General features: G+C 73.4%; 107 protein-coding genes and 4 pseudogenes (1 of these 111 running past the window's edge). 65 read left to right on the top strand and 46 right to left on the bottom strand.

The window, feature by feature from the left end; genetic code table 11:
• Nucleotides 1-555, bottom strand: partial view of a LuxR C-terminal-related transcriptional regulator gene (locus tag AMK13_RS12430; protein ID WP_074002267.1) — the 5' portion only. Its footprint begins 282 nt before the window's first position; 555 of the gene's 837 nt are visible here — the first part of the coding sequence; the start codon lies at nt 553-555; the stop codon falls past the left edge of the window.
• 147 nt (nt 556-702) lie between these two features.
• Here AMK13_RS12430 and AMK13_RS12425 point away from each other — a divergent pair, with 147 nt between their 5' ends.
• The 3 genes from AMK13_RS12425 to AMK13_RS42835 all read left to right on the top strand — a co-directional run bounded on the left by AMK13_RS12425 (nt 703) and on the right by AMK13_RS42835 (nt 2,774).
• Nucleotides 703-1,521, top strand: a complete 819-nt coding sequence (locus AMK13_RS12425; RefSeq protein ID WP_074002266.1) for a TIGR03084 family metal-binding protein — start codon at nt 703-705, stop codon at nt 1,519-1,521.
• A 70-nt stretch (nt 1,522-1,591) separates the two neighbouring features.
• A complete protein-coding gene (locus tag AMK13_RS12420; RefSeq protein ID WP_079272077.1) occupies nt 1,592-2,206 on the top strand; it encodes a hypothetical protein in 615 nt (204 codons plus the stop codon).
• Between the two features lie 85 nt (nt 2,207-2,291).
• Complete coding sequence (locus AMK13_RS42835; RefSeq protein WP_143204529.1) at nt 2,292-2,774, top strand: hypothetical protein; 483 nt, start codon at nt 2,292-2,294, stop codon at nt 2,772-2,774.
• 57 nt (nt 2,775-2,831) lie between these two features.
• Here the strand turns inward: AMK13_RS42835 and AMK13_RS12410 are convergent, their stop codons facing one another.
• The 3 genes from AMK13_RS12410 to AMK13_RS12400 all read right to left on the bottom strand — a co-directional run bounded on the left by AMK13_RS12410 (nt 2,832) and on the right by AMK13_RS12400 (nt 8,590).
• Entirely contained in the window at nt 2,832-6,080 is a 3,249-nt protein-coding gene (locus AMK13_RS12410; RefSeq protein ID WP_074002263.1) for an error-prone DNA polymerase, read from the bottom strand.
• Between the two features lie 160 nt (nt 6,081-6,240).
• Nucleotides 6,241-7,953: a DNA polymerase Y family protein gene (locus AMK13_RS12405; RefSeq protein WP_241852855.1), complete on the bottom strand. Its 1,713-nt coding sequence runs from the start codon at nt 7,951-7,953 to the stop codon at nt 6,241-6,243.
• Between the two features lies 1 nt (nt 7,954).
• Nucleotides 7,955-8,590: a hypothetical protein gene (locus tag AMK13_RS12400; RefSeq protein WP_079272076.1), complete on the bottom strand. Its 636-nt coding sequence runs from the start codon at nt 8,588-8,590 to the stop codon at nt 7,955-7,957.
• Nucleotides 8,591-8,953: 363 nt separating this feature from the next.
• On the opposite strand from AMK13_RS12400, the gene AMK13_RS12395 reads away from it, so the two are divergent.
• The 3 genes from AMK13_RS12395 (at nt 8,954) to AMK13_RS12385 (ending at nt 11,096) form a co-directional block, all read left to right on the top strand.
• Nucleotides 8,954-9,655, top strand: coding sequence for an ArsR/SmtB family transcription factor (locus tag AMK13_RS12395; protein WP_079272075.1), 702 nt, complete (start codon nt 8,954-8,956; stop codon nt 9,653-9,655).
• Nucleotides 9,652-10,419, top strand: a complete 768-nt coding sequence (locus AMK13_RS12390) for an SRPBCC family protein (RefSeq protein ID WP_074002261.1) — start codon at nt 9,652-9,654, stop codon at nt 10,417-10,419. The genes AMK13_RS12395 and AMK13_RS12390 overlap by 4 nt, the downstream gene beginning before the upstream one ends.
• A gap of 104 nt (nt 10,420-10,523) precedes the next feature.
• The gene (locus AMK13_RS12385) at nt 10,524-11,096 is read left to right on the top strand and encodes a dihydrofolate reductase family protein (protein WP_074002260.1); all 573 of its coding nucleotides are present in this window, start codon (nt 10,524-10,526) and stop codon (nt 11,094-11,096) included.
• A gap of 58 nt (nt 11,097-11,154) precedes the next feature.
• Here AMK13_RS12385 and AMK13_RS12380 read toward each other — a convergent pair whose 3' ends face one another.
• Nucleotides 11,155-11,994 carry a class I SAM-dependent methyltransferase gene (locus AMK13_RS12380; RefSeq protein ID WP_074002259.1) on the bottom strand — a complete coding sequence of 280 codons (840 nt, stop codon included), beginning with the start codon at nt 11,992-11,994 and terminating at the stop codon, nt 11,155-11,157.
• Nucleotides 11,995-12,117: 123 nt separating this feature from the next.
• Between AMK13_RS12380 and AMK13_RS12375 the strand changes: the two genes are divergently transcribed.
• The gene (locus AMK13_RS12375; protein WP_074002258.1) at nt 12,118-12,708 is read left to right on the top strand and encodes a DinB family protein; all 591 of its coding nucleotides are present in this window, start codon (nt 12,118-12,120) and stop codon (nt 12,706-12,708) included.
• A gap of 76 nt (nt 12,709-12,784) precedes the next feature.
• Here AMK13_RS12375 and AMK13_RS12370 read toward each other — a convergent pair whose 3' ends face one another.
• Nucleotides 12,785-13,342, bottom strand: a complete 558-nt coding sequence (locus AMK13_RS12370) for an ATP/GTP-binding protein (protein WP_074002257.1) — start codon at nt 13,340-13,342, stop codon at nt 12,785-12,787.
• Nucleotides 13,343-13,700: 358 nt separating this feature from the next.
• Here AMK13_RS12370 and AMK13_RS12365 point away from each other — a divergent pair, with 358 nt between their 5' ends.
• From AMK13_RS12365 to AMK13_RS12340, 5 genes are all read left to right on the top strand, one after another.
• Nucleotides 13,701-14,297, top strand: a complete 597-nt coding sequence (locus AMK13_RS12365; RefSeq protein ID WP_241852854.1) for a hypothetical protein — start codon at nt 13,701-13,703, stop codon at nt 14,295-14,297.
• A gap of 125 nt (nt 14,298-14,422) precedes the next feature.
• The gene (locus tag AMK13_RS12360) at nt 14,423-15,559 is read left to right on the top strand and encodes an SUKH-4 family immunity protein (RefSeq protein ID WP_074002256.1); all 1,137 of its coding nucleotides are present in this window, start codon (nt 14,423-14,425) and stop codon (nt 15,557-15,559) included.
• Nucleotides 15,560-15,676: 117 nt separating this feature from the next.
• Nucleotides 15,677-16,000, top strand: a complete 324-nt coding sequence (locus AMK13_RS43455; protein WP_049653768.1) for a DUF6191 domain-containing protein — start codon at nt 15,677-15,679, stop codon at nt 15,998-16,000.
• Nucleotides 16,001-16,439: 439 nt separating this feature from the next.
• Entirely contained in the window at nt 16,440-17,501 is a 1,062-nt protein-coding gene (locus tag AMK13_RS12345; RefSeq protein ID WP_074002255.1) for a DUF2332 domain-containing protein, read from the top strand.
• 141 nt (nt 17,502-17,642) lie between these two features.
• On the top strand, nt 17,643-18,401 hold the full coding sequence (locus AMK13_RS12340) for a MerR family transcriptional regulator (protein WP_074002254.1): 759 nt from the start codon (nt 17,643-17,645) through the stop codon (nt 18,399-18,401).
• Nucleotides 18,402-18,539: 138 nt separating this feature from the next.
• Here AMK13_RS12340 and AMK13_RS12335 read toward each other — a convergent pair whose 3' ends face one another.
• Both AMK13_RS12335 and AMK13_RS12330 read right to left on the bottom strand, forming a co-directional pair.
• Complete coding sequence (locus tag AMK13_RS12335; protein WP_074002253.1) at nt 18,540-20,939, bottom strand: FtsX-like permease family protein; 2,400 nt, start codon at nt 20,937-20,939, stop codon at nt 18,540-18,542.
• The gene (locus tag AMK13_RS12330; protein WP_241852853.1) at nt 20,936-21,649 is read right to left on the bottom strand and encodes an ABC transporter ATP-binding protein; all 714 of its coding nucleotides are present in this window, start codon (nt 21,647-21,649) and stop codon (nt 20,936-20,938) included. The genes AMK13_RS12335 and AMK13_RS12330 overlap by 4 nt, the downstream gene beginning before the upstream one ends.
• Nucleotides 21,650-21,950: 301 nt before the next feature.
• Here AMK13_RS12330 and AMK13_RS12325 point away from each other — a divergent pair, with 301 nt between their 5' ends.
• The 4 genes from AMK13_RS12325 (at nt 21,951) to AMK13_RS12310 (ending at nt 26,455) form a co-directional block, all read left to right on the top strand.
• Nucleotides 21,951-23,399 (top strand): sensor histidine kinase, encoded by a 1,449-nt coding sequence (locus tag AMK13_RS12325; RefSeq protein ID WP_241852852.1) that lies wholly within the window; start codon nt 21,951-21,953, stop codon nt 23,397-23,399.
• Entirely contained in the window at nt 23,351-23,998 is a 648-nt protein-coding gene (locus AMK13_RS12320) for a response regulator (RefSeq protein WP_049655241.1), read from the top strand. Before AMK13_RS12325 ends, AMK13_RS12320 begins: the two co-directional genes overlap by 49 nt.
• Before the next feature lie 370 nt (nt 23,999-24,368).
• Nucleotides 24,369-25,418 carry an isopenicillin N synthase family dioxygenase gene (locus AMK13_RS12315; RefSeq protein WP_074002252.1) on the top strand — a complete coding sequence of 350 codons (1,050 nt, stop codon included), beginning with the start codon at nt 24,369-24,371 and terminating at the stop codon, nt 25,416-25,418.
• Nucleotides 25,419-25,675: 257 nt separating this feature from the next.
• The gene (locus AMK13_RS12310) at nt 25,676-26,455 is read left to right on the top strand and encodes a MerR family transcriptional regulator (protein WP_074002251.1); all 780 of its coding nucleotides are present in this window, start codon (nt 25,676-25,678) and stop codon (nt 26,453-26,455) included.
• Between the two features lie 86 nt (nt 26,456-26,541).
• Here AMK13_RS12310 and AMK13_RS12305 read toward each other — a convergent pair whose 3' ends face one another.
• The 4 genes from AMK13_RS12305 to AMK13_RS12290 form a co-directional block, all read right to left on the bottom strand.
• Entirely contained in the window at nt 26,542-28,767 is a 2,226-nt protein-coding gene (locus tag AMK13_RS12305) for a 3-hydroxyacyl-CoA dehydrogenase NAD-binding domain-containing protein (RefSeq protein WP_074002250.1), read from the bottom strand.
• An 85-nt stretch (nt 28,768-28,852) separates the two neighbouring features.
• Complete coding sequence (locus AMK13_RS12300; protein WP_074002249.1) at nt 28,853-30,067, bottom strand: acetyl-CoA C-acetyltransferase; 1,215 nt, start codon at nt 30,065-30,067, stop codon at nt 28,853-28,855.
• An 83-nt stretch (nt 30,068-30,150) separates the two neighbouring features.
• Nucleotides 30,151-31,293 (bottom strand): acyl-CoA dehydrogenase family protein, encoded by a 1,143-nt coding sequence (locus AMK13_RS12295; RefSeq protein WP_049654671.1) that lies wholly within the window; start codon nt 31,291-31,293, stop codon nt 30,151-30,153.
• A gap of 2 nt (nt 31,294-31,295) precedes the next feature.
• Nucleotides 31,296-32,498, bottom strand: a complete 1,203-nt coding sequence (locus AMK13_RS12290; protein ID WP_241852851.1) for a CaiB/BaiF CoA transferase family protein — start codon at nt 32,496-32,498, stop codon at nt 31,296-31,298.
• A 259-nt stretch (nt 32,499-32,757) separates the two neighbouring features.
• Between AMK13_RS12290 and AMK13_RS12285 the strand changes: the two genes are divergently transcribed.
• The 10 genes from AMK13_RS12285 to AMK13_RS12240 all read left to right on the top strand — a co-directional run bounded on the left by AMK13_RS12285 (nt 32,758) and on the right by AMK13_RS12240 (nt 43,320).
• The gene (locus tag AMK13_RS12285) at nt 32,758-33,240 is read left to right on the top strand and encodes a hypothetical protein (RefSeq protein ID WP_074002247.1); all 483 of its coding nucleotides are present in this window, start codon (nt 32,758-32,760) and stop codon (nt 33,238-33,240) included.
• 21 nt (nt 33,241-33,261) lie between these two features.
• Nucleotides 33,262-35,412, top strand: a complete 2,151-nt coding sequence (locus AMK13_RS12280; RefSeq protein WP_074002246.1) for a hypothetical protein — start codon at nt 33,262-33,264, stop codon at nt 35,410-35,412.
• 5 nt (nt 35,413-35,417) lie between these two features.
• Nucleotides 35,418-36,431, top strand: coding sequence for a hypothetical protein (locus AMK13_RS12275; RefSeq protein WP_074002245.1), 1,014 nt, complete (start codon nt 35,418-35,420; stop codon nt 36,429-36,431).
• A gap of 91 nt (nt 36,432-36,522) precedes the next feature.
• Nucleotides 36,523-37,596: a hypothetical protein gene (locus AMK13_RS12270; RefSeq protein ID WP_143204528.1), complete on the top strand. Its 1,074-nt coding sequence runs from the start codon at nt 36,523-36,525 to the stop codon at nt 37,594-37,596.
• Between the two features lie 96 nt (nt 37,597-37,692).
• A complete protein-coding gene (locus tag AMK13_RS12265; protein ID WP_074002243.1) occupies nt 37,693-38,757 on the top strand; it encodes a hypothetical protein in 1,065 nt (354 codons plus the stop codon).
• A gap of 80 nt (nt 38,758-38,837) precedes the next feature.
• Entirely contained in the window at nt 38,838-39,386 is a 549-nt protein-coding gene (locus AMK13_RS12260; RefSeq protein ID WP_074002242.1) for a GNAT family N-acetyltransferase, read from the top strand.
• Nucleotides 39,387-39,514: 128 nt separating this feature from the next.
• Complete coding sequence (locus AMK13_RS12255; RefSeq protein ID WP_074002241.1) at nt 39,515-40,492, top strand: hypothetical protein; 978 nt, start codon at nt 39,515-39,517, stop codon at nt 40,490-40,492.
• On the top strand, nt 40,489-41,787 hold the full coding sequence (locus AMK13_RS12250; RefSeq protein ID WP_241852850.1) for a sensor histidine kinase: 1,299 nt from the start codon (nt 40,489-40,491) through the stop codon (nt 41,785-41,787). Before AMK13_RS12255 ends, AMK13_RS12250 begins: the two co-directional genes overlap by 4 nt.
• A 17-nt stretch (nt 41,788-41,804) precedes the next feature.
• Nucleotides 41,805-42,512, top strand: a complete 708-nt coding sequence (locus tag AMK13_RS12245) for a response regulator transcription factor (RefSeq protein WP_074002584.1) — start codon at nt 41,805-41,807, stop codon at nt 42,510-42,512.
• A gap of 157 nt (nt 42,513-42,669) precedes the next feature.
• Entirely contained in the window at nt 42,670-43,320 is a 651-nt protein-coding gene (locus AMK13_RS12240) for a Pr6Pr family membrane protein (RefSeq protein ID WP_074002240.1), read from the top strand.
• 27 nt (nt 43,321-43,347) lie between these two features.
• On the opposite strand, the gene AMK13_RS12235 is transcribed toward AMK13_RS12240, so the two are convergent.
• Nucleotides 43,348-43,560, bottom strand: coding sequence for a hypothetical protein (locus tag AMK13_RS12235; protein WP_074002239.1), 213 nt, complete (start codon nt 43,558-43,560; stop codon nt 43,348-43,350).
• A gap of 301 nt (nt 43,561-43,861) precedes the next feature.
• On the opposite strand from AMK13_RS12235, the gene AMK13_RS12230 reads away from it, so the two are divergent.
• Nucleotides 43,862-45,394 (top strand): S41 family peptidase, encoded by a 1,533-nt coding sequence (locus AMK13_RS12230; RefSeq protein WP_079272072.1) that lies wholly within the window; start codon nt 43,862-43,864, stop codon nt 45,392-45,394.
• 15 nt (nt 45,395-45,409) lie between these two features.
• Here AMK13_RS12230 and AMK13_RS12225 read toward each other — a convergent pair whose 3' ends face one another.
• Nucleotides 45,410-47,023 (bottom strand): ABC-F family ATP-binding cassette domain-containing protein, encoded by a 1,614-nt coding sequence (locus tag AMK13_RS12225; RefSeq protein ID WP_074002237.1) that lies wholly within the window; start codon nt 47,021-47,023, stop codon nt 45,410-45,412.
• A gap of 522 nt (nt 47,024-47,545) precedes the next feature.
• Between AMK13_RS12225 and AMK13_RS12220 the strand changes: the two genes are divergently transcribed.
• The 4 genes from AMK13_RS12220 to AMK13_RS12205 all read left to right on the top strand — a co-directional run bounded on the left by AMK13_RS12220 (nt 47,546) and on the right by AMK13_RS12205 (nt 52,095).
• Nucleotides 47,546-48,778, top strand: coding sequence for a hypothetical protein (locus tag AMK13_RS12220; RefSeq protein ID WP_074002236.1), 1,233 nt, complete (start codon nt 47,546-47,548; stop codon nt 48,776-48,778).
• Nucleotides 48,779-48,930: 152 nt separating this feature from the next.
• On the top strand, nt 48,931-50,568 hold the full coding sequence (locus tag AMK13_RS12215; RefSeq protein ID WP_074002235.1) for an ABC-F family ATP-binding cassette domain-containing protein: 1,638 nt from the start codon (nt 48,931-48,933) through the stop codon (nt 50,566-50,568).
• Nucleotides 50,569-50,725: 157 nt separating this feature from the next.
• Complete coding sequence (locus AMK13_RS12210) at nt 50,726-51,409, top strand: nitroreductase family protein (RefSeq protein ID WP_074002234.1); 684 nt, start codon at nt 50,726-50,728, stop codon at nt 51,407-51,409.
• An 83-nt stretch (nt 51,410-51,492) separates the two neighbouring features.
• On the top strand, nt 51,493-52,095 hold the full coding sequence (locus AMK13_RS12205) for a GNAT family N-acetyltransferase (RefSeq protein ID WP_079272071.1): 603 nt from the start codon (nt 51,493-51,495) through the stop codon (nt 52,093-52,095).
• Between the two features lie 28 nt (nt 52,096-52,123).
• Here AMK13_RS12205 and AMK13_RS12200 read toward each other — a convergent pair whose 3' ends face one another.
• Entirely contained in the window at nt 52,124-53,077 is a 954-nt protein-coding gene (locus AMK13_RS12200; RefSeq protein WP_049658731.1) for an aldo/keto reductase, read from the bottom strand.
• A 345-nt stretch (nt 53,078-53,422) separates the two neighbouring features.
• On the opposite strand from AMK13_RS12200, the gene AMK13_RS12195 reads away from it, so the two are divergent.
• Nucleotides 53,423-54,946: a carbohydrate binding domain-containing protein gene (locus AMK13_RS12195; RefSeq protein WP_079272070.1), complete on the top strand. Its 1,524-nt coding sequence runs from the start codon at nt 53,423-53,425 to the stop codon at nt 54,944-54,946.
• A gap of 63 nt (nt 54,947-55,009) precedes the next feature.
• On the opposite strand, the gene AMK13_RS12190 is transcribed toward AMK13_RS12195, so the two are convergent.
• Nucleotides 55,010-55,753, bottom strand: coding sequence for an SDR family oxidoreductase (locus AMK13_RS12190; RefSeq protein ID WP_074002233.1), 744 nt, complete (start codon nt 55,751-55,753; stop codon nt 55,010-55,012).
• Between the two features lie 115 nt (nt 55,754-55,868).
• On the opposite strand from AMK13_RS12190, the gene AMK13_RS12185 reads away from it, so the two are divergent.
• Nucleotides 55,869-56,549, top strand: a complete 681-nt coding sequence (locus AMK13_RS12185; RefSeq protein WP_074002232.1) for a TetR/AcrR family transcriptional regulator — start codon at nt 55,869-55,871, stop codon at nt 56,547-56,549.
• Between the two features lie 5 nt (nt 56,550-56,554).
• Here AMK13_RS12185 and AMK13_RS12180 read toward each other — a convergent pair whose 3' ends face one another.
• Nucleotides 56,555-57,145 carry a TetR/AcrR family transcriptional regulator gene (locus AMK13_RS12180; protein WP_074002231.1) on the bottom strand — a complete coding sequence of 197 codons (591 nt, stop codon included), beginning with the start codon at nt 57,143-57,145 and terminating at the stop codon, nt 56,555-56,557.
• A gap of 130 nt (nt 57,146-57,275) precedes the next feature.
• On the opposite strand from AMK13_RS12180, the gene AMK13_RS12175 reads away from it, so the two are divergent.
• Nucleotides 57,276-58,295, top strand: a complete 1,020-nt coding sequence (locus tag AMK13_RS12175; protein WP_074002230.1) for a hypothetical protein — start codon at nt 57,276-57,278, stop codon at nt 58,293-58,295.
• 72 nt (nt 58,296-58,367) lie between these two features.
• Here the strand turns inward: AMK13_RS12175 and AMK13_RS12170 are convergent, their stop codons facing one another.
• Together AMK13_RS12170 and AMK13_RS12165 are read right to left on the bottom strand one after the other, a co-directional pair.
• Nucleotides 58,368-58,904, bottom strand: a complete 537-nt coding sequence (locus tag AMK13_RS12170; RefSeq protein WP_049651396.1) for a hypothetical protein — start codon at nt 58,902-58,904, stop codon at nt 58,368-58,370.
• A gap of 106 nt (nt 58,905-59,010) precedes the next feature.
• Nucleotides 59,011-60,225: a serine hydrolase domain-containing protein gene (locus tag AMK13_RS12165; RefSeq protein WP_241852849.1), complete on the bottom strand. Its 1,215-nt coding sequence runs from the start codon at nt 60,223-60,225 to the stop codon at nt 59,011-59,013.
• 378 nt (nt 60,226-60,603) lie between these two features.
• Between AMK13_RS12165 and AMK13_RS12160 the strand changes: the two genes are divergently transcribed.
• Complete coding sequence (locus AMK13_RS12160) at nt 60,604-61,377, top strand: nucleotidyltransferase family protein (RefSeq protein WP_079272068.1); 774 nt, start codon at nt 60,604-60,606, stop codon at nt 61,375-61,377.
• 78 nt (nt 61,378-61,455) lie between these two features.
• Here the strand turns inward: AMK13_RS12160 and AMK13_RS12155 are convergent, their stop codons facing one another.
• The 5 genes from AMK13_RS12155 to AMK13_RS12135 all read right to left on the bottom strand — a co-directional run bounded on the left by AMK13_RS12155 (nt 61,456) and on the right by AMK13_RS12135 (nt 64,369).
• Entirely contained in the window at nt 61,456-61,770 is a 315-nt protein-coding gene (locus tag AMK13_RS12155; protein WP_074002228.1) for a hypothetical protein, read from the bottom strand.
• Between the two features lie 43 nt (nt 61,771-61,813).
• Nucleotides 61,814-62,479, bottom strand: a complete 666-nt coding sequence (locus AMK13_RS12150; RefSeq protein WP_074002227.1) for an SMI1/KNR4 family protein — start codon at nt 62,477-62,479, stop codon at nt 61,814-61,816.
• A gap of 42 nt (nt 62,480-62,521) precedes the next feature.
• On the bottom strand, nt 62,522-63,295 hold the full coding sequence (locus tag AMK13_RS12145) for a maleylpyruvate isomerase family mycothiol-dependent enzyme (protein ID WP_074002226.1): 774 nt from the start codon (nt 63,293-63,295) through the stop codon (nt 62,522-62,524).
• 162 nt (nt 63,296-63,457) lie between these two features.
• Nucleotides 63,458-63,661 (bottom strand): hypothetical protein, encoded by a 204-nt coding sequence (locus tag AMK13_RS12140; protein ID WP_049651392.1) that lies wholly within the window; start codon nt 63,659-63,661, stop codon nt 63,458-63,460.
• Nucleotides 63,662-63,892: 231 nt separating this feature from the next.
• Entirely contained in the window at nt 63,893-64,369 is a 477-nt protein-coding gene (locus AMK13_RS12135; RefSeq protein WP_107418725.1) for an ATP-binding protein, read from the bottom strand.
• Between the two features lie 122 nt (nt 64,370-64,491).
• Here AMK13_RS12135 and AMK13_RS12130 point away from each other — a divergent pair, with 122 nt between their 5' ends.
• Nucleotides 64,492-65,361: a helix-turn-helix domain-containing protein gene (locus tag AMK13_RS12130; protein ID WP_074002224.1), complete on the top strand. Its 870-nt coding sequence runs from the start codon at nt 64,492-64,494 to the stop codon at nt 65,359-65,361.
• Nucleotides 65,358-65,549 carry a DUF397 domain-containing protein gene (locus tag AMK13_RS12125; RefSeq protein WP_074002223.1) on the top strand — a complete coding sequence of 64 codons (192 nt, stop codon included), beginning with the start codon at nt 65,358-65,360 and terminating at the stop codon, nt 65,547-65,549. Before AMK13_RS12130 ends, AMK13_RS12125 begins: the two co-directional genes overlap by 4 nt.
• 167 nt (nt 65,550-65,716) lie before the next feature.
• On the opposite strand, the gene AMK13_RS12120 is transcribed toward AMK13_RS12125, so the two are convergent.
• Together AMK13_RS12120 and def are read right to left on the bottom strand one after the other, a co-directional pair.
• Nucleotides 65,717-66,373 carry a class I SAM-dependent methyltransferase gene (locus AMK13_RS12120; RefSeq protein ID WP_074002222.1) on the bottom strand — a complete coding sequence of 219 codons (657 nt, stop codon included), beginning with the start codon at nt 66,371-66,373 and terminating at the stop codon, nt 65,717-65,719.
• A complete protein-coding gene (gene def / locus AMK13_RS12115) occupies nt 66,370-66,954 on the bottom strand; it encodes a peptide deformylase (RefSeq protein ID WP_074002221.1) in 585 nt (194 codons plus the stop codon). The genes AMK13_RS12120 and def overlap by 4 nt, the downstream gene beginning before the upstream one ends.
• Nucleotides 66,955-67,019: 65 nt before the next feature.
• Between def and AMK13_RS12110 the strand changes: the two genes are divergently transcribed.
• Nucleotides 67,020-67,544: an ArsR/SmtB family transcription factor gene (locus AMK13_RS12110; RefSeq protein WP_338016274.1), complete on the top strand. Its 525-nt coding sequence runs from the start codon at nt 67,020-67,022 to the stop codon at nt 67,542-67,544.
• 20 nt (nt 67,545-67,564) lie between these two features.
• Here AMK13_RS12110 and AMK13_RS12105 read toward each other — a convergent pair whose 3' ends face one another.
• A complete protein-coding gene (locus tag AMK13_RS12105) occupies nt 67,565-68,095 on the bottom strand; it encodes a hypothetical protein (protein WP_049651385.1) in 531 nt (176 codons plus the stop codon).
• A 219-nt stretch (nt 68,096-68,314) separates the two neighbouring features.
• On the opposite strand from AMK13_RS12105, the gene AMK13_RS12100 reads away from it, so the two are divergent.
• Nucleotides 68,315-68,917: a GrpB family protein gene (locus tag AMK13_RS12100; RefSeq protein ID WP_241852848.1), complete on the top strand. Its 603-nt coding sequence runs from the start codon at nt 68,315-68,317 to the stop codon at nt 68,915-68,917.
• 4 nt (nt 68,918-68,921) lie between these two features.
• On the opposite strand, the gene hemC is transcribed toward AMK13_RS12100, so the two are convergent.
• The 3 genes from hemC to AMK13_RS12085 all read right to left on the bottom strand — a co-directional run bounded on the left by hemC (nt 68,922) and on the right by AMK13_RS12085 (nt 73,016).
• Nucleotides 68,922-69,857, bottom strand: a complete 936-nt coding sequence (gene hemC, locus AMK13_RS12095; RefSeq protein ID WP_049651384.1) for a hydroxymethylbilane synthase — start codon at nt 69,855-69,857, stop codon at nt 68,922-68,924.
• A gap of 127 nt (nt 69,858-69,984) precedes the next feature.
• Nucleotides 69,985-72,294, bottom strand: a complete 2,310-nt coding sequence (locus AMK13_RS12090; RefSeq protein ID WP_079272067.1) for an ABC transporter permease — start codon at nt 72,292-72,294, stop codon at nt 69,985-69,987.
• Complete coding sequence (locus AMK13_RS12085; protein ID WP_049651382.1) at nt 72,291-73,016, bottom strand: ABC transporter ATP-binding protein; 726 nt, start codon at nt 73,014-73,016, stop codon at nt 72,291-72,293. The genes AMK13_RS12090 and AMK13_RS12085 overlap by 4 nt, the downstream gene beginning before the upstream one ends.
• 117 nt (nt 73,017-73,133) lie before the next feature.
• On the opposite strand from AMK13_RS12085, the gene AMK13_RS12080 reads away from it, so the two are divergent.
• From AMK13_RS12080 to AMK13_RS12055, 6 genes are all read left to right on the top strand, one after another.
• Nucleotides 73,134-74,006 (top strand): sensor histidine kinase, encoded by an 873-nt coding sequence (locus AMK13_RS12080; RefSeq protein WP_241852847.1) that lies wholly within the window; start codon nt 73,134-73,136, stop codon nt 74,004-74,006.
• Nucleotides 74,007-74,017: 11 nt separating this feature from the next.
• On the top strand, nt 74,018-74,716 hold the full coding sequence (locus AMK13_RS12075; RefSeq protein ID WP_074002577.1) for a response regulator: 699 nt from the start codon (nt 74,018-74,020) through the stop codon (nt 74,714-74,716).
• A 189-nt stretch (nt 74,717-74,905) separates the two neighbouring features.
• Entirely contained in the window at nt 74,906-76,114 is a 1,209-nt protein-coding gene (locus tag AMK13_RS12070; RefSeq protein ID WP_079272132.1) for a cytochrome P450, read from the top strand.
• A gap of 133 nt (nt 76,115-76,247) precedes the next feature.
• Complete coding sequence (locus AMK13_RS12065) at nt 76,248-77,405, top strand: type III polyketide synthase (protein ID WP_074002218.1); 1,158 nt, start codon at nt 76,248-76,250, stop codon at nt 77,403-77,405.
• A complete protein-coding gene (locus AMK13_RS12060; RefSeq protein ID WP_079272066.1) occupies nt 77,405-77,989 on the top strand; it encodes an NUDIX domain-containing protein in 585 nt (194 codons plus the stop codon). Before AMK13_RS12065 ends, AMK13_RS12060 begins: the two co-directional genes overlap by 1 nt.
• A 98-nt stretch (nt 77,990-78,087) precedes the next feature.
• Entirely contained in the window at nt 78,088-78,519 is a 432-nt protein-coding gene (locus AMK13_RS12055; RefSeq protein ID WP_074002217.1) for an SHOCT domain-containing protein, read from the top strand.
• Nucleotides 78,520-78,621: 102 nt separating this feature from the next.
• Here the strand turns inward: AMK13_RS12055 and AMK13_RS12050 are convergent, their stop codons facing one another.
• Nucleotides 78,622-81,111, bottom strand: a complete 2,490-nt coding sequence (locus AMK13_RS12050) for a Tex family protein (RefSeq protein WP_241852846.1) — start codon at nt 81,109-81,111, stop codon at nt 78,622-78,624.
• A 179-nt stretch (nt 81,112-81,290) separates the two neighbouring features.
• Between AMK13_RS12050 and AMK13_RS12045 the strand changes: the two genes are divergently transcribed.
• Nucleotides 81,291-81,683, top strand: coding sequence for a PPOX class F420-dependent oxidoreductase (locus tag AMK13_RS12045; protein ID WP_074002216.1), 393 nt, complete (start codon nt 81,291-81,293; stop codon nt 81,681-81,683).
• A gap of 127 nt (nt 81,684-81,810) precedes the next feature.
• Complete coding sequence (locus AMK13_RS12040) at nt 81,811-82,710, top strand: aminoglycoside phosphotransferase family protein (protein WP_074002215.1); 900 nt, start codon at nt 81,811-81,813, stop codon at nt 82,708-82,710.
• Nucleotides 82,711-82,726: 16 nt separating this feature from the next.
• Here the strand turns inward: AMK13_RS12040 and AMK13_RS12035 are convergent, their stop codons facing one another.
• Nucleotides 82,727-83,068 carry a DUF5713 family protein gene (locus tag AMK13_RS12035; RefSeq protein WP_049658165.1) on the bottom strand — a complete coding sequence of 114 codons (342 nt, stop codon included), beginning with the start codon at nt 83,066-83,068 and terminating at the stop codon, nt 82,727-82,729.
• A gap of 134 nt (nt 83,069-83,202) precedes the next feature.
• On the opposite strand from AMK13_RS12035, the gene AMK13_RS12030 reads away from it, so the two are divergent.
• Together AMK13_RS12030 and AMK13_RS12025 are read left to right on the top strand one after the other, a co-directional pair.
• Nucleotides 83,203-83,937, top strand: coding sequence for a tyrosine-protein phosphatase (locus AMK13_RS12030; RefSeq protein WP_074002214.1), 735 nt, complete (start codon nt 83,203-83,205; stop codon nt 83,935-83,937).
• Between the two features lie 106 nt (nt 83,938-84,043).
• On the top strand, nt 84,044-84,604 hold the full coding sequence (locus tag AMK13_RS12025; RefSeq protein WP_079272064.1) for a DinB family protein: 561 nt from the start codon (nt 84,044-84,046) through the stop codon (nt 84,602-84,604).
• Nucleotides 84,605-84,608: 4 nt separating this feature from the next.
• Here AMK13_RS12025 and AMK13_RS12020 read toward each other — a convergent pair whose 3' ends face one another.
• The gene (locus AMK13_RS12020; RefSeq protein ID WP_074002212.1) at nt 84,609-85,559 is read right to left on the bottom strand and encodes a pentapeptide repeat-containing protein; all 951 of its coding nucleotides are present in this window, start codon (nt 85,557-85,559) and stop codon (nt 84,609-84,611) included.
• Nucleotides 85,560-85,689: 130 nt separating this feature from the next.
• Here AMK13_RS12020 and AMK13_RS12015 point away from each other — a divergent pair, with 130 nt between their 5' ends.
• Nucleotides 85,690-86,352 (top strand): GNAT family N-acetyltransferase, encoded by a 663-nt coding sequence (locus AMK13_RS12015; protein ID WP_074002211.1) that lies wholly within the window; start codon nt 85,690-85,692, stop codon nt 86,350-86,352.
• Nucleotides 86,353-86,390: 38 nt separating this feature from the next.
• On the opposite strand, the gene AMK13_RS12010 is transcribed toward AMK13_RS12015, so the two are convergent.
• Nucleotides 86,391-87,254, bottom strand: a complete 864-nt coding sequence (locus tag AMK13_RS12010) for an SGNH/GDSL hydrolase family protein (protein WP_274538682.1) — start codon at nt 87,252-87,254, stop codon at nt 86,391-86,393.
• A gap of 346 nt (nt 87,255-87,600) precedes the next feature.
• Nucleotides 87,601-87,954 (bottom strand): annotated as a pseudogene (locus tag AMK13_RS12005) (winged helix-turn-helix transcriptional regulator); the annotation flags it as partial.
• A 97-nt stretch (nt 87,955-88,051) separates the two neighbouring features.
• On the opposite strand from AMK13_RS12005, the gene AMK13_RS12000 reads away from it, so the two are divergent.
• The gene (locus AMK13_RS12000; RefSeq protein WP_049652769.1) at nt 88,052-89,266 is read left to right on the top strand and encodes a pyridoxal phosphate-dependent aminotransferase; all 1,215 of its coding nucleotides are present in this window, start codon (nt 88,052-88,054) and stop codon (nt 89,264-89,266) included.
• A gap of 192 nt (nt 89,267-89,458) precedes the next feature.
• Nucleotides 89,459-89,791 (top strand): YnfA family protein, encoded by a 333-nt coding sequence (locus AMK13_RS11995; protein WP_049652768.1) that lies wholly within the window; start codon nt 89,459-89,461, stop codon nt 89,789-89,791.
• A gap of 103 nt (nt 89,792-89,894) precedes the next feature.
• Here AMK13_RS11995 and AMK13_RS11990 read toward each other — a convergent pair whose 3' ends face one another.
• From AMK13_RS11990 to AMK13_RS11980, 3 genes are all read right to left on the bottom strand, one after another.
• The gene (locus AMK13_RS11990; RefSeq protein WP_079272061.1) at nt 89,895-91,562 is read right to left on the bottom strand and encodes a purple acid phosphatase family protein; all 1,668 of its coding nucleotides are present in this window, start codon (nt 91,560-91,562) and stop codon (nt 89,895-89,897) included.
• 202 nt (nt 91,563-91,764) lie between these two features.
• Nucleotides 91,765-92,019 carry a hypothetical protein gene (locus AMK13_RS11985; RefSeq protein ID WP_049652766.1) on the bottom strand — a complete coding sequence of 85 codons (255 nt, stop codon included), beginning with the start codon at nt 92,017-92,019 and terminating at the stop codon, nt 91,765-91,767.
• 187 nt (nt 92,020-92,206) lie between these two features.
• A complete protein-coding gene (locus AMK13_RS11980; RefSeq protein ID WP_049652764.1) occupies nt 92,207-92,623 on the bottom strand; it encodes a hypothetical protein in 417 nt (138 codons plus the stop codon).
• 192 nt (nt 92,624-92,815) lie between these two features.
• Here AMK13_RS11980 and lepB point away from each other — a divergent pair, with 192 nt between their 5' ends.
• Nucleotides 92,816-93,442 carry a signal peptidase I gene (gene lepB, locus AMK13_RS11975; RefSeq protein WP_158077696.1) on the top strand — a complete coding sequence of 209 codons (627 nt, stop codon included), beginning with the start codon at nt 92,816-92,818 and terminating at the stop codon, nt 93,440-93,442.
• A gap of 104 nt (nt 93,443-93,546) precedes the next feature.
• Here the strand turns inward: lepB and AMK13_RS11970 are convergent, their stop codons facing one another.
• From AMK13_RS11970 to AMK13_RS11960, 3 genes are all read right to left on the bottom strand, one after another.
• On the bottom strand, nt 93,547-93,837 hold the full coding sequence (locus AMK13_RS11970) for a hypothetical protein (RefSeq protein ID WP_049652761.1): 291 nt from the start codon (nt 93,835-93,837) through the stop codon (nt 93,547-93,549).
• Nucleotides 93,834-94,115 carry a hypothetical protein gene (locus AMK13_RS11965; protein ID WP_074002209.1) on the bottom strand — a complete coding sequence of 94 codons (282 nt, stop codon included), beginning with the start codon at nt 94,113-94,115 and terminating at the stop codon, nt 93,834-93,836. The genes AMK13_RS11970 and AMK13_RS11965 overlap by 4 nt, the downstream gene beginning before the upstream one ends.
• Nucleotides 94,116-94,285: 170 nt before the next feature.
• A complete protein-coding gene (locus tag AMK13_RS11960; RefSeq protein WP_074002208.1) occupies nt 94,286-95,941 on the bottom strand; it encodes an FAD-binding dehydrogenase in 1,656 nt (551 codons plus the stop codon).
• A gap of 368 nt (nt 95,942-96,309) precedes the next feature.
• Between AMK13_RS11960 and AMK13_RS11955 the strand changes: the two genes are divergently transcribed.
• The gene (locus AMK13_RS11955; protein WP_074002207.1) at nt 96,310-97,248 is read left to right on the top strand and encodes an SGNH/GDSL hydrolase family protein; all 939 of its coding nucleotides are present in this window, start codon (nt 96,310-96,312) and stop codon (nt 97,246-97,248) included.
• A 139-nt stretch (nt 97,249-97,387) separates the two neighbouring features.
• Here AMK13_RS11955 and AMK13_RS11950 read toward each other — a convergent pair whose 3' ends face one another.
• Nucleotides 97,388-98,524 carry a HoxN/HupN/NixA family nickel/cobalt transporter gene (locus AMK13_RS11950; protein ID WP_074002206.1) on the bottom strand — a complete coding sequence of 379 codons (1,137 nt, stop codon included), beginning with the start codon at nt 98,522-98,524 and terminating at the stop codon, nt 97,388-97,390.
• Between the two features lie 302 nt (nt 98,525-98,826).
• Here AMK13_RS11950 and AMK13_RS11945 point away from each other — a divergent pair.
• The 4 genes and pseudogenes from AMK13_RS11945 to AMK13_RS11930 form a co-directional block, all read left to right on the top strand.
• Nucleotides 98,827-99,774: pseudogene (locus tag AMK13_RS11945) on the top strand (hydrolase); the annotation flags it as partial.
• 197 nt (nt 99,775-99,971) lie between these two features.
• Nucleotides 99,972-101,822: a CocE/NonD family hydrolase gene (locus tag AMK13_RS11940; protein ID WP_074002204.1), complete on the top strand. Its 1,851-nt coding sequence runs from the start codon at nt 99,972-99,974 to the stop codon at nt 101,820-101,822.
• Nucleotides 101,823-101,879: 57 nt separating this feature from the next.
• Nucleotides 101,880-102,575 (top strand): aspartate/glutamate racemase family protein, encoded by a 696-nt coding sequence (locus AMK13_RS11935; protein ID WP_074002203.1) that lies wholly within the window; start codon nt 101,880-101,882, stop codon nt 102,573-102,575.
• A 133-nt stretch (nt 102,576-102,708) separates the two neighbouring features.
• Entirely contained in the window at nt 102,709-103,200 is a 492-nt protein-coding gene (locus AMK13_RS11930; RefSeq protein WP_074002202.1) for a VOC family protein, read from the top strand.
• On the opposite strand, the gene AMK13_RS11925 is transcribed toward AMK13_RS11930, so the two are convergent.
• The 4 genes and pseudogenes from AMK13_RS11925 to AMK13_RS11910 all read right to left on the bottom strand — a co-directional run.
• A complete protein-coding gene (locus tag AMK13_RS11925; RefSeq protein ID WP_241852845.1) occupies nt 103,197-103,880 on the bottom strand; it encodes a hypothetical protein in 684 nt (227 codons plus the stop codon). The two genes, AMK13_RS11930 and AMK13_RS11925, sit on opposite strands and share 4 nt — an antisense overlap.
• A 354-nt stretch (nt 103,881-104,234) precedes the next feature.
• Complete coding sequence (locus AMK13_RS11920; protein WP_074002200.1) at nt 104,235-104,594, bottom strand: hypothetical protein; 360 nt, start codon at nt 104,592-104,594, stop codon at nt 104,235-104,237.
• 67 nt (nt 104,595-104,661) lie between these two features.
• Nucleotides 104,662-105,237 (bottom strand): HD domain-containing protein, encoded by a 576-nt coding sequence (locus AMK13_RS11915; protein WP_074002199.1) that lies wholly within the window; start codon nt 105,235-105,237, stop codon nt 104,662-104,664.
• Between the two features lie 148 nt (nt 105,238-105,385).
• Nucleotides 105,386-105,883 (bottom strand): annotated as a pseudogene (locus AMK13_RS11910) (XRE family transcriptional regulator); the annotation flags it as partial.
• A 158-nt stretch (nt 105,884-106,041) separates the two neighbouring features.
• Between AMK13_RS11910 and AMK13_RS46400 the strand changes: the two are divergent.
• The 7 genes and pseudogenes from AMK13_RS46400 to AMK13_RS11880 form a co-directional block, all read left to right on the top strand.
• Nucleotides 106,042-106,356 (top strand): annotated as a pseudogene (locus AMK13_RS46400) (helix-turn-helix domain-containing protein); the annotation flags it as partial.
• Nucleotides 106,357-106,518: 162 nt separating this feature from the next.
• Nucleotides 106,519-107,367, top strand: coding sequence for a transcriptional regulator (locus tag AMK13_RS11905; RefSeq protein WP_241852844.1), 849 nt, complete (start codon nt 106,519-106,521; stop codon nt 107,365-107,367).
• 438 nt (nt 107,368-107,805) lie between these two features.
• Nucleotides 107,806-108,222 carry an ATP-binding protein gene (locus AMK13_RS11900; RefSeq protein ID WP_107418724.1) on the top strand — a complete coding sequence of 139 codons (417 nt, stop codon included), beginning with the start codon at nt 107,806-107,808 and terminating at the stop codon, nt 108,220-108,222.
• 14 nt (nt 108,223-108,236) lie between these two features.
• Nucleotides 108,237-108,404 (top strand): hypothetical protein, encoded by a 168-nt coding sequence (locus tag AMK13_RS43450; RefSeq protein WP_158077694.1) that lies wholly within the window; start codon nt 108,237-108,239, stop codon nt 108,402-108,404.
• A gap of 451 nt (nt 108,405-108,855) precedes the next feature.
• Nucleotides 108,856-109,701 carry a protein kinase domain-containing protein gene (locus AMK13_RS11890; RefSeq protein WP_074002194.1) on the top strand — a complete coding sequence of 282 codons (846 nt, stop codon included), beginning with the start codon at nt 108,856-108,858 and terminating at the stop codon, nt 109,699-109,701.
• Nucleotides 109,702-110,023: 322 nt separating this feature from the next.
• Nucleotides 110,024-110,440 (top strand): ATP-binding protein, encoded by a 417-nt coding sequence (locus AMK13_RS11885; RefSeq protein WP_074002193.1) that lies wholly within the window; start codon nt 110,024-110,026, stop codon nt 110,438-110,440.
• 14 nt (nt 110,441-110,454) lie between these two features.
• Nucleotides 110,455-111,006 (top strand): hypothetical protein, encoded by a 552-nt coding sequence (locus tag AMK13_RS11880; RefSeq protein ID WP_074002192.1) that lies wholly within the window; start codon nt 110,455-110,457, stop codon nt 111,004-111,006.
• The last annotated feature ends 35 nt before the right edge of the window (nt 111,007-111,041 follow it).

Raw genomic sequence — 111,041 nt, 5'->3', positions numbered from 1 at the left:
GCGGCTCCAGGCGGCGGCCCCGGCCAGTGCCCGGGTCGCCGCCTTCGCCAGGGTGCCGACCGCGGAGATCCGCACGTCCCCGAACGGGACGACGGCGCGCAGCGAGGCGTACACCACGCCGTGCACGGTGTCGCCGTCCATCAGCGGGACGGTGAGCATCGCGTACAGGTCCTCGGCGGCCACGGCCGCGTCGTAGTGGTGCGAAATGGTCGTCGCCGCACGGTAGTCGGGCACCCAGCTGGGCGCGCGTTCGGCGAGCGCCCGGCCGCCGAGGCCGAGTCCGGCCGGGACGGGCACGTCGTGCAGCAGGTCGGCCCGGGTGCCGGCCCAGTGCCGCAGCACCATGCCCTCGCTGCCGGGACGGCTGCCGGGCAGCGGCTCGGGCACGCCGACCAGGCCGACGTCGGCGCCGCACTCGGCCACCACCCGGCGGGCGAGGTCGCCGAGCACGGCGTCCCGCACCAGCTCGGCGGCGCGCGCGGCGAGTTCGGGGTCCTCGGGTCGCGCGGCGTCGGCGACGGGGTGCGCAGGATGGGGGTCCGCAGCCCTGGTCATCGCGGAATTGTCACACGCGGTGCGGCCGGTGGCGAGAGTCCTGACGTGCGTGTTTCGTGGAGTGGCGGACGCCGCCGCCGGGCCGGGAGTAGTGTCCGGCCGTAGGCTACCGGCGGGTAGCAACTGCCGTGACCGGAAAGGGAGCCGATGACCGAGCCGAACGTGCCGGGCGACGTGCTGGGCGGCCTGCTGGCGGACCTGCGGGCCGAGAGCGCGGTGCTGGACGACCTGGTCGCCGGGCTGCCGGCCGGGGAGTGGGCCCGCCCGACCCCCGCCGAGGGCTGGACGGTGGCGCACCAGATCGCCCACCTGGCCTGGACCGACGACTGGACGGCCCTGGCCGCGCGCGACCCGGAGGGCTTCGGCGCGTCGCTCGGCGGGCACTTCACCGAGCTGCTGGCGGCCGGCGCCGACCCGGTCGAGGACGGCGCCCGCGCCGGACTGTCCGCCGGGCCCGCGGCGCTGCTCGCCCGCTGGCGGGCCGGGCGGGCGGAGGTGCTGGCCGCGCTCGGCGCCGCTCCGGCCGACGTCCGGCTGCCCTGGTTCGGCCCGCCGATGAAGCCCGCCTCGATGGCGACCGCCCGGCTGATGGAGACCTGGGCGCACGGCCAGGACGTCGCGGACGCGCTCGGCGCCACCCGCGAGCCCACCGACCGGCTGCGGCACATCGCCCACCTGGGGCTGCGCACCCTGGGCTTCGCCTTCACCCTGCACGGACTGCCCGTGCCCGAGCGCCCGGTCCGGCTCGACCTGACCGCACCCGACGGCGGGTCCTGGTCCATCGGCCCGGCCGGGGCGCGGGACGTGGTGGCCGGCCCCGCCCTGGACTTCTGCCTGCTGGTGACCCAGCGCCGGCACCGGGACGACCTCACCCTCACCGCCACCGGGCCCGTCGCCACCGCCTGGCTCCCGATCGCCCAGGTCTTCGCCGGGGCGCCGGGCAAGGGGCGGCCGCCCGGGGCGTAGGGCGGCGCACCAGGCAAGGCGAGGCGGCCCGGGGCGCGGGCGGACCGCCGGGGTTGGTTGAATGGCGCCCATGGACGACCTGCTCAACCGACTGCCCGCCATCCCCGACCTGCGCGACCGCTGCCGCGCCCTCGCCACGCTCGACGCGATCCTCAGCCCCGACGACTGGGAGGCGCGGTACCACTCCTTCGACGCCTCCTGGGACGAGGGCGAGGAGTTGGCCTCGATGCGCGACGGCGAGGGCGACGACTGGTGCCTGGTCTTCTCCCCCGTCGGCGCCTACGGGCGCGGCTTCGACCACGAGGCGCCCAACGCCCCGGAGCTGCTCGCGGCCGTGCCCGAGGAGTTCCGCCGCTTCGCCGAGGAGCCCGCCTTCGGGGACGAGGACGGGCCGACGGTCACCCGCTGCTTCTGGCGCGCCCACGAGGACGGCGCCTGGCGGGGCGCTGCCGCCGAGCGGGGCGCGGAGGGCCTCTTCGACCTGCTGCTGGACGGCTCGGCCGCCGGGTACCGGGCCTGGGCCACGGAGTACTTCGAGCCGGAGCACGAGCTGGACCTCGCCGCGATCGAGCACGTCCTGGCGCTGCGCCCGCTCACCCCGGCCGTGCTGGCGGCGCTCAACCCGGACATCGACGAGGAGGAGCTCGCCGTCGACCTCGCGGAGATCGGCTACCCCGCCGCCTGACGTATCGTCACATCTGTTGGGCAGTACGGGTACACCACCCCTTCCGGCGATGGGCCGGGGCCTTCCGGGGTGGTGGAATGCCCGCATGATCCGTACACGTGCCATGCGCACCGCACTGTCCTTCACCGCCGCCCTGCTCGCCGTCGGCGGCCTGGCCGCCGCCCCCGCCCAGGCCGCCGTCGCGGCGCCCGCCCCCGTGGTCACCGGGGCCCAGGTCCGGGCGGCCACCCCGGCCGCCCAGCAGGTGCTCACCTTCCTGGCGGCGTACCGCGACGCCGTGGAGGGCGGGGGCGGCACCGAGAGCCCGCGACAGGTCCGCGAGCAGTACCTCTCCCCGTACCTGAACTACCGGCTGGACCAGTGGGCGATGCGGAACGACGCCGATCCGGTGTTCCGCGCGCAGAACGTCCCGGCGAGCTGGTCGGCCCAGCAGGTCAAGGAGGAGGAGGGCTACGCCTCCGTCCGGCTGACCGAGTTCTGGAGCGGCGGGGGCAGCCAGGACGTCTGGTACACCGTCCGCCTCACCGACCTGCGGATCTTCGACCTCGGCGACCAGCCCGCCTTCTAGCCGCACCCCGACGCTTCGACGCGCGCCGCCTCACAGGCACACGCCGGCCCGCCCCGCTCAGAGGCCGATCCGGAGCGGGGTGAGCCGGGTGGCGACCAGGTTGGTCGCACCCCGGTCGCGCTCGACGCGGCCGTGCACCAGCAGCCCGGCCCGGTCCAGGGCGGTGCGGCGCTGGGACTCCCAGACCGGACGGTTGCAGATCACGTTGATCAGCCCGGTCTCGTCCTCCAGACTGAGGAAGAGCACCCCGCCGGCCGTCGGCGGCCGCTGCCGGTGGGTGACCAGGCCGCCGACCACCACCTCCGTTCCCGGTGGCACATCCGGGAGTTGGGCGGCGCTGAGCGCGCCGCCGCGGTCCAGGTGGGCGCGCAGGTGCTGGAGCGGGTGGCTGGTGGCGGAGGTGCCGGTGGCCCACAGGTCGGCGATGGTCTCCTCGACCGGGCTCATGCCGGGCAGCTCCGGCGCCTCGGTCCCGGGGGTGGTGCCGGGGATCAGGCCGTCCGAGATCCCGGCGAACGCCCCCGCCGCCCACAGTGCCTGACGCCTCGTCAGTTCGAAGCAGTCGAAGGCCCCCGCCGTCGCCAGCGCCTCCAGGGCGGGACCGGGCAGGCCGGTGCGGCGGGCGAAGTCCTCCAGGTCGGCGTACGGCTGCCCGGCCACGATCGCCTCGGCCTGCGGGGTGCCGATGCCGCGCACCGTCTCCAGGCCGAGCCGGATCGCCGGCTGCGGGCGCCCGGCGGTCAGCGGCGGTTTCGGGGTCGGCCCCCGGTACGGCTCCAGGGTGGGCCGCGCCCCGCTGGCGTTGACGTCCACCCCGCGCACCCGCACGCCGTGCCGCCGGACGTCCGCGACCAGGCTGAGCGGCGAGTAGAAGCCCATCGGCTGGTTGGCCAGCAGGGCGCAGGTGAAGGCCGCCGGGAAGTGGTGCTTCAACCAGGCGCTGGCGTACACCAGGTAGGCGAAGCTGATCGCGTGGCTCTCCGGGAAGCCGTAGTTGGAGAAGGCCTCGATCTTGCCGTAGACGTCCTCGGCCACCTCGGCCGGGATGCCGCGCTCGGCCATCCCGGTGAGCAGCCGCTCGCGCAGCCGGGCGACCCGCTCGTGCGAACGCTTGGCGCCCATCGCCTGGCGCAGCCGGTCGGCCTCTTCCGGGGTGAACCCGGCGCAGTCGATGGCGAGTTGCATCATCTGCTCCTGGAACAGCGGCACCCCGAGGGTCTTGCCGAGGGCGTTCTCCATCAGCGGGTGCGGGCAGCCGGGCGGTTCCGCCCCGGCGCGGCGGCGCAGGTACGGGTGGACGGAGCCGCCCTGGATCGGGCCGGGGCGGATCAGCGCCACCTCGACCACCAGGTCGTAGAAGTGGTCCGGCTTGAGCCGGGGCAGGGTCGCCATCTGGGCCCGGGACTCGACCTGGAACACCCCGACGGTGTCCGCCCGGCGCAGCATCGCGTACACGCCCTTGTCATCGTCCGGGATGGTGGCCAGGTCGTAGCGCAGGCCGTGGTGCTCCGCGACCAGGTCGCAGGCGTCGTGCAGGGCGGCGAGCATGCCCAGGCCGAGCAGGTCGATCTTCACCAGCCCGGCCCCGGCGGTGGACTCCTTGTCCCACTGGAGCACGGAGCGACCGGGCATCCGGGCCCACTCGGTGGGGCAGATCTCGCCGATCGGCTCCTTGGTGAGCACCATGCCGCCCGAGTGGATGCCCAGATGGCGGGGCAGGCCGTGGAGCTGGGCGGCGAGTCGGAGCACGTCGGCGGGGATGACGGCGTCCGCGCCGGGGGCGGAGCGGAAGTCGGTCTGCCGGCTGAACGCGTCCACCTGCCCCTGCGGGTAGCCGAGCACCCGGGCGGCGTCGCGGATCGCCAGCCGGGGCCGGTAGGTGATCACGTTGGCGACCTGGGCGGCGTGCTCGCGCCCGTAGCGGCCGTAGACGTACTGGATGACCTCCTCGCGGCGGCGGTTCTCGATGTCCAGGTCGATGTCGGGCGGCCCGTCCCGGGCGGTGGAGAGGAAGCGTTCGAACAGCAGCTTGTAGTGGACCGGGTCGACGGCGGTGATCCCGAGGGCGTAGCAGACCGCCGAGTTGGCGGCCGAGCCGCGGCCCTGGCACCAGATGTCCCGGCTCCGGCAGAAGTCCACGATGTCGTGCACGATCAGGAAGTAGCCGGCCAGGTCGAGGTCCTCGATCACGTCCAGCTCCTTGGCGAGCTGACGGCGGGCGGCCGCGTTGCCGGAGCCGAAGCGGGCCGGGCCGCCGGCCGCGACCAGGGCGCGCAGGTGGCCGATCTCGGTCCCGCCCGCGGGGACGGGGAAGCCTGGCAGCTCCGGGTCCAGCCGGGCGAAGTCGAAGGCGCAGGCCCGGCCGAGCTCGGCGGTGGCCCGCTGCACCCCGGGGAAGCGGGCCAGCCGGCCGGCCATCTCGCGGCCCGAACGCAGGTGCGCGGTGCCGGCCGCGCTGGTCCAGCCGACCGCGTCCTGGAGGGTGCGGCGCTCGTGCAGGGCGGCGAGGCTCTGCGCGAGGCGGCCCTGGGCGGGGCCGGCGTGGTGGGCGTTGGTGGAGGCGACGACGGGGAGCCGCGCCTTCGCCGCGAGGGCGGCGAGGGCGTCGTTGCGCCGGTCGTCGCCGGGCAGCCACTGGTCGATCAGCTCGACGTGGACGTTCTCCGGACCGAACGCCTCGGCGAGGGTGCGGAGCCGGCGCTCGGCCTCGCCCTGGTCCGGGCCGTGCCTCCCGGCGAGCGCGGCGGGGACCCGGCCGAGGCGGCAACCGGTGAGCACCGCCCAGTGGCCGCCGTGCGCCCCGGCGAGCGCCCCGAGGTCGTACACCGGGTTGCCCTTGGCGCCACCGGCCAGCTGGGCGGCGGCGATCGCGGCGGAGAGGCGCCGGTAGCCGGCCGGGTCGCGGGCGAGGACCAGCAGGTGCTCCTCCGTCCCGCCGTCGCGGATCGTCAGCTCGGCGCCGAACACGGTGGCCAGGCCCGTGCCCCGGGCCGCCTCGGCGAGCCGGACGGCGGCGTACAGGCCGTCGTGGTCGGTGATCGCGAGGGTCTCCACGCCGAGCCGGACCGCCTCGGCGACCAGGTCCTCCGGGTCGCTGGCGCCGTCCAGGAAGCTGAAGGCGGAGTGGACGTGCAGTTCGGCCCAGGGGGTGGCGGGCTGCTCCGGTGCGGCGGGCTTCTCCGGTGCGGCGCGTTCGGGAGCCGGGACGGGGCGGCGCAGCGGGACGACCGTACGGTCCGGCGCCGCGCCGGTCAGCCGGCGGTGCAGCTCGCTCCAGGGGAGCGTGGGGTGGCTGGTGAAGCCCATCGGGGGTTGCCTTCGTCGTTCTCGTGCTCGTCCTGCTCCCCCCTGCTCGCCTTCTCGGCCTTCTCGGTCTTCTCGGCCTGCTCCCTTCGGCCCTGCCCTTGCGGGCCTGCTCCGTTCGGCCCTGCCCTTGCGGGCCTGCTCCGTTCGGGTGCCGGGGCCGCTAGTCGTAGCCGGCCTCCAGGTACCAGGCACCCCCCTCCACGGTGAGCAGCAGCGCCCGGCCGCCCTCCACCACGACCTGGAACCGTGCCCGGCGCCGGGCCAGCGACTGGTCCCACCAGTACTCGACCGCCGGCCAGGGCCCGGTCCAGCCGTCCACCCGCTCCTCCCGGCCCCGGACCACGACCAGGGCCGGCCGGGCCGACACCCCCGCCCGGCCGTCCACCGTGACCGGCCGCCCGGCCCCGTCCAGCACCCGCACCGGCGCCGGCTCCCGCAGCACCACGGCGGGCCACACCTCCGGCAGCCGCCCCGGCCACGGCGCGTCGGCCGGCACCGCCGCCTCGTACGGCTCGCCCCACGGCACCTTCACCGCCTGCTCGCCCGGGCCGCGCCCGCCGCCCGGCTCGATCCGGCGCAGCCCGGCGTGGCCGAGCACCGCCTGCACCCGGGCGACCGCCCGCTCCACCCGGTCGTCCGCGACGGCCTGGCCCCACAGCGCGAGCTGGCGGCCCTGGTCCGGGGAGAGGCCGTCGGGGGCGAGCCGGAGCAGGGTGAAGCCGGTGTCCTCCCCGCCCTCCCCGTTGCCGTTGCCGTCCCCGTCGCCGTCGCCGTCGCCTGTGCCGGTGAAGGTGCCGGTGCCGATGCCGGTGAAGGTGCCCGCGCCCTGCCAGGCCTGGAGCTGCCAGCGGACCCGCTCGGCCAGCGCCGTCGCGGACAGCCGGCCCTCGTGCCGCCACAGCCGGGAGGCCGTCCGGCCGTCCGCGCAGGCCACCTCGACGGCCACCCGGCGGCAGGTCAGCCCGGCCCCGGCCAATCGCTGGTGCAGCTGCTCGGCCAGCGCGCGGGCGACGAACACCAGCGGTTCGGCCGACGGCTCCGGCGGGTCGAAGCGCTGCTCGACGGCGAGGTCCGGCTCCTCGTCGCGGGGCACCAGCGGACGCGGCTGCAAACCGCGGGCCAGCCGGTGCGCGACCGTCCCGGACGGGCCGAAGCGGTCCGCGACCGACTCGGCCGGCAGCGCGGCGAAGGCCCCGACGGTGGGCAGGCCGAGCCGCCCGAGCAGTTCGGCCAGTGCCTCGTCGCCCAGCGCGCTCACCGGGTACGGGGCGAGGAACTCCGCCGTCCGTCCGGCCGGGACCAGCACCCCGGCCCGGGCGGCGAGCACGGCGGCGAACAGGCCGTCGGCGACGCCGACCCGGGCCCGGGGGGCGGTGGCGGCCGGTGGAGGGGCGGTGGGCTGCCGCTCTTCGACGGCCGGCGCGCCCGGAACGGCGTCCGGGACGAGCGGCTGCCCGAGGGCGTCCGCCACCGCCCTGCCGACCTTGTCGGCCAGCGCCTCCTCGCCGCCGAAGTAGCGGCCCGGGCCCTTCACCGGGATCGCGCACAGGCCCGGGCGGATCACCTCCACCCGGGGCGTGAACGCCTCCACCGCCGCGACCACCGGCTCGAAGCGGCGGGTCTCCGCCTCCGGGTCGCGGTCGCGCAACTCCAGCTCCGGGCAGAGCCGTTGGGCCAGCTTGAGCCGCTGCCCCTGCCGCACCCCGGCCGCCCGGGCGCCCTCCGAGCAGGCGAGGATCCGCCCGCCCTCGGTCACCGCTACCGGGTCGTCGCCGGTGACGGCTGCCACCGGCCAGTCCGGGCACCAGACCACCAGCACCCGGGGGGTCCTGTCGTCCGCCGTCCCGGATGCCATCGCTGTCTCGGCCGTCACCTCAGACCACCGCCGCCACGCGGGGTGCCATCGGCTCCGCCGCCGGTATCACCGTGGGTTCCGCCACCGGCTGCGGCTGCTCCTGGAGCGGACGCACCGCGCCGTACTCGTCCGGCAGCCAGAGCCGGGCCGTCCGGCCGCGCACCGCCGAGCCGCGGCCCTCGGCCACCACCTCCACCTGTCGGCCGACGAGTTGTCCGTGGCCGTCGCCCAGTCCGAACCAGCGCCCGGAACGCACCGCCAGCCGCAGTGCCGCGCCCGGCCACGGTCCGGCGACCAGCAGCACGCAGCCGCTGCGCCGCAGCACCGCCGCCAGCCGGGCGGCCAGCTTCGGCGGCACCGGCCCGTCCGGGCGCAGCATGATCAGCTCGACCGCGCCGGCCAGCACCGAGACCACCTCGGCCCAGTGCGGCCCCGGGTCGTCCGCGACCAGCAGCCGGCGCAGGTCCAGCCCGTACCCCTCGGCGGCGGCCAGTCCCAGGTCCGGCAGTCCGACCGCCGCGGCCCAGCCGCCTCCGGTCTCCTTCACCCCGGCGGCGAGCGCCAGCAGCAGCCCGGTGTCCCCTCCCGCCACCGACACCGCCGTCCCCCGGCGCAGCCCGGCCTCGGGCAGCACCTCCCGGAGCGCGGACGGCACCGGCAGCAGCCCCCGCCCCTCCCTCTGCTCCCCGTCCTCCCCCTGTTGCCCCCGTTTTCCCGGCACGGCAGCCGGGGACGCCACCGGGCGGAGCACGGGGCGTGCGGTCTGCTCGGCGGTTGATTCGAAAAAAGGTTCGAAAACGGGCACACCCCCAGGATCGAACATTCGTTCGCAAAGATTCAAGTCCGATCCGTCCACCCCGCCCGTCACTCTCCGCTGTCCCGCCTCGGCGGGGCCGCGCGGATCGCGGCGCGGCCGCCGGAGGCTCCGGCACCGGACGGGCGACACCGTTCATCCGACCGGACTACCGACAAACCTTCTTTCCTTGACAAATTTTTTTGTCGGATGGATGCTGGAACGGTGCTGGAAGTCGCCGTGATCGAAGAACCCGCCGCGGCCGAGGCCTCGCTGGACCCCCTGCGGTCACGCCTCCTCGCCGCCCTGACCGAGCCCGCCTCGGCCGCCATGCTGGCCGCCCGGCTGGGCCTGCCCCGGCAGAAGGTCAACTACCACCTGAAGGAACTGGAGCGGCACGGCCTCGTCGAACTCGACGAGGAACGCCGCAAGGGCAACGTCACCGAACGGGTGTACCGCGCCACCGCGGCCTCCTACGTGATCTCCCCCAGCGTCCTGGCCGCCGTGAGCCCGGACCCCGCCCGCTCCCCCGACCAGCTCTCCGCCCGCTGGCTGCTGGCGCTCGGCTCCCGGCTGGTGCAGGAGGTCGGGGCCCTGCTGACCGGCGCCTCCCGGGCCCGCCGGCGGGTCGCCAGCTTCGGCATCGACGCGCAGGTGCGGTTCGCCTCCGCCGCCGACCGGGCCGCCTTCGCCGAGGAACTGGCCCAGTCCGTGGCCACCCTCGTCAGCCGCTACCACGACGAGTCCGCCCCCGGGGGCCGCAGCCACCGGGTGATCGTCGGACTCCACCAGATCCCCGCCGCCCAGCCCGGCCCCGGGGCGGAGCAGGACGGGACCAGGGCGGAGCAGGACGTGACCGGCACGGAACAGGCCGGCCCCGGCACGGAACAGGCCGTCACCCGGGCGGACCAGGAGGACCGACGATGACCCACCCGTTCGAGATCGAGCTGGAGACCTCCCTGCCGGTGAGCCCGGAACAGGTCTGGGAGGCGATCGCCACCGGACCGGGGATCGACTCCTGGTTCATGGGCCGCAACGAGCTGGACCCGCGCGAGGGCGGCACCGCCGTCATGGAGACCGGGGGCCACCGCGCGGAGGCGGTCGTCACCGCCTACCAGCCCGGCAAGCGCCTGGCCACCCGTACGGCCACCGGCGAGGACGGCCGGTTCATGGCCTTCGAGTACCTGATCGAGGGCCGGGACGGCGGCGCCACCGTGCTCCGCGTCGTCCACAGTGGCCTGCTCGGTGACGACTGGCAGGACGAGTACGACGCGCTGCGCCGCGGCTGGCCCTTCCACCTCCACACGCTCCGCGAGTACCTCACCCACTTCCCCGGCCGTACCGCCGTCCCCGTCTTCGCCGCCGCACCGTCGGGCGGCCGGACGGAACCGGAGGTCCGGGCCCTCCTCGCCCGCGCCCTGTCGCTGCCGCTCCCGGTCGCCGCGGGCACCCGGGTCCACGGCGAGCCGGCGGGCCTGCCGCCGCTGGACGGCGAGGTGGTCTGGGCGGACGACGAGCGCTTCGAGGTCCGCACCGCCGACGGGCTCTACACCTTCCACCACGGCTCCGGCCTGGTGCTGATGTTCCACCACCTCTTCGGCCCGACTCCGGGCGGGGCCGGGGGCGGAGCCGGGACCGGGGCCGAGGCCGAGGCCGCCTGGCAGCGGTGGCTGGCCGGAGCCCTCGCCTGACCTTTCGGACCTTCGGTCCATCGGACCTTCAGACCTTCAGATCTCCTTCAGATCTCCTTCAGACCCGACAGAAGCAGAACCGCACGAGAACCGAGGTACCACCCATGCGCTCCCTGATCAGCACCGCCTTCATCTCGCTCGACGGCGTCGTCGAGGGCCCCGGCGGCGAACCCGGCTACCGCAACTCCGGCTGGACCTTCAAGGACATCGAGTTCCTCCCCGAGGCGTTCGAGATCAAGGGGCGGGAGCAGGAGGAGGCCACCGCGATGCTGCTCGGCCGGGCCAGCTACCAGGCGTTCAGCCCGGTGTGGCCGGACATGGCGGAGTTCGCCCACTACAAGACGCTGCCGAAGTACGTCGTCTCCACCACCCTCGCCGAGGCCGACCTGGTGTCGAACTGGGGCGAGACCAGCATCCTGCGCTCGCTCGACGAGGTCGCCGCACTGAAGGAGACCGAGGGCGGCCCGATCATCGTCCACGGCAGCGCCACCCTGAACCACGCCCTCTCGGACGCCGGCCTGATCGACCGCTACCACCTGCTCGTCTTCCCGCTGCTGCTCGGCGCCGGCAAGCGCCTGTTCAGCACGACGGACAAGGACGCCCAGAAGCTGAAGCTGGTCGAGTACGGGGCCTACGGGAACGGCATCCAGAAGCAGGTCCTCGACGTGGTCCGCTGACCGCTCTCCACTCCTCCTCTCCATCCTCCCCCGTGGGAGCGTTGACGGCCCCGGACCGTCAACGCTCTTCCGTGGTGCGCCAGATGAACACCTCACTGCTCGGCTGCCGCTCCGAGAAGAGCCCCGACAGCGAGGTCCGGGCGAGGAGGCGGCGGAGGTCCGCCTCGAAGGCCGGACGGCGATCGGCGAAGAGGTGCGGGGCCGAGAAGGAGAGCGCGAAGACGCCCGCGACCGCGTCGTCGGCCGTGCGCTCCAGCGGCCGTCCGCCCGGGACGACGATCCGCTGCGGGCCGGCGTAGCCCGCCCGGGCGAGGACGGCGGCCTCGTCGCCCGGCGTGCCGTGCGGCAGCAGCCCCTGCCCGGCGCGGCGGACCGGGCCGAGGTAGCGCCGGACCAGCCCGTCGATCGCGGCGTACGGGACCGGCGGGTGCGGCAGCCCCTCGGTGGGACGCGGTTCGCCCTTCAGGTCCGAGACGTGCGCCAGGGCACCGCCGGGCCGCAGCATGCGCCGTACGGTCGCCGCCACCAGGTCGCGGTCCATCCAGTGGAAGGACTGGCCGAAGACCGCCAGTGTGAAGGTGCCGAGGCCCGGCGGCAGTTCCTCGGCCCGGGCCCGCACCCAGGTGGCCTTGGGCTCCTCGGCGCCCACGCGGCGCGCCTCGGCGATCATCCCGGCATCCGGGTCCACCCCGACGACCTCGTCGAACAGGTGGGCCAGCCCCAGCGCCAGCGTGCCCGGCCCGCACCCCACGTCGAGCAGCCGCCCCCGCCCGTCGAGCCCCAGCGCCCCGGCCAGCGCCTCCGCCAGTCCAGGGGCGTACGGGAGCCTGCCCCGGGTGTAGTGGGCGGCCGTTCCGGCGAACAGCGTCTCGTCCCAGGACCAGGCGTCGCCGGTCATGGCTGCTCCTCACAGGTCTGTTTCGGGTGAACAGGCTTGATCATGGCACGGGTTGACGCCTGGTCGGGGCGGGTGGGACCGGAAATCAATGGACAGGCATCATGCGATCAACAGACTGATCCCATGACCACTGCAGATGACAAGAACGACCTCCGGATCTACATCCAGGACGCCCGCGACGCCCTGCTCTGGAAGCTCGAATGCCTCTCCGAGTACGACCTGCGCCGCCCGCTCACCCCCACCGGAACCAACCTGCTGGGCCTGGTCAAGCACGTCACCGGCGCCGAGGCGCTGTACTTCGGCGACACCTTCGGCCGCCCCTTCCCCGAGCCGGCCCCGGTGTGGATCACCGGCCAGACCGAGCCGAACGGCGACCTGTGGGCGCGGGCGGACGAGAGCACCGACGAGGTCGTCGGGCGCTACCGACGGGTCTGGGCGCACTCCGACGCCACCATCGAGGCCCTGCCGCTGGACGCCGTCGGCAAGGTGCCGTTCGGCGCCCGCCATGAGCAGACCCTGCACCGGGTACTCGTCCACATGATCGCCGAGACCCACCGCCACGTCGGCCACGCCGACCTGGTCCGCGAACTCGTCGACGGCGCCACCGGCCAGCGCTCCGACGGCGCCAACACCGCCCCCGGCGACACCGACTGGTGGCGGGCCCACCACGACCGCGTGGAGCGGGCGGCCCGGGAGGCCGGCGGCCTCGCCTGAGCCGGAGAGCACCGGGAGGACGGCAGCATCGCCTGAGCCGAAGAGCGCCGGGAGGGCGGAGGAGCGGCCGGGGATCTCAGCCTCCGTGCCGGGCGGGCGCGCCGACGTGCCGCACGACGGCCGCCGCCCGGTCGGCGAGCGGCCCCGGGGCGATCGGGACGCACACGTACCCGAACCCGGCATAGGCCTCCCGGTGGATCCGCTCGAACCGCAACGACTCCTCGTACGAGATGCGCCGCGCCTCGGTCGGGGTGACGAAGCCCGGGCTCTCCACGAAGAACACCTCGCGTTCGTACACCTCCTCCGCCCGGATGCGATTCAACTCCCGGGCGAGGAAAGGGGTCACGGGATGACCGAGGTACACCGCCAGGGCGTACGTGCACACCGGCGAGCGGTCGAAGAACCGCACCTCCCCCGGCCCGCCGACGGCCCCCTCCTGCCGCTGCCGCTGCAGGGAGACCACCGCGTCCACGAACGACGGGTCCGTCCACGGCTCCGGCACACCCTGGGCCTGCCGCAGCGCGATGACGTCCGTGGCGGCCTCCTCGACCACCGGGTAGCCCGCGCACTCCAACCACCGCAGGACCGCCGTCTTCCCGGCCCCCGGGGTGCCGGTCAGCAGATAGCGCTTCATCCCCGCACTCTACGGGGCCGGGGGTGGCGGGTGCGGGGCGCCGTAGGGTGTCGGACATCGGGGGCAGGGCACGGGCACACGGGAGCATGGGGCATGGGGGCATCCGGCGTGACGGACGAGGGGCAGGGCGCGAGGACGGCCGTCCGGTGCCCGGACTGCGGGGGCACCGCCGTCCGCAGCGTCGGCCAGTTCCTGCTGCACGGGCGGGAGTTGCGGTGGGATGCCGAGCGGTTCTGCCCCCAGTGCGTAGCCGTCTGCTGCGACCGGGCCAGGAGGCCGCGCGGGGCTCCCGCTCCGGCAGACCCGGGAACTCCTCGACGAGCTGAGGGACTTCGGCCTGAGCGGGACGGCCGTCGAGATGGCGTACTGGCGAGTGCGGCTGACCGAACGGGGAGTCGCGACGGAGACGGCGGACGGCTTCGGACGGGCGTACCGGTACGTGGGACCGCCGGAACTGTGGCCGGGGGACGACGGCGGGACGGGCACCGGACGCGGCCAACCGGTACGGACAGCAGGCGAGTTCGCCGCCTGGGCGGAGGAGCGGGCGGAGCGGACGGCGGCGGAGCTCGCGGAGCCGTTCACCTTCGTGGTCGGCCTCGGCGGCACACTGCGGCTTGCTCCGCACCGTAGCGAGCATGTGGCCTGCGCGGGTGGTGAGTTGGTGCTGAGCGCCGGGGAGATCGGGTTCCGGCGTTCGCGGGACGGCTGGGAGGTCGAGACGGTCGGCAACCATTCCACCGGCTACTGCCCCGACACCACCTCCTGGCCCGCCGTCGCCGCCGCCCTCACCCTCGTCGGACTCCCGCACCCCGGCGCCTTCACCCACGCCGCGGTCTTCCGCCGCTGCCCGCGGTGCGGCAACTGCAACCTCGTCCGCGAGGAGCACTACGCCTGCGCCTTCTGCGACGCGGACCTGCCCGAACACTGGAACGTCGACGAGGTCGCGCTGCCGTGACCCGGGCGGGCCACCGCACACCTCCCCCACCCACAGCACACCTCAGCACTGTCAGGCCGGACCGCTAGGGTCTGTGGGTCACGGGGCAGGCCGGGAAAGGGTGGGGGCACGTGAGGTGTGAGCGGGTGGCGGAGCTGCCGGGTGGGGTGGTGCACGCGGGGAGCCGGGAGTTCCTGGTGCGGGAGGGGCTGCCTGCGGCCGGGGCGTTCCTGGACTTCGAGGCGCTCCGGGGCGGGGAGCTGACGGCGTTCCCGGCGGAGGCGGAGCGGCTGTTCGTCCTCGGGGAGACGGAGTACTGCACGCCGTTCGCCGCCGGCGGCAGCCTGGTGCTGCTGGACGGGGTGACCGGTGAGGTGTTCCTGGACAACGGCGGCCCGCGGCGCGACCTGCTGGCCTCCGGCCTGACCGCGCTCGCGGGCCTGGTGCGCGAGGTCGACGCGGTGGCCGAGGCGGCGCTGCGCCCGGAGGCGCTGGACGGGCGGCGCGGACCGGCCGTCCTGGCCGAGGTGCTGGCGGGGGCCGAACGGCGGATGCGGGAGATCGATCCCGGCCTGTTCGGCGACGGCTCCGCACCGCCCCCGCACTGGGGCACCGCGCTGCTGGTGCGGGCGCTGGGCTGGGGCGCCCTGCCGGGCGGTCCGGGCGGGCCCGCGTACGCGATAGCCCCGGAGCTGGTGGCGGAGCTGGCCGCGCTGACGGACGAGGACGGCGGCCCCGGCCGGGTGCACCGCTTCCGGCCCGCCGAGCTGCCCGCCGCCCTGGTCCACGAGCCGACCCGGCGGCTGCTGACCGAGGTCGGCCTGCCGCTGGGCGGGGCGATGTTCGGGGTGTGCGAGGAACCGCTGGTCACCATGGGCGAGGCCTACCCCGAGTACTTCGACGGCGAGGAGGAACGCCCGTACCAGCGGGACTTCCTCGCCCTCGGGGACTGGCCGACCGACCTCACGATCGCCCTGGACGGCGCCACCGGCCGGCTGGAGCTGCCGGACTGGTACGACGACGGCCACCCCGAGGCCTACCTCAACCGCGACCTGTCCGCCCTGCTCTACGCCCTCTGGACGTACGAGCGGCTGCGCGCCGAATGGGACCGCTGGGACTACGGCCGGGCCCGGGAGACATGGTCGGTGTTCGATCCGCAGGCGCTGCTGAGCGCGGTGGTGGACCGGCTGGTGGAGGCCGTCGACCCGGAGGCGTTCGCCTCGCCCGGCTGCTCCTGGCGGCTGCTCGCCGAGGACGGCCACATGGGCGGCCTGCTCGGCTGAGCACCCAGGAGCCGTTGCCGCCAGTGGGCGACAAGCCCGGTCGGCGGCCGATCGGCGCCGCCGTGGACGGCGGCAACGGCCAGGAACGGATGTGTCACCTCCACGCGTTGGACCGACATGGTGATGATGGCGGGTCTGCTCCTCATGGCAGTACTGGTGATCGTGCCCTTCACACTGGCCTCGATCCGGCATCTCGTGGTTCGATCGGGCAGCCCGCGATGGTTGTGCCGCCGTCTGACCACCCGGACGCGAAGGAGCGGGCTCGGCCTTGGCGCCACCGCGACCGAGGAGTTGCACGCCTTCTTCAATGCCAACAAGCGCGTGCAGATCGAGCAGCGGCGGACTCAACTGGTCCTACGGGACGACGACCACGCCGGCGCCCCGCCTCGCCTGGGTGTCGACTTGGGCGCCGGCACCGCAGTCGTCCGACAGCAGCGGTAGTTCACCCTCCTTCTCCTTGCGCCCGACGCGTGCTGGAGCCTGCCGAACTCGCGGACGAGCCCTGGGCAGCGGCCTGGGGAGCTGTTCCTGGACAATGACGCGCTCGCCCTCGCCGTTGGGTTCCTCGAAGGCGGCGAAGTGGCGTTCCAGGAGGTCATCGGAGACGGTGACGCTGTTCACCGCAGGCCCGACACCGAACTCATGCTCACCCGACGGGCCACCTGCCGGTCACCCGGTGGCCGATCCGCCGGGCCGGTACGCCCCGAACCCAGTCGCTCCCAAGGCCGTGAGCTCCCCACCACCCGGCGGTCACGGCGGACCGCGCCACTCCTGCTTCACCGTCCGGGAGAGCGCTTGGGGTCAGCGGGTGGCACGTCGGTCCGGGCGTAGGCTGGGCCGATTCGATCACTCGCGAAGGCGTCGAAAGGACCGGTGGGGGATGCGCGGCGACACGGAGGAGCTCTACCGGGCGTTCGCGGAGCGGGAGGCGCGCGGGAACTCGCCGATCTACCAGGAACTGGCCGAAGGCGTCGCCGGGGACGGGGAGTTGCGCGCACTGCTGGACGGGCTTCCGGCCGTGAAGCGGCAGCCGAACCTGCTGTTCGGCGCGGTCCGGCACCTGGGTGGGCCGGTGACGGAGGGCTGGCCGGCCTTCCGCGACTGGGCGGCGCAGCGGTGGGCCGAGGTCTCGGCGACGATGCTGGAGCGGCGGACGCAGACCAACGAGGCGGGCCGCTGCGCCACCCTGCTGCCGCTGCTGGCCGCGCTGCCGCAGCCGCTCGCCCTGATCGAGGTGGGCGCCTCGGCCGGGCTCTGCCTGTACCCGGACCGGTATCGGTACCGGTACCTGGCCGGGGACCGGGACAAGGACGGGCAGCGGGACGGGGACGGGCAGGGGGACGGGGACGGACATGAGCGTGGGGCCGGTGCCCCGGTCGCCGAGTTCGGCGCCGCCGCGAGCCCGGTGACGCTGGACTGCGTGGTGAGCGGGCCGGTGCCGCTCCCCGGCTCCCTGCGGGAACGGCTGCCCGAGGTGGTGTGGCGGGCCGGGATCGACCTCAATCCGTTGGACGTGCGGGCCGAGGAGGACATGCGCTGGCTGGAGTCGCTGGTCTGGCCCGAGCAGACCCATCGGCTGGAGCGGCTGCGCGGCGCCGTCCGGGTCGCCCGGGCCGAACCGCCGCTGCTGGTGCGCGGCGATCTCAACGCGACGGTACGGGAGTTGGTCGCGCGGGCCCCGGCGGGGGCGACGCCGGTGGTGTTCCACAGCGCGGTGCTCGCGTACCTGCCGCCGGAGGAGCGGGAGGAGTTCGCGGCGACGATGCGTGAGCTGCCCGGGCACTGGATCTCCAACGAGGCCGTCTCGGTGCTGCCGGCCGTCGCCCGACGCCTCCCCCGCCCGGCGGCCGTCGCCGGGTTGTTCGCGCTGGCCCTGGGCGAGCGGCCGGTGGCCTTCACCGGACCGCACGGGCAGTCCCTGGACTGGTTCGGCGAGGTCTGAGCGGCCGTACGACAACGTGCGGGCAGCGTGGAAGTCCCGGGCTTGAAGCTGCCGCAGCGGCAGCTTCTACCGTCATGACCAGGGCCGGAGAACCGGCCCTGGTCCACGCGAACGTGGGACGTGGAAACGAGGGAGGCAACCATGGCCTGGCCCATCGCCGAGGTGGCCCGGATGTCCGGTGTGACGGCCAGGACCCTGCGGCACTACGACGAGATCGGGCTGCTGCCCCCGGCCTGGATCGGCTCCAACGGCCACCGCTACTACGAGGAGCGGCAGCTGCTCCAGCTGCAACAGATCCTGGTACTGCGGGCGCTGGGCGTAGGGCTGACCGAGATCGCCCGGATCCTGAGCGATCAGGTGGACGAGCTGGAGGCCTTGCGGGGCCACCGTCGGCGGCTGGTCGCCGAGCGCGACCGGCTCGACGCCCTGGCCGCCACCGTTTCCCGCACGATCGCCGACCTGGAACGCTCCCAGAAGGACGGCACACCCATGACCATCAACCGCCCCGAGAACCTGTTCGAGGGCATCCAGCCCGACGACGTCGACGCGAGCCTGCGCGACTTCCCCGAGCACGCCGAGGCGGCCCGGCGCGCGACCGCCGCGATGACCCCGGCCGAGATCGAGGCCGGGCAGCGCGAGCGGACCGCCCGCATGATCCGCCTGGCGGAGCTGAAGGCGGCCGGCCACCCGGCCGACGCCGAGGCCGTGCAGACCACGGTCGAGGAGGAGTACCGGCTGCTCCACGACTTCCGGTCCGTCTCGACCGAGGAGTACCTGGCGATCGCCCGCTCCTGCACCGAGAACGAGCAGTGGAGCGCCGCGTACGAGGCCATCGCCCCGGGCCTGGCCGCTTACCAGCGTGCTGCCATGGAGGCGTACGCGGCGGCACGGCTGTCCTGAGCCGGGCCTGAGCCGGGCCTGATCGGACGGCCTGGGTCAGCCCTGCCCGGCCCGGCCCTGTCTGGGAGCCTTACGGGGGGTTCCCAGACGGGGCCGGGTACCGGGTTTTGTTTCCTCTCCTGGCCCTCCCCCGCGTCGTCACTCCGTCCGCAGCGCCGTGACCGTCCTGGTGCGGGCCGCCCAGGTGGCCGGGAGGGCGGCTCCGAGCAGGGCCAGCACCAGGCCGCCGAGTATCAGCGGCCCCACCACCGACGGGGCGAACACGGCGAGGTCGGCGTCCGGCACCCCGATTCCGGCGGCCCGTGCCATCGCGGGCATCACCCGGTGGTGCACCAGGATGCCGATCGGGACCCCGATCACCCCGGCCGCCAGCCCGCTGCCGCAGACCGAGGTGAGCACCATGCCGACGGTCTGCCGGGGTGACATCCCGAGCGCCTTGAGCACCCCGAGGTCGTGCACCCGCTCCCGGGTGTCCAGCAGCACGGTGTTGAGCACCCCGAGTCCCGCCACCACGGAGAGCAGCAGCGTGAGCGTGCCCGCCAGGGTGTTCATCGCCAGCACCACGATGCTGAGGTGCTCCTCTCCGGGGTCGGCGCTCAGGCCCAGCGGCTTCACGGCCTGGTCCAGCCCGTCGGCGTAGGACTGCGCATCGGTGCCCGGGGTGAGGTCGATGTGGAAGGTGAGCGCCTCGGCGTGGATCGCGCCGCCGAGCGGCGCCAGCGTGGACCGGTCCGTGAACACCAGGTCGTTGGTGGTCAGGACCTCGCCGGTGATCTTCGCCGGGGTGCTGTGTCCGTGGTCGGTGAGGGTGACGGTGTCACCGACCTTCGCCTGGGTGGCCCGCAGGGTGGCGGCGGCCACCACGACCTCTCCGGGGCCGTGGAACCAGCGGCCGGAGACCAGTTGGAAGCCGCTCCAGGAGGTATCGCCGCTGAACGCGACCACTTCGGAGCGCCCGGTGCTGCCGGCCAGGGCGACCGGGGTCGGGACGGTGCTGTACCAGGCCCGGGTGCCCGGGCGGGAGTCGACGGCCCTGGCCACGGCCGCCTCGTCCACGTGGTCGGCGGACGGCGCGGAGCCGTCGAACGGGGTCTGGACCACCACCTTGCCCGCGCGGTCGGCCGCCAGACCGTCCTGGATCGAGCCCAGCGAGAGCGTCAGGCCGACGCAGAGCGTGACCCCGACCGTGCCGAGCACCACGGCGGCCCCGGTGGTCGCCGAGCGGCCCGGCCGGTTGAGCGGGGAGGCCAGCCCGAGGCTGAGCGCCCGTGGCACCGGCAGCCGGCCGATCAGCTCCTGCGCCCGGGACACCGGGCCCACCGCTCCCGCCCCCGCCCCGCCGACCGTGCCGCGGGCGGCTGCCCGCTTGGCGCCCGGCGCCGTCCGGCCGACCGCGAGCGCCTCCACCGTCCGCAGCCGCCCGGCCCGCAGCGCCGGTACCAGCGCGGTGCCCGCCACCGCCCCCAGGGCCGCCACCGCGACCACGACGTCCACCCAGACCGGGATGCCGAGCAGCCCGCCGCGCAGGGCCTTGTGAGCCAGCCCGAGGACCGGTACGGACAGCAGGTTGCCGAGGAGCACACCGAGCGCCGTGCCGACCCCGGCGGGTATCAGCGCCTGGCCGACGTAGGCGCGCGCCACCTGGGCCGGGGTGAAGCCCAGGGACTTGAGGATGCCGATCCGCCGGGTGGCGGCGCTGACGGCGCCGCTGACCACGACTCCGATGATCAGCACCGACATGGCCAGGCCGAGCACCCCGAAGGCCGTGACGAACGGGACGAAGGTCGAGGCCGTCCGGTTCGCCTCCTCCTGGGCGGGCCGGTAGGAGGTGGCCCTGGCGAGCGCCCCGCCCGGGACCGCGGCGGCCAGTGCGGCACGGTCGGCCTCCACCTCGGCGTCGCCGCCGGCGTGGGCGAAGCGGTAGAGGTACTGGACGGAGGGCTCCGTTCCGGGCGCCGTCAGCCCGGCCACCTGCTCCGGGGCGACCCAGCCGTCCGCGCTCCAGGAGACCGAGGCCGCCAGGCCGACGACCTTGAGCATCGGATGCCCCGACAGCTCCGGGAACTCCATGCTGTCGCCGACCGCCAGCGGCGAGTGCCCGTCCAGGAACACCACCTCGCCGGGGCCGGCGACCCAGCGGCCTTTGGTGATCCGCAGGCCGTCCAGCGGGCCGTCCTGGGCACGGCCGACCAGCGTCATCGGCGGCAGCGGGCTCCCGGCCGGCGGGATCCGGGTATCGGGGCCGGAGCGCGGCTGGACGGCGACCGCCTGGTAGGGGCCGGCCGAGGCCGTCACGCCGGGCGCGTGGGCCGCCACGGCGAGCTGGGCGGGGCTCGCCCTGGCCTGGTCGTACAGCACGTTGAGGTGGGCGCCGCGCTGGTCGGTGAAAGAGCGCTGGTACGGGCCTTGGGCGGCGACCAGCAGCCCGAGCGCGAGGATGCACGCCGTCACGGACACCATCGTGGTGAGCACCATCACCAGGGTCTGCACCCGCCGGCGGCCGACCCCGGCGCGCACCACCTTGCCGAGCGCGCTCATCGGCCACCGCCCGGTGCCGGCACGGCCGCCGTGTCCCGGACCAGCCGGCCGTCGAGCAGTTCGATCGTCCGGTCGGCGCAGGCCTCCGCGAGCGCGGTGTCATGGGTGACCAGCAGGATCGTCTGGCCCTCCGCGTTGAGCCCGCGCAGCAGGTCGCGGACGTCGGCGGCCGAGGCGGTGTCCAGCGCCCCGGTGGGCTCGTCGGCCAGCAGCAGCGGCGGACGGTTCATCAGCGCCCGGGCGACCGCGACCCGCTGGCGCTCCCCGCCGGAGAGCCGGCCGGGGAAGGCCTTGGCGTGCCGGGCCACCCCCAGCCGCTCCAGCAGCTCCCCGCCCCGGGCCCGCGCCTGCTCCCGCCGCATCCCGGCCAGCTGGGCCGGGAGCAGCACGTTGTCCTCCGCGGTCAGGTCGTCCAGCAGGTTGAAGAACTGGAACACCATGCCGATCCGCGCCCGCCGGTACTCGGCCAGCGCGGCCTCGCCGAGCCGGTGCACGGCGACGCCGTCCACCTCCACCTCGCCCTCGCTCGGGCGGTCGAGGCCGGCGATCAGGTTCAGCAGGGTGGACTTGCCGCTGCCCGAACGGCCGAGCACGGCCAGTGCCTCTCCGGCCCGGACCTCCAGGTCGAGCCCGGCCAGGGCGGGACGGGCGGCGTCGGATCGGTCGTACGTCTTGCTGACGCCGCGGATCCGGATGATCGGCGCGTTCACGGGCCCTCCACTGTTCGGCGTCCGGCCCCGGGAAGCCCGGGCCGGCTGACGGAACATCACGCTACGAATCGGCGGCGGGGTGCCGACAGCCGTCTGGACGGCCTCTGCGGGGTGTATCCAGATACACCCCGAACTGGGTGTTCAGGCCTAGAGCACCAGGGGCCCCGGCCGGGCAGACTGACCCAGCGAAAGATCGGAACCGGGGTCCGCGGGGCCCCGGAACGACAGCTTCGGAACCGCGGCTTCAGGCCGCGGCACCGCGGCCTCCGGGCGGGGCCGCGCAAGGGAGAGGGGGCGCGTCATGGACGCGGGAGTGCTGAACGGACTGGCCCTGCGGGTCGGCCGGGCGTGTGCGGACGGGGTGCGCGCCTGGTACGCGGTGACGCTGGCCGTGACGGGGTTCCTCGCGCTGCTGGCGGGGCCGGTCCTGCTGGCCACCGCGCTGTTCGGTCCGGACGAGCCCGGGGGCTTCACCCCGGGCGGGCCGCTGATCCTGGCGGTGCCGATGGCACCGGTCGCCCTGTGGGCGCTCTGCTGGGCCACCGGGGGCGGCGGCCGGGCGGTCGGCGCCGCACTGTTCGCTCCGGGGACGATAGCGCTGATGGCGGCCCACCTCTACGGCGGTGCGGCGCCGGGCGGCCGGTCCGGTTCGGTCTGGCTGGCGCCCGCACTGCTGGTGCTCGGGCTGTTCGGCGCCCGCTGGATCGCGACGGAGAGCAGGCGCACCGTCGGGAAGTGGAGCGGGCGGCCGATACCGGTGCCGTACCGCCGGCCGGTCCGCGCCGGGGCCTGGCCGCGGCTGCGGGCCGGCGGCTGGCTCACCGACCCGGCGACCTGGCGGGACTTCGCCTGGACGCTGCTCACCGGCGCCACCGTGCTGCTCACCGCCGCGATCGTCGTACTGACCCCGGTCGCCCTGGAGGTCTTCGGCCGGAACGGACCGTTCTTCGCCCTGGGCGTCGTCTACTCGATGGGCCTGACCATCGCCCCGTTGGCCGTCCTGTGGGCCGCCCCGCCGGCCCTGCGGATCCACGAGAAGGCCGCCCGGGCCCTGCTCGGGCCCTCCCGCCGGGCCGAGCTGGCCCGCCAGGTCAGCCATCTCGCGCGGACCAGGGCGGACACCATCGACGCCGGCGCGGCCGAGCTGCGCCGGATCGAGCGGGACCTGCACGACGGGGCGCAGGCCCGGCTGGTCGCACTGGGCATGCTGCTGACCGTGGCCGAGCAGCTGAAGGACGACCCGGACGCCCTCGGGCCGCTGCTGGCCGAGGCCCGGCTGTCCTCGGTGAAGGCGCTGGGCGAGCTGCGGGACCTGGTCCGCGGGATCCACCCCCCGGTGCTCGCCGACCGCGGCCTGGCCGACGCGGTGCGGGCGACGGCGCTGGACCTGCCGCTGCCGGTCGGCTTCACCGGCGGCCTGCCCGGCCGGGCGCCCGCCCCGGTGGAGTCGGCCGCCTACTTCGCGGTGACGGAGCTGCTGGCCAACGTGGTGAAGCACGCCGGGGCCTCGCGGGTGTGGATCGAGATAGGGCACAGTGACGGGCTGCTGCGGATATCGGTCACCGACGACGGGCGCGGCGGCGCCGAGCCGTCCCGGGGGACCGGCCTCAGCGGAACCGAACGCCGACTGGCCGCCTTCGACGGGGTGCTCGCGATCAGCAGCCCGCCCGGTGGGCCGACCATCGTGAACCTGGAGATCCCGTGCGCGTTGTCATCGCCGAAGACCTCTTCCTCCTCCGGGACGGACTGACCCGGCTGCTGGAGGCCAACGGCATGAAGGTCACCGCGGCGGTGGAGGACGGCGAGCAGCTGCTCGCCGCGGTGGCCGCGGACCGGCCCGACATCGCCGTGGTGGACGTCCGGCTGCCGCCGAGCTTCACCGACGAGGGCCTGCGGGCGGCGCTGGCGGCCCGTCAGGCCCACCCGGGCCTGCCCGTCCTGGTGCTGTCGCAGTTCGTGGAGCAGCTGTACGCCCGCGAGCTGCTGGCCGGCAGCACCGGCGGGATCGGCTACCTGCTCAAGGACCGGGTGATGGACGGCACCCAGTTCATCGACGCCGTACGGCGGGTCGCCCAGGGCGGCACCGCGATGGATCCGGAGGTGATCACCCGGCTGCTCACCCACAACTCCTCGGCCGGCCCGGTCTCCACGCTCTCCCCGCGCGAGCGGCAGGTGCTCGGACTGATGGCGGAGGGCCGGTCCAATGCGGCGATCGCCCAGCAGCTGGTGATCACCGAGCGGGCCGTCGCCAAGCACACCGCGTCGATCTTCGTCCGGCTCGACCTCCAGCCCTCCGATGACGACAACCGCCGGGTCCTGGCCGTCCTGGCCTACCTCAACAACTCCTGAACGACTCCCGAACGACTCCCGAAAGGAGCCGCCACCGCCCGCACTCCGGCGCCACCGCCCCACAACTTGATAGATCACCGACAAATAGCGAGTGGCCCTCCGCTGCAGGGGGCTCGCCTGCCGCAGAACGGGTCAATTAGGCTGGTGGGGTGCTCATCCTTGTTCGCCGCCGCCACGTGGACCTGCTCCGCGTGACGACCATGTCCTGTCGACGCTCCGGCTGAACCTCGCGCCACCCACCCTCAACGGCGACCCCTGCCCGGCCGCCACCACCTCCCGGCCCCGGAGCACCCGCCGCACCAGGCACAGCTCCGGCCGCCCCCGGTCGACCACCGGGACCAGCCGGGACGAGACCCAGCGGATGTCACACATGACGCAGCAGTACACGCCCATATCCGAGACCGGCACCGGCACCGGCTCCCCCTCGGCGGACGCCCTCCCGGTGGTCGACCTCTCGCTCGCCGACGGCAGCCCGGACGACCGCCGCCGCCTGCACGACGAGCTCCGCGCCGCGGCCACCGGCGTCGGGTTCTTCCAGCTGGTCGGCCACGGCGTCACCCCGGAGGAGACGGCCGCGCTCGCCCAGGCCATGCGCGCCTTCTTCGCCCTCCCCGAGGCCGACCGGCTCGCCGTGAGCAACCTCAACTCCCCCCACTACCGGGGCTACACCCGCACCGGCGACGAGCGCACCGGCGGCAGCCAGGACTGGCGCGACCAGCTGGACATCGGCGCCGAGCTGCCCCCGCACGTCCCCGGCAGCGGCGAGCCCCCGTACTGGTGGCTGGAGGGGCCCAACCAGTGGCCCGAGGCCCTCCCCGAGCTGCGCACCGCCGCGCTCGGCTGGATCGACCACCTCGGCGCGGTCGCCCGCCGCCTGCTGCACGAACTCCTCGCCGCGATCGGCGCCCGCCCCGACTTCTACGACGAGGCCTTCGCCGGCCATCCCCACCTGCGCCTCAAGCTGGTCCGCTACCCCGGCACCGCCCCGGACGGCGCCGGCCAGGGCGTCGGCGCCCACAAGGACTACGGCTTCATCACCCTGCTGCTGCAGGACACCGTCGGCGGCCTCCAGGTCGAGCGCGCGGACGGCACCTTCCTCGAGGTCCCGCCGCTCGACGGCGCCTTCGTCGTCAACCTCGGCGAGCTGCTGGAGGTGGCCACGGACGGTTACCTCAAGGCCACCAACCACCGCGTGGTGAGCCCGGTCGGCGCCCGCGAGCGCTTCTCGGTGCCGTTCTTCTACAACCCGCGCCTCGACGCCCATATCGAGCCGCTGGACTTCCCGCTCGCCCACCACGCCCCCGGCGCCACCGCCGACCCGGCCAACCCGCTCTTCGCCGACTTCGGCCTCAACGAGTGGAAGGGCTACACCAGGGCCCACCCCGAGGTCACCCGCCGCCACCACGCCGCCCTCGCCTGACCCCCCGGGCCACCGCAACCCCGACGCCGCAACCCCGACGCCCCTGCCCGCAACCCCGACGCCCCTGCCCGAAGCCGGTCCCCCGGCGGACGGCCGGGGCGTCGGCGTCAGCGCCCCCACGCGTCCGCACGCGCCCGCACTCCCGCACACCCCCGCCGCTCGCCTGCCGCCCGCCGCCCGCATCGGTGGACCGGCCCGCCCACCACTGTCACACTGCTGCTGTCACAGCAGGAGTGTGCCAGCGCGGGAGGCGGCGGATGGGGGAGCACGGCGGGGTGGGGGGCGGAGTGCGGCTGACGGTGGACGAGCTGGCGGCGCGGGCCGGGGTGACGGTGCGGACGGTGCGGTTCTACGGGACGAAGGGGCTGCTGCCGCCGCCGGAGCTGGGGCCGCGGCGGGTGGGTCTGTACGGGGCGGCGCACCTGGACCGGCTGGAGCTGATCGAGGAGTTGCAGCGGCAGGGCCTGACGCTGGCCGCGATCGAGCGGTACCTGGCGCGGTTGCCGGAGGACAGTACGCCGCTGGACCTGGCGATCCACCGTGCGCTGGTGGCGTCGTGGACGCCGGAGACCCCGGAGGAGGTCACCCGGGCGCAGCTGGAGCGGCGGGCCGGGCGGGGTCTGACGGAGGGGCAGGTCGAGCGGCTCGCCGCGATGGGGGCGCTGGAGCGGACGCGGGATCCGGAGGTGTTCCGGGTGGATCCCGGGCTGCTGCCGCTGGGCGTGCGGATCCTGGACGTGCCGATCCCGCTGGAGACGCTGCTGGCCGCCCGGGCCGTGGTGCTGGAGCACAGCCGGGCGACGGCACGGGAGTTGCAGCGGCTGTTCCGCGAGACGGTGTGGAAGCCGTACCGGGAGAGCGAGCCCGCGCCCGCCGAGCTGGCCCGGATGCGGGCGCTGACGGACCACATCCAGCCGATGGTGGCGCAGGCGCTGGTCACGGCCTTCCAGCGCTCGCTCCGGGAGGAACTCGGCGAGGAGCTGAGCCGGGAGTCGGACCAGGAATCGGGCCTGGAGTCGGGCCTGGAACCCGGGTGAGGCCGTACGGGCCACGGCCTCACCCAAGTCCGAGCAGGTCAGCAGGTCAGCAGATCGGTAGGCCGGTAGGCCAGCAGGCCGACCGGTCAGTCCGTGAAGGTCCGCCCCTCGGCCGCGACCCGCTCCAGCAGCGCCGGCGGCGCGAACCGCTCGCCGTACGCGGCGGCGAGTTCGCGGGCGCGGGCCGCGAAGCCGGCCGGGCCGCCCTCGTACCCGTTGATGTACTGGAACACGCCGCCCGTCCAGGCCGGGAAGCCGATGCCGAGGATCGAGCCCACGTTGGCGTCGGCGACCGAGGTCAGCACGCCCTCCTCCAGGCAGCGCACCGAGTCCAGCGCCTCGCTGAACAGCATCCGCTCCTTGAGGTCCTCGAACGAAACGTCACCCGGAGCACCAGCGGGAGCGCCACCCGAGGCATCCGCGGCAGCACCGGCCGGAGCACCGGAGAAGTGCTCCAGCAGCCCCGGCCAGAGCCGCCCGCGCCTGCCGTCCTCGCCGTACTCGTAGAAGCCAGCGCCGCCGCTGCGCCCCGGGCGGCCGAACTCGTCGACCATCCGGTCGACCACCGCGTCGGCCGGGTGCGGCGTCCAGCTGCCGCCGACGGCCTCCACCGAGCGCCGGTACTCGTCGCGGATCTTGCGCGGCAGGGTGAGGGTCAGCTCGTCCATCAGGGAGAGCACCTTGGCGGGGTAGCCGGCCTGGGCGGCGGCCTGCTCGATGCTGGACGGGTGGATGCCCTCGCCGACCATGGCGACGCCCTCGTTGAGGAACTGGCCGATCACCCGCGAGGTGAAGAAGCCGCGGGAGTCGTTGACCACGATCGGGGTGCGGTCGATCTGCCGGACCAGGTCGAAGGCGCGGGCCAGCGCCTCGTCGCCGGTGCGCGGGCCGCGGATGATCTCGACCAGGCGCATCTTGTCGACCGGCGAGAAGAAGTGCAGCCCGATGAAGTCGCCCTGGCGCTCGACGCCTTCGGCGAGCAGGCCGATCGGCAGGGTGGACGTGTTGGAGCAGAGCAGCGTGTCGGGGCCGACCACGCCCTCGATCTCCTGGAACACCTTGTGCTTGAGCTCGGTGTTCTCGAAGACCGCCTCGATCACCACGTCGCAGCCGGCCAGGTCGGCGGCCTCGGCGGTGGGGGTGATCCGGGCCAGCAGCTCGTCGCGGTCGGCCTCGGTGGAGCGCCCGCGCGCGACGGCCTTGTTCAACAGCCCCTCGGAGTAGGCCTTTCCGCGCTCGGCGGCCTCGATGCCGACGTCCTTGAGCACGACCTCGATGCCGGCCTTGGCGCAGGCGTAGGCGATGCCCGCGCCCATCATCCCGGCGCCGAGCACCGCGACCTTGCGGACCGGCCGCTTCTCCACGCCCTTCGGGCGCCCGGCGCCGGAGTTGACCGCCTGCATGTCGAAGAACAGCGCCTGGATCATGTTCTTGCTGGTCTGCCCGCAGGCCAGCTCGGTGAAGTAGCGGGCCTCGATCGTCATCGCGGTGTCGACGTCCACCTGGGCGCTCTCCACCGCGGCGGCCAGGACGTTGCGCGGGGCCGGGTAGGGCGCGCCGTTGAGCTGCTTGCGCAGGTTGGCCGGGAAAGCGGGCAGGTTGGCGGCGAAGGCCGGGGTGGCCGGGGTGCCGCCGGGGATCTTGTAGCCCTTGACGTCCCAGGGCTGGACGGCGGTCGGGTTGGCCTCGATCCAGGCCTTCGCGCGGGCGGTCAACTCCTCCGGGGTGTCGACCAGTTCGTGCACCAGTCCGTGCTCCAGCGCCTGCGCCGGGCGGTACTGGCGGCCCTGGAGGAGGAACTTCAGCAGGGCGTCGGTGATGCCGAACAGCCGGACCGTACGGACCACTCCGCCGCCGCCCGGCAGCAGGCCGAGGGTGACCTCGGGCAGGCCGATCCGGCTGGCCGGGGTGTCGAGCGCGATCCGGTGGTGGCAGGCGAGGGCGAGCTCCAGGCCGCCGCCGAGCGCACTGCCGTTGACGGCGGCGACGACCGGCTTGCCGAGGGTCTCCAGGGTGCGCAGCGCGCGCTTGATCCGCATCGACTTCTCGAAGACGGCCTCGGCGTCCTCGGGTCGGGCGGCGGAGAGCATCCGCAGGTCTCCCCCGGCGAAGAAGGTCTTCTTGCCGGAGGCGATCACCACGCCGCGCAGCGCGTCCGCGGCGGCCAGGGCGGCGAGCCGCCCGACGACGGTCTCGAAGTCGGCGGTGAAGGCCTCGTTCATGGTGTTGACGGACTGGGTGGGGTCGTCGAGGACGAGGGTGACCACGCCGTCCTGGTCCTGCTCCCAGCGGATGGTGGTGGTGTCGCTCATCAAGTTCTCCAGGTCTACCGGTCTGCAGAGGGAGGTACCACGCGCAGCGTGTCCAACGAAGGGAGGCGGCGGGCGACGCGTGGGCTCAGATGCGCTCGACGATGGTGGCGATGCCCATGCCGCCGCCCACGCAGAGGGTGATCAGGCCGTACCGCAGGTCGCGCCGCTCCAGTTCGTCGACCACGGTGCCGAGCAGCATCGCGCCGGTGGCGCCGAGCGGGTGGCCGAGCGCGATCGCGCCGCCGTTGACGTTCACCTGGTCGTGGCGGAAGCCGAGTTCGCGGATGAAGCGGAGCGCGACCGCGGCGAAGGCCTCGTTGATCTCGACCAGGTCGATGTCAGCGGCGGTGAGCCCGGCCTTGGCGAGCGCCTTGCGGGTGGCCGGGGCGGGGCCGGTGAGCATGATGGTCGGCTCGGAGCCGGAGACGGCGGCGGAGACGATCCGGGCGCGCGGGCGCAGCCCGTACCGCTCGCCGACCTCGCGGTTGCCGATGGCCACCAGTGCGGCGCCGTCCACGATGCCGGAGGAGTTGCCCGCGTGGTGGACGTGGTCGATGGCCTCGACCCAGTGGTACTTCTGGAGGGCGACGGCGTCGAAGCCGCCGGCCTCGCCGATGCCGGCGAAGGACGGCTTGAGGCCGGCCAGGGTCTCGACGGTGGTGCCGGGGCGGATGAACTCGTCGCGCTCCAGCACGACCAGGCCGTTGCGGTCGCGCACCGGGACGACCGAGCGGTCGAACAGGCCGTCCGCCTGGGCCTTGGCGGCGCGGGCCTGGGACTCGGCGGCGAAGGCGTCCACGTCGGTGCGGGAGAAGCCCTCGATGGTGGCGATGAGGTCGGCGCCGATGCCCTGCGGGGCGAAATCGGTCTCGTACGCGGTCATCGGGTCGGCGAACCAGGCGCCGCCGTCGGAGGCCATCTTCACCCGGGACATCGACTCCACGCCGCCGGCCAGGACCAGGTCCTCCCAGCCGGAACGGACCTTGGCGGCGGCCAGGTTGACGGCTTCCAGGCCGGAGGCGCAGAAGCGGTTCTCCTGGACGCCGGCGACGGTGTCGGGCAGGCCGGCCGCGATGGCCGCGATCCGGGCGATGTCGGAGCCCTGGTCGCCGACCGGGCTGACCACGCCGAGCACGATGTCGTCGATCGCGGCCGGGTCCAACCCGGGGTAGCGGCCGCGCAGTTCGTGGATCAGGCCGACGACCAGGTCGATCGGCTTGGTGCCGTGCAGCGAGCCGGTGGCCTTGCCCCGGCCGCGCGGGGTGCGGATCGCGTCGTAGACGTACGCTTCGGTGGTCACGGTGGGAACGCCTTTCAGCGGGTTTTCGGGGCGGGGGGCTTGTTCGGGGCGGGGACTCTGGGGGCTCGGAAGGACGGAGGCGCTCAGCCGAGGATGGAGCGGCCGACGATCTCCTTCATGATCTCGGTGGTACCGCCGTAGATGGTCTGGATGCGGCCGTCGGTGAACGCCCGGGCGACCGGGAACTCGCTCATGTAGCCGTAGCCGCCGTGCAGTTGGAGGCAGCGGTCGGCGGTGCGCTTCTGCAGTTCGGTGGCCCACCACTTGGCCATCGAGGCATCCGCCGGGGTGAGCGCCCAGCGGTTGTGCTCGGTGATGCAGCGGTCCACGAAGGCGCGGGTGACGGCGCACTCGGTGGCCAGTTCGGCGATCTCGAAGCGGACGTGCTGGAGCCTGGCGAGCGGACGGCCGAAGGCCTCGCGCTGCTTGACGTAGTCGGTGGTGATCTCGACCAGGTACTCGGCGCCGGCGATCGCCGCGGCGGCGATGGTGAGCCGCTCCTGGGCGAGGTTCTGCATCAGGTGGACGAAGCCGCCGTTGAGCTCGCCGATCAGGTTCTCCTTCGGCACCCGGACGTCCTCGAAGAACAACTCGGCGGTGTCCTGGGCCTTCTGGCCGATCTTGTCGAGATTGCGGCCACGCTCGAAACCGGGCGTGCCGCGCTCGACGGCCAGCAGGCTCAGCCCGTGGGCGCCGCCCTCGGGGGTGGTGCGGGCGACCACGATCACCAGGTCGGCGAGGATGCCGTTGGAGATGAAGGTCTTGGCGCCGTTGAGCAGGAAGTGGTCCCCCTGGTCGACCGCCTGGGTGCGAATGCCCTGGAGGTCGGAGCCGGTGCCGGGCTCGGTCATCGCGATCGCGGTGATCAGCTCGCCCGAGCAGAACCCGGGCAGCCAGCGGCGCTTCTGCTCCTCGGTGGCGAGCGAGGTGAGGTACGGGCCGATGATGTCGTTGTGCAGGCCGATCGCCAGTCCGGACGCGCCGGCCCGGGCGAACTCCTCGGCCAGCACGGCGGCGTAGCGGAAGTCCGGGGTGCCGCCACCGCCGTACTCCTCGGGGACGGCCAGGCCGAGCAGACCCTGGCGGCCGGCCGCGAGCCAGGCGGAGCGGTCGACGATGCCGGCCTTCTCCCAGCGGTCGTAGTGCGGCAGCACCTCCTTGGCCAGGAAGGCCCGCACGGTGGCCCGGAAGTCGTCGTGCTGCTCGGTGAAGATCTCGCGCTGCAACGCTACTCTCCTTGCTCTGCCGTGGAGTTGGGGAAGGTGCCGCCGGCCCCTGGGACCGGTACGTCAGGATCGAGGGCGGGGACGCCCCAGTCGCGGGCCACCTCGGCGGTGTCCGAGCCCGGCCGGGCCGGCGGGCGGCGCAGGGCGCCCGGGGTGGCGGAGAAGCGCGGGGCGGGGGCCGGCTGGGTGACGCCGTCCGCCTCGATGTACGTCCCGCGCGCCGACAGGTGGGCGTCCGCCGATGCCTGACGCATCGTCAGGACAGGCTCCACGCAGGCGTCGGAGCCCGCGAAGACGGCCTCCCACTCGGCCCTGGTCCGGGTGGCGAAGCGGGCGGCGATCAGGGCGCGCAGTTCGGGCCAGCGGGCCGGGTCGTACTGGCCGGGCGCGTCCGGGCCCAGCTCCAGCAGCCGGGCGAACTCCGCGTAGAAGCGCGGCTCCAGCGCGCCGACGGCCAGGTGGCCGCCGTCGGCCGCCCGGTACACCGCGTAGAAGGGCGCGCCGCCGTCCAGCAGGTTGACGCCCCGGCGGTCCTGCCAGTGGCCGGCCGCGAGCAGGCCCCACAGCATGGAGCCGAGGTGCGCCGCGCCGTCCACGATCGCGGCGTCGACCACCTGCCCGGCGCCGGTGGCGCGGGCGTGGTGCAGCCCGGCGAGCAGGCCGACGACCAGGTAGAGCGAGCCGCCCGCGTAGTCGCCCAGCAGGTTGGCCGGGATGCCGGGGGCCTCCTCGGCCCCGCCCGGCGCCGCCACCATCCCGAGCACCCCGGCGACCGCCGCGTACCCGAGGTCGTGCCCGGCCGTCGCCGCCCGGGGGCCGTGCTGCCCCCAGCCGGTCATCCGCCCGTACACCAGCGCCGGGTTGCGCGCCAGGCACGCCTCGGGACCGACCCCGAGCCGCTCCGCGACGCCCGGCCGGTAGCCCTCGATCAGCAGGTCCGCCCGCTCGACCAGGTCCAGCACCCGCCCGGGGCCCTCCGGGGACTTCAGGTCGATTAGCACCGAACGCTTGTTGCGGTTGCTGAGGTCGTACGCCGGGTCCGTACCGAGCGGCGACGGCTCCGGCCGGTCCACCCGCACCACGTCCGCCCCGAGGTCCCCCAGCAGCATCGCCGCGAACGGCCCCGGCCCGATCCCGGCGAGCTCCACCACCCGCACACCCGCCAACGGCCCCCCGGCCTCCGGCGCCCTGCTCGCGTCACCCACTGGCTGCTGAACCCTTCCCGACGGGTTTGACAGTAAAGCTGTCACACTCGGGATGATAGGCAAGCGACCCGCCGGTAACAAGACCTCCACGCCCGCGCCGAGCCGCCAATTCCCCCTCGACCCACGCCCGGTGAACCCGGCCACTCCCCGCGCCCACGGAATCACGGAGGGTGGGTCGGTGCACTGACGGAGGCTCCCTGTACGGTCGTCATGCCGCAGGGGAGCGGCCGCTTTGCCGATTGGGGAGGATTCCACGCGCATGGGTAACCCGAACTTCGTCACCGGACCGGTCGCACCGGCCAAGGACCCGGTGCCGAGCCTGGAGCTCGCCTCGGCCAAGGACTCCCCCTACGCCGACCCCGCGCCGCCCTCGTCCAACGGCGGCACCGTGCCGGCCCTTCCCTTCATCCACCCCGGCAAGGTCACCACCCAACTGGACACCCCGTACGAACTCAGCGCCTCGGCCGGGATGGCCCGACAGATCGCCACCGACCTCGACAGCGCCAACGGCAAGGCCGGCCCCGGCGCACACAGCCTCACCGAGTACGCGAGCACCGCGTCGACGAAGATCCGCGGCTTCGCCTTCAGCGGCACACTCACCGGCGCCACGGAGCGGTGGCTGAAGGAGTGCAAGGTCCTGCACGACAAGCTCACCAACGCCGCCGACGGCCTTGAGCAGACCCGGCAGAACTACCACTCCAACGAGATCACGACCGCCGCCGACCTGCGCGCCACCCGGTAGACACCAGAAGGGGGAAGACAGATGGTGTCCTTCAAGGAACTGCACGAAGCCGACTTCTCCGGGGTCAGCGACGCGGCCGAGGCCTGGGCCGGCGTCGCCAAAGCCCTCACCGCCCTGGACGGCCGGGTCGCCAAGGACCTCACCACCGCCGCACAGCGGGCCGGCTGGAAGGGCGATGCCGCCGACAGCGCGACCAGGAAGCTCCAGGACATGGACGGCGACTTCAAACAGGCCTCGGCCGTCGCCACCGCCCTCGCCGCGGTCATGAAGACCGCCGCCGAGGACTTCGCCGCCGCCCGCCGTGACCTCGACACAGCACTCCACGACGCGCAGACCCAGGATCTGACCGTCTCCGCGGACGGCACGGTCAGCTGGAGCATGCCGAAGGACGCGCGCAACGACACGGACGGCGAGGTGCTGGCACGGGACATGGCCGCCAAGGCCAAAGCCGTCGCGGACCGCCTGGGCAAGGCCGTCGAGAAGGCCACCGCCGCCGACCAGCGGGCCGCCCTCCACCTCCAGAGCGACATCGGCGCCAGCGATACCGCCTTCAACCCCGCCCCTGGCGGCACCGGCCCGGTCACCGATGCCAACCGGGCGCGGGACCTGATGGCCAGGGCGTACGACCTCTCCGACGACGAACTCCGGCAGCTGCAGGCCCTCCTGGTCGCCAACGCCGAGAACAGGGAATTCGCGACCACCCTGCTCAACGGCCTCCAGATCGGCGGGAAGACCGGCCCGGAGGCTTTCCTGGACTACACCAAGGTCCTCGACGGACTGGCCCACGGCAGCCACAACGCCAAGGGCTACCAGGACGTTTACGGCAACCTCGCCGTCGTCCTCGCCACCGGCACCCGGGACGCCGGCATGGGCAAGGCCTGGGAGGACGGCCTCTTCCAGGCTGCCCGCCGCCAGGGCGGTCCGGCCGGCGGGCTGAACGACAACTACCCCGCGCTCACCGCGCTCATGGAGACGAAGGGGACCTTCGACCAGGCCTTCGTCCGCAGGGTCGGCACCGACCTGCTCGACTACGAGGCCTCCAGCAAGGCCAAGGGCGTGGATCTGTGGGGCCCGGCATTCACCGAAGACCCCACGAAGGGCGACCCGCTCGCCCCGCTGCTGAGGTTGATGAGGGGCGACCGGGAGACTGCCCAGGAATTCCTCGACCCGAGCCAGAACAAGAACCTCGTCCACCTGCTCAAGGACCGCGGCTGGCTCGACGAGGGCCAGGAGCGCAAGCTCCCCGGAGACGTCCTGCGCGACACCTCGCACGAGATGTTCGCCGAGATGCTCGAGAACGCCACGACCAGCCACGACGCTTCCCGGTACCCCGCCCCGCACGACAAGGTCAGCGCGCGGATCATGGACGAGACGCTCAAGACCGTCGGCGGCACCACGCCCGGCGACAGCCTCCCGGTACCCGAGGTCCTCCGCAAGCCGATGGCCAGGATGCTCGCCGACTACGCCCCGGACATGCACGAGATCCTCGGCAAGGATCTGCAGAACCCGTCCCAGCCGAACGGGCTGACCGCCAAGCCGGAGCAACTGCTGCGCGTGGTCCGCGGCGCCCTGGAGGACACGGACACGTTCCGGATCATCCACCAGGCAGAGACCAGGGAGATCGCCCGCCGCCTCGACACGTACGGGCCCGAGGCCTTCGAGCCCGACAAGACGGGCCGCCCGAACCACGTCCTGTCCGCCTTCACACAGGAGTCCTCCAAGGTCCTCGGTTCGCTCGACGCGGCGTTCGTCAACGCGACCGTCGACCACGCGGACGCGAAGAAGGCGGGCATCGACTGGCAGCAGAGGATGGCGTACCACGCGATCGGAACGCCCGCGAACGTGGTCCCGGGGCTTCTTCTACCGGGAGTCTCCCAACTGGTGCCGCTGGGCGACATGGCGCAGCGCCTCGTTGATGTCGGGACTGCCAAGTACGCCGAGAACGCCAAGGCCGAGATCGACACCGCCACCACGACCAGCGTGAGCACCCGGTACTCAGGGGGGCAACAGCAGCTGGACGCCATGATCGTGGACAAGGCGAGCCAGTACGGCATCGACCCCGAGGCCGCTGACCGTACGGGCACTGTGACGGAGCAGCTGGTACTCGACGTGGGGAAGGCCTACCAAACCGGGATCGACAAGGCCTACCGAGGCGCGTTCGGCAAGGGGTGAGCGCTGTGAAGACCAAGAAGACCAACCACGAAGAGAACTCCGACAACCCCGACGAGCCACGCTACCGGCTGCAACGACCCTGGCGCGGGATCGTGGTGACGGTGGTGCTGGCCGCGCTGGGCGGCGGGTCGCTCCTGCTGACGGACAACCTGACGAACGCCTTCGGGCCGGACGTCGTGTGCGACGGCGCGGTGAGCGCGGACGAGGTGAACGACGCGCTCGGGTGGGGCAAGGTCAGCGCCACGATGTACGGCGACGGGAAGCTGGACACCCCCGGCGCGTCCTGTGCGGCGATGGTGAGCAACGGGATCTTCGGCAACGACCGGTTCGCCGTCATCGAGCTCCCCAAGGCCGGAGACCTCGCCAGGTTCAAGTACGACGCGGAGTCCCAGCTGTTCGCCGCCTCCGCGAACGGAGGCGCGGCCGGCGCCGTGCACAAGTCGTCGTACGGCTTCGCGCTGCTCCCGAAGGACTGCGCCAACGGGCAGCGGGCCACCGTCAAGTCCCGGTCCTCCGACGCCCGGAAGCTCGCCGGGCTCGCGACCGCAGTGGCCAACCGCGTCGCGGCACAACAGGGTTGCGGCGGGGCGCCGCTCCCCGCACCGCGCGATCTCACCCCGGCGGGTGCGGACCGCCCCCTCAACCGCGACGCCGTCTGCGGCCTGCCGGGGCTGACGATGCCCGACACTCCCGGTGGCCCCGTCTATCAGGAGACCGTGACCAACGCGACCGATCCGCTGTGGGCCTGCAGGATCCACTCGGACGCGGACCTCAGGTCCGCGATCACCTTCTCCATCGGCACCGATCCGCGCCTCGTCCAGCCGTGGACCCTCGACCCCGGCCCGGCCTTCGGCCGAGCCCACTGGGTCGGGCAACACGAAGTCATGGCGACATGCCAGGGACGGCCCACCCGCTTCCGGTTCGAAGTGGACGGTTTCCGGGACCTCATCGGCAAGACGACCTGGGAACAGTTCCTCACCGCCGGTGCCAAGGCGATCGACTGCGAGCCGATCCTCTGACACCTCCCGCGGGCGGCCCGTTCGCGACCGGCCGCCCACGGAGGCATGCGTGATTCCGGCCGACCGAGCAACACACAGGGGACAGCACATCGTGGAAACGAAGGACGACGACAAGCCCGACGGCTCCGCCACGGGCCTCGCCCGGCGCGTCGATGCGGCGCTCGACCGGCGGGGGTTCACCACGCGGGGGCTGCGGGTGCGGCTGGCGGTCGTACTCCTGGCGTTCTCCCTCGTTCCGGTAGGGGCGGTGGGGTTCGGGCTGTACCGGCTGACGAACCTCGGCGGGCCGGACAACGTGTGCAATGGCGCGGCCACGGCGGAGCAAGTGCACGACATGCTGGGGCCTGGACGCATCTCCGAGAGGAAGAGCAAGGACTTCAACGCAACGGACGCCTCTCCCGACAACAGCTGCTCCGCCAGGGTCCGATCCGGTCTGTTCACAACCACCGAGAAGGTCGTACAGTTCCGCATCGAGCGCGACACCAAGGGCCCGGCCGAGCTCGCCGCACCGGACGCCCGGTTGTTTTCCGGCGACTCGGTCGGCTCGGTGAGCAAGTACGTGGCGTGGGCCTTGCTTCCCCAGGGATGCCCCAAGGGGCTGCGCGCCGAAGTGCACAGCAGCGAGTTGGGCCTGGACGAGGAGAGAGTCCGGCTGGCCGTCTCCTTCGCCAACGCGGCAGCTCGGGAGAACGGGTGCGCGGAGCGGAAGTTGCCGACTCCTACGAGCCTGTCCGCAAGGGGGGCCGAGACGGACCCCGACTGGAACGACGTATGCGGCCTGCCCGGGTTCGCCCCCGCGAAGGACCCCGGTGCCGAGCGGCGCTACTCGCAGCAGGTCACCACCGCAGCCGACCCGATCTGGTCCTGCGTGATCACCAGGAATGCGGTCGGCAGCGTGCCCCAGGCCTTCACGATCACCACGGAGCCACGGACCACCGCCGTCACCCAGGACGCCTCACATCCGTCCCAGTACGGGAGAGCGCGCCGAATCAGCGGGAAGTACGTCGAGTACGTCACCACCTGCCAGGGCAAAGACACCTTCTTCTCCCTCAGTGGCGGATTCGAATCAGACCCCTACGACTACCTGTTCCCCAACAGGGACGACCTGGTGCGCCAGTTCCTCACCATCGGCGGCAAGGCGATCGGCTGTGAGCCGATCCTGTGACGCCTCCCCTCCTGCGGGCGGCCGGTTGACGACCGGCCGCCCGCAGGAGCACGCCTGAATCCGACCGACCGAGCAGCAACCGGGGAACGACACACCATGGAAGACAAGAACGGCTCCGCCAACGGCCCGGTCGGGCGGATGGACGCGGCGCTCGACCGGCGGGGGTTCACCACGCGGGGGCTGCGGGTGCGGGCCGGGGTCATGGCAGTGGCGGCGGTCGGGCTGGTGGCCGGGCTGGGGGTCGCCGGGTGGGCGCTGCTGGCGGACGACATGACCAACAGGTTCGGGCCGGACAGCGTGTGCGACGAGGTGGTGAGCTCACGGGCGGTGAACGAAGCGCTCGGGTCGGGCAAGGTCAGCGCGGAGCCGTACGAGGGGAACGTCAGCCGCGGCACGGCGGTCTGCACCGTGCAGGTGGCCGGCGGGATGTTCGGTGACGACCGGAACATCCGGGTGTCCCTCGGCGAGAGCAAGGATGTGTTCCACCTCCCGATCCCTCCCGGCGCCCGGACGTTCGCCGCCTCGGCGAACGGTGGCGCGGTCGGCGCCGTCCGTGGCGACGAGGCGTGGGCACTGCTCCCCGAGGGCTGCCCCAACGGGCTCTGGGCCAGGGTCACCGCGTACTCCGGGAAGGATCCCGACCCGCTGAAGCTCGCCCGGCTCGCCGTGTCGGCGGCCGACCGCATCGCGGACCAGCGCGGTTGCGGCAAGGCGCCGCTGCCCGTCCTGCACGAGCTGGCCCCGGCCGCCACCGAGCGGGAGCTCGACGGCGACGCGGTCTGCGGCCTGCCGGGGGTCTCCGTCCAGCGCTCGCCCGACAAGCGCTACAGGGAGGCCGTGACCGTGGGATCCGATCCCCTGTGGACCTGCGAGATCACGCCTGAGGATGCGCACGGGAGCACCTCTTCCCTCGTCATCGCCACCGAGTCCCGGCTCCGGCCGGATGCCACCGACCGGGACACCAGGCCGGCGTTCGGCCGTGCCCGCTGGGTGGGGTCCCTCCCCCGGGACGAGATCGTGGTGACCTGCCACGGTCGCCCCGTCTACTTCCGGATCGGCACGATCAGGCACCTGGGGCACCTGTTCTCCACCTCCGACGAGGCCTGGAAGCAGTTCCTCACGGCCGGCGGCCAGGCGATCGGGTGTGAGCCGATCCTGTAGCGGGCGGAAATGGGCGGGCGAGTGTCGGGGTAATGGTCTATCTTGCGATGGACCTATTACGTGAGACACGGGGGGGCACCATGAGCACCACCACCACCGACCGTACCGACCACACCGCCCGCAGCGTCGTCGCCGTCTCCGAGCGGCTGGTGCTGACGCGGCCGCGGGAGGGGGACGTGGGGGCGGTGTTCGCGATCCACGGGGATCCGGAGACCAACCGGTACAACCCGCACGGGCCGCAGCGGGAGCTCGTCCAGGCGCGGGAGATGCTGGACGGGTTCGTCGCCGACTGGGTGCGGGACGGGGTGGGGTACTGCGCCGTCGCCACCCGGGAGGACCCGGGGACGGTGATCGGGTTCGCCGGGCTCTACCTGCACACCCTGGACGGGGAGCGGGTGTTCAACCTCTACTACCGGTTCCGGCCGTCCGCCTGGGGCCTCGGGTACGCGGCGGAGGCGGCCCGGGCGGCGATGGCGGAGGCGCTGCCGCGCCACCCCGGCGTCCCGGTGGTCGCCCTGATCCACGCGGACAACCTGCCCTCGCGCCGGCTCGCCGAGCGGCTCGGGCTGGTCGCCGACCCGGACGGCCGCACCGACGAGGAGGACCGGGTGATCCACCGGATGGCCTGAGGCCGGAGCCCGCCGCCCGGAGAGGACCCGCCGGAGGAGCCCCCGCCCGCCGAGATCCCCCGCCAGGGGGAGCGGGATCGCGCCCCGGGCGGAGGCCCCGGCGCCCGGCCCGGCGGGACCGTGGGGGCATGAGGATCAACGAGCACGTGGTGCGGGCCGGGGCGGCGTGGACGGCGGTGGCGGCGACCGGGCCGTACCTGACGCTGAAGCTGCTGTGGCTGACCGGGCATCCGGTGGGGGCGGGCGATCCCGGCGAGATGGACCGGCTGTGGCTGGTGAACCTGCTGACCTTCGGCATGGACGCGATCGCCGTGGCCCTGGCGCTGGCGTTCGTCCGGCCGTGGGGGCGGCGGGCGCCGGCCGGGCTGGTGGCGTTCCCGATGTGGGTGGCGACCGGTCTGCTCGGCACGATCCTGGTCGCGCTGCCGCTGTACCTGCTGAGCCTCCTGGTCCTGGGGCCGGAGAGCGCCGACCCGGACGACAAGGGCCTCGGCGGCTGGGTCTTCCCCGTGGTGTACGGCGGCTTCGCCGTCCAGGGCCTCGCGCTGATCACCGCCTTCGTGCTGTACGCCCGCCGGCGCTGGGCCGGGCTGCTGCGGGAGCGGATCGGCGACCTGCCCGACTCCCCCACCCTGACCGTGCAGCGCGTCCTCGCCTGCGTCGCCGCGCTGCTCGCCGCGGGTGTCGCGGCGGCCCGGGTCTACTGGGCGTTCGGCGGCACCGCCGGAGTGCCGCAGGACCTGGTGGACGGCCGGTCCCGGGGCGTGGCGGTGATGAACGGGGTGACCGCGGTGATGGCGGTGGCCGCGGCGGCGGCGCTGCTGGTCCTGGTCTTCCGGGTCCGTCCGGGGCGCCGGCTGCTCGGGCCGCTGCTGGTGGTCTGGACGGCGGCCGGCTCGCTGTTCGGCTGGGGCGCCTGGCAGTTGGTGGCCTTCGGGGCGACGACGACCCGGGTGACCGAGCTGCGGACGGCCGTCCCCGGGCTGACCCCCCTGGTCCAGGGCGCCCAGGTGGCGGCCGCGGTGCTGGTCCTGGCGGTCGGGGCGGTCGCGCTCACCGAACGCGGCACCCTCCGGCGCACCGCTGCCGTAGAGTCGCGCGGGTGATCACGGGGGTGGGCATGCGACTGCGGCGTACGGGAGAGGTGGGCGTCCGCCTGCGGCGTGCGGCGGGGGCGGCGGTCGGCCGGCGGGCCCGGCTGCGCTGGGTGCACCTGGTGCTGGGCGGCGCGCTGCTGATGCCGTACTGGATGCTGTCGGTGGTGCTGTACGGGGCGCTCAACCCGAACCAGCCGCCCGGACGCCAACTGCTGCTCTACGTCCTGTCGTTGCTCACCTCGCTGCCGATGGCCGCCGTCACCGCGCTGGTGCCGATGGTGCGGGGACTGGAGGGCGCGGCGGCGCGGGCACTGTGCTCGGCGGCCCGGCCGGAGGAACTGGCCACCGGACCGGCCCGCTCCTGGGGCGCCCGGTGGCGCACCGCGCTCTGGTACGTGCTGCACGTCCTGTTCGGCGGGGTGGTCGCCGGGATGACGCTGGCGGGCACCCCGTTCGCGGTGGTGCTGGTCTGCGGCTTCGCGGGGACCAGGGAGTTCGTCCGGATGTGGGAGCGGCACTTCCCCGGCTGGCTGGTCACCGGCCCGGTCCTCGGCCTCGGCGTTCTGCTGCTGATCGTCGGCACCAACGCCGTCTGCGGCGCGCTGCTCGCCCGCTGGGCGCCCGCCCTGCTCGGCCCGACCCCGGAGGAGCGGGTGGCCGCCGCCGAGCGCCGGGCCACCGTGCTCGCCCAGCGCAACCGGCTGGCCCGCGAGTTGCACGACTCGGTCGGCCACGCGCTCAGCGCCGTCGGCATCCAGGCCTCGGCCGCCGCCCGGGTGCTGCGCAGCAACCCGGACTTCGCCGCCGAGGCGCTCGCGGCGATCGAGGAGACCGCCCGGGCGGCCGTCGCCGAACTCGACGCCGTACTGGGGCTGTTGCGCGAGGAGGACCCGGAGGCCGCCGGACCCGCCGGGCCGACCCTCGCCGGGCTGGACGACCTGCTGCGCCAGCTCGGCCGCGCCGGGGTGGCGGTGGACGCCGAGCTGGCGCCCGGGCTGGCCGGCCTGCCCGAGCCGGTCTCCCGCGAGGCGTACCGGATCGTGCAGGAGGGCCTGACCAACGTGCTGCGCCACGCCGGGCCCGCCCCGGCCGGGCTGCGGGTCCGGCTCGCCGACGACCGGGTGGAGATCGACCTGACCAATCCGCTCGGCCCCGCCCGGCCGAGCCGCCCCGACGGCGGGCGCGGGCTGCGCGGGATCGGCGAGCGGGCGGCGGCCCTGCACGGCGGCAGCGCGGCGGGGCCGGACGGGGACGGAACGACGTGGCGGCTGGCCGTCTGGCTGCCGGTGGGAGGGGCGACGTGAACGAGGACATGAACGAGATGGGGTACGACGCCGTGGACGAGGGTGCACGGCAGGGCACCGACGGCATCCGGGTGGTGATCGCGGACGACGAGCGGCTGGTCCGCCTGGGCCTGCGGGTGGTGATCGACAGCGAACCGGACCTCACCGTCGTCGGCGAGGCCGCCGACGGGGCCGAGGTCGTCCCGCTGGTGCGCGAACTGCGCCCGGACGTGGTGCTGATGGACGTCCGGATGCCCGGCATCGACGGCATCCGGGCCACCGAACAGCTGGTCAACGGGATGGCCCCGCCGCCGCGCATCCTGGTGGTCACCACCTTCGAGCACGACGACCACGTGTACGACGCGCTGCGCGCGGGCGCCGCCGGGTTCCTGCTGAAGCGGGCCCGGGCGGAGGAGATGGTGCAGGCGGTGCGGCTGGTCGCACGCGGCGACTCGCTGCTGTTCCCGGCGGCCGTCCGCGACCTCGCGCTGCGCCACGGCGCGGACCGGCGCCGGGAGGCCGGGTCGGGCGACCGGGGGCCGATCGGGCGGCTGACCGAGCGGGAGGGGCAGGTGCTGCGGCTGATGGCCACCGGGCTCAACAACGGCGAGATCGCGCGGCAGCTGGTGGTGAGCCAGGAGACGGTGAAGACGCACGTCGGCAGCGTGCTGGCCAAGCTGGGCGCGCGGGACCGCACCCAGGCGGTCATCGCGGCGTACGAGTCGGGCTTCGTGCTGCCGGGCTGACGCCCGCTCAGGATCCACCGCGACCATCACCCGTGCCCCCGGCACGCCCGAGCACCTCGAACGTGGATTCCATCCGATCGGTACCAGCGAGTAGAGTGCGGGTTTCCCCCTCGACGTCCGATACCTCCCGTATCGCCTGGAACGAACTGGTGGCCGCATGACAGTCCGGACCCGACCCGCGCTCTGGTGGCGCATGGGCATCGTGCTCTCGGCGGGCCTCGGCCTGACCCTCGGGACCGCGCCGCTGGTCTACTTCACCGTGCAGAGCAACGTGATCGTGTTCGGCTACTTCATCGGCGCGGTGTACTGGATGCTCAAGCGCGGCACCGTGGACGCGCCCGCGCCCCGGCTGCGCGGCGCCGCCACGCTGTACATCCTGATCACCGGGCTGGTCTCGCACATCCTGCTCGAACACGGCGCCAACCCGCTGCCCGGGCTGGTCAGCGGGCCGGACAAGCTGGCGCACTGGTCGTCGTTCTTCCTGCACTACGTGACGCCGGTGATGGTGATCGCCGACTGGCTGGTGCTCAAGCCGCGCAACGCCTCGGCGTGGAAGGACATCCCTCTCTGGCTGGGCTTCCCGCTCGGCTACGCGGCGATCGTGCTCGCCCGCAACGCGCTGTTCGACGACTATCCGATGCCCTACCCGTACTTCTTCTTCGACCCGACCACCAAGGGCTACGGCTACGTCTGGGGCCAGATAGCCCTGTTGACCGTCGAGTTCGTGGCGCTCGCCGCACTCGTCGTCGGGCTGGACCGGCTCGGGACGCGGATCGCGGGAAGGCTGCGGTCGACGCCGCAGGCATAACCCCGGGAGTTCACGCTCCCCCGTCGCTCACGCGGCGGGCGCGTCCTCGGGGAACGCGGCGTCGAACTCGGCCCGGTGCGCCTTCCAGAACGCCACCGCGTGGTCCACGAAGACCCGGCGCTGCTGCTCGCGCACGCTCAGGTCGTGGACGTAGGCCTTCACGGTCTTGCCGTCCGCGGCGGCGGCCTCGCGGATCGCGGCGAGCTCGTGCTCCGTGTACTCGATGGTGAGCGCAGGCATGCCGCCGATGGTACTGGAGCGACGGGTAGTTGGGGCCGCGGACGGCGGTTTTTCACCCGCAGTCAAAACGGTCGCTGTCGAGACCGCCGAGGACCATTGCGCCCGGCTCCGGGTCGGCCCGGAGAAGGAAGCCGGTGCGCCCGGAGGAGGAAGCGGGTGCGGCTCGTCGGATGACGCCCGGGCGGTGGGGCCGGCCGTAGCGTCGACGGGGAGCGGTGGCGGAGGGGTTCCGCGGGGGAGACCGGGGTTTCGGCGGAGGCCGGAGATGACACGCAGGTCAGGAATGGCACGCAGGTCAGGGATGACGCGCACGGCGGGAACGGCGCGCAGGACGGGAACAGGACGCACGACGGGAACGGCGCGCAGCAGGACCGGAAGCGGCGTCGGCCGGACCGCGGCCGCGGCACTGGCCCTCGCGACGGCGGTGGGGCTGGCGGCACCGGGGGCGGCCGCGGCGCGGGAAGGGCGGGGGAACCCGCTGGAGGGGGTCTGGCGGACGGAGGGCTACGGCCTGCTGATCGCGGTCTCCGGGGGCCGGGTCACCACCTACGACGTGACCGCGCACAGCTGCCTGCCCGGGTGGGTCACCGGGACGCAGGCCTCGGAGCCCGGCCCGGACGGCACCACCCGCTACACCGTGGGCAACCTCGCCATGACGCTCACCCCCAAGGGCCGGAACCGGGCCGTGGAACGTGAGGAGAGCGGGGTCGGCACCAAGTCGCTCACCCGCCTGGACGCCCTGCCGCCGCTGTGCGCGCGGCCGGCTCCGAACGACCCGCTCGCGGTCTTCGACCGGTTCTGGGAGGACTTCGAGGAGAACTACCCGTTCTTCGCCGCCAAGGGCATCGACTGGCACGCCGTCCGGGACGAGAAGCGGCCCACGATCACTCCGGCGACGACCGCCGACCGGCTGCAGGACGTCTTCACGGACATGCTCGGCCCGCTCGGCGACGCGCACACCGGGCTGGCCCGGGTGGTCGACGGGCACGCCAAGGAGGTCTTCGGCGGGCAGCGGCCGGATTCGACGGTGCAGACCCCGGAGCTGACCGCGCGGGCCCTGCAGGCCTCGGCCGCCCAGCTCACCGGCCCGGAGCAGCAGTTCGCGGGCGGCCGGCTCGGCGTGGGCCGGCTGCCGGACGGCCTCGGCTACCTCCGGGTGAGCAGCTTCGACGGCTACACCGACGGCGACTTCCGGAGCCAGGTCGACGAGCTGGACCGGGCGCTGGACGCCGTGCTGGCCGGCCCGGACCGGCCCACCGGCCTGGTCGTCGACGTGCGGCTGAACGGCGGCGGCTCAGACGCGCTCGGGCTGCACATCGCCGCCCGGCTCACCGACCGCCCGTACGTCGCCTACCGGAAGGTGGCGCGCAACGACCCGGCCGACCCGACGAAGTTCACCCGGCCCGAGCCGATCACCGTACGGCCGTCGGCGGGCGGGCACTTCACCGGGCCGGTGGCGGTGCTCACCTCCTCGATCTCCACCAGCGCCGCGGAGACCTTCACCCAGGCCATGACGGGCCGCTCCCCGCAGGTGCTCCGGGTCGGCGAGAACACCCAGGGCGTCTTCTCCGACATCATGATCAAGTCGATCTCGCCTGACTTCATGGCCGTCCTGCCGAACGAGAAGTACCTGACCAGGAACGGCGGCACCTTCGACGGCCCGGGCATCCCGCCGGACGTCCGCACGCCGGTGTTCACCCCGGACGAGCTGGCCGCGCTCAGGGACTCGGCCCTGAGCACGGCCCGCCGGATGCTCACCGAGGACGCCCAAGGCAACCAGAGCAGCCAGGGCGACCACGGGAACGCCGAGAACGACCAGGAGCAGCAACGGTAGGAGCAGCGGTAGGCGCTACATCGGCTCCACCGTCCGCAGTTCGCCGTCCAGCTCCAGCCACCGGGTGAGGCCCAGGCCGCGCAGGAACGGCAGGTCGTGGCTGGCCACGATCAGCGCGCCCCGGTACGCGGACAGCGCCTGGGTGAGCTGGCGGACGCTGGCGAGGTCCAGGTTGTTGGTCGGCTCGTCGAGCAGCAGCAGCTGCGGCGGCGGGTCGGCCAGCAGCAGGGCGGCCAGCGTCGCCCGGAACCGCTCGCCGCCGGAGAGGGTGGCGGCGGGCTGGTCGGCCCGGGCGCCGCGGAACAGGAAGCGGGCGAGCCGGGCGCGGACCGCGTTGTCCCCTGCGGTGGGGGCGAACAGCTTGACGTTCTCCACGACGGAGCGCTCCTCGTCCAGCAGGTCGAGCCGCTGCGGGAGGTGCCGCAGCGGCACCGGGGTGATGACCTCCCCCGCCGGCGGGGCGAGTTCGCCCGCGATGGTGCGCAGCAGCGTCGTCTTGCCGGCGCCGTTGCGGCCGACCAGGGCGATCCGCTCGGGCCCGCGCAGGTCGAGGTCGGCCGTGGTGCCGTGGGGCAGCCGGACCCTGTCCAGGGTGAGCACGGTGCGCCCGGCCGGGACGGCGGTGCGCGGCAGGTCGATCCGGATCTCGGCGTCGTCCCGGACGGCCTCCTCGGCCGCGTCGAGCCGGGCCTTGGCCTCCTCCAGGCGCTCGGTGTGCATGCCCTGGAGCCGGCCGGCCGTCTCCTGGCCCTTGCGCTTGAGCATCCCGGCGAAGATGTGCGGGTCGTTGCGGGTGACCGAGCGCTTCTTGCCGTACGCGGCGCTGCGGTCCAGCCGGATGCGGGCCTCGGCCAAGTCCCGCTTCTGGCGCCGGACGTCGGCCTCGGCGTTGCGCAGCAGCCGCTCGGCCGTCTCCTGCTGGGCCGCGAGGGTGCGTTCGTACTCCTCGAAGTTGCCGCCGTACCAGGTGACTTCGCCGTCCCGGAGGTCGGCGATCTGGTCGACGTGCCGGAGCAGCTCGCGGTCGTGGCTGACGATCAGCATCACACCGTTCCAGCCGGCCACCGTCTCGTAGAGCCGCTCGCGGGCGGCCCGGTCGAGGTTGTTGGTGGGCTCGTCGAGCAGCAGGACGTCGGGGCGGGCCAGCAGCAGGGCGGCCAGCCGCAGCAGCACGGCCTCGCCGCCGGAGAGTTCGCCGGTGGTCCGGTCGAGGCCGAGGCGGTGCAGGCCGAGCCGGTCGAGGGTGGCGCGGGCGCGCTCCTCGACGTCCCAGTCGTCGCCGACCGCGTCGAAGTGGCGCTGGTCGGTGTCGCCGGACTCGATGGCGTGCAGGGCCTCGCGGGCGGCGCGGATGCCGAGCGCCTCGTCCACCCGCAGGGTGGTGTCGAGCGTCAACCCCTGTGGCAGGTAGCCGAGTTCGCCGTCGATGCGGACGGTGCCGCCGGTCGGGGTGAGCTCGCCCGCGATCAGCCGCAGCAGGGTGGACTTGCCCGCGCCGTTGAGCCCGATCAGGCCGGTGCGGCCGGGGCCGACGGCGAGCTGGAAGCCGTCCAGGACGGGCTTGCCGTCGGGCCACTCGAACGAGAGCTCGGTGCAGAGGACGGCGGTGGTGGTGGGGTGGTGTGCCATACAGGCCTCCCGGGGTGGTTGCCGAAGGGGTGGTGAGCAACACGGGGAGACACCGCGGGTGCGGAAACCGGGCACGGCCGGGGGAACGAAGGGGTGGCGTCACGCAGAGGAGTGCCACGGGCCGTGACTGAGGTCGCACACTCGCGCACCGCGCGACGGCAGCAGGGCCTGCGCGGCGGGGGCGGTGTCCCGGGACCTCAGTAGAGCAACGGCCTTCTCCTTGTCTGGCTGATGACCCGGACCACGCTAGGCAGCCCGCCCGGGGCGTGCAACCGATTTACCGGCCGCCGGGCCCGCCGCGACCACCGCGCGACCCGCCGGGCGTACCCCCGGGACCGCCCCGCGACGGGCCCCCGGTGCCGATCCCGTGCCCATCCGGTGACGGCCCCGTCCCGGTCCGGTGCGGAATTCGGGAGTCCCCCGGACGCATGGCAGACTCCTCACCTGCCATGCCTGCGGCCGAGTGGGGCCGCACCCGGGGAACGGGCCGCATGGCGGTAGTCAACAGGGGGATTTGAACTCATGTCACCGATATCCCGGCCGGGCCGTGCCGTCCTGGGCGCCTCCGTCGTCGCGCTGACCATGGTGGTCGCCACCGCGTGCGGCCCCGACAACGCCGACCCGGCCGTGACCGCGGCTCCCGGCGTCACGGCCGGCGCCTCCGGCACGCCGGGCGCGGCTCCGATCAAGCTTCCGACGCTCGAAGAGCTGAAGACCTGGAAGCTGGAGGACTGGGACAAGTGGGCCCAGGCCAACGTGATCACCCCGGCGGTCAAGGGTTACTGGACCCTGCAGAAGCTGCTGGACGCCAAGCCGAAGCCGCTGCCGCAGCCCGCCCCGGAGGGGACCCAGCCGCCCGCGCAGCCCACCGGCGCCGCGCCGGCCACCAGCGCGCCGGCCACCGCCGCGCCCACGGCCCAGCCCACCGCGGCCCAGCCCGGCGGTGGCGGCGGCGCGGACCAGCTGCCCGCGATGGTCCCGGCCAAGCCCGTGGCGCACCCGTTCCCGAAGAACATGCACGTCAACGGCAAGATCTTCTTCAAGGACGGCAACGAGGACTACGTGTGCTCCGGCACCGTCGTCTCCGACCCGGCCAACCCCGGCAAGAGCAACCTGGTGTGGACCGCCAGCCACTGCCTGCACGGCGGCAAGGGCAACAAGTACTACACCGACATCACCTTCGCCCCGGCCTTCAACAGCAACGGCGTGCTGAGCAACGGCAACAAGCAGGCCAAGCTGGAGGACGCCGAGCCGTACGGCGAGTGGACCGCCACGTCCGGCATGGTCTCGCCGCAGTGGGCCGCGGAGGCCGACCCCGAGAAGGGCGGCCCGTGGAGCCAGTACGACTTCGGCATCGTGAAGGTCGCCAACCCCAGCCCGGGCGGCAAGTCGCTGGAGGAGACCGTCGGCGGCTCCGTCCCGCTCTGGTTCAACGCCCCGCGTGACCAGGTCGGCTCCGTCAGCAACTACGGCTTCCCGGAGGGCAAGCCCTTCGACGGCGTGGAGCTGGAGCACTGCGACGGCGGCAAGCCGTCCAAGAAGACCGGCGACCCGAGCCGCCCGGCGATGCTGCTGATCGGCTGCAACATGACCGGCGGCAGCAGCGGCGGCGGCTGGTACGCGACCAAGGACGGCAAGCCCGCCCTGGTCAGCGACACCTCCATCGGCAACGGCGCGAACACCTACGAGGCCGGTCCGTACCTGGAGGACGTGGCCCAGCACATGTTCGAGTACTTCTCGAAGAAGGCCAAGTGAAGAAGGCCGAGTGACCCGCTCCGACGAAGGCCGAGTGGTCTTCCGAGCGGCGCGGTGACCCGCTGAGCGGTGATCCGGGGGCCGCGGCCGCGACGGCCGCGGCCCCCGTCTTTTCGGCCGGACGCCCGGCTCCTCCTACAATCGGGCTCATCATGAGCGCCACACTCGTAGTCAAGGACCTCAGCGCCGGCCACGGCGAACGCACCCTCTTCTCCGGCCTGGACCTGGTCGTCGCCCCCGGCGACGTGATCGGCCTGGTCGGCGTGAACGGCGCCGGCAAGTCGACCCTGCTGCGGCTGCTGGCCGGCCTGGACACCCCCGAGGGCGGCTCGCTGCGGCTGAGCCCGGCGAGCGCCAACGTCGGCCACCTGCCGCAGGAGCCGGAGCGGCGCGAGGGCGAGTCGGTGCGCGACTTCCTGGCCCGCCGCACCGGTGTGGCGGCCGCGCAGGCCGCGCTGGACGAGGCCACCGAGGGCCTGGTCGAGGGCCGGCCGGGCGCCGACGACGCGTACGCCGTCGGCCTGGAGCGCTGGCTGGACCTCGGCGGCGCCGACCTGGAGGAGCGCGCCGAGGAGGTCGCCGACTCGCTCGGGCTGAAGGTCTCGCTGGACCTGCCGATGACCGCCCTGTCCGGCGGCCAGGCCGCCCGGGCCGGCCTCGCCTCGCTGCTGCTCTCCCGCTACGACGTCTTCCTGCTCGACGAGCCCACCAACGACCTCGACCTGGACGGCCTGGAGCGGCTGGAGTCCTTCGTCAAGGGCCTGCGCACGGGCACCGTGCTGATCAGTCACGACCGCGAGTTCCTGGCCCGCACCGTGACCAAGGTGCTGGAGCTGGACCTCCACCAGCAGCAGGTCAACCTGTACGGCGGCGGCTACGAGGCGTACCTGGAGGAGCGGGCGGTGGCCCGCCGGCACGCCCGCGAGGAGTACGACGAGTACGCCGACACCAAGGCCTCGCTGGAGGCCCGGGGCCAGATGCAGCGCAACTGGATGGAGCACGGCGTCCGCAACGCCCGCCGCAAGAGCAGCGACAACGACAAGAACGCCAAGGCGAAGCGCACCGAGTCCACCGAGAAGCAGGCCTCCAAGGCCCGGCAGACCCAGCGGATGATCGAGCGGCTGGACGTGGTCGAGGAGCCGCGCAAGGAGTGGGAGCTGCGGATGGAGATCGCCACCGCGCCGCGCTCCGGCTCGGTGGTGGCCACCCTGCGCGCGGCCGTCGCCAAGCGCGGCGACTTCTCCTTCGGCCCGGTGGACCTGCAGATCGACTGGGCCGACCGGGTCGCCATCACCGGCGCCAACGGCGCGGGCAAGTCCACGCTGCTGGCCGCCCTGCTCGGCCGGCTCGAACTCGACGGCGGCAGCGCCTCGCTGGGCTCCGGCGTGGTGGTCGGCGAGGTGGACCAGGCGCGCGGGCTGTTCCTGGGCGGGGAGCCGCTGCTGGAGGCCTTCGCGGCCGCCGTGCCGGAGCTCGCGCCGGAGGACGTGCGCACCCTGCTGGCCAAGTTCGGCCTCAAGGCGGTGCACGTGCTGCGCCCGGCCGGCACCCTCTCCCCCGGTGAGCGCACCCGGGCCGCGCTGGCGCTGCTGCAGGCCCGCGGGGTCAACCTGCTGGTGCTGGACGAGCCCACCAACCACCTGGACCTGCCCGCGATCGAGCAGCTGGAGTCCGCGCTCGGCTCGTACACCGGCACCCTGCTGCTGGTCACCCACGACCGGCGGATGCTGGACACGGTGGCGGTGAACCGGCGGATCGAGGTCCGGGACGGGCGGGCGCACGAGCTGTAGGGGTCGCCGGGCCCGGGGAGCGGGACCGGCCGCCGGCCGGATCGCCTCCGGGGATCGGTCTCGGGATTGGCCTCCGGGATCGGTCTCCGGGGATTGGTCTCTACCTCTTCCCGGAAACCCCCTCCCGGAGGGGCCGTCATGTGCTGTGCTGTGCGCCATGGTTGACAGCACTGACAGCGCCGTGGCGGGGACGTCCCACCCGACCGTCCCGCTCACCCCCATGACGGTGCCCGCCCACGAGGCCGAGGCCCGCAGCAGGTCCTTCCACGACGTGATGGCGCAGCGCCGGACCGTCCGCGACTACTCCACCCGCCCGATCCCGGACGGGGTGGTCGAATGGGCGGTCCGGACCGCCTCCACCGCGCCCAGCGGCGCGCACGTCCAGCCCTGGCGGTTCGTGGTGATCACCGACCCGGAGCGCAAGCGGCGGCTGCGCGAGGCGGCCGAGACCGAGGAGCGCGAGTTCTACGGCCACCGGGCGTCCGAGGAGTGGCTGGCCGCGCTCGCCCCGATCGGCACCGACTGGCGCAAGCCGTTCCTGGAGGACGCGCCGGCCGTGATCGTGGTGTTCGAGGTGCACAAGGGCCCCGAGTCGCCGCGCCCGTACTACACCAAGGAGTCGGTGGGGATCGCGGTCGGGCTGCTGCTGGCCACGCTGCACCAGGCCGGCCTGGCCATGCTGACCCACACCCCGAGCCCGATGAAGTTCCTCAACGAGGTGTGCGACCGCCCGGCGGAGGAGCGCGCCGCGTACGTCATCCCGGTCGGCTACCCGGCCGAGGGGGCGCGCGTGCCGGACCTGCGGCGCAAGGAGCTCGACGAGGTGATGGTCCGGCTCTGACGCGCCGGGGTGCGGCCGGGCGCGCCCGCCACCAGAGGGATATCCGATGGTGACAGGTCCCGGCCAAGGACATAATCGCCGCCATGAGCCAAGCACAGCCACGGCCCTGCGGCCTCGCCCCGCCGCTGGTGGAGGCGACCGTCGGGCGGCCGCCGGAACGGCTGCGGCTGCCCGGCGGCCTCTGGCTGCGGCGCCGCCGCAGCAGCCACACGGCGGCGCTGAACCAGGCCGTCCGCGCCAACCTGGACCACCTGCGGCCCTGGATGGAGTGGGCGGCCGAGGCCCCCTCCCGGGCCCGGACCGCCGAGCTGACCCGGGCCGGCGCGGCCGCCTGGGAGGCCGGCACCGACTTCATGTACCTGGCCGGCCTGGACGCCGAGCCCGGCGGCGTGATCGGCGCCTTCGGCCTGCACGGGCGGATCGGCCCGGGCGCGCTGGAGATCGGCTACTGGGTCGCCGCCGGGCACGTCGGCCGGGGCATCGCCACCACCGCGGCCGGGGCGCTGACCGAGGCCGCGCTGGCCCTGCCCGGGATCACCCGGGTGGAGATCCGCTGCGACCGGGCGAACGGCGCCAGCGCGGCCGTCCCGCGCAAGCTCGGCTACCGGCTGGACCGGGTCGCGGAGGCCGCCGTCCGGGCTCCGGGCGAGACCGGACGGCAGCTGGTGTGGGTGCGGGAGCGCTGACGGCGCGGGTACGGGGGCAGCGCCGCCGTCAGTAGCGCTCGCCGGTCGCGGCCGGCAGCGCGTCCAGCTCGGCCAGGTCCGCCGCCGAGAGCTCGATCCCGGCCGCCCCCACGTTGTCCACCAGGTAGCGCGGCGTCCTGGTGCCCGGGATCGGGAAGACGTACCGGCCCTGCGCCAGCACCCAGGCCAGCGCGACCTGCGCCGGGGTGGCGCCGATCCGCTCGGCGACCGCCCGGACCTTCCCGACCAGCGCCAGGTTGGCCCGCAGCGCGTCGTGCTGGAAGCGCGGCAGCCGGCGGCGGAAGTCGTCGGCGGGCAGCTCCTCGATGGAGGTGATGCCGCCGGTCAGGAAGCCCCGGCCGAGCGGCGAGAACGGCAGGAAGGCGATGCCCTGCTCCTCGGTGTACGGCAGCACCTCGGCCAGCGCGTCCCGGGTCCACAGCGACAGCTCGGACTGCACCGAGGCCACCGGGTGCACGCTCTGCGCCCGCTTGATCTCCTCGACGCCCGCCTCGGAGAGGCCGATGCTCCGGGCCTTGCCCGCCGCGACGACCTCGGCGAACGCGCCCCAGGTCTCCTCGATCGGGACCTGGGGGTCGACCCGGTGCAGCTGGTAGAGGTCGACGTGGTCGGTGCCCAGCCGGCGCAGGCTCTCGTCGATCGAGCGGCGCACGTGCTCGGGCCGGCCGTTGCGCTCCTGCTGGCCCGCGCCGCCCGGCACGATGCCGACCTTGGTGGCCAGGAAGGCGCGCTCCCGGTACGGGCCGGCCAGCGCGGCGCCGACCACCTCCTCGTTGGTGTACGGGCCGTACATGTCGGCGGTGTCGATCAGGCCGACGCCGAGGTCCAGCGCCTGCCGGATCACCCGGACCGACTTCTCGTCGTCCCGGTCCCGCTCGGTGTAGGCCCAGGTCATGCCCATGCAGCCGAGACCGATGACGCCGATCTCCGGGCCGCTCGTGCCGAACGAGGCGTTGCGCATGGTGGTGCTCCCGTCGTGGTCTCCGCGGCTCCCGTGGGGGTGGCCGCGGTGTTCGCGTGGTGGTGCGTGATCAACGCCCTCAGCTTTCACCTTGGAGTGCACTCAAGGTCAAGCCCCCTCATCCCCGGGCCCGCCGCGACCGCCGCCCGGCATCGTCTTAACCGTTCCTAAAACCTGTCCCTGACGGGGCGTCCGAGGCCGGGAAATGCTTGACGTGCACAGCTGGTCTAGTCCAGTTTGATGCTCAGCACCGCGCTCCCCCACCCCGGACCACCCCAGGCCGCCGCCCGCCCCGCGCCTCCCCCTCGCGGCGCGGGCGGCCCCCACGTCCCGAGAGGCACCCCCATGCCCAGCGCGCCCCAGCACGCCCCCACGCACCGCCGCCCCGCCCGCCGGACCACTCTGCTGAGCCTCGCCGCCGCCACCGCGCTCGCCGCCGGCGGCCTGGCCGTCCTCGCCGGGAACGCCGGGGCCGCCGACGGCAACCTGCTCGCCAACGGCGGGCTGGAGAGCGGCGCGCTCGGCCCGTGGAGCTGTTCGGCCGGCACCGGGAGCGTGGTCGACTCCGGCGCGCACAGCGGGACGTACGCGCTCAAGGGGGCGGTGGGCGCGAGCGACACCGCGCAGTGCGGCCAGACCGTCAGCGTCCGGCCCAACACCACGTACACGCTCAGCGCCTGGGTGCAGGGCCGGTACGTCTACCTCGGCGCCACCGGCAGCGGCGTCACCGACCCGGCCACCTGGACCGCCGGCGGCGCCGACTGGCAGCAGCTGTCCACCAGTTTCACCACCGGGGCGGCCACCACCAGCGTCACCGTGTACCTGCACGGCTGGTACGGGCAGGGCGGCTACCTCGCCGACGACATCGCCCTGACCGGCCCGGGCGGCGGCAACCCGACCACCCCGCCGCCGAGTTCGACCCCGCCGAGCCCGACCGGCACCCCGACCGGCACGCCCACCGGCGGCCCGGGCACCCCGGCGCCGAACGTCGCGCTCCCGGTCGCCCCGTTCATCGACATGGGCGCCTGGCCGACCCCCTCGATGCCCGACCTGGCCAAGGCCGCCGGCCTCAAGGGCTACACGATGGGCTTCGTCACCGGCGTCGGCTGCAAGGCCAGCTGGTTCAACGCCTACGACCCGCGCACCGCCTGGGCCAAGGACCAGGTGGACGCGCTGCGCGCGGCCGGCGGCGACGTCAAGGTCTCCTTCGGCGGCGCCGCCGGCACCGAACTCGCCGCCGCCTGCACCACGGTGGACTCGCTGTTCGCCGAGTACGACGCGGTGGTGAGCGCCTACAACCTGCGCTACGTCGACTTCGACATCGAGGGCGCGGCCATCGCCGACACCGCCGCCAACGACCGCCGCTCGGCCGCGCTCGCCAGGCTCCAGCAGGCCCACCCGGGCCTCAGGGTCTCCTTCACCCTGCCCGTCCTGCCCGAGGGCCTGACCTCCGAGGGCGTCGCCATCGTCAAGTCCGCCCGGGACGCCGGGGTGGCCGTCGACCTGGTCAACATCATGGCGATGGACTACTACCGGAGCGGCCTGGACTACGGCAACGCCGCCGTCCAGGCCGCCCAGTCGCTGTTCGGCCAGCTCAAGGCGCTCTACCCGGCGAAGACCGACGCCCAGCTGTGGGCCATGGTCGGCGTCACCCCGATGATCGGCGAGAACGACGACCACCAGGTCTACAACCAGGCCGACGCCCAGCAGTTGGTGGCCTTCGCCCGGCAGAACCACCTCGGGATGCTCTCCTTCTGGGACGCCACCCGGGACGCCAACGCCTGCACCGGCGGCTCGCTGTCCAAGTGCACCAACATCCCGCAGCAGCCGTACGAGTTCGCGAAGATCCTCGGCCAGTACGCGGGCTGAGCCCACCGGCCGCCAGCCGCCGGGCAGTCGACCACACGCCCGGTGGCCGGCCCAGCGGTCGGCTCAGCGGCCGGTCGGGAGGTTCGCCCCGCCGGTGCAGTCGAGCACCACACCCGTGACGAAGCCGTTGGCGGCCAGCAGGTGGATCGCCCGGGCGACGTCCTCCGCCCGGCCGACCCGGCCGACCGGGGTGGTGGCGGCGAGGCCCTCGAACAGCGCGGCCCGCTGCTCGGCCGGTACGCGGTCCCACCACGGGGTGTCGATCACGCCGGGCGAGACGGCGTTGACCCGCAGCGGCGCCAGCTCGACGGCCAGCGGCGGCACCATCGCCTCCAGCGCGCCGTTGATGGCGGCCAGTCCGGCGGTGCCGGGGAAGGCGGCGCGGGCCGAGGCGGCGGTGATCAGGGTGACCGAGCCGTCCTCGCGCAGGTGCGGCAGCGCCGCCTGGAGCACGCGCACCTGCGGCCAGAACTTGGCGTCGAAGCCGGCCGCGAGTTCGGCCAGGTCGAGCTGGGCGAACGGGCCGGCGCCGGCCGCGCCGCTGACCGCGACGACCAGGTGGTCGACCGCGCCGGTCGTGGCGAAGAAGGCGGCGAGGGCGGCCGGGTCGGTCGCGTCCAGCGGGTGCCCGGTGGTCTTGCCGCCGATCCGGGCGACGGCGGCGTCCAGCCGGTCGCGGTCGCGGCCGGTCACCACGACCTCGGCGCCGTCGGCGGCGAAGGCGGTGGCCGTGGCCTCGCCGATGCCCGAGCTGCCGCCCATCACGACGACGCGCTGTCCGGCGAAGGGGGTTGACGCAGTGCTCATGGTGGTGGGGCCTTTCGACTTGTCGAGACTGTCGGTTCCGGAAATGATGGTTGTCGAGACTGATAGTCTTGTCAAGGGGGATCGGGGAGAGGCACGCCGGAGGAGAGGGAGCACGATGAGCGAGACCGAGGGCACCGAGGGCACCGAGGGCACCGAGGCCGCCCCGGCGGCACGCCCGCACACCGGACGCCGCCGCAACGAGGCCGCCCACCGCGCGATCCTCGACGCCGCGCTGCGCCTGCTCGCCGAGTCCGACGGCACCCCCGTCACCATCGACGCCATCGCCCGCGCGGCCGGCGTCGGCAAGCAGACCGTCTACCGCTGGTGGCCCTCCAAGGGCGCCGTCCTGCTCGACGCCCTCACCGACCGCGCCGACCAGGACGTGTCCGGCCCCGACACCGGCGACCTGCGCGCCGACCTGCGCGCCTTCGTCAGCACCACCTTCGAGGCGGCCCAGCGCGACACCACCGCCCCCGCACTGCGCACCGTCGCCCGCGAGGCCGCGCGCGACCCGCACCTCGCCGACCTGATGCGGAGCTTCACCGCCACCCGCCGCACCGCGCTGCGCGAACTCCTCACCCGGGGACGCGAGCGCGGCGAACTGTCCGCGGACGCCGATCCGGACCTCATCGCCGACCAGGTCTACGGGGTGTTCTGGTACCGCTTCCTGCTCGGGCACGGGCCACTGGACGCGGGCACCGCTGAGCGGCTCGCCGACTCACTGCTCACGGGGAACGCCCGCGGGAACGCCGAGGCGAACACCGCGGCGAACACCGAGGGGAACCGCGGCCGTTAGCTCCGCTACCGCCCCTGACCGCGCCCGCGCACCAGGGGCAGGTACACCTCGTCGACGATCTCCACCAGCACGTCGTCCGGCGCCGTCGGCACCCCGCGCGCCATGAACTCGTTGCGCAGCAGCACCATCGCCACCGTCGCCACCCGGGGGTGCAGCGCCTCGGGGGCGGCCTCGCCGCGGGCGACGGCGCGGCCCAGGACGGTGAGCCAGGGCGCGGCCACGGCGTCGCCGGACTGGTCCTGCAACTGGGCCAGGAACTCCGTGGCGCCGCCGGCCGCGGCCAGCAGCTCGCGCAGTACGGCGCCCAGCGGGGAGCTCCAGTGGCGGTTCGCCTGGCGGAGCAACTCCAGGGCGTCGCCGCGCAGTTCACCGGTGTCGGGGAGCGGGGCGGTCTTCGCGAGCTGCTTGTACGCGGCGATGCCGAGCGCCAGCCGGTTGGGCCAGCGGCGGTAGATGGCGTTCTTGTTGGTGCCCGCGCGGGCGGCGACCTTGTCCATGGTCAGCCCGGCGTACCCGGCCCCGGTGAGCTCCTCGACCGCGGCGCTCAGGATCGCCTCCTCCAGCGCCGCCCCGCGCCGCCGCGTCTGCCCGGCCATGCCCTCGCTCCGCCCAGTCCGCCCGCCGATACCGCCCGTACCCTCCCCATCCTTCTTGCCGTGCCGGGCCGTCGGCAACTACGGTACTGGCCGTACCGTAAATTCTCTCTCGCCGGAAAGGCGGAAGAACGTGCGCACCAAGGGAATCAGCTACGACACCGGCTTCATCAGGGACGGGGCGTACTCCCGCGCCTGGTTCGACTCCGAGGCGGTCGAGCGTGAGCTGCGGATCATCCGGGACGACCTGCACTGCACCGCGGTCCGCATCATGGGCGGCGACCCGGAGCGGATCGAGCTCGCCGCCGGCCACGCCGCCGACCTGGGCCTGGAGGTCTGGTTCTCGCCCTACCCGCTGGAACTGAGCACCGACGCGATGCTCGCGCTCCTCACCGACTGCGCCGAGCGCGCCGAGCGGCTGCGGCGGCGCGGCGCCGAGGTGGTGTTCGTCGCCGGCGCCGAACTCAGCCTGATGAACCCGGGGTTCCTGCCCGGCTCCGACATCGGTGAGCGCCTCGCCCTGCTCGCCCGGCCCGAGCAGGTGCGCGAACACCTCGGTGCGGTGAGCGGCCGGGTCAACGCGTTCCTCGCCGAGGCGGTGGCCGCCGTCCGGGCCCGGTTCGGCGGGCGCGTCACGTACGCCGCCGTACCGCTGGAGCGCGTCGACTGGGAGCCCTTCGACCTGGTCTCCCTGGACCTGTACCGCTCCGCCGAGACCGCCGACCGCTTCGCCGGCGGCGTCCGCGACCTGACCGCCCAGGGCAAGCCGGTCGCCGTCACCGAGTTCGGCTCCGCCACCTTCCGCGGCGCCGGCGACCGGGGCGCGAACGGCCTGGACATCGTCGAGTACGCCGACGGGGGCCCGGTCCGCCTGGACGGCGTCTACGAGCGGGACGAGGCCGGGCAGGCCGCGTACGTCCGGGAACTGCTGGAGGCCTTCGACGCCGGCGGCATCGACGCCGCCTTCGTCTTCACCTTCGCCCTCTACGACCACGTCCACCGCCCGGACGGGGACCCCCGCGACGACCTCGACCTCGCCAGCTACGGCGTCGTCAGGACCTACGAGGACCGCACGGGCATCACCTACCCCGGCCTGCCCTGGGACCCGAAGGAGGCGTTCTCCGCCGTCGCCGAGTACTACCGCACCCACTGAGCCGCCCGCCGCGGAAGCGCGGGAAGTCGGCCGGGCCGACTTCCCGCGCACGGGCCCGCCCGCGGCCGGGCGTCAACGGGCCGGAGCGGCGGCGGGGCGACGGCGGCGGTGGTAGGCCCAGGCCAGGGCGAGGGTGATCGGGCCCCAGAACATCGCCGTCGAGGTGCAGACCCGCCCCAGGAGCAGCCACCAGCCGTTGCTGTAGCCGACCTCCTCGAACACCCCCAGCCAGCCGAGCGGCATCCCGTCGAACAGGGCCGCCAGGACCAGCCCGCCGAGCACGGCCGGGACGACCGCCGCGAGCGGCGGCACCCGGCGGCCCCGCAGCACGGGCACCCAGCGCGGGAACACCTCGCCCCAACCGCTGACCAGCCCCAGGGTCAGGAGCGTCAGCGCCTCGGTGAGCACGCTCAGACCGATCACGTACGGGGCGGCCCACCAGACGTAGGCCGGGGCCTGCGGGTCGACGGTGCCCATCCGGAAGTCGAACGCGAACGGCAGCCGCCACAGGCAGTGCGGCAGCACGATGAACGGGAGGGCCTTGGCGAGCCGCAGGGCCCACCGGGGAACGGGGCGCTCGGTGTCGCCCACCGGGATGGTCTTCAGCATGCGTCCACGCTCCCGGACACCGCCCCCGCCGCACGTCCACCGCTCGGCCCGTCCCCCTCCCCCGCGCGAGCCAGCCGCCCGTCCGACCAGCGGCGGAGACGGGCCGTCAGCTGATGGACCCCAACCCGAAGGCGGACTTCAGCAGCCCGAGGGCGTACGGGGTCTCGGTGCCCTTCAGCGTGGTCGGGTCGACCGAGTACACGACCGTCCGGGAGAGGTCGCGGGTGGCGAAGACGCCGCTGGTGGAACCGGGCCGGGAGCCGGTCTTGCCCCAGGCCACGACGCCGCCGGAGGCGAGGCGCACGAGGCCCATGCTCAGGCACGCCGTGTCGTCCGGGCAGTAGCGGTTGCCCGGGGCGACGGGCACCTCCGGGACGGTGAACAGCTCCTCCTGCTGGGCCGGCGGGAGGAGGCGGCCCCGGAACAGGGCGGTCATGAAGCGGTCCAGGTCGGGGGCGCTGGAGATCATGCCGCCCTCGGCCCAGGGCCACGGGCTCTGCTCGGTGACGTCCACGCGGTGCGAGCCGCCGTCGGCGTCGGGGACGGTCAGGTACGGGCGGGTCGCGGGGCGCCGCAGCGCCGGGTCGTCGGCGTCCGGGAGGGAGGTGTCGCGCAGGCCGAGCGGGCCGATGATCCGACGGCGCAGCTCGTCGGCGTAGCGGTGGCCGGTGACCTTCTCGACGACCAGCCCGGCGACGAAGGTGTTCATGCCGTTGTACTGCTGGGCGGTCCCGGCGTCGAAGGCCGGCGACTGCCCGGCCATCGAGGCGACGATCTCCTCGGGGGTGGGCGCGTCGAGCCGGTGCTCGGCGAACCAGCCGGTGGTGCCGTCGCCCCAGTACGTGTTGTCGCCGGTGGGCAGTCCGCTGGTGTGGTTGAGCAGCTGTCCGACCGTGACCGCCCCGAACTGGGCGGGGAGGTCCGGGAGGTACCGTCGGACGCTGCCGTCGAGGTCGATCCGGCCCTCGGCGGCGAGTTGGAGGACGACGGTGGCGGTGAAGACCTTCGAGATCGACCCGATCCGGAACCGGCCCTGCGGGTCCACGGCCGCCCCGCCCTCCGCCGAGCTGCCCTCGAACCTTCCGGCGGAGCCGGTGACCCGCACGAACCCGGCGGAGACGTCGGCGGCGGGCCGCTGGGCGAGGGCGGCCCGGAGCGCCGCCGGGTCGAGCGGCGACAGTGCGGACGGGCTCGCCGTCGTCGCCGACACGGTGGAGGTGGTGGCGAGGGCGGGCGTGCCCGCCCCGACCGTCAGCGCGGCCGCCAGGGCGGCGGAGGCGGCCACGACGGCCCAACGGTTGCGGTTCGTGTGCGCGTTCACGTGCGGTCCGGCTCCAGACTGGTCGTCGTCCGGGCCGGTGGTTCCCGGCCCGGACGACGAGTCTTCCGATCCCGCTCGCCCGGGGCATCAGGGGCGGGCAGCCGCCGTCCCCTGATCTTCCGTCAGGGTTCACCCGGAGGCGCGACACAGGAGGCTGTGGGCGGAGTCCGACTCGAACATCTGAGGACCCGACTGATCACTCCGCAGGACGGGAGCACCGATCACACCGATCACCCGCTCATCGGCGTGACTTCACGGCGATCGGATCGGTTGCCTCTCCAGCGGCGCGTCGGGGCCACCCTCGTCGCATTCGTACGCTCCGTCCGCACCGCGCGGCCGGGGCTCCGAAGCCGTGCCGTCGCTCCCGGGAGGTCGGGAATGCCATCGCCGGACACGTGCTTCCCGATCCGCCAGGCTGTGATCCTCGCGGGCGGACGCGGCAGACGGCTCGCCCCGCACACGGACCTGCGCCCCAAGGCGATGGTCGAGGTCGACGGCGCACCGCTGCTGCGCCACCAGCTCGACCGGTTCGCCGACGCGGGCGTGGAGACGGTGGTCGTCTCGGCGGGCTACCGCTCGCAGGTGATCACCGACTACGTCCGCACGGCGCCCCTGCCCGTCCGCACCACCGTGGTCGTGGAGTCCACTCCGCTGGGCCGGGGCGGCGGGCTGAAGCTCGCCGCCCGCGCGCTACCGGCGCCGCGGGACCCGTGGTTCGCCGTCTACGGCGACATCTGGGCCGACTTCCCGCTCACCCCGCTGGGCGCCCACCACCTGCGGTGCGGGGCGCTGGCCACGGTCGCCCTCGTCCCGCCCCGGCTGCCCCGGGGCACGGTCCGCTGCGACGCCCTGGGCCGGGTCGCCGAGCTCGCCGCGCCGCCGCCGCCCGCCTGCACGGTCAACGGCGGCGTGTACGCCTTCGCGCCCGGGGTCGTCCCCCTGCTGCCGGACCGGGGGGACCACGCGACCACGACCCTGCCGCACCTGGTGCGGCTGCGGCAGCTGGCGGGGTACCGCGCCGAGGGCTACTGGTGCGCGGTCAACACCCCGGCGGACCTGCGAGAGCTACGGGAGCGCGTGGCACCGACCGCGCCACCCGGAAACGGACCCGGCCCCAGCGGTGCGACCGGGGACCGACACCCGCCGGCCTGAGACCTCCCCGGTCCACGATCGTCCTCAGCACGAGCGACGCAGCGCTCCGCGGCCGGGGAGTGGCGCCGGGGCGGTGGCTCAGGAGAGCCGTCTCCCGGGGTACGGAGGCAGGGCGGGGCCCGGCAGCCGGACCTGACGCGAGTACACCGGCGGGGTGCCCTCCGTGGGAGCGGGCTCCGTGAAGCACTCCAGGAGCAGCTCGCCGCGCAGGTCGTCGAGCTCGTCGGGCGCCTCCTCCAGCAGGGCGTCCGCCCATACCTCCAGGGGCACGTTCCTCAGCGCGTCGTTCGGAACCCGGTTGACCGGCCCGGGCCCCAGCACCGCGAACTCCGGCTCGCCGTCCGCACGGAACCGCAGCCGCCACCAGTACGGCTGCCAGTAAGGGCGCTTCACCGGGAACCGCCTCCCGTCCGCGGTGCGCGTGCGTGCGGCGCCCTCACGTCCTGACCCAGGGCATCTCCGTCGACCCGGGCGCCGTGAGGAATCCGTCGATCCCCCACTCGGCGCCCCAGTTCCTGCCCGCCCAGTCCCCCTTCGGCGACCAGAGGGGCCGGGCCGGCTGCGGCCCCCACACGGCAGGGTCCGCGCGCACCAGCAACTCGTCCTCCGCCGCGTAGCCGCCGGTCAGCACGGTGACCAGGAACTCCGCGAAACCACCGTCGAAGTGGTCGAGCCGGTCCTCGTAGAACACCGCCACCGGCCACTGCTCGGGGTCCGGACCGGTGGTCAGCCAGCAGCACTGGTTGTGGTTGCTGTTCCAGCCCCAGGGCAGCAGGCCGCCCGGGTCCGGGAACACCGGGGTGGGGCCCGGCAGCTCCCACCACACCTCTTCGCCTTCGAGCTGATCGCGGAGATCGGTGTCGGTCCTGAAGCGCCATCCCGCCAGACCGGTCGGCTCGCCGGCGTAGACCGGCGTCTCCGTCGGCGTGTACACACCCCACTCGCCGTTCAGGTTCACCCCGCCGTACAGGTCGATGAACGCCCGGTAGTCCAAGGGCAGTTGGACCCCCAGCTCGGCAGGCGCCGACTCCCACGGAACCCGCGCCGGGGCGTACACCGGTTCCCCCATGATCGCCCGCAGTCGGTCCCACGCCTCGGCCATCGCCCGCCCTCTCGCCGATTGCCGGCCCACCGGATGCCGCCTCTACGCGGTCGGGTCCCACTCCGCGAGCTGCTCCATCGGCTCGGTGGTGCCGGAGTTGTCCAGGCTGTCGAGCGGGATGCGGTCGTAGAAGTAGAGGACCAGGTCGCTCGCCGCCCCGCGCATCACCATGTCGCCCGGCTCCGCGTCGGCGGCGAGGCCGTCGCAGCGGACGCCGGAGGCGTCGAGGGTCAGGCGCCAGGAGCGGCCCTCGGCCGCGTGCAGGTCGATGGTCGCCGGCTTGAACGGCCAGGGGACGGTCGTCGCCGAGACGGTCGTCAGGAACTCGTCGACGCCCTCGACCGCGACGTCCGCCGGCAGCGGCTGTGCGGCGCCCAGGATGAGCTGGACGTCGTAGGTGTGGACGGCGATCTCCTGGATCTGGTGCCGGGCCAGGGCTCCGCTGGTCTCCGGGGCCTGCGAGCGGCCCCACCAGGTCCAGCAGCCGCGGTCCGGGCCGGCCTCGCGCAGAGCGTCGAGCATGAGCCCGGTCGACTCGGCGAGCCAGGCGTCCAGGGCTTCGCGGTCACGGGGCGCGGTCGGGGCGCCCTTCGGGGACGTCTTCGCCGGGGGCTCGGCGCCCGGGCCCGCCGCGACGATGGCGGCCTGGCGGCGGCGGCCGTCGCCGAGGTGCTGCGCCAGTTCACGCAGCGTCCAGTCCGGGCAGGTCGGGACCTGGACGTCGAGGTCGGGGGCGGCCGCAATCGCGGCGCGGAAAGCGGCCGACCGGTCCTCGATCAGCCTCAGGACCTCGGGAAACTCCACTATGTTCTGCACGCCGGATTGTGTATCACGGCACTCCGGCCACCGGACAGCGAATTTGTCGGCATGGTCCCCGCGGTGGACCGGAGCACGGGGGCGCCGACGTCACCGACACGCCGGGCGACAGTGGTCTGCGGGTCGCGGCCCCCGGCCGAGGCCGGGGGCCGCGGGAGGCGGTCAGCCCGCCATACAGGCGGCCCACTGGCCGCGAGCGAAGGACGCGCCGCCGGACCAGTAGTTGACGTTCCACGCCGCGGTGCACTGCTCCCTCTTCGACAGCTGCCGCGGGTAGGCGTTCGCCTGGGTCCCGGTGGCCAGGACGAGCACCGGGGCCAGCACGGCGGCAACGGCCGAGGCGGCGACAAGTCGGCGGATCTTCATGGGTGTGGATCCCTCTTTCGAGACGGCCGGACGCTCCGACGGAGCCCGGCCGGAGTGGTCGGCTCCGTGCGCCACATCCTGGCAATGCCCCTCGACCTGGGGGTATCCCACAAACCTGGGATGTCCCCGGACCGGCGGTGGGCGTCGGCGAGGAAGCGACAGGAGTGGGAAGTCGGAGGGGTCGACTTCCCACTCCTGTTGGTTCAGTGGGGTGTTGGGCTATCGCGGGATTCAGGGGGCATCGGGGACATCGGGCGCGGCGGGCGCGACGAGGTCGAGTTCGGCCCAGACGGTCTTGGAGTTGGGGTGGCGGGGGATGGTGCCCCAGCGGTGGCTGAGGGCGTCGATGAGGGTGAGGCCGCGTCCGGTCTGGGCACTGGGGGTGTGGACGGTGGGGAGGACGGGGAGTCTGTCACCCCGGGGGTCGCTGATCTCGATGCGAAGGGTGGTGCCCCGGCGCACGGAGGTGGTGAGGGAGAGGTGAAGCTCGAACCCGCGCCCCGGAACGCGTCCGTGCGTGATCGCGTTGGCGGCCAGCTCCGTGACGATCAGCAGCGCGCAGTGGAACGGCTCGGTGTGCGTGGAGTCCAGCCCCCAGTGGGTGAGTTGACGCCTCGCCAGGCGCCGGCAGACGGCGGCGCCCTTGGGGGTGGCGGCGAAGAGGGCGGTACGGGACCGGGGGTTTTCGAGGGGGGTTTCGGTCGTCATGGGAGTCAAGCGTGGTCGGGCGGACGTACGCTGGCCAGCAGCCCGGCGGACACAGAGAGTATCTGTACGGGTGCACATAGTTGGCCTGCCGGTCGACCCAAGATCGAAAGAGATGGACTGCGATGAGCCTTGAGGGAACCGTCTTCGAGGACGGCGAGACGGCGGAGGGCTTCGACGGCGTCGCGGAGTTCTACAGCGCGGTCGGGAAGATGATCAAACTCCTCCGCGAGCGGGCGGGAATCACGCAGAAGCAGCTGGCCAAGACCACCGGCTACAGCGAAGACCACGTCGGGGCCGTGGAGCGGGGCGTGCGGACCCCGAGGATCGAGTACCTGACGGTGGTGGACGACGCCCTTGACGCGGGCGGGCTGCTCAAGGTCGTCGCGGACGACGTGATGAAGGCGAAGGTGCGCGTGTCCGAGAGGCACCCCGCCTACAACAAGGCCTTCACCCAGGAAGAGTGGAAGGCGATCGAGATCCACGAGTACAGCAGCCTCCACATTCCTGGACTTCTCCAAACGGAGGCCCATGCACGAGCACTGTTCGACATGCGCAGGCCGTGGCTCTCCGTGGAGCAGGTCGACCAGTGGGTTGCCGCGAGGTTGGAGCGGCAGCAGATCCTCACTCGCTGGCCCTTGCCGGTCATGAGTTGGGTGATCGACGAAAGCGCCCTGCGTCGTCCGCTGGGCGGCTGGGACGTTCACCGGGAGCAGTTGCGCCACCTGCTCAAAGTCGCCGAGATCCGGGGTCTGGAGTTGCAGGTCATGCCGCTCGACAGGACCGAGAACGCCGGCATGGGGGGTTCGTTCGTCCTCCTCACTCCGAGCGGACGACCGCAGATCGCGTACGTCGAGGTCCAGCACGTCAACAGGCTGATCACAGCCCCTGAAGAAGTCCGTAGGATGGCTGCACGGTACGGCACCCTCAGGGGGCAGGCGCTCACCATGAGGGAGTCCTTGGCCTTGATCGAAATGATCCTTGGAGAGCGATGAGCATGTCCGAGCTGGCATGGTTCAAGAGCAGTTACAGCAGCAACGAAGGTGCCGCATGCGTCGAGGTCGCCGGGACGACCACCGCCGTCCACGTGCGTGACTCCAAGGACAAGAGCGGCCCCCAGCTGGCCTTCTCCCCCGCCGCCTGGGAGATGTTCGTGAAGTTCGCCGCCACCACCGAGGTCTGACCGACCAGAGCTCCCCCAAACGGCCCACCGCCTTCCCGGCGGCGGGCCGTTGGCGCATCTGCGGCCTCCTGCCCCCACCCGACAGATCCACTCTGTACGGGTCCAATCCGGCGTGTGTCAGCCTCCGACGCTCTCCCTGGTCCGGCGGGTCGCGCCGATGTCCGGGCTCAGCGGCGGCCGGGCGCCTGGGCCAGCAGGCAGGCGTGGGACCGGTTCTCCCGCTGCGGGTTCGGCTGTTCCGTCCGCGCCGTGACGGTGAAGCCGGCCCGTTCGAGGAGTTCGGCGAGGTGCCCGGCCGGGACGAGGTGCGAGGCGTACGACACCGGGTGGCCGTACGCCTGGGTCGGGCGCAGCAGTTGGGCCTCGCCGACGTGGCCGCCGAGGAGGAGGTGGCCGCCGGGTGCGAGGACGCGGGCGAACTCGGTGAAGAGGCCGGGCAGTTGCGAGGCCGGGGTGTGGTGGACGGAGTACCAGGCGAGGATGCCGCCGAGGGCACCGTCGGGGAGGTCGAGGGCGTCCATCGAGCCGTGCAGGAAGCGCAGTCGGGGGTAGGCCCGGCGGGCGAGCGCGACCATCTCGCCCGACACGTCCACCCCGAAGGCCCGCAGCCCCAGGCCGGACAGGTACGCCGTCACCCGCCCGGGGCCGCAGCCGAGGTCCGCGACCTCGCCGCCGCCCGACTCCCGTACCAGCTCCGCGAAGGCGGCGAGCACGGCGCGGGACACCGGGTCCATGCCCTCCGGCGGGACGACGAGGCGGAGGTAGTCGGCGGCGACGGCGTCGTACGAGGCGCGGACGGCGGCGAGGTGCGCGGGTTCGGTCACCGCGCCATCTTGGCAGCCCTGGCGGCGCGTTCGGCGAAGACCTTCTCCCGACGGTCGGCGGTCTGCTTCAGCATGCGCTTGCGGTCGCGGGCGGAGAGGCGGTCGATGTAGAGGCCGCCGTTCAGGTGGTCGGTCTCGTGCTGGAGGCAGCGGGCGAAGTAGCCGGTGCCCTCGATCACGACGGGGTCGCCGTGCTGGTCGACGCCGCGCACCACGGTGCGGGCGGGGCGGGCGAGTTTGGTGTTCGCGCCGGGGACGGAGAGGCAGCCCTCGGTCTCCTCGATCAGTGCGCGGCCGGGCTCCTGCTCGTCGACCACCGGGTTGAGCACGTGGCCGGTGTGCCGGACGCCGTCGTCGTCGGGGCAGTCGTAGACGAACAGGCGCAGGTCGACGTCCACCTGGTTGGCGGCGAGGCCGCAGCCGTCGGCGACGTGCATGGTGGCGAACATGTCGTCGATGAGCCGGGCCAGGCGCTCGCTGCCGAAATCCTCCTCGGTGGCGGTCCGGCAGGTGCGGCTCAGGATCTCCTCCCCCACCTCGGTGATCCGCAGGACGGTCGGCCGTTCGCGCAGCTCGGACACGGGAGGGCACTCCTTCGAGAGACGGTACTTGCGGTCTGACTTTGCAAAGTAGCAGACTTTGCAAAGTGACCGAAGACCTCGTCAGAACCGGCCCCCTCCCCGAGCACGCCGTCCGCACCGCGCTGCTGGACCTGCTCGCCGAGCGCGAGCACGGCACCGTCACCTCCACCGAGGCCGCCGCCCGGCTCGGCCTCAGCTCCGGCCTCTGCTCGTTCCACCTGCGGCAGTTGGCCCGGTACGGGCTGATCGAGGAGGCCCCGGCCACCGACGGGCGGGCCCGGCCCTGGCGGCTGCCGACGACCCAACCGGACGCCGTGGAAGGCGGGTTCGGAGAGCTGGCGCGCGGCCTGGAGGACGAGAGCTACCAGCACTGGCTCGCCCGGCGCGCCGAGGCCCCGGCCGAGTGGCGGCAGGACGAGGCCTTCAGCGCCGTCGTCTACCTGACGCCCGAGGAACTGGCCGCCGTCGGCGAGGAGGTCCGCCGGACGCTGGCCCGCTACCGGGGCCGCGAGACCGACCCGGCCGCCCGCCCCGCCGGGGCCCGCCCGGTCGCCGCCGTCACCCGGCTCTTCCCGCTCCTCGACCAGTAGACCGCCGGATGGACAGGCCGTCAGACGGCCCGCGAACGCGCCCGCACCGCCCGTACCAGCGGCCCGGCCGCCAACCCCGCCGCCGCTCCGAAGGCGACCCCCTGCACCCCGTCCCAGACGTCCTGCACGTCGCAGGCCCGCCCGATCGCCGGCAGCGCGTAGTGCACCGCCGACACCGCGAACGGCAGCACCGCCGCACCCAGCAGCGCCGCCGCCCGCCGCCGGGGGCCCGCCAGCGCCGCCGCGAAACCGACCGGGGCGTAGGTCGCCAGCTTGAGCTCGATGTGCCGGACGTGCAGCAGCTCGTACGGCGACCGCGGCCGGCCGCCCGCCACGGCGCAGTGCCGGACGGCGCCCTCCGAGAGCCGGAACGCCTCCGGCAGCAGGGTCGCCACGACCACCCCGCCGAGCCCGAGCAGCAGGACGAAGCCCACCACCCAGTGGGCCCGCAGCAACCGCCCCACCGGCCGGTTCAACAGGGCCGCGGGCACCAGCGAGAGCAGCAACCCGGGCCAGAACATCGGCATCCCGCCGAGCACCGCACTGATCACGCCTCAAACGGACGCCCCGCGCACCCGGCCGGTTCTCACCCGGAAGAGAAAAACCTCCGGAGCGTCACCATCCGCTCACCGCACGGACCGTCAGGCGACCGCGCGGAAGCCGACGCGGCCCCGACCCGACGGCCGCGCGAAGGCCGACGCGTCCTGGTCTACTGGGTCGGTCCCCGACGAGAACCCCCTTGACCAGCACCCGAGGAACAGGAGCCGGCCGTGCCCGAGCAGGAGATCCCGCGCGTCCCCATGACCACCGAGGAGATCGAGGCGGCCAACCTGGGTGCGCCCACCAGGCCCGACGGCCGGATCGTCCTGCGCGACCACGACCCGCGGTGGCCCGCGGCCTACCAGCGGGAGGCCGCGGGCATGGCGGAGTCCCTGGCCCACCTCGACCACCGGATCGAGCACGTCGGCTCCACCTCCGTGCCCGACCTCCCCGCCAAACCGGTCGTCGACATGCTGCTGATCGTGCCCGACTCCGCCGACGAGGCGGCCTACGTGCCCGCCCTCGAAGCCCTGGGCTACCGGCTCGCCGTCCGCGAACCCGACTGGTACGAGCACCGCGTCCTGCGCCGGTACGCCATCGACCCCAGCGCCGACTACGCCAACCTGCACGTGCTGTCCGCCGGATGCCCCGAGATCGGGCGGATGCTGCGCTTCCGCGACCGGCTGCGCCGCCACCGCGGCGACCGCGAGCTGTACGCCGACGCCAAGCGGGCCCTGGCCGAGCAGTCCTGGGAGTACCTGCAGAACTACGCCGACGCCAAGACCGAGGTGATCGCCGGCATCATCGAACGGGCCGCGGCCGAAGCGGAATAGCCGCTCAGTGCGGGATCGAGGAGATCAGCTCCTGCGCGCCCTGCCGCTTGAGCGCCAGCGCCACCGACGTCCCGAGGTCCTCCGGGCTGAGCGCGCCCGCCCACTCGTGCGCGTCCAGCACCTGCTTGCCGTCCGGGGTGAAGACCCGGCCGCGCAGCGAGAGGCGGCCGTCCCGCTCGGCCCTGGCGTACCCGGCGATCGGGCTGTTGCAGTGGCCCTGGAGCGCGTGCAGGAACATCCGCTCGGCCGCCGCCTCGCGCCAGGTGTCGTGGTGGCCGAGGCCGGTGACCGCCTCGATGGTCGCGGTGTCGCCCTCGCGGCACTGCAGGACGAGGATGCCGGCGCCGATCGGCGGGCACATCGCCTCGATGCCGAGCACCTCGGTGATCCGCGCCTGCTCGCCGATCCGCTCCAGGCCGGAGAGGGCGAGCAGCAGCGCGTCGACGTCCCCGGCGTCCAGCTTGGCGAGCCGGCTGTTGGCGTTGCCGCGGATCGGGAGGCACTCCAGGTGCGGGTGGGAGGCGGCGAGTTGGGCGACCCGGCGGACGGAGGAGGTGCCGATCCGGGTGCCGGGCGGGAGGGCGGCCAGCGGCAGGCCGCCGGGGTGGACGAGGGCGTCGCGGATGTCGTCGCGGCGCAGGTAGGCGGCGAAGACGGTGCCCGCCGGCAGCGGTCGGTCGGCGGGCACGTCCTTGAGGCAGTGGACGGCGACGTCGGCCTCCCCGGCGAGCAGCGCGGCGTCGACCTCCTTGGTGAAGGCGCCCTTGCCGCCGAGGGCGGCGAGATCACCCGTCCAGCGGTCGCCCGAGGTGGTGACGGGCACCACCTCGGTGCGCAGCCCCGGGTGCAGGGCGGCGAGTTCGGTGCGGACCCGCTCGACCTGGGCCAGTGCCATGGGCGAGGAGCGGGAGACGATGCGGATCAGCTCAGCGGTGGCCATGGCGCAGATGATAGGCGTCCTCACGGCACGGACTGAGCATGCGTCAGTTCCGTGACGGGAACGCGGCGGACCCGCGCACGGCGGAGGGCCGGTCGGATGATCCGACCGGCCGTCCCCCACTCCGGACTCACTCGTTGTGCAGTACCTCGGCGATCGGCAGCCGGGCGGCCGAACGGGCCGGGACGAGCGCGCCGAGGACGGCGATGGCGACGCCCGCGACGCCGACGCCGGTGAGCAGCGGGGCGCTCCAGACGTCCATCGTCCACTCCGGGAAGAGGATGCTCCCGACGTTCTCGATGAGCAGCCGGTGCGCCAGGATGCCGGCCGGGACGCCGATGAGCGCACTGACCACGCCCTGCCAGGCCACCGAGGTGATCGTCATCGTCACCACCTGGCGGGGTGTCATGCCGATCGACTTGAGCATGCCGAGGTCCCGGCGGCGCTCGCGGATGGTGAGCAGCAGGGTGTTGAAGACGCCCAGCGCGGCGACCACCGACAGCAGGACGGTGAAGATCGTGGCGAAGCTGATCACCGCGACGATCGGGCCGGACGGGTCGGGCGCGAACACCTGGGCCGAGAGGCTCGGGTCGGCGGCCGTCACGGCCCGCTGGTACGCCTGGGCGTCGGCGCCCTCGGCGAGGCTGATGTCGTACTCGACCGCGTGCGGGTCGTCGGTGAGCGCGGCCCGGGTGAGGTCGTTGGACGTGAAGGCCCGGGCGTTGCCCTGGACCACCTCGCCGACGACGGTGACGGTCAGCCGGCGGCCGTCGAGGTCGAGGGTGAGCCGGTCGCCGAGCCTGAGTCCGTGCTCCCGGAGGAAGGAGGGCCCGGCCTCGATCTCGTTCGGCCCGGTCGCCGCGCGGCCCCTGACCACCTCGCGCTGCAGCTGCTCCGTGATCCCGTCGCCGCTGAGGAAGTCGGCGAAGACCGGCTGGGTGAAGCCGACCAGCCCGACCTTGACCAGCCCGCGGACGTGGACCTGGTCGGCGCCGGGTGTGGTCCGCAGCATCGTCTCGGTCTGGGCGGGAGTGAGCCGGGGCTCGGTCTTGTTGCCCGCGAAGTGGGCGGTCTGCACCCTGACGTGGGTGTGGCCGTCGTTGTGGCCCACCAGCCTGGTCAGGGTGGTGCCCAGTCCCGACGTCACGGTCACGGTGAGCACGCCGAGCACGATCGCCGACATGGTGAGCGCGGTGCGGCCGGGGCGGGCGAAGGGCTGGCCGAGACCGAGGCTGACGGCGCGCGGCAGGCGGGTGCCGCTCAGCAGGCGCTGGACCTTCAGTCCGCGCCCGGCGCGCGGTGCGCTGCCGGCCGAGATGGCCTGGGCGGCGGACAGCCGGTGGGCGCGCGAGGCGGGGAGGAGGGCGGCGAGGACCACCAGCAGCGGGACGCTGACCAGGGTGGCGGCGGGCAGCCAGCCGGCCGGTTCGATCACGGCGGTGCCGGTGGTGATCCCGGAGAAGGCGGACTGGAGGATCGGGTGGGCCGCCACCCAGCCGGCCGCGGTGCCGAGGACGGTGCCGGCGACGGCGGGTACCGAGACCATGGTCAGGTAGACGGTGACCACCTGGCGCGGGGTGAAGCCGATCGCCTTCAGCACGCCGATGTGCCGGTAGCCGGAGACGACCGCGCCGCTCACCACGTTGCCGACGATCAGCGCCGCGACGACCAGGCCGAGCACGCCGAAGACCGTCATCAGCGGCAGGTAGGCGTCGGCGCCCGCGGAGAAGGCGTCCTTGAGCACCAGGTAGGACTGGACGTTGGTGAGCGCGTCCTTCGGCAGGCCCTCGGTGGCGGTGGCCAGGGCGGAGGTGAGCCGCTGTTCGTCGGAGGCGTCGGAGAACCGGTAGAGCATCTGCCGGGCGCTGGGGTGCAGGTCGGCGGCCTGTTCGGGGGTGACCCAGCCGCCCGCGCTCTGGCTCATGCTGGTGGCGTAGCCGACGATGGTCAGCGTCCGGCCGCCGCTGAGGGGCAGCGGGTAGTCCAGGTTGGCGGGCGAGTAGCCGCCGAACGGCTCGTTGATGACGACCTCGCCGGGCTTGCTCGCCCAGCGGCCGCCCAGCAGTTGCACCCGGTCCACCGGGCCGGCCGGGTCGGAGCGGCCGACCAGGGTGAGCGCTCCGGGCGGGCTGCCGACCCAGTCGGTGGGGATCTCCACCACGGCCTGGTCGAACGGCCCGGCGGCGGCCTCGACGCCGGGCCGGTGGGCGGTGGCGGCCAGTTGTTCCGGCGTGGCCCCGGCCGGGTCGAAGGTCGCGACGACGTGGGCGCCGCGCTGCTGGGAGAAGGCGTCGTCGAAGGGGGCCCGGGCGGCGCTGATCACCGCGAGGGCGAGCAGCACGGTCGTGGTGGAGCAGAAGACGACCAGGCCGATCACGATGGTCTGCACCCGGCGGCGCTTCACGGCCGCCCGGGAGGCACGCCAGACGGCGCCGGTCATGCGGACGCCTCCAGCATCCGGTCGCCGGCCACCCGGCCGTCCGCGACCTCGACCAGCCGGCTGGCGCAGCGGGTGGCCAGGGCGGGGTCGTGGGTGACGATCAGCAGGGTCTGGCCGATCTGGTTGAGGTCGATCAGGAGGTCCATCACCTGCTCTCCGGAGCGGCTGTCCAGGGCGCCGGTGGGCTCGTCGGCGAGCAGCAGGGCCGGGCGGTTCATCAGGGCGCGGGCCACCGCGACGCGCTGGCGCTCGCCGCCGCTGAGCGTGGCCGGGTAGACGTCCTTGCGGTGCGCGACGCCGAGTTCGTCCAGCAGCTCCAGCGCCCGGCGGCGGGCCTGGCGGGCGCCGGTGCCGGTCAGCTGGGCGGCCAGGGCGACGTTGTCGAGGGCCGGGAGGTCGTCGATCAGGTTGAAGAACTGGAAGATCATGCCGACGTGCCGGCGGCGGAACAGGGCCAGCCCGTTCTCGTTCAGCCGCCCGAGGTCCTGGCCCTGCACCCGGACGGTGCCGGCGGTGGGCCGGTCCAGTCCGGCCACCATGTTCAGCAGGGTGGACTTGCCGCACCCCGAGGGGCCCATCACGGCGACCGCCTCGCCGGCGCGGATCCGCAGGTCGACGCCGTCGAGCGCCTTGGCGTCGCCGAACTCCTTGTGCACCCCGGACAGCTCGACGACGACCTGCGCGTCGTCCGGCCGGGAGGTCCCGTCGTGGTCGTTGCTCATGGTGGACGACCGTAGGCGCGGGGCCGCCGCCGGCACGTCCCACCCCGGGTGTAACCGCGGCGGCCGTAGTACCCGGGATGTACGGGGGCGGCACCCCCGGATGATGTGGATCATGCGGTGACCTGGGAGGCTGTCGCCGTGTGGGGAACGGGGTGGGAGTGGGCGGCCGTCGCGACGGCCGCCGCGGCGGGCACGGCGGCCGGCTGGCTGGCGGTGGCGCTCGCCCGGGCGCGGCGGCTGCACCGGGCGGCCATCGGCGAGCGCGGCTGGCTGCTGGAACGGGAGCGGGAGAGCGCCGCCCGGACCGCCGTGGAGGCCGAACGGTCCCGGATCGCCGCCGAGTTGCACGACATCGTGAGCCACAACGTGAGCCTGATGGTGGTGCAGGCCGGGGCCGCGCGCGAGGTGCTGGCCACCATGCCCGCGGAGGCGGCGGCCGCGATGGCCGCGGTCGAGGCGGCCGGGCGGGACACGATGACCGAGCTGCGGCACCTGCTCGGCCTGCTGGCCCCCGCCGCGGACGGCAGCGAGGAGCCCGCGCCGGACGGCTTCGCGCCGCAGCCCAGCCTGAGCCGGCTGAGCCCGCTGATCGACCGGTTCGCCTTCGCCGGGCTGCCGGTCGAGGTGCGGGTCTCGGGCGAGCCGAGGCCGCTGCCGGGCGGGATCGACGTGACGGCGTACCGGATCATCCAGGAGGCGCTGACCAATGCGCTCAAGCACGGGGACGGGGTGACGGCGGAGGTGACGGTGCGCTACGCGGACCACTACCTGCGGGTGGAGGTGCTCAACAGCGGTCCGAGCGTGCTCTCCGGGGCGGCCGCCGCGTCAGGGGGACGGTCCGCACCGGACGGGCCGAGGCCGGACGGCGCCGGGCGCGGGCTGATCGGCCTGCGCGAGCGCGTCGCGGTGTACGGCGGGGACCTGGACGCCCGGCGCCGGCTCGGCGGCGGCTTCCGGGTCCGCGCCCGCATCCCGCTGGACCGGCCGTGACGGAGGAGAACGTGTCCCAGGACCAGGAGCGCCGCCCCCGGGTGGTGATCGCCGACGACCAGGAGCTGGTCCGCACCGGCTTCCGGATGATCCTCACCGCGCGCGGCATCGACGTGGTCGCCGAGGCCTCGGACGGCGCCGAGGCGGTGGCCGCCGTCGTCCTGCACCGCCCGGACGTGGCGCTGCTGGACATCCGGATGCCCGGCACGGACGGCCTGGAGGCCGCCCGGCGCATCCTGGCCCAGGTGCCCGGCTGCCGGGTGATCATGCTGACCACCTTCGACCTGGACCACTACGTCTACGCCGCGCTGTCCGCCGGGGCCAGCGGCTTCCTGCTCAAGGACGTCACCTCCGCCCACCTCGCCGCCGCCGTACGGCTGGTGGACACCGGGGACGCGCTGCTCGCCCCCTCGATCACCCGGCGCCTGGTCGAGCGGTTCGCGGCCGGCGCCCCGCGCCCGGCCCCGGGCGCCGACGGCCCGGCGCTGCACCGCGACCTCGCGCCGCTCACCCCGCGCGAGGCGGAGGTGCTGGCGCTGCTCGGGCGCGGGCTGTCCAACACCGAGCTGGCGCGCGAGCTGACGCTCAGCGAGTCGACGGTGAAGACCCACGTGGCCCGGATCTTCGCGAAGCTGAACCTGCGGGACCGGGCGCAGGCGGTGGTGCTCGCCTACGAGACCGGGCTGGTCGCGCCGGGCGGCGCCGACTGAACGTCAACTTCCCTTGATCTCATGCTGATTGGCATGAATATCAGCCCAATCTCACTCCTTGGAGTTAACTCTCTTCACCACGTTCTCCTTTTTGCCAGTTCATGGGGCACCATCTGCATGTCCACGCCCGAACGTGACCACCACCTCGGGCGCCACCCCCCGGCATGACGAGAACACTTGGACCGGCCCGTGACCACCACCGCCCCCGTGTGGGACTGCCCCTTCCACCACACCGACGGCCTGGAGTTCGACCCCCTCCTGAAGCGACTGCTCACCGAGGCCCCGGTCGCCAGGATCCGGCTGCCGCACGGCGAGGGCGAGGCCTGGCTGGCCACCCGCTACGAGGACGTCAAGGTGGTCACCAGCGACCGCCGGTTCAGCCGCGCCGCCGGCATCGGCCGCGACCTGCCCCGGATGACGCCCGCCCCGATCGCCCAGGCCGAGGCGATCAACCTGATGGACCCGCCCGCCCACAACCGGCTGCGCCGGCTCGTCGCCCAGGGCTTCACCAACCGCCAGGTCGAACGGATGCGCCCGGCCACCCAGCGGACCGTCGACGGCTACTTCGACGAGATGACAGAGCACGGCGCCCCCGCCGACCTGATGCACTTCCTGGCCGGCCGCCTCCCCCTCACCACCATCTGCGAACTGCTCGGCATCCCCGCCGCCGACCGCGCCGAACTGCGCGGCCACGCCGTGGCGATGATGCGGATGGGCCCCGGCAGCCGGGACGGCCAGGAGGCCGCCAAGAGCGCGCTGCGCGACTACTTCACCGGACTGACGGCCGAGCGCCGCGCCCACCCCGGCGAGGACCTGATCAGCGCCCTGGCCACCGCCCGCGACGGCGACGAACTGCTGGCCCCGGACGAGCTGACGGTCATGGCGATGGTCCTGCTGGTCACCGGCCACGACACCAGCACCTACCAGCTCGGCAACCTCGCCTACACCCTGCTCACCCACCCCGAGCAGCTCGCCAAACTGCGCGCCCGGCCCGAGACGCTGCCCCGCGCCCTGGAGGAGCTGCTGCGCTTCATCCCGTTCCGCCAGGGCGTCGGCATCGCCCGGGTCGCCACCGAGGACGTCGAGCTGGGCGGCGTGCTGATCCGGGCCGGCGAGGCCGTGCACGTCTCCTACCTGACCGCCAACCGGGACCCGGCGGCCTACGAGCGCCCCGACGAACTCGACCTCGACCGCGATGCCGGGCCCGTCAACATGACCTTCGGGTACGGCCAGCACCGCTGCCTCGGCTCGCACCTGGCCCTGATGGAGCTGCAGGTCGCCATCGGCACCCTGCTGCGCCGCTTCCCCGGCCTGCGGCTGGCCGTCGAGCCGTCCGAACTCGACTGGAACTCCGGCTCGATCTGGCGCTTCCCGCGCACCCTGCCGGTGGCCTGGTAGCCGACTCCCCGCCTGCCGCCGCCACCCGTCACCACCACCCGCCGCCGCCCGCCGCCCCCGGCCGCCGCGGCGTCCGCACCGCTCCACGCATCCACCATGCCTGCCACCAGGCCCCCAGGGGAGACCCGTACCCATGGCAACACTCTGCCGCCCCGCCATCGCCGTACCCGAGCACGTCATCACCCTCGACGAGACCCTCGCCCTGGCCCGCACCCTGCACGCCGGCCACCCCCAACTCGGCCTGGCGCTGCGGCTGATCGAGAACACCGGGGTGCGCACCCGGCACCTGGTCCAGCCGATCGAGCGGACCCTCGCCCACCCGGGCTTCACCGTCCGCAACGAGGTGTACGAGCGCGAGGCCAAGCGGCGCGTCCCCGAGGTGGTCGAACGCGCCCTCGCCCACGGCGAGTTGACCGCCCGGGACATCGACCTGATCGTCTACGTGTCCTGCACCGGCTTCATGATGCCGTCGATGACCGCCTGGCTGATCAACACCATGGGCTTCCGCTCCGACACCCGCCAGGTGCCGATCGCCCAGCTCGGCTGCGCGGCCGGCGGCGCCGCCGTCAACCGGGCGCACGACTTCTGCCGCGCCTACCCGGGCGCCAACGTGCTGATCGTCGCCTGCGAGTTCTGCTCGCTCTGCTACCAGCCGACCGACCTCGACGTCGGCTCGCTGCTCTCCAACGGACTGTTCGGCGACGCGGTCGCCGCCGTGGTGATGCGCGGGAACGGCGGGCACGGCGTGCAGGTCGAGCGCAACGGCTCGCACCTCGTCCCGCACACCGAGGACTGGATCTCGTACGGGGTGAAGGACACCGGCTTCCACTTCCAGCTGGACCGGCGGGTGCCCGGCACCATGGAGCTGCTCGCGCCCGCGCTGCGCGGCCTGGCCGGGGAGCACGGATGGGACGTCTCCGGGCTCGGCTTCTACATCGTGCACGCGGGCGGCCCGCGCATCCTGGACGACCTGTGCCGCTTCCTCAACCTGGAGCCGGCCACCTTCCGCTACAGCCGGGCGACGCTCACCGAGCGCGGCAACATCGCCAGCGCCGTCGTCTTCGACGCCCTGGCCCGGCTGTTCGCCGACGGCGGCGTGCCCGAGGGCACCACCGGGCTGATCGCGGGCTTCGGACCGGGCATCACCGCCGAGATCTCACTGGGCAGTTGGGTCGGCGCACCGGCCGAAGGGGCGCGTCCGCGCCGGCCGCGCGCCATCTCCACCTCCGACATCGCGCTCGTCCATCCGACCGTCCCCCGCCGTTTCCCGACCGGCACTACGATCTCCTGATGACCGATACCACGGAGCGCACCGACACCTCTGCCAGATCAGCCGAACTCGCCGCCCTGTTCCCGGCGTTGCACGCGCCGCAGTACTGGAGCTGGGGCCGCTTCGACGCGCAGTTCTCCACCGAGCCGCCGCCGGACGCCCTGGTCACCAACATCCACCTGGTCGGCTTCGCGGACGGTCAGGTCGTGCTCTGCCGGGACGACCGGGACCACTGGTTCCTGCCCGGCGGCACCCGGGAGCAGGACGAGGGCATCGTCGCCTGCCTGGCCCGGGAGCTGCGCGAGGAGGCCGGCGCCCGGATGCTCGGCGAGCCGCACTGGCTGGGCGCGCACCGCTGCCGCACCGAGGACCCGGTGCCGTACCGGCCGTGGCAGCCGCACCCGGAGAAGGCCTGGCTGTGGGGCTGGGGCGAGGTCGCGCTGGACTCCGCGCCGACCAACCCGGCGGACGGCGAGCAGGTGGTCGAGGTCCGTCCGGTGCCGCCCGCGGAGGCCCAGCGGCTGCTGCTGGCCGGGCACGACGCCTGGTGGGGCGAGCTGGTCGCGCTGGCGGTGGAGCTGCGCCGACGGGCCGGGCTGGGCTGAAACCGCTCCCCGCCGGGATATTCCCACTGGGACGGAAGACCACCGGAACAGCCGAACAGCAGCAGGCCATGTCCGTTTTACGGTGATATGACTCGGCCATGGACACCAAACTGCTGGCCGTGGACTACCCGGCACTCCACATCTTCTGGACGATGCTGGAGCTGTTCCTCTGGATCCTCTGGTTCTTCCTGCTGTTCAAGATCATCACGGACATCTTCCGCAGCCACGACCTCGGCGGCTGGGCCAAGGCCGGCTGGCTGGTCCTGGTGATCATCCTGCCGCTGATCGGCGTCCTCGCCTACCTGATCGCCCGCGGGCAGTCGATGGGCAAGCGGGACGTCGAACAGGCGGAGCGGTCCGAGGCCGCGTTCAAGTCCTACATCCGGGACGCCGCCGGAACGGCACCGGCGGGCGGCGGAGGCGGTGGCGGCAGCCACGTCGACGACCTGGCGAAACTGGCGGCCCTGAAGGAGAAGGGCGCCATCTCCGACGAGGAGTACCAGAAGGCCAAGGACAAGCTCCTGGCCTGACCCGCACGGACGGCCGGGGCCGGTGGACGCACCGTGACGTCCACCGGCCCCGGCCGCTGCCGCTGTCGGGTTCCGGGTGCCGGTTCGGCTCCGCTCAGCCGCTCAGCGCCGCCCGGAGCGCCGGTCGCCGCGGCCGCCGTCGCCGCCGGTCAGGCCCGCGCGGCGCAGCGCGTCCGCCATGGCGCTGTTGGCCGGCGCACCGCCGCCGGAGCCGCCGCGGTCACCGCCGCCGCCCTGACCGCCGCCGCGCCGGTCCTGGCCGCCGCGACCGCCCTGGCCCTGGCCGCCCTGGCCGCCCTGGCCACCGCCCCGGCGCTCCTGGCGCGGCGGGCGGGCCTGGCGGTCGCCGCGGTCGCCGCGGTCCCCGCCGCGCTCGCGCCCGACCTCGTCGTCCAGCCGCAGGGTCAGCCCGATCCGCTTGCGCGGCACGTCCACCGTGAGCACCCGGACCTTGACGATGTCGCCGGGCTTGACCACCTCACGCGGGTCCTTGACGAAGTTCCTCGACAGCGCCGAGACGTGCACCAGCCCGTCCTGGTGGACGCCCACGTCCACGAAGGCGCCGAAGGCGGCGACATTGGTGACCACGCCCTCCAGCACCATGCCGACCTCCAGGTCGCCGATCTTGTCGACGCCCTCCTTGAAGGTCGCGGTGCGGAAGGCCGGGCGCGGGTCGCGGCCCGGCTTGTCCAGCTCGCCGAGGATGTCGGTGACGGTCGGCACGCCGAAGGTGTCGTCGGCGAAGTCCGCCGGGCGCAGCGCCCGCAGCCGCTCGCCGTTGCCGATCAGCTCGCGCAGCTCCCCGCCGGTCGCGGCCAGGATGCGGCGCACCACCGGGTAGGCCTCCGGGTGCACGCTGGAGGCGTCCAGCGGGTCCTCGCCACCGGGGATGCGCAGGAAGCCCGCGCACTGCTCGAAGGCCTTGGGGCCGAGCCGGGAGACGTCCTTGAGCTGCCGGCGGGTGCGGAACGGGCCGTTGGCGTCGCGGTGCGCGACGATGTTGTCGGCCAGCGTGCCGGTGACCCCGGAGACCCGGGTGAGCAGCGGCGCCGAGGCGGTGTTGACGTCCACGCCGACGGCGTTGACGCAGTCCTCGACCACGGCGTCCAGCGAGCGGGAGAGCTTCACCTCGCTCAGGTCGTGCTGGTACTGGCCGACGCCGATCGACTTGGGGTCGATCTTGACCAGCTCGGCCAGCGGGTCCTGGAGGCGGCGGGCGATCGAGACCGCGCCGCGGATCGACACGTCCAGGTCCGGCAGCTCCTGCGAGGCGAACGCGGAGGCCGAGTAGACCGAGGCACCGGCCTCGCTGACCATCGCCTTGGTGAGCTTCAGCTCGGGATGGCGCCCCAGCAGGTCCTCGGCGAGCTTGTCGGTCTCCCGGGAGGCGGTGCCGTTGCCGATCGCCACCAGGTCGACGTCGTGCTTCTTCGCCAGGGCCGCCAGCGTCGCCAGGGCCGCGTCCCACTTGTTGGCGGGCTGGTGCGGGTAGATCGTGTCGTACGCGACGACCTTGCCGGTGGCGTCCACCACGGCGACCTTCACGCCGGTGCGGAAGCCCGGGTCCAGGCCCATGGTGGCGCGGGTGCCGGCCGGGGCGGCGAGCAGCAGGTCGCGCAGGTTCGCGGCGAAGACCCGCACCGCCTCCTCCTCGGCCTCGGCGCGCAGCCGGGCGCGCAGGTCGATGCCGAGCCGGACCAGCACGCGGGTGCGCCAGGCCCAGCGGACGGTGTCGCCCAGCCACTTGTCGGCCGGGCGGCCGCGGTCGGCGATGCCGAAGCGGGCGGCGATCCGCTGCTCGTAGTCGTTCTCGCCCGGAAGGTCGCCCTCGGACTCGCCGTCGTACGGGGAGAGGTCGAGGTCGAGCACCTCCTCCTTCTCGCCGCGCAGCATCGCCAGGATGCGGTGCGAGGGGAGCCGGGTGTACGGCTCGGCGAAGTCGAAGTAGTCGGCGAACTTGGCGCCGTCGCCCTCCTTGCCGTCGCGGACCTTCGCGACCAGCCGGCCGCGGGTCCACATCCGCTCGCGCAGCGAGCCGACCAGGTCGGCGTCCTCGCCGAAGCGCTCGACCAGGATCGCCCGGGCACCCTCCAGGGCCGCGGCGCCGTCCGCCACCGACTCGTTGAGGTACCGCGCGGCCAGCGCGGCCGGGTCCTGCCCCGGGTCGGCCAGCAGGGTGTCCGCCAGCGGCTCCAGGCCGGCCTCGCGGGCGATCTGTGCCTTGGTGCGCCGCTTCGGCTTGAACGGGAGGTAGATGTCCTCCAGGCGGGCCTTGGAGTCCGCGGCGAGCACCCGGGCGCGCAGCGCGTCATCCAGCTTGCCCTGGGCCTCGATCGACTCCAGCACGGCCGCCCGGCGGTCCTCCAGCTCGCGCAGGTAGCGCAGCCGTTCCTCCAGGGCACGCAGCTGGGCGTCGTCGAGGGAGCCGGTGACCTCCTTGCGGTAGCGGGCCACGAAGGGCACGGTCGAGCCGCCGTCGAGCAGATCGACGGCCGCCTTCACCTGCCCCTCGCGGACACCCAGCTCCTCGGCGATCTGCCGCTCGATCGCCTGCTGGGCCTGCCGGGCCACCTGTTCGACTGGCGTGGTCACGAAGCCGGTCACCTTCTCCATCAGTGCTTGCGCCGTACGCCCTGCATTCTGGCAGGTGCCGACGACACCGACCGGCCGCCCCCGGGACGGCCGGGCGTGGCGCGCGCCTCCGGCTGACGGCCCCCGGGCTCCACCGAGGCTTGAGCGGGGCCCAGTTGCGGCTTCCTAGGCTGGCGGGCATGGACACTCTGGATGCCGCCGCCGAGTTGGAGCGGCTCGCCGCCGCCAAGTACCTGCTGTTCACCACCTACCGGAGGAACGGCACTCCGGTCGCCACCCCGGTGTGGGTCGCGCGCGACGGGGACGCGCTGGTCTTCACCACCGTCACCAAGACCGGCAAGGTCAAGCGCCTGCGCAACCGTTCGGACGTGCTGGTCGGGCCCAGCGACATCCGCGGGAACCTGCTCGGCGCCCAGGTGCCGGCCACCGCGGTGCTGGACCCCGACCGGGCGCCCGCCTACCGGAAGCTGCTGCGGCGCAAGTACGGCCTGCTGTGCGCGGTGGCCCTGACCGCCAACGTGCTGCGCTTCGGCAAGGGCGGCACCATCGGGGTGCGGGTCACCTTCGGGTGACCGTCGGGGCCGTCAGGGCCGTCGCCGGGTGGCCGAAATCGCGCGTTCCGGTTCGAACGACCGTCGGAATGTGAGCAGTTCGGCAATCCGGCTGAACGGCGACGACCGGAGCTGTACGCTGCCGGGCATGTGCGCTGCCACCCGGATCCACCCCGACGGGCCGGTGGTCGACGCGGCCCTGGTCCGGCGGCTGATCGCCGCCCAGTTCCCGCAGTGGGAGCGCCTCCCGGTCACCCCCGCCGCCACCTCCGGGGCGGACAACGCGATGTTCCGCCTCGGGCCCGAACTCGCCGTCCGGCTGCCCCGGGTGGAGTGGGCCGCCGGGGGCCTGCGGCGGGAGCAGCAGTGGCTCTCCCGGCTGGCCCCGCGGCTGCCGCTGCCCGTCCCGGCACCGCTCGCGGTCGGCCGGCCCGCCGCCGGCTACCCGTGGGAGTGGTCCGTCCTGCACTGGCTGGACGGCGCCAACCCGGTCGTCCACGCCCTGGCCGCACCCCAGGCGCTGGCCCGCGACCTGGCCGGCTTCGTCAACGCCCTGCGCGCCGTCGACCCGGCCGACGCCCCCGTCTCCCAGCGCAGCGTCCCGCTCGCCTCCCGCGACGGCGCCACCCGCGCGGCCATCGCCCAGCTCTCCGGCTCGATCGACACCGAGGCCGCGACCGCCCTGTGGGACAAGGCACTTCGACTGCCCGACTACGCCGGCCCGCCGGTCTGGCTGCACGGCGACCTCACCCCCGGCAACCTGCTGCTCACCGGCGCCGGCCGGCTCGCCGCCGTCATCGACTTCGCCCTGATGGGCGTCGGCGACCCGACCGCCGACCTGATCGCCGCCTGGAACCTGCTGCCCGCCACCGCCCGCCCCGCCTTCCGCGCCGCCCTCCACGCGGACGAGGCCATGTGGGCCCGCGGCCGCGCCTGGGCGTTCTCCCTCGCCCTGGTGACGATCCCGTACTACCGCCACACCGACCAGGCGCTGACCGCCAACGCCCGCCACGTCGTCCGCGAGGTCCTCGCCGACCGCAGCGTGTAGGGCCGGGCGGTGCCCGTCACCACTCCCGGGGCTCGACCATCTCCTCCACGTCCGCGTCCTCGAAGCCGTAGGCCGAGGCGATGATCCAGAAGGCCTCGGCGATGTCCTCCCGCGCCGCCGTCTCGATCTCGCTCCCCGCCGCCTTCAACTCCGTGTCCAGACGGTTGAACTCCTCCGCGGCGGCGTGGGAGAGCACGTACAGCGCCGGCAGGTCCGCCGGCCGCTCGGCCTCGATCCGCTCGCACAGCCGCACCAGGATGGCCCTGCCCTTGGCCACGAGGTGGTCGGGGAAGTACGGGTCCTCGGACATCTCCCGCAGGAACTCCTGCTCCGTCACCTGCTCGTTCGTGATCGCCATGACGCCCTTTCCGTCCCGCCGACGTGCCGACGTGCCGATCCTGCCCGACACCACTGACAGACGGCGGCGCCCGGGCCGGCCGCCGCCGCTCCCCCGGCCCGGCGGCGCTTGACGTGCTGGTTAGAGTGCCGCGCATGACCACACGTCACATCGAGTTCGAGGCCCTGCACAACTTCCGCGACCTGGGCGGCTACCCGGGCGCCGGCGGGCGGTCCGTCCGGTGGGGGCTGGTGTACCGCTCCGACTCGCTCGGCAAGCTCGGCTCCCCCGCCGACCTGGACCGGCTCCGGGCGCTCGGCGTGCGGACCGTGATCGACCTCCGCTACCCCTGGGAGATCGCCGCCAAGGGCCGGGTGCCCGGGTTCGAGGGCCTGGAGTACCACAACCTCTCGATCGAGCACCGCCCGTACGACCAGGCCGAGATCGACCCGGAGGTCGACCCCTGGCGCCACCTCGCCGACCGCTTCGCCGAGGTCGCCGAGGACGGGGTGAAGGAGATCCGCCAGACGCTGGACGTGATCACGGCCGCCGAGGCCCCGGTGGTCTTCCACTGCGCCTCCGGCAAGGACCGCACCGGGCTGATCGCCGCCCTGCTGCTCACCCTGCTCGGCGTCGGCGAGGACGACATCGCCGCCGACTTCGCCCTCACCGAGCTCGCCACCGCGCACTTCGTCGCCGAGTGGCACGCCGCCCACCCCGGCCGCACCCTGCGCTGGCCCGGCTACGGGCGCGCCCCGGAGGCCGTCATCCGGCTCACCCTCGCCGACCTCGCCGACCGCCACGGCTCGGTCGAGGCCTACCTCACCGGCGCCCTCGGCATCGACCGCGCGCAGATCGACACCCTGCGCGCCCGCCTGCTGACCGACTGAGCCCCGCGCGGCAGGGGGCCGTTCGGCGCCGCCGCCGGTGCCGGAAGGGCCGGGGGTGCGATAACCCGGTGGCGGCCGGGGGTGGTTGCGAAGGAGGATGCCGGGCATGACCGAGCAACCCGTGCGATGGACCGAGGCGACCGTCTACCCCGACATGTGGGCCGACCCGGACGACGACCCCCGCAACAGTGAGGGCCCGAGCCCGGACGGCGAACTCGCCACCCTCCAGGACTACCTGACGAACTACCGGCTGACCCTGCGGATGAAGTGCGACGGCCTGGCCCCGGAGCAGCTGGCCCGCCGCTCGGTGCCGCCGTCCACGATGTCGCTGCTCGGCCTGGTCCGGCACCTGGCCCGGGTGGAACGGGACTGGCGGAACTGGATCACCGACGGCGAGCCGCTGCCCAAGCTGTACGGCGGGCGGGACGCGGACTTCGACGGGGCCGTCGGCGAGCAGGCCGTGGTGGACGCCGCGTTCCACGACCTGGAGCGCGAACAGGCCGCGCTGGACGCCGCGTTGGCCGGGTATCAGGACCTGGGCGAGCGGGTCGGGAAGGACCGGCTCTCGATCCGGGAGCTGCAGGTGCACCGGATCGAGGAGTACGCCCGCCACTGCGGCCACGCCGACCTGCTGCGCGAGTGCGTGGACGGCCGGGTGGGCCAGTAGCGCCTCAGCGCCGGCGGCCGCTCCGACCGGGGCGGCCGCCGCCCTTGCCCGCACGGGGCCCGGCCCCGGCGCCCGCGGCGGGAGCCGGGGCGGTCTCGGGCCAGTGGGCGGGCCGGGTGAGGCCGGCCGGGAGGCGGGTGGTGGCGTCGCCGCGGGCGGCGTCGAGCTGGGCCTGGGTGAGGAAGAGGGCCGTGCTGAGGTCCGCGCCGGCCAGGGCGGCGTCCCGAAGGTCGGCGCCGACCAGGTCGGCGAGGCGCAGGTCCGCGCCGGAGAGGTCGGCCGCGACGAGCAGGGCGCCGCGCAGGTTGGCGCCCCGCAGGTCGGCGCCGCGCAGGCGGGCGCCGAAGAGGTCGGCGCCGCGGAGCTCGCGGCGGCGCGGGACGGCCGCGCGGACCAGTTCGCCGGCCCGCAGCAGCAGCTCGCTGACCCGCTGCCGGTGGGCCGGGACGTCGACGGCGAGGATCTCCTCGGGGGTGCCGCCGGCCAGCCGGTCGGTCTCCGCCAGCGCCTGCCGCAGTTCGTCGTGGACGGGCTGGGCGGGGGCGAAGGTGAGCGCCTCGGTGAGGTACCGGAGCAGCTCGTGCAGCTGCCGCACGACCGGGAAGACGTCGAACATCGCCTTGGCGCTGTCCGGCTCCTCGCGCCAGCTGCGGCCGCCGAAGGTGACCTGGGAGACCCGCTGCCCGGCGCCGAAGCAGTCGTAGACGGTGCAGCCCTGGAAGCCCTTGTCGCGCAGCCGCACGTGGATGCCGCAGCTGAAGTCGGTCTGGAGGTTGTGGCAGGGGCTGCCGGCCTGCTTGTTCATGGCGAAGTCGGACCCGGCGGCGAACGGCAGGGCGACGCAGCAGAGCCCGAAGCAGCTGCCGCAGTCGGCCCGGAGCGCGGTCGGCTGCGGGGTCGGTGGCGGGGTCGGCGCGGCCGCCGTCTGGTCCTGCGGCGACTCGGTCTCGCGCACGTTCCGGGGTCCTTCCAGCAGCGGGGCGCCGGTCGGCGCGGTGAACCCCGGAATCCTACTGGGCAGACGGCCCTCGGCGCCGGTAAGCTGCCCAGCGCAGTAGAGACCATTACACACGGGGGTGGGTGCCATGCGGGAACCGGACATCAGGGAACTGGTCCGGATGTGGATCTCGGGCTGGGCCGTCTCGCGCGGCTCCGCCGAGCCGGTGGACCAGCCCTGGGGCTGGAGCATCGACGTCGGCGCGCCGGTCGGCGAGGTCGGCCGGCACGTGCTGCCGGAGCCGACCGAGGCCGAGGTCCGCAAGCTCGGCGAGACCGTCACCGCGCCGACCACCTGGCTGAAGCTGTTCGCCGAGGACGCCACCGTGCGCCCCTGGCTGGACGAGCGGTGGCGGCTGGACGCGCCGGGCTTCCTGATGAGCGTCCCGCTCGTCCCCGAGCGGCCCGAGGCCCCGGCCGGGTACACCGTGACCACCTGGGAGCGGGGCGGGATCCTCCGGGTGCTGGTGCGCACCGGGGACGGGCACCTCGCCGCCCGCGGCCAGGCGGGCCTGGCCGGCCCCGTGGCCGTACCGGACCAGATCACCACCGCGCCGGAGCACCGCCGCCGGGGCCTGGGCGCCCTGGTGATGCGGACGCTCCAGTCCGCCGCGCACGAGCGGGGCGCGCGCACCGGCGTGCTGGTCGGCACCCCGGAGGGGCAGGCGCTCTACACGGCGCTCGGCTGGGCCACCCACGCCCCGATGGCGAGCCTGGTCCTCGACGCGCCGGGCGTCTACGACACCGAGTAGGCCGGGGCCCGTGGCGCCCGGGCACCGGGCGGCGGGCCTCAGCGGTACGGCAGCAGCTCCGGCCGCTTCGCCGGGCGGCCGTCGCCCGAGGAGCGGCCGGTGAGGCGGCGGCCGATCCACGGGCCGACGTGGGTGCCCAGCCAGCGGGCGTCCTCGCGCAGCCGCTCGGCGCGGCCGGCCGGGGCGGCGGCGGGCAGCGGGGCGCGCCAGTCGAAGGCGGCGGGGCGGCCGAGCGCCTCCAGCACGCCCTCGGCGACCCGGCGGTGCCCCTCGGGCGACAGGTGCAGGCGGTCCTCGGCCCACAGCCGGCGGTCGTCGAAGCAGGGCGCGGAGAACAGGTCGACCACGACGAAGCCGTCCTGCCGGCCCAGCTCCTGGACGAAGGCCTTCATCCGCAGGATCGCGGGCAGCAGCCGGGCGCCGCCCGCCATCCGGCGGGTCGGGTCGGTACTGGTGAACAGCACGACGGTCGCGCCGGTGGCGCGCAGCCCGTCGGCGCAGCGGCCGAGCAGCCGCTCGACGGCGTCGATGTCGCAGCCGGGGCGCAGCACGTCGTTGAGGCCGCCGGCCAGGGTGACCAGCTCGGCACCCATCGCGGCGGCGGGGGCGAGCTGCTCGTCGTGGATCTGGCCGATGAGCTTGCCGCGGACGGCGAGGTTGGCGTACCGGAAGCCGGTGCCCGCGGACTCCGACTCGGCGCGCTCGGCCTGCTCAGAGCCTTCGGCGTGCCCGGAGCGTTCGGCGTACTCAGAGCGTTCGGCGTGCTCCGCGTGCTCGGCGGCCAGTGCCGAGGCGACCCGGTCGGCCCAGCCCCGGTAGTGGCCGTCCGGCAGCAGGTCGTCGCACATGCCCTCGGTGAAGGAGTCGCCGACGGCGACGTAACTGCGGTAGGGGGTGGGCACGGGCTGGCCTCCGCTCTCCCGGGATGACTCCGGCGGTTCGACGATCCGACGATCGTACGTGCGTGCCCGTCCGGAACCGCAGCGGGCCCCGGCGACTCCGACGGACCCCCGGCGAACCCCGGCGAACCCCGACGGACCTCGGCGAACCTCGGCGCTCATCGCACGCCGATCGTTCGTTTATCGGCCCGGGCCATCCTGAGCCCACGGGGCGGCGGTCGGCGACGGGGGCCTTGCCGCCGCCCCATTCAGGCCACCGTGCCCGCCGCAGGCACCGCGCCCACCGCGACGGTCAGCCCGTCACGGCCACCGCCTCCTCGCCGGCCTCCTCGCCCGCCTTCCGGGGCGTGAACCAGTGCTCGCGCACGGCGTCGGTGGGCCGCTGCTCGCCGAGGGCAGCCAGGCCCCACTCCCCCAGCGCCTCGACGACCGGCCGCAGTTCGCGGCCGCGCCCGGTCAGCTCGTAGACCGTCGCGTTGGCGGGCCGCTCCAGTCGGCGGCGGGCGATCAGTCCGTCGCCCTCCAGCTGCTTGAGCCGGGCGGCCAGGATGTCGGTGGAGACGCCGGGCAGGTCGGCGTGCAGGTCGGTGTAGCGGCGCGGGCCGCCGAGGAGCTCACGGACGATCAGGAGGCTCCAGCGCTCCCCCACCGCGTCCAGGGCGCGGGCGACGGCGCAGTACTGGTCGTAGCTTCGGCGTGACATGCGGATCAGCATAGCCAAGAGGTTGGACTTTCCAAGTACTCACTTGGTAGAACAAAGCTGAAGCAACGGAGCGGTGGTGACGGTCGGGAGGCCGCAGATGGAGTTTCGACAGTCCAGCAAGCTCAATGACGTGTGCTACGAGATCCGGGGCCCGGTGGTCGACCAGGCCAACGCCCTGGAGGAGGCCGGGCACAGCGTGCTGCGGCTGAACACCGGCAACCCCGCCCCCTTCGGCTTCGAGGCGCCCGAGGAGATCCTCCAGGACATCATCCGCAACCTGCCCAAGGCGCACGGCTACAGCGACTCGCGCGGCATCCTGCCGGCCCGTCGCGCGGTGGTGCAGTACTACCAGCAGCGCGGGGTCGAGGGCGTCACCGTCAACGACGTCTACCTCGGCAACGGCGTCTCCGAGCTGATCCAGATGGCCGTCACCGCGCTCGTGGACGACGGCGACGAGGTGCTCGTGCCGATGCCCGACTACCCGCTCTGGACGGCCGTGGTCCGGCTGGCCGGCGGCAAGGCCGTGCACTACCTGTGCGACGAGCAGGCCGAGTGGTACCCGGACCTGGACGACATCGCCGCCAAGATCACCGCCCGCACCAAGGCGATCGTCGTCATCAACCCCAACAACCCCACCGGCGCGGTCTACCCGAAGGAACTGCTGGAGGGCATCCTCGACCTGGCCCGCCGCCACCACCTGATGGTGCTGGCCGACGAGATCTACGACAAGATCCTCTACGACGACACCGAGCACCACTGCCTGGCCGCCCTGGCCGACGACGTCCTCACCCTCACCTTCAACGGCCTCTCCAAGGCCTACCGGGTGGCCGGCTTCCGCAGCGGCTGGCTGGTCGTCTCCGGGCCCCGGCAGCACGCCACCGACTACCTGGAGGGCCTGACCATGCTCTCCGGCATGCGGCTGTGCCCCAACGTGCCCGCCCAGTACGCCGTGCAGGCCGCGCTCGGCGGCCACCAGTCCATCAACGACCTGGTGCTGCCCGGCGGCCGGCTCACCGAGCAGCGCGACATCGCGGTCAAGGCGCTCAACGAGATCCCCGGCGTCAGCTGCGTCAAGCCCAAGGGCGCGCTGTACGCCTTCGCCAGGCTGGACCCGGCGGTGCACCGGATCGTCGACGACGAGCGGTTCGTGCTAGACCTGCTGCTGCGCGAGAAGATCCACGTCGTCCAGGGCACCGGCTTCAACTGGCCCCGCCCGGACCACTTCCGCTTCGTCACCCTGCCCCGGGCCGACGACCTGGAGACGGCCATCAACCGGATCGGGCGCTTCCTCGCGACGTACCGGCAGAGCTGACCGCCTAGGGCCTGTCTTCAAACTCGCGTCTGCGGGGCGACGCCGGGGCACGCACCTCGCCGCGTTGTCGTCGGTCGCCAATGCTCCGCAGTGGCTCCCTCCTCCGCCTTGCGATGCACGCACCCCAACGCCGCCCCGCCCACCCTCCGGGCGGACGACGGGAGTTTGAAGACAGGCCCTAGGCTCTGGGTCGTGACCGTCCTGCGCTCCATCGCCCTGTTCGTCCTCGCCGCCCTCGCCGAGATCGGCGGCTGCTGGCTGATCTGGCAGAGCGTGCGCGAGCAACGGCCGTGGTGGCTGGCCGGGGTGGGCGTGGTGGTGCTCGGCGCGTACGGCTTCGTCGCGGCCCTGCAGCCGGACAGCCACTTCGGCCGGGTGCTGGCCGCGTACGGCGGGGTGTTCGTGGCCGGCTCGCTGCTGTGGGGCATGGCCGTGGACGGCTTCCGGCCGACCCGCTACGACGTGCTGGGCGCGCTGATCTGCCTGGCCGGGGTCGCCGTCATCATGTACGGCCCCCGGCGCTGAACGCACCGGTGCCCCGGTGTCGGACCCATCTCCGACACCGGGGCACCGTCACGACCACCGGGCCCCGTCACCCTCGCCGGGGCACCGTCGCGACCGGCGGGGACTACCAGCCCCAGCCGCCGCCCTGGCCGTCGTCGTCCCGGTCCGAGTCCCAGCCCTCGCCGACCGTGCGCAGGATCGTGTAGTTGTCGATCTGCGTGCCGTCCTCGGCCAGCGCGGTGACCTTCATGACCGACTTCTGGCCCAGGTGCTTCGGGGTGACGTCGACCTTGATGAAGGAGTAGCCGGTGTAGCGCACCCGCGACCACTGGATGGTCTCGGGGGTCTTCACCTTGCCCTTGCTCCAGTAGTAGGTCTTGACCTCGTCCTGGTGGTTCTCGTGCCCCTCGTAGGTGTCCGGCACGTCGAACTTGTACAGGCTGCGGCCGGCCGCGCCCGCGGTGACGTAGACCACGCCGTCCTTGGCCGGCTCGATGGTGGCGCCGCTCGGCACCTGCTTCGAGACCTTGTTGCCGAGGATCGCGTCGGTGCGCTCGTAGATGTGGTTGTGGCCGTTGATGACCAGGTCCACCCGGTACTTCTCGAACAGCGGCACCCAGGCCTCGCGGACACCGCCCTCGGAGGCGTGCGCGACGGTGGTGGAGAAGGCGCAGTGGTGGAAGAAGACCACGACGAAGTCGATGGTCTCGTCGTTGCGCAGGTCCTTGAGGGTGCGCTCCAGCCACTTGGTCTGCTTGTTCGCCGAGATGCCCAGGTTGGCCGGGATCTCGTAGGAGACGTCGTTGGCGTCCAGCGAGATGACGCCGACGTTCTTGTAGCGGAAGGTGTAGACGCCGGGGACCTGGCGCGGGTCCGGGCCGTTGTTCGGCAGGAAGAAGCGGGCGTTCTCGCCGCCGTAGCCGTTCGGCGAGTACCAGGCCTCGATGTCGTGGTTGCCGTACGCGACCATCCACGGGATCTCGGCGGCGACCGTCTCGGTCTGCACCAGGAAGTCGTCCCAGGTCTTCGCGTTGAAGACGGACTTGTCCGGGTCGGTGCCGGAACCGGCCGGGTCGGCGTAGCAGATGTCGCCGGCGTGCAGGTGGAAGGCCGGGTTCTGGGCCTTGATGATGTGGTCGTTGCCGGCCGCGTGCGCGCTGACGCCCTGGTCGCCGAAGGCGGTGAAGGTGAACGGCTCGTACACCTTGCCCCAGCGGTGGTCGCGGGACGGCGCGGTGCGGAAGGTGTGCAGGGTGGAGATCTGCTGCTGCGCGGCCGGGTCGAAGCCCTCGTGGCCGACACCGTAGTAGTAGGTGGTGTCGGGGCGCAGGTCCTCCAGCGCCACGTGCAGGTAGTACTGGTCCACCGGCTGGCTGTTCGGGGTCAGCGCCGGGGTGTGCAGGGCACGGACCTCGGCCTGGACCTTGTGGCTCAGCTCCCACGGGGTCTTGCCGAAGCGCAGGAACGGCTTCTTGACCGGGGCCGGGACCTGCCAGGAGATACGGAACTGGGTGTCCGGCTCCGGGCCGAACTGGAGGTGACGGCCGATCGGCGCGACCAGCGAGCCGTCGATGCCACTGGTCGTGCCACCGGTCAGCAGCTGCGGGCCGGCCGGGGCGGCGAAGGCCGTGCCGCTGCCCAGCGCGCCACCGACGGCGACGGCGCCCACGGTCACGGCACCGGCGCGCAGCATCCGGCGGCGGGAGAAGCGGGCCCGCAGGTACTCGTGCTGCTCGGCCATGCTCATGCGGTCGGCAAGCTTGGCCGGCACGCCCATGTTGGGGATATCCATGCGCGGGACTCTTCCAGCGGCGCGTTGATCGCGCACGGACGCCGGGTGAACGGGTCGCAGCGTACCGCCCATTCGAACGCCAATGTTCGACCATGGTTTGGCAAAGGCCGTGTCCGCACCGTTCCGACGCCGCATCATGGCCCCCATCCGCCCCGTGGCCTGAGCGGGCGTCGGCGGAAGCGCGGACAGCGTTCGGGTCTGGTCAGCCGGAGCGCTCGTCCCACTGGGTGGCGGTCCGGTTGCCGGTGCCGTCGCAGGTGCGGCAGATCTCGTCCCGGTAGGCGTGCTTGGCGCCGGTCGCGTCGACCCGGTAGCGCACGTACACGCCGGTGCCGTCGCAGAGGAAGCAGTTGCCGCCCCCGCCGCCCACCTCGGTGGTGCCGGTGCCCTGGCAGGTCCGGCAGCTGAGGCCGGCGGTCCGGCCGGTGCCCGCGCAGATGCGGCAGACCGTCGTCATCGGCTTCCTCCCTCGCGCGGAAACGGCTCGGCGCCGTCCGGAAGGGCCCGACACCACCGGTCATGGTAGTGGTGAAGGCACCCGGACCGACCCGGGTTCGGCCCGGGTAGACATGATCCGACGATCATCCTGTAGGACCAACGGCCGACCTCAGCCGGGGCCCGACCTCACTCCGGCAGGCTCGTCCTCACTCCGGCAGGCCCTCGCGGACCCGCCGGGACACCGAGATCAGCTGGAGGTCCAGCAGCCCCGGCGGATCGGCCAGGCCCGGGCCGCCCGCGCGCACCCAGGCACCGATCTCGTCGATCATGTCGTCCATCAGCACGAAGCCCAGCCAGACCGGCCGGCCGCCCGCCGCCCGGCCCTCCGCCGAGGGGCCGACCACCACCACGTTCGACTGGGTGCACACGTCCAGGCACTTGACCGCCCGGACCCGGCCCGCCGAACCCACCGCCGTCCGCAGCCGCTCGTACTGGCCCGCGTGGTCCACCCCGGGGTGCTTGGCCTCGGTGCCGCAGCAGCAGCCCCGGCAGACCGTCACGGTCACGGGGGCACCGGCGCCCCGCTTGCGGTCCCGGGCACCGTCGCGCTCTCGGCGGCTCATCGGCTCTGCTCCCCCTCGTGGTCGGCGGCGCGCTCCGCACCGGCCCCCGCACTGTACCCGCAGGCCAGCGGGCATCCCAGACCCTTAGGATGCGCACGGCCCACGGGCCACCACACGACTCACGAACAACAAGGGGAGGACGGCCTGATGCCGAAGCGAAGGGGCCGCCGCGGTACATGGATATCGGTGGCCGTGGGGGTGGTCGGGGTCCTGTGCGCCGTGCTCGGGTTCGCCGTGGTCGGCTCCGACTACGGCTACCACCGCATGACGGGCGACACGATGTCGCCGGAGCTGCGGTCGGGCACCGGGCTCTGGACCGAACGGGTCCAGCCCGCGGACGTGCGCCACGGCGAGGTCTACGCCGTCGACTCCCCCTGGACGCTGCAGGGCATCGTCATCCAGCGGGCCATGGCCCTGGGCGGCGACCGCATCGCCTGCGTGAACGGGCAGTTCAGCCTCAACGGGAAGCCGGTCGACGAGCCGTCGGCCCGGCAGGTCCACACCTGCTACCTCGACTTCGACGTCACCGTCCCGCCGGGCCGGGCCTTCCTGATGGGGGACGTCCGCGGCGACGCCTTCGACTCCCGGATCAACCTGGCCGACCAGCAGGGCACCGTCGACCTCGCCAAGGTCGGCGAGCGGGTGGTGTGGCACAGCGGCGCCGACTCCGAGGCCCTGCCCGGCAAGCTCGCCGGCGCGCTCGTCGTGGCCGCGCTCGGGCTGCTGCTGGCCGTCATCGGCCTGATCGCGGCGATCGTCTTCGCCGTCCGCGGCCGGGCCGCCCGGCCCCTGGGGCTGGAGCCGCCGGCCACCTTCTGACGCCGTCGCCACCCGTCGGCGCCCGGTCGACCAGCACTACGCAGCCAGGCCCTGACCGCCGGTTCCCGACCGGCCGGCCCTCGGTCTCGCCGACGGCGGGCCGGTCAGTCCGCTCGCAGGACACGGGAGACGTAGACCCGGGGCGGGTCCGCGTCCTCGTTCACCGCGTACTCCACCAGCCCGAGGTCCCGGCGCAGCGGGGCCGAGTGCATCCCGGGCCGGCCGGGCACCGGCATGCTCAGGCGGGGGAACGGATCCTCCCGCAGGTCGACCAGGAAGGCCACGACCGCCGAGAACACGTCGGCCGGCGTGCCAGGGTCGCCGAGGAACTCCTCCACGGCCGGGGAGACGGTGATCGGGTCGTCGTCGTCCGGGAACTCGTCGTAGCCGCTCACCGGGCCCCGAGCCGGCGCAGGACCGCGGAAGCGGAGGCGCCGGGAGCGGTGCCGGCCTGGACGGCGGCGTGGATCCGGTCGCCCTCCGGGTCGCGGTACAGCTCCGCCCGCAGCCACCACCGCTTCAGTACGCCGCCGATCGTCTCGATGTCGGCTTCGCCCATCTCCCGGTAGAACTCCATGCGCTGCGCGGGCGGCAGGGCCGCGGCCACGCCGTCCTGGGTGCGGGGGACGGGCTGGCGGCTGTCGTGGTGACCGTGCAGGGGTGCTGCGCTCACCGTTCCTCCGAACGTCTCGTGCGGGCGGGACCGCTACCAGTGTCCTCCCCCAGGGGCCGGTCCGGTACCGCCTTCCGACCGCCGGGGCCCTCCCCTGTCCGGCCGAGGGACATGCCGCAGGCCCGGTAGCAGGGGCCGGGGGGCGCCGCTACCCGACGGCCCCGGCGCCGCTACCCGACCGCCCGCGCCGCCGCCCGGCCCGCCGTGCGGCCCGAGAACAGGCAGCCGCCCAGGAAGGTGCCCTCCAGCGAGCGGTACCCGTGCACGCCCCCGCCGCCGAACCCGGCGGCCTCGCCGGCCGCGTACACCCCGGGCAGCACCTCGCCGTCGGGGCGCAGCACCCGGGAGGAGAGGTCGGTCTCCAGGCCGCCCAGCGACTTGCGGGTCAGGATGTTCAGCCGGACGGCGATCAGCGGGGCGGCGCCCGGGTCGAGGATGCGGTGCGGGGCGGCGGTGCGGATGAGCCGGTCGCCGAGGTGGCGGCGGGCGCCGTGGATCGCGGTGACCTGGAGGTCCTTGGCGAAGGGGTTGGCCAGCTGCCGGTCGCGGTCCTCGACGGTGCGGCGCAGTTCGTCCGGGTCGATCAGCGGCTCGGCGGTCCTGGCGTTCATGCCCCGGGCGAGGTCGGCGAGGTTCCCGGCGACCACGAAGTCCCGCCCGTGCCGCAGGTGGGCCTGGACCGGGCCGGGGGCGCCGGGCAGCGCGCGTCCGAGCACGCCGCGCACCGACTTCCCGGTCAGGTCGGGGTTCTGCTCGGAGCCGGAGAGGGTGAACTCCTTCTCGACGATGCGCTGGTTGAGCACGAACCAGGTGTACTCGTACCCGGTGGTCATGATGTGTTCGAGCGTTCCGAGGGTGTCGAAGCCGGGGAAGAGCGGGACGGGCAGCCGCCGGCCGCGGGCGTCCAGCCAGAGCGAGGACGGGCCGGGCAGGATGCGGATGCCGTGCCGGGCCCAGATCGGGTCCCAGTTCTCGATGCCCTCGGTGTAGTGCCACATCCGGTCGCCGTTGATCAGGCTGCCGCCGGCCCGGCCGACGACGTCCAGCATCAGTCCGTCCACGTGCGCGGGCACCCCGGAGAGCAGCCTGGCGGGCGGGGTGCCGAGCCGGGCCGGCCAGGCCTTGCGGACCAGGTCGTGGTTGCCGCCGATGCCGCCGGAGGTGACGATCACGGCCTGGGCGCGCAGTTCGAAGCCGCCGGCCGCCTCGCGCGAGCTGGCCTCGCCCCGGCCCGCCGGGCTGGGCACCAGCACCTCGCCGGTGACGGTGTCGACGGCGCCCGCGGTGGCGGACAGCCCGGTGACCCGGTGCCGGAAGCGCAGCTCCACCAGGCCGCGGGCGGCGGCCGCGCGGACCCGCCGGACGAAGGGTGCCAGCAGTCCCGGTCCGGTGCCCCAGGTGATGTGGAAGCGCGGCACCGAGTTGCCCGGCCCGTCGGCGAGTTGACCGCCGCGCTCGGCCCAGCCGACCACCGGGAAGAACCGCACGCCCATGCCGTGCAGCCAGGAGCGCTTCTCGCCCGCCGCGAAGTCCACGTACGCCTCGGCCCAGCGGCGCGGCCAGGCGTCCTCGGGGCGGTCGAAGCCGGCCGTGCCGAACCAGTCCTGCCGGGCGAGGGCGTGCGAGTCGTGGATCCGCATCCGGCGCTGCTCGGGCGAGTCGACCAGGAAGAGCCCGCCGAAGGACCAGTGCGCCTGGCCGCCGAGGGAGGCCGCGGGCTCCTGGTCGAGCAGGATCACCTTCCGTCCGGCGTCGGCGAGTTCGGCGGTGGCGGCGAGGCCCGCGAGGCCCGCCCCGATGACGATGACGTCGGCGTCCAGGGCCATGCGCAGTCCTCCGTGGCGGCTCGCGGTGGCGGCGCGCCCGGGACGCGCCGTCGCTGTGCGCCCGATACTGCGGCCTGCGGTGACGTCCGGTCAACCGGCGGGTAACAACCGCCGCCGTGAATTCCGCTCCACGCCGTTTCGGAATTGCCGTCGACGGCCGGGCGATACCCGCGCGATTGCCGAGCGATACCCGGTGGAGCGAAATGCGAAATGCCGTTCGACACCGTTCGACCACATCTGACGGAATGTCGGCGATTTCCGCGCGAACCATGGACGTCCGGGAAACACGGCAGTAACTTACCTGCGAGTAGCCGTAGTCCGGCTCCGCACGAACCCCCACCCGTCGTTTCTCTCCCCCAGGAGGAACCGTGCTCCGTCCTGCCCGGAAATCCCGGCACCTCCGGAATTCCACCGCCCTCGCCGCCGTCTCCCTCGGCGCCGCGCTCGCGCTCACCTCCACCACCGCCCAGGCCGCCACCCAGGCGCCCCGGCACTACGTGGCGCTCGGCGACTCCTACGCCGCCGGCGCCGGAGTGCCGGGCCAGTCGGCCGGCCTGTGCCTGCGCTCCGACCGCAACTACGGCCACCTGGTCGCCGGCGCCCTCAAGGCTGGCCGGTACACCGACGTCACCTGCGCCGCGGCCAAGATCAAGGCGATGACGCAGCCCCAGTACGACGCCTTCATCCGGGTCAACGACCCGCAGCTGGACGCGGTCACCGCCGACACCGACCTGGTCACCCTGGGGATCGGCGGCAACGACCTCGCGGCCAGCGACCTCGGGCTCGGCGAACTGGTCGCCACCTGCATCGCCGGCGCCGTCGTCAACCCGTTCGGCACGCCCTGCAAGGACGTCTACCACCACGGCCACTGGGACTGGAGCACCATGTCCTGGCAGTACGGCACCGACGACCTCGCCGAGCGGATCCGCACCACCATCACCCCGCAGCTGACCGACACCCTCAAGCGCATCCACACCAAGGCGCCCGGGGCCCGGGTGCTGCTGGTCGGCTACCCGTCCGTCCTGCCCGCCGACGGCTCGACCTGTGTGCTGCGCCAGCCCGTCACCCCGGGCGACGTCGAGTACATGCACGGGGTGCTCGACAAGCTGAACGCCGCCCTGAAGTCCACCGCGGCCGCGAACGGCGCGACCTACGTGGACACCGCGACGCCGACCCTCGGGCACGACGTCTGCTCGGACGACCGCTGGATCGAGGGCGCGCTGCCCGGCTCGCCCGCCGTGCCGTTCCACCCGAACGCGACCGGCGAGCAGGTGATGGCGCAGGCGGTGCTGGCCGCGCTGAAGTAGCGGCGGGGCGGTGCCGTCGCGGCGCCGGAGCGGTACCGGGGCGGTACCGGGGCGGCGCGGGAAGCGGTGCCGCCGGAAAAGCCCCGAGGGGCCGGTGACCAGACCCCGGTCACCGGCCCCTCGGTTCTCGTGACGCGCGCTACTCGGACTTCGCGGAGGCGGAGCCGGAGGCCGAGCTGGAGCCGGTGGCCGAGGCGGCGGCCAGCCCGGCCGACCACTTCTCCTCGACGTTGCCGAGCTTCCAGTAGGCGATCGCCGCGGCCCAGGTGAGCACGAACAGTCCGACGATCGCGTAACCGACGAAGTTGAGGTCCAGCCCGCCGATCCAGGCGATCGGGCCGCTGGTGATGTCCAGCTTCTCGCCGAGCAGGCCGATCAGCTCGATCGAGCCGATCACCAGCGCGACGAGCACCGACAGCCCGGTGACGGTCAGGTTGTAGTAGATCTTGCGGACCGGCTTGGAGAAGGCCCACTCGTACGCGAAGTTCATGAACGAGCCGTCGATGGTGTCCAGCAGGCTCATCCCGGCCGCGAACAGGATCGGCAGGGTGAGCAGCGCGTACCAGGGCAGCGAGAAGGCCGCCGCGCCGCCCGCCAGCACCAGCAGGGACACCTCGGTGGCGGTGTCGAAGCCCAGGCCGAACAGCAGGCCCACCGGGTACATGTGCCAGGGCTTGGTGACGGCCCTGGTGACCTTGCCGAGGATGCGGTTCATCAGCCCGCGCCGCTCCAGCTGGCGCTCCAGCTCCGCCTCGTCGTAGTCGCCCAGGCGCATCCGGCGGAAGACCTTGAGGATGCCGTTGAAGGCGCCCAGGTTGATCAGGCCGAGCAGCAGCAGGAAGGTGCCGGAGACGGTGACGCCGATCAGGCCGGTCATCTCGTGCAGCGTCGAGTCGTCGGACTCCACCTGGCCGGCCAGCGAGCGGATGCCGAAGGCCAGCAGGGCGCAGAGGCCGAAGACGATCGAGGAGTGCCCGAGCGAGAACCAGAAGCCGACCGACAGCGGCCGCTTGCCCTGGCCCATCAGCTTGCGGGTGGTGTTGTCGATGGCGGCGATGTGGTCGGCGTCGAAGGCGTGCCGCATGCCGAGGGTGTAGGCGGTCAGGCCCATGCCCGCGCCGAACACCTGGCCGCCGACGGTGTAGTGCTCGGGCTCGACCAGCGCGAGCAGGGTGAACCAGCCGACGACGTGCAGCGCGAGGATGAATCCGCCCATTCCGGCCAGGCGGATCCACTCCTCACGGGTGAGCCGGTCGCGCCAGCGGGGGGCGGTCATCGTCGTGTCCTTTCGGTCGGGCGGTCGAAGCTGGGCCATCTTTCCGCCTTGACGCGCGCAGTTGCAAGTCATGCGCAATTACGGATTCGTCTCCCCCCGCTTCCGCACCGTTTCCGCCCCGCTTTCACACCGCTTCCCCCCGGCTTCCCCCGACTTCCGATCGACCCCCGGAGATCGTCACCACCCGTACAAGGCTTCGTAACCTCCCGGGGCTTTCACCGTGCGCTCTACGCGCGGATACTCCCGTTCTACGCGCGAAAACCTGCGCGCCGACCCCTCAACTCCCCACGGAGGAACGGCTCATGACGATCCGTATTCGAACCGCCGCGGCCCTGGCCGGTGCGGCGCTGCTCGCGGCCGGTCTCACCACCCCCGTCGCCACCGCCGCGCCGGGCCCCACCGCCCCCACCACCCGGGCCGCCGCCACCCCGCACCGGGTGCTGTTCGACAACAGCAAGGCCGAGACCGCGGGCAACGCCGACTGGATCATCAGCACCAGCCAGCCCGACCCGCTGGCCCAGAACGCCAACCCCACCACCGAGAAGAGCTGGACCGGCGCCCTCTCCGCCTGGGGCGTCGCCCTCCAGAAGACCGGCCAGTACAGCCTGAAGACCCTCCCGGCCGGCTCCACCATCAGCTACGGCACCGGCGCCGCGCTCGACCTCGCCAACTTCGACACCTTCGTGATCCCGGAGCCCAACACGCGCCTCTCCCTGGGCGAGAAGACCGCGATCATGAACTTCGTGAAGAACGGCGGCGGGCTCTTCCTGGTCTCCGACCACGTCAACAGCGACCGCAACAACGACGGCTGGGACTCCCCGAAGATCATCAACGACCTGCTGACCAACAACGGGGTGAACAACAACGACCCCTTCGGCTTCTCGGTCGACCTGCTCAACATCACCACCGACAACCCGCGCGCGGTCAACGACGCGACCGACCCGGTGCTGCACGGCCCCTTCGGCACCGTCACCGGCTCGATCCTGCGCAACGGCACCACCTTCACCCTCAAGCCCGCCGACAACCCGAACGTCAAGGGCCTGGTCTACCGGACCGGCTACAGCGGCAACACCGGCGCCTTCTTCGTCACCAGCACCTTCGGCTCCGGCCGGGTCGCGGTCTGGGGCGACAGCTCCCCGATCGACGACGGCACCGGCCAGTCCGGCAACACCCTGTACAACGGCTGGGACGACCCGGCGGGCACCGACGCCGCCCTCGCCCTCAACGCCACCGCCTGGCTCAGCAAGGCCTGACCGGCCGCGCCCCGCGCCCGGGCGGCTCGGCCCCGGGGTGCCCCCGCCAGGGCTGCTCGCCAGGAAAAGGGCCGCTGCCTCCCCTACTGTCGGAGTACCGACGCCCGCGGCGCGCTCGTACGGAGCGGCACCCCGTCCGTACGCGCCGCGGGCCCGCCGGTGCCCCACCGGCCCGGGACCGACGGGAGCGGCCGATGCCGTCCTACCCCTTCCACACCACCCGCGAGGACCTGCGCGTCCCGCTGCCCGACGGCACGCGGCTGGCCGCCCGGCTGTGGCGGCCGGTCGGCGACGAGTCCGGCCCCGCGCTGCTGGAGTACTCCGGCGGCCGCCTCACCGACCGGACCGCCGCCGAGGACGCCCGCCGCCACCCCTGGTACGCGGGCCACGGCTACACCGCCGTCCGGGTCGACACCCGCGGGCACGGCAACTCCGAGGGCGTCCCCGGCGAACCCGGCGGCGAACAGGAACTGGCCGACGGCGCCGCCGTGGTCCACTGGCTCGCCCGCCGCCCCTGGTGCAACGGCCGGCTCGGCCTGCTCGGCGTCGGTGCGGCCGGCACCACCGCGCTGCGGCTCGCCGCCCGGACCCCCGAGACCGTCGGCGCCGTGGTCACCGCCTGCCCCGAGGGCGGGCACCGGACCGGCGGGGCCGTGCTCGCCGCCGACCTGCAGACCCGGCTCACCGCCCTGGTCGCCGACGCCGCCCTGCCGCCCGACCCGCGGTACGTCGGCGACGCCTGGCGGGCCACCTGGTTGGCCCGGCTGGAGTCCCTGGACCCGCCCGTCGACGACTGGCTCGCGGCCGGCGAGAGCACCGTCCCGGTGTCCGTGCCCACCCTCGCGGTGGCCGGCTGGGGCGACCCGTCCTGCTCCTTCGTGCTGCGGCTGCTCGCCGAGTCCCCCACCGCGCGCGCCCTGATCGGCCCCTGGCCGCACGGCCTGCCCGAGGCCGCCCTGCCCGACACCCTGCGCTGGTGGGACCACTGGCTACGCGGCGTCGACACCGACGCCCTCCAGGAACCCGCCCTGCGCAGCTGGCTCTCCACCCGCTGGACCGGCGACGAGGCCTGGCCCTCCCCCGACGTCCGCGCGATCCACTACGGCCTGGACGGACCGCTGCGCACCGCCGGCACCGCCTCCGACGAGCGGTACGTCCGGGTCCGCTCCCCGCAGCACACCGGCCTCAACGCCGGCGCCTACGTCCCGCACGGCCGCCCCGCCGACCAGCCGCCCGACCAGCGGGAGGAGGACGGCCGCTCGGTCTGCTTCGACTCCCAGCCGCTGCCCGAACCGGTCGAACTGCTCGGCACCCCGACCGTACGGCTGCGGCTGCGCGAGGACGACGCGCCCGCCCAGGTGGCCGTCCGGCTGTGCGCGGTCGGCCCGGACGGCACCTCGGACCTGGTCACCCGGGGCGTCCTCGCCGCCGGGGGTCCGGACGCCGAGGTCGAACTCGCGGCCTGCGCCTCGACCATCCCGGCCGGGCACCGGCTGCGGCTCGCCCTCTCCTCCGTCTACTGGCCCTGGGTGTGGCCCCCGGCCGAGGACACCGGGTACGGCGTCGACCCGTCCCGCTCCACCCTCAGCCTGCCGGTGCGCCACCTCGCCGCCGACGTCGGCACCCGGCCCGTCACCTTCGAACCCCCGATACTGCCCGAACCGCTCGCCGTCCACCTCACCGAACCGCTCACCGCCCGGCCCGAGCACCTCACCGTGCACGACATCGGCCGCCACGAGTGGCGCGCCGAGTTCTCCCCCGCCACCGACGGCACCCGCACCCACCCCGACGGCCTGGTCCGCGACGAACACACCGTCACCGCCTACCGCGTGCTCACCGGCGCCCCGCTCAGCGCCCAGGCCCGCACCGACCACACCGTCCGCCTGGAGCGCCCCGACATCGGCTGGGACGTCACCGTCCAGACCCGTACCCAACTGCGCTGCGACGCCGGGCACTTCCTCAGCATCGTCCAACTGCGGGCACTGGAGGGCGGATCGGAGGTGTTCGCCCGGGAGTGGCAGCACCGGGTGCCCCGGGAGAGCTGATCAAAGATTCACTTATGTACTTGCCTCACATTTCGATTCCGGCTTATAAATGGCCCCATGAAGACCATCGGCCTGATCGGCGGCATGAGCTGGGAATCCACCGCCGAGTACTACCGCCTGCTGAACCGACTCACCCGCGAGCGCCTCGGCGGACTGCACTCCGCCCGACTCGTGCTCTACTCCGTCGACTTCGCGCAGATCGAACGGCTGCAGACGGCCGGCCGGTGGGAGGAGGCCGGCGAAGTCCTCGCCGACGCGGCCCGGTCACTGGAGGCGGCCGGCGCCGACCTGCTGCTGATCTGCACCAACACCATGCACAAGGTCGCCGACCAGGTCGCGGCGGCGGTCTCCGTCCCCCTGCTGCACCTGGCCGACACCACGGCGGCGGCCGTCCGGGCGGCGGGCCTGCGGCGGGTCGGGCTGCTCGGGACGGCCTTCACGATGGAACAGGACTTCTACCGCGGCCGGTTGGCGGCGGGCGGCCTGGACGTCCAGGTGCCGCAAGCCGACTCGCGCGCCCTGGTCCACCGGGTGATCTACGAGGAACTGTGCGTCGGACTGGTCCGCGAGGAATCCCGAGCGGCCTACCGGCGGGTGATCGGGGAACTGGTGGCCGGGGGCGCGGAAGGCATCGTCCTCGGCTGCACCGAGATCGAACTGCTCGTCCGGCCGGAGGACAGCCCGGTGCCCGTCTTCCCCACCACCCGGCTGCACGCCGAAGCGGCGGTCGACGCCGCCCTGGCCGGCCCCTGAACCCCGACCGCCGCCCTGAGGTGCGCGGTCGGCGGGCACCGGGACAATGGTGAGCGGACCGGTTTCTCCAGCACTCCGCCCCGCGCCGCCCCCCGAAACCGGGGGCCACGGAGCGCGAACGAGAGGGACGACCATGGCCGTTTCCAGCACCCCGATCAACCTCACCCTCGCCGCCCACGTCGGCATCTCGGTCTCCGACCTGGACGCGTCGATCACCTTCTACACGGCCCTCACCGGGCGGGAGCCCGTCGCGCAAGGCACCATGCACAGCGTGCCGTTCGGGAAGTCGCAGGGCCTGCCCGTGGCGAAGCTGCGCTACGCCACGATCAACCTGGACAACAGCCTCGGCATCGACCTCATCCAGTTCCAGGAGCCGGTCGGCGAACGGACCGGCGGCGTGGCCAACCGGCCCGGCTCGATGCACCTGTGCCTGCGGGTCGACGACTTCGACGCCGTGTACTCGCGGATGAAGGACGCCGGCTACGGCTTCCTCGGCGACGACTACACCTTCATCGAGGGCGAGGTCACCCCGAACGCCGCGCTCGGCACCCGGGTCGCCTACTTCAACGACCCGGACGGCACCAACCTGGAGATCATCCGACCCGAAGGCGGCTTCGCCAGCTAGGAGTTCGCGGCGACCGGCCGCCCGGGCCACCCGCGCAGGGCGGCGCGGGCGCGGGCGACGCCTCCGGGGGTGGCCCCGGCCCCGGTGCCGACGGCGACGGTTCTCGTGCCGAGGCCCGCGCAGGCGCGGCAGATGCCGGGGCGGGGCACCGGGTCGTGGCAGCGGCCGCACTCGGCGTACGAGGCCGGTGGGGTTTCGGGGCGCTCCGGCGGCAGCTTGCGGCGTAGCCGGTCCCGGAGGATCGCCACCGGGGAGTGCATCGGCTGCGGCAGTCCGGGGAGCAGGGCGTGGGCCAACTCGGCTTCGTCGCAGCCCCGTTCCAGCCACTGCGTGACGAGCGGTGCCAGCGCGCGGGCCTCGGCCTCGCCGAGGCGCAGGCGGGGTTCGGGCCTGATCACCCGGAACAGGGTGGCCACGGCGGCCCGCGTCCGTTCATCCGGGAGGGTGGGTTCTTGTCCCGGGTCCTTTACGGGAGGGGTGACAGCGCGGCCGGTCCCTCGCCCACCGGAAGCCGGGCGGGGGACAGCCGGTGCGGGCTGCGGGGTGTCGAAGACATGGGCCTCGGACCGGATGGTCCCGTCGGCCATCCGGACGGTGTCGACCCGGTAGTACCCGGCGCTGGTCAGCTCCTTGAGCGCCCGCCGGACGGCGCCCCGCCCCTGCGGACTGCTGTCCGCCATCTGCCGCCCGTCCTCCCGCCACCCGTCGGGGCGGGAGAGCAGGTCGGCGAGGAGGCCACGGGCGGTATAGCTGAGCCGCCGGTCCTGCAACAGGCCGTTCGGAAGCACGCTGAACGCGCGCGAATGAACGCTACGATGAATCCGCATCTGGAGTCCTTGCTCCTGGTGCCAGACCCCGGGGTGTTACGAGCACCGCCGGGGTCTCCTATGTTCTGTTGATGATGCGGAAAGTAGCACAGCGACTACGAAGAGTGCGAACCGTTCGAGCGCAAAGCCCGGACCCCCACATCACGCACGCCCCTACCTTTGGCGTGGGAAGTCGGCGGGGCCGACTTCCCACGCAGAGCACGGTGTTCAGGAGTGGGCGCGTTCGATCGCTTCGAAGATGTCCGCATCGGTCTCCTGCTGCCACGACGGCAGATCGACCCAGTCGGCGACATAGCCCGGCTTCGGATTCTCGATGTGCTTGTGGATCTGAGCGATCCAGCACGTAGCGACGAAGCGGCCCTTCTGCTCCCGGGAGAGCTTGGACGTGTTGCCGCCGCTCACGCTGATGAAGTCCCGGACCTGCCCGAACACGGCAGCGGCGCACTCCCGCTCCCACTCGGGGGTCTCCTCCCACGGGGCGACATAGCCCGCCTTCGGCTCGCCCGGGTAGTGCTTCGAGACACCGGCGATCCACGCCTCGCGGAAGATCCGCCCATCAGTCGACATGCGTAACTCCTTTGTCAGATGGCACCGTCAAGCGCCGAAAAGCGGTCGAAGACGAGTGTCGGTGGCGTCACGCGAGGTAGACCTTCTGCCACTCCAGGGACGTCATGGTCAGTGCGGCTTCGGCGAGGGCGTGGGCCGACTCGGTCTTGAGGCTGCCGAGGCTGCTGTCGATCCACGGCTGCACGTTCCGGTAGCCCTGCTCGCGGTACTCCACGGCCTGGATCAGGCACTCCAGCTTGTCCGCGTCGTGGGCGACGGTGACTTCCAGGTTCTCGGCGTTCTCGTACTCCTCCACGAGGGCCTGGAGTCCGGCAACGACGGCCGGGTGAGCGGCGCTGACCTGGTCGGCGGTCACCCGCTCGTTCGACGCGGCGGTGAGGTAGCGCCGACTGATGTGCGGGATATCGCTGACCCGGGTCTCCTGGGTGTCGTGGAAGAGGCACAGCAGGGCGACCTTGGCCGGGTCGGCACCCTCCATCATCGCGAGCACCGCGCCGATGACGCCCGTCCGGAACGAGTGCTCGGCGATCGACTCGGGATCCTTGACGCCGGCGATCCACCAACCCTGACGCTTCGCCCGCTTGAGCATGCCCGCCTCGAACAGGTAGCTCGCGGTGCCCCTCGCCTGCTTGTCGTCCGCCATGGCTGTCCTTCGCTGCCGGAGCGATTGTCGCTGTAACCGCCTACCCACAGACCGTAGTGCACAGACTCCGACTCTCGACGGGCCACCGTGAAAGGCCGTCACCATCAAATCGACACGGGGGCTCGCCGTACCAGCGTGGTGAGGCGCGCTACGCCTCCGGCGGCACGCTGTAGCGACTCAAGACCTCATCCGCCGTGGACTTCTCCAGCAGGCGCAGCTCCCAAGGGCCGGTGTTGACGTCGAACTCCTTGCCGAAGCCGACCCACTTGCCGGCCATGCGGCGCCCGGTCGGATCGACCAGCAGCTGAATGGCGCCGTGGTACCTGGCCCCCTGGTAGTAGCCGTCCTGTGCGGTCTGCTCCACCCACGAGCCCGTCACGACGTTCCGGTCGACGGTGAGGTCGAACGACAGCGGCGAGTCGGGATTGGACGACGCACCGGGGAGCGACCGGCCGGTGATCCGGTTCCCGCTCTGGGACAGGACGACGTGGTGCAGGCCGGTGAACGTGTTCTCCCGGCTGCTGCTGAAGAACTCGTAGTGGCTGACCCAGACCCCCGAGTAGTCCTCACCCGTGGGAGCGAGTGCGGCCTGCACGGGCACGCCCGGTTCATCGCTGCTCATGTCATGGCCTCCCGTACCGTTCGCGGTACCTGCGGGCGGACACCGGTGAGGACGTCCGCAACTGATCATCCAGGGCCCTGATCCGTTCGGTCATCGCCGCGACGGACTGGGCCGCCGAGGCTCCCCACGTCGATCAGTCCTGACACCGTATCCGTCGACTGGCCGGCTGAAGCAGCTATCTCATGGAACCCGGCCGCGCACCCAGCCGACCAACGTCAACGTTGTTTGACCGAATGATCTGTGACCAGGCGAGTTCAAGGGTACGGTCCCCTATGCAGGGTTCAAGGAATTCACGAGATGGGGCCAGCGTGGCACCTCCGGACGGAATCAGCACCGGCCAGCGCATCGCCGCCTACGAAGATGTGAGAGGCCTGAGCCATCGGCAACTCGCTGATCGTGCTCACGTCTCGTACAGCCTGCTCACGAAGGTGGTGGCCGGACACAAGCCGGCGACGCCGGAGTTCGTGGCAGCGGTGGCCAGGGCTTTGGGAGTTGAGCCTGGCGACCTCCAACCGCCCCCGTACAGCGACGGGACGGCAGATGACCCGTTGGTCCCGCTGATGGGCCCGATCCGTACGGTGCTCGATCTGTACGACCTGCCGCCGCAGGAGGCCGTTCGGCCTCGCACCCTGCCCGCGCTTCGGGCAGCGGTACGACAGGTGAACACGCTGGCCCAGGCCGCGAAGTACAAGCCGATGGTGGCGATGCTGCCGGGCCTGCTGGTCGAACTGCACACGGCCGCACACGAGTTCACCGGTGAGCAGCAGCGGCAGGCGTGGGGCCTGCTGGCGGAGGCCTACCGGTGCGGGCACTCGGTCGGGATCGCCATCGGGCTGAGCGACCTGTCCGCGACCGCACTGGCCCGGATGGACTGGGCCGCGGAGCGGGCCGGCGACCAGGCACCCGCGCTACGGGCCGCCCGCGAGTACCTGCGGGTCACCGCCTACCTGCGCGTCGGCGACCTCGCGGCCTGCCGACGCCTCCAGGAGTCCGGCCGCGGCCACCTGGAGGGGACCGACGCCAAGACTCCGAGCGCACTGGTCACCACCGGGCAACTACACCTCGGCTCGGCCGTGGTCGCCGCCCGCGCCCGACAGAAGGACCTGATGCAGCACCATCTGGACGAGGCCGAACACGTAGCCGCCCGGACCGGCGAGCAGCCGGACCTGTCACTGCACTTCGGGCCCACCAACGTGCGGGTGCACCGGGTGATGACCCTGGTGGAGGCCGGCGAGCACGACCGGGCGGTGGCCGCCGCGAAGGGGCTGCGCTTCCCCGCCGGATGGGCCCCGACCAGGATCGGGCACCACCACATCGACCTGGCCCGTGCCTACCGATGGATGGCCCGACCGGAGGCCGCACTCGACCAGCTCGACGCCGCGTACGCGGTCGCACCCGACCAGGTATCCCGGCATCCGCTCGCCCGCGAGACCGTGACCGCACTGTCACGCTCCGCTAGCCGCCGGAGTCTGCGGCTGTCAACCTGGATCACCCGAACGGGTATCTGACGATCTTTCACTTCTGGTGAAATTCAAGGCCTTCCAGCAGCGGCATCGTGGTGCTCAGCACCCCGAGAAGCGACGCCTCGGGGTGCGAGCCCGGTCGGGTCCGGACTCGCACACACCACTGCCGCATCCCTTGGAGCCCGCGATGGCCGCCGCACCCCGCCCTTCGTGTCCTGCCCAGACGCCGACACCCGGGCCGCGCAGATCCGCCGAGGACCGCCTCCGACGGAACGCCCTGGCCACCGCAGCAGCCGGCTGGGCAGAGTTCGCCCCGACCGCCGACCCCCGGGCCCGCCGGGCCTCGTGAGTTCGGAGACGGCTCTCTCCCCGCTTGCAGCACGCCCCGCCCCGGTCGGGTGTCCAAACCCTCGATCGGCGGCAGGCCTGGCGCACGTCGCACTTCCTTCGCATGCTCCCGCCCCGCCCCTCCGAGGTACCCCCATGTTCACGTCCCGTCGTCCTCGCATGTTCGTCGCCCGGCTCTCCTCCCGGGCCGAATCCACTCCCCTGGCCCGGTACTTGCTCCAGGCCTACCTCTCCGGGCTGCCCTCCGGGGACCGCTACCGCGACACCGCCGAACTGCTCCTCGGCGAACTCTTCGCCAACGCCGTCCAGCACTCCGACGGACCCGACGACTGCCACATCGAAGTCCGCTTCGCCCCCACCGGCTCCCGGCTGCGACTGGAGGTACACGACGCCGGTAGCGGCCGCCCGTCGGTCCGCACCGCCGCGCCTGACGACGAGCACGGGCGCGGCCTCTACCTCGTCAACGAGCTGGCCGAGCGCTGGGGCTGCGCCTCCCGCCCGTACGGCATCGGCAAGTTCCTCTGGGCCCACATCGCCCCCACCACCGTCTGAAAGCCCGACTCCCCATGCACCTCGCGACCCGCGCCCGGCGCACCCTTTCCCGTGGCGCCACACCCGCCGCCACCTACGCCCATGGCAGCCTCCGCTCCGGCCACCACCACGACCCCACCCGCTGGTTCACCACCGAAACCCTCACCATCACCCACTGCCGCACCCGCGCAACCCACCCGTAAGCGCAGGAAGTCGGCCTGGCCGACTTCCTGCGCAGCAGACATCGAGAGGCCAAGATGACCACGATCCAGCGCGCCACTGCACACGCCACCACCGGCTGGCTCCAGGGCCGCTCGGTCTCCTCGCATGCGAGAACGTCGTGCTGCGCGGGCACTGCGAACGCGCCGACCACCGAGACTTGATGGCCTGGCCGCACTGGGCGCTGAAGCACCTGTACGCCCCGGTCGGAGTCATGTTCGGCAAGTTCCCCCAGGGCGCTGCCGAGACCAGTCGGCGCGGGCAGAGGATCCCGCCGCCGCCCTTCTCGTTCCTCCCGGTACGGGCGGGCGCGCGGCCGCTGGACCCGCGAAGCCTGGAGACCACCCCCGACCTCGCGGCGGCGCTGGCAGTGTCGGTTGACGACGGCCGAGACGTGTTCAAGCACATCTCTTGTGAATGGAAGGCAGTTCGAGAATGGGCGAGTTCCTTGCCGAGGCCCGCGAAGCGCTGAGGACGGCGGAGGCCTTCTGTGGGCCGGTCGAGCTGACGGAGGTCAGCAACCGCCGGGGCTCGGCGGTGTGGAAGGCCAGCGGTCCGCGCGGTGTGGTGAGCATCAAGCTCGGCATCGGCGAGGCCGCCGAGGTCACCGCCCGCGAAGCCTCCGTCCTCGACCAACTCCCCGGCTACACCGTGACCGCCGGCCGCTTCGCCGACGGCATCTGGTACGTCACCCCGTGGCTGGCTGGCCCCTCCACCTGGCAGGTCTTCCGCACCGTGCGCAAGGGCGACGGCGGGAAGGACGAAGCCCTCGCCGCCGCCGTCGGACTGTGCCGCGCCGTGGCGGACTTCCACACCGACGGCTGGGTGCACGGCGACCTCCAGCCCGCACACGGCATCCACGGCGAGGACGGGACGGTCCGCCTCCTCGACTTCGCCTGGTCCCGCAAGATCGACAGCACCCCATGGCCGACGTTCGACGGCACGATGATCCACCTCACCGCCCCCGAACTCGCCGCCCGGATCATCAACGGCCCCCAGCCCGTCCCCACGACACAGACCGCTGACGTCTACGCCCTCGCCGGAACCCTGTGGACCTGCACCACCGGGAAGTGGCCGCTGGACTACGACACCGCAGGCCTCCCCAAGGGCACGCCCGTGGAGGAGATCCGCAAGGCCATCGCCCACCGAGCCGTCCCCATGTCCACCACGATGCCCTGGCCCGCCCTTCAGGCCCGGCTGCGCTGCGTCCTGCTGGCCGCCCCCGACGAGCGGCCCACTGCCGCCGAACTGGCGAAGCTCATCGAAGCGGTGGGCGGATGATCGAGCTGCGGGAGCTGCGCCCCGGCGACGAGGAAGCCCTGCTCCGGATCTACAGCGCAGAGTCGACGAAGTACCTGGGCCGGGCACCCATACAATCCCGCCTCCGGTCACGTCCTCCGCAAAACGGGGTTCATCCCGACCGGCGAGCGCGCCGGCTTCAAGACCTACGCCCTCGGATCGACCGAACCGGGACACGAGCAGATCAGACAACCGCCCGGTGGCGAACCTACTACTGCCATGGGCAACTGACTGTCTATCGCTGGCAGATCGCCAACGATGACGTGGATGACCCCCTCCCCTTTTGCTTCCAAGGTGCTCCCTCATGCCCACTTCCCGTCGCCCCCGGGCTTTCGTCGCCCGGCTCTCCTCCCGGGCCGAATCCGCGCCCCTGGCCCGGTACTTGATCCGGGCCTACCTCTCCGGTCTGCCCTCCGGGGACCGCTACCGCGACACCGCCGAACTGCTCCTCGGCGAGCTGTTCGCCAACGCCGTCCAGCACTCCGACGGACCCGACGACCGCCACATCGAAGTCCGCTTCGCCCTCACCGGCTCCCGGCTGCGGCTGGAGGTACACGACGCCGGTAGCAGCCGCCCGTCGGTCCGCACCGCCGCGCCTGACGACGAGCACGGGCGCGGCCTCTACCTCGTCAACGAGCTGGCCGAGCGCTGGGGCTGCGCCTCCCGCCCGTACGGCATCGGCAAGTTCGTCTGGGCCCACATCGCCCCCACCACCGCCTGAAAGCCCGACTCCCCATGCACCTCACAACCCTCGCCCGGCACACCCTCTCCCGTGGCGCCACCCCCGCCGCCACCTACGCCCTGATCGCCCGCCTCGGCCACCCGCCCCTGCCCGTCGCGCGCGCCGTCTGCCTCGCCCTCGACATCCCCCACGCCGAAACCACCCGTCGCCTGGCCGAGTGCTACGACGCCCTCCTCGCCGACCACCACCCCGCCCGCGAGACCGACACCGGCGAACTCCTCGAAGCCCTCGGCGTCTTCGACGTCCCCAAGTCCCTCACCGACACCGAACTCGCCGTCGTCGAACACCTCCTCACCGCCATCGACGCCCACGGCAGCCTCCGCCCCGGTCACCGGCACGGCCTCCAACGCTGGTTCACCACCGGCAACCTCGCCACCGCCTACCTCTCCCTCACTGCCGCCCACCCCCTCCCCCGCACCGGCGACCCCGCCCTCTACTGGACCACCCTCGTCACCGCCGGCGAACTCCTCGCCACCACCCTCCCCTCCGACCGCCGCATCACCTACGCCCTCACCCACTGCCGCACCCGGGCAACCCACCCGTAAGCGCAGGAAGTCGGCCCCGCGACTCTGCTGGCGAA

The sequence above is a fragment of the Streptomyces sp. CB02056 genome (assembly GCF_001905545.1).
Lineage (GTDB): Bacteria > Actinomycetota > Actinomycetes > Streptomycetales > Streptomycetaceae > Kitasatospora.
Note: the sequence above shows the minus strand (reverse complement) of the source record. Positions and strands in the feature narration are given on the sequence as shown.

Excerpts from the sequence above, each read along its gene's own strand:
- AMK13_RS12225 (WP_074002237.1), bottom strand. The coding sequence starts at position 47,023 with ATGGCACACCACCCCACCACCACCGCCGTCCTCTGCACCGAGCTCTCG.
- AMK13_RS12280 (WP_074002246.1), top strand. The coding sequence starts at position 33,262 with ATGGTGTCCTTCAAGGAACTGCACGAAGCCGACTTCTCCGGGGTCAGC.
- AMK13_RS12185 (WP_074002232.1), top strand. The coding sequence starts at position 55,869 with ATGAGCGAGACCGAGGGCACCGAGGGCACCGAGGGCACCGAGGCCGCC.
- AMK13_RS12130 (WP_074002224.1), top strand. The coding sequence starts at position 64,492 with ATGAGCCTTGAGGGAACCGTCTTCGAGGACGGCGAGACGGCGGAGGGC.
- AMK13_RS12090 (WP_079272067.1), bottom strand. The coding sequence starts at position 72,294 with ATGACCGGCGCCGTCTGGCGTGCCTCCCGGGCGGCCGTGAAGCGCCGC.
- AMK13_RS43455 (WP_049653768.1), top strand. The coding sequence starts at position 15,677 with ATGGTGATGATGGCGGGTCTGCTCCTCATGGCAGTACTGGTGATCGTG.
- AMK13_RS11920 (WP_074002200.1), bottom strand. The coding sequence starts at position 104,594 with ATGTCGACTGATGGGCGGATCTTCCGCGAGGCGTGGATCGCCGGTGTC.
- AMK13_RS12365 (WP_241852854.1), top strand. The coding sequence starts at position 13,701 with ATGGCGTACTGGCGAGTGCGGCTGACCGAACGGGGAGTCGCGACGGAG.
- AMK13_RS12335 (WP_074002253.1), bottom strand. The coding sequence starts at position 20,939 with ATGAGCGCGCTCGGCAAGGTGGTGCGCGCCGGGGTCGGCCGCCGGCGG.
- AMK13_RS12370 (WP_074002257.1), bottom strand. The coding sequence starts at position 13,342 with ATGAAGCGCTATCTGCTGACCGGCACCCCGGGGGCCGGGAAGACGGCG.
- AMK13_RS12085 (WP_049651382.1), bottom strand. The coding sequence starts at position 73,016 with ATGAGCAACGACCACGACGGGACCTCCCGGCCGGACGACGCGCAGGTC.
- AMK13_RS12340 (WP_074002254.1), top strand. The coding sequence starts at position 17,643 with ATGGCCTGGCCCATCGCCGAGGTGGCCCGGATGTCCGGTGTGACGGCC.
- AMK13_RS12045 (WP_074002216.1), top strand. The coding sequence starts at position 81,291 with ATGGACACTCTGGATGCCGCCGCCGAGTTGGAGCGGCTCGCCGCCGCC.
- AMK13_RS11985 (WP_049652766.1), bottom strand. The coding sequence starts at position 92,019 with ATGACGACGGTCTGCCGCATCTGCGCGGGCACCGGCCGGACCGCCGGC.
- AMK13_RS12060 (WP_079272066.1), top strand. The coding sequence starts at position 77,405 with ATGACCGATACCACGGAGCGCACCGACACCTCTGCCAGATCAGCCGAA.
- AMK13_RS12220 (WP_074002236.1), top strand. The coding sequence starts at position 47,546 with ATGTCACCGATATCCCGGCCGGGCCGTGCCGTCCTGGGCGCCTCCGTC.
- AMK13_RS42835 (WP_143204529.1), top strand. The coding sequence starts at position 2,292 with ATGATCCGTACACGTGCCATGCGCACCGCACTGTCCTTCACCGCCGCC.
- AMK13_RS12385 (WP_074002260.1), top strand. The coding sequence starts at position 10,524 with ATGCGCTCCCTGATCAGCACCGCCTTCATCTCGCTCGACGGCGTCGTC.
- AMK13_RS12030 (WP_074002214.1), top strand. The coding sequence starts at position 83,203 with ATGACCACACGTCACATCGAGTTCGAGGCCCTGCACAACTTCCGCGAC.
- AMK13_RS12210 (WP_074002234.1), top strand. The coding sequence starts at position 50,726 with ATGGTTGACAGCACTGACAGCGCCGTGGCGGGGACGTCCCACCCGACC.
- AMK13_RS43450 (WP_158077694.1), top strand. The coding sequence starts at position 108,237 with ATGCACCTCGCGACCCGCGCCCGGCGCACCCTTTCCCGTGGCGCCACA.
- AMK13_RS12025 (WP_079272064.1), top strand. The coding sequence starts at position 84,044 with ATGACCGAGCAACCCGTGCGATGGACCGAGGCGACCGTCTACCCCGAC.
- AMK13_RS12315 (WP_074002252.1), top strand. The coding sequence starts at position 24,369 with ATGACGCAGCAGTACACGCCCATATCCGAGACCGGCACCGGCACCGGC.
- AMK13_RS12195 (WP_079272070.1), top strand. The coding sequence starts at position 53,423 with ATGCCCAGCGCGCCCCAGCACGCCCCCACGCACCGCCGCCCCGCCCGC.
- AMK13_RS12135 (WP_107418725.1), bottom strand. The coding sequence starts at position 64,369 with ATGACGACCGAAACCCCCCTCGAAAACCCCCGGTCCCGTACCGCCCTC.
- AMK13_RS12205 (WP_079272071.1), top strand. The coding sequence starts at position 51,493 with ATGAGCCAAGCACAGCCACGGCCCTGCGGCCTCGCCCCGCCGCTGGTG.
- AMK13_RS12375 (WP_074002258.1), top strand. The coding sequence starts at position 12,118 with ATGACCACTGCAGATGACAAGAACGACCTCCGGATCTACATCCAGGAC.
- AMK13_RS12065 (WP_074002218.1), top strand. The coding sequence starts at position 76,248 with ATGGCAACACTCTGCCGCCCCGCCATCGCCGTACCCGAGCACGTCATC.
- AMK13_RS12245 (WP_074002584.1), top strand. The coding sequence starts at position 41,805 with ATGGGGTACGACGCCGTGGACGAGGGTGCACGGCAGGGCACCGACGGC.
- AMK13_RS12420 (WP_079272077.1), top strand. The coding sequence starts at position 1,592 with ATGGACGACCTGCTCAACCGACTGCCCGCCATCCCCGACCTGCGCGAC.
- AMK13_RS11940 (WP_074002204.1), top strand. The coding sequence starts at position 99,972 with ATGCCGTCCTACCCCTTCCACACCACCCGCGAGGACCTGCGCGTCCCG.
- hemC (WP_049651384.1), bottom strand. The coding sequence starts at position 69,857 with ATGGCCACCGCTGAGCTGATCCGCATCGTCTCCCGCTCCTCGCCCATG.
- AMK13_RS12390 (WP_074002261.1), top strand. The coding sequence starts at position 9,652 with ATGACCCACCCGTTCGAGATCGAGCTGGAGACCTCCCTGCCGGTGAGC.
- AMK13_RS12215 (WP_074002235.1), top strand. The coding sequence starts at position 48,931 with ATGAGCGCCACACTCGTAGTCAAGGACCTCAGCGCCGGCCACGGCGAA.
- AMK13_RS12150 (WP_074002227.1), bottom strand. The coding sequence starts at position 62,479 with ATGGCCGAGGCGTGGGACCGACTGCGGGCGATCATGGGGGAACCGGTG.
- AMK13_RS11930 (WP_074002202.1), top strand. The coding sequence starts at position 102,709 with ATGGCCGTTTCCAGCACCCCGATCAACCTCACCCTCGCCGCCCACGTC.
- AMK13_RS11950 (WP_074002206.1), bottom strand. The coding sequence starts at position 98,524 with ATGACCGCCCCCCGCTGGCGCGACCGGCTCACCCGTGAGGAGTGGATC.
- AMK13_RS11990 (WP_079272061.1), bottom strand. The coding sequence starts at position 91,562 with ATGGATATCCCCAACATGGGCGTGCCGGCCAAGCTTGCCGACCGCATG.
- AMK13_RS12255 (WP_074002241.1), top strand. The coding sequence starts at position 39,515 with ATGAGGATCAACGAGCACGTGGTGCGGGCCGGGGCGGCGTGGACGGCG.
- AMK13_RS12310 (WP_074002251.1), top strand. The coding sequence starts at position 25,676 with ATGGGGGAGCACGGCGGGGTGGGGGGCGGAGTGCGGCTGACGGTGGAC.
- AMK13_RS11980 (WP_049652764.1), bottom strand. The coding sequence starts at position 92,623 with ATGAGCCGCCGAGAGCGCGACGGTGCCCGGGACCGCAAGCGGGGCGCC.
- AMK13_RS12230 (WP_079272072.1), top strand. The coding sequence starts at position 43,862 with ATGACGCGCACGGCGGGAACGGCGCGCAGGACGGGAACAGGACGCACG.
- AMK13_RS12235 (WP_074002239.1), bottom strand. The coding sequence starts at position 43,560 with ATGCCTGCGCTCACCATCGAGTACACGGAGCACGAGCTCGCCGCGATC.
- AMK13_RS12265 (WP_074002243.1), top strand. The coding sequence starts at position 37,693 with ATGGAAGACAAGAACGGCTCCGCCAACGGCCCGGTCGGGCGGATGGAC.
- AMK13_RS11925 (WP_241852845.1), bottom strand. The coding sequence starts at position 103,880 with ATGGCGGACAGCAGTCCGCAGGGGCGGGGCGCCGTCCGGCGGGCGCTC.
- AMK13_RS11880 (WP_074002192.1), top strand. The coding sequence starts at position 110,455 with ATGCACCTCACAACCCTCGCCCGGCACACCCTCTCCCGTGGCGCCACC.
- AMK13_RS12380 (WP_074002259.1), bottom strand. The coding sequence starts at position 11,994 with ATGACCGGCGACGCCTGGTCCTGGGACGAGACGCTGTTCGCCGGAACG.
- AMK13_RS11935 (WP_074002203.1), top strand. The coding sequence starts at position 101,880 with ATGAAGACCATCGGCCTGATCGGCGGCATGAGCTGGGAATCCACCGCC.
- AMK13_RS11960 (WP_074002208.1), bottom strand. The coding sequence starts at position 95,941 with ATGGCCCTGGACGCCGACGTCATCGTCATCGGGGCGGGCCTCGCGGGC.
- AMK13_RS12040 (WP_074002215.1), top strand. The coding sequence starts at position 81,811 with ATGTGCGCTGCCACCCGGATCCACCCCGACGGGCCGGTGGTCGACGCG.
- AMK13_RS12240 (WP_074002240.1), top strand. The coding sequence starts at position 42,670 with ATGACAGTCCGGACCCGACCCGCGCTCTGGTGGCGCATGGGCATCGTG.
- AMK13_RS12000 (WP_049652769.1), top strand. The coding sequence starts at position 88,052 with ATGGAGTTTCGACAGTCCAGCAAGCTCAATGACGTGTGCTACGAGATC.
- AMK13_RS12425 (WP_074002266.1), top strand. The coding sequence starts at position 703 with ATGACCGAGCCGAACGTGCCGGGCGACGTGCTGGGCGGCCTGCTGGCG.
- AMK13_RS12180 (WP_074002231.1), bottom strand. The coding sequence starts at position 57,145 with ATGGCCGGGCAGACGCGGCGGCGCGGGGCGGCGCTGGAGGAGGCGATC.
- AMK13_RS12140 (WP_049651392.1), bottom strand. The coding sequence starts at position 63,661 with ATGAAGATCCGCCGACTTGTCGCCGCCTCGGCCGTTGCCGCCGTGCTG.
- AMK13_RS11915 (WP_074002199.1), bottom strand. The coding sequence starts at position 105,237 with ATGGCGGACGACAAGCAGGCGAGGGGCACCGCGAGCTACCTGTTCGAG.
- AMK13_RS12200 (WP_049658731.1), bottom strand. The coding sequence starts at position 53,077 with ATGCGCAACGCCTCGTTCGGCACGAGCGGCCCGGAGATCGGCGTCATC.
- AMK13_RS12160 (WP_079272068.1), top strand. The coding sequence starts at position 60,604 with ATGCCATCGCCGGACACGTGCTTCCCGATCCGCCAGGCTGTGATCCTC.
- AMK13_RS12260 (WP_074002242.1), top strand. The coding sequence starts at position 38,838 with ATGAGCACCACCACCACCGACCGTACCGACCACACCGCCCGCAGCGTC.
- AMK13_RS11900 (WP_107418724.1), top strand. The coding sequence starts at position 107,806 with ATGTTCACGTCCCGTCGTCCTCGCATGTTCGTCGCCCGGCTCTCCTCC.
- AMK13_RS12410 (WP_074002263.1), bottom strand. The coding sequence starts at position 6,080 with ATGGGCTTCACCAGCCACCCCACGCTCCCCTGGAGCGAGCTGCACCGC.
- AMK13_RS12055 (WP_074002217.1), top strand. The coding sequence starts at position 78,088 with ATGGACACCAAACTGCTGGCCGTGGACTACCCGGCACTCCACATCTTC.
- AMK13_RS12345 (WP_074002255.1), top strand. The coding sequence starts at position 16,440 with ATGCGCGGCGACACGGAGGAGCTCTACCGGGCGTTCGCGGAGCGGGAG.
- AMK13_RS12125 (WP_074002223.1), top strand. The coding sequence starts at position 65,358 with ATGAGCATGTCCGAGCTGGCATGGTTCAAGAGCAGTTACAGCAGCAAC.
- AMK13_RS12035 (WP_049658165.1), bottom strand. The coding sequence starts at position 83,068 with ATGGCGATCACGAACGAGCAGGTGACGGAGCAGGAGTTCCTGCGGGAG.
- AMK13_RS11890 (WP_074002194.1), top strand. The coding sequence starts at position 108,856 with ATGGGCGAGTTCCTTGCCGAGGCCCGCGAAGCGCTGAGGACGGCGGAG.
- AMK13_RS12285 (WP_074002247.1), top strand. The coding sequence starts at position 32,758 with ATGGGTAACCCGAACTTCGTCACCGGACCGGTCGCACCGGCCAAGGAC.
- AMK13_RS12325 (WP_241852852.1), top strand. The coding sequence starts at position 21,951 with ATGGACGCGGGAGTGCTGAACGGACTGGCCCTGCGGGTCGGCCGGGCG.
- AMK13_RS12305 (WP_074002250.1), bottom strand. The coding sequence starts at position 28,767 with ATGAGCGACACCACCACCATCCGCTGGGAGCAGGACCAGGACGGCGTG.
- AMK13_RS11885 (WP_074002193.1), top strand. The coding sequence starts at position 110,024 with ATGCCCACTTCCCGTCGCCCCCGGGCTTTCGTCGCCCGGCTCTCCTCC.
- AMK13_RS12015 (WP_074002211.1), top strand. The coding sequence starts at position 85,690 with ATGCGGGAACCGGACATCAGGGAACTGGTCCGGATGTGGATCTCGGGC.
- AMK13_RS12190 (WP_074002233.1), bottom strand. The coding sequence starts at position 55,753 with ATGAGCACTGCGTCAACCCCCTTCGCCGGACAGCGCGTCGTCGTGATG.
- AMK13_RS12170 (WP_049651396.1), bottom strand. The coding sequence starts at position 58,904 with ATGCTGAAGACCATCCCGGTGGGCGACACCGAGCGCCCCGTTCCCCGG.